The 115,343-nt window shown below is 39.6% G+C and carries 97 protein-coding genes and 6 tRNA genes (2 of these 103 only partly in view); 74 read left to right on the forward strand and 29 right to left on the reverse strand.

The genetic code is table 11. The features are described from left to right. The 3 genes from ACQY4U_RS08920 to ACQY4U_RS08930 form a co-directional block, all read left to right on the forward strand. Positions 1–614, forward strand: the 3' portion of a protein-coding gene (locus ACQY4U_RS08920) for a hypothetical protein (protein WP_428329045.1). Its footprint begins 70 nt before the window's first position; only the last 614 of its 684 coding nucleotides appear in the window; the start codon falls outside the window, past its left edge; the stop codon is at positions 612–614. A 107-nt stretch (positions 615–721) separates the two neighbouring features. Further along, the gene (locus ACQY4U_RS08925) at positions 722–1,624 is read left to right on the forward strand and encodes a hypothetical protein (RefSeq protein ID WP_428329046.1); all 903 of its coding nucleotides are present in this window, start codon (positions 722–724) and stop codon (positions 1,622–1,624) included. A gap of 87 nt (positions 1,625–1,711) precedes the next feature. Then, positions 1,712–2,260, forward strand: a complete 549-nt coding sequence (locus tag ACQY4U_RS08930) for a hypothetical protein (RefSeq protein ID WP_428329047.1) — start codon at positions 1,712–1,714, stop codon at positions 2,258–2,260. A 112-nt stretch (positions 2,261–2,372) separates the two neighbouring features. Here the strand turns inward: ACQY4U_RS08930 and ACQY4U_RS08935 are convergent, their stop codons facing one another. Then, positions 2,373–2,687, reverse strand: a complete 315-nt coding sequence (locus ACQY4U_RS08935; protein WP_428329048.1) for a hypothetical protein — start codon at positions 2,685–2,687, stop codon at positions 2,373–2,375. A 71-nt stretch (positions 2,688–2,758) separates the two neighbouring features. On the opposite strand from ACQY4U_RS08935, the gene ACQY4U_RS08940 reads away from it, so the two are divergent. The 4 genes from ACQY4U_RS08940 to ACQY4U_RS08955 are packed head-to-tail and all read left to right on the forward strand — an operon-like array spanning position 2,759 to position 6,150. Beyond that, positions 2,759–3,142: a hypothetical protein gene (locus ACQY4U_RS08940; RefSeq protein WP_428329049.1), complete on the forward strand. Its 384-nt coding sequence runs from the start codon at positions 2,759–2,761 to the stop codon at positions 3,140–3,142. Then, entirely contained in the window at positions 3,135–5,108 is a 1,974-nt protein-coding gene (locus ACQY4U_RS08945; RefSeq protein ID WP_428329050.1) for a phage portal protein, read from the forward strand. Before ACQY4U_RS08940 ends, ACQY4U_RS08945 begins: the two co-directional genes overlap by 8 nt. Further along, complete coding sequence (locus tag ACQY4U_RS08950; RefSeq protein WP_428329051.1) at positions 5,108–5,686, forward strand: hypothetical protein; 579 nt, start codon at positions 5,108–5,110, stop codon at positions 5,684–5,686. The genes ACQY4U_RS08945 and ACQY4U_RS08950 overlap by 1 nt, the downstream gene beginning before the upstream one ends. Then, positions 5,686–6,150: a hypothetical protein gene (locus ACQY4U_RS08955; protein ID WP_428329052.1), complete on the forward strand. Its 465-nt coding sequence runs from the start codon at positions 5,686–5,688 to the stop codon at positions 6,148–6,150. Before ACQY4U_RS08950 ends, ACQY4U_RS08955 begins: the two co-directional genes overlap by 1 nt. On the opposite strand, the gene ACQY4U_RS08960 is transcribed toward ACQY4U_RS08955, so the two are convergent. Then, on the reverse strand, positions 6,137–6,913 hold the full coding sequence (locus ACQY4U_RS08960) for a hypothetical protein (protein ID WP_428329053.1): 777 nt from the start codon (positions 6,911–6,913) through the stop codon (positions 6,137–6,139). The genes ACQY4U_RS08955 and ACQY4U_RS08960 overlap by 14 nt on opposite strands. A gap of 77 nt (positions 6,914–6,990) precedes the next feature. Between ACQY4U_RS08960 and ACQY4U_RS08965 the strand changes: the two genes are divergently transcribed. The 4 genes from ACQY4U_RS08965 to ACQY4U_RS08980 all read left to right on the forward strand — a co-directional run bounded on the left by ACQY4U_RS08965 (position 6,991) and on the right by ACQY4U_RS08980 (position 8,748). Continuing rightward, the gene (locus ACQY4U_RS08965; RefSeq protein WP_428329054.1) at positions 6,991–7,464 is read left to right on the forward strand and encodes a lysozyme; all 474 of its coding nucleotides are present in this window, start codon (positions 6,991–6,993) and stop codon (positions 7,462–7,464) included. A 106-nt stretch (positions 7,465–7,570) separates the two neighbouring features. Beyond that, the gene (locus ACQY4U_RS08970; protein ID WP_428329055.1) at positions 7,571–7,918 is read left to right on the forward strand and encodes a phage holin family protein; all 348 of its coding nucleotides are present in this window, start codon (positions 7,571–7,573) and stop codon (positions 7,916–7,918) included. Further along, entirely contained in the window at positions 7,911–8,090 is a 180-nt protein-coding gene (locus ACQY4U_RS08975) for a hypothetical protein (protein WP_428329056.1), read from the forward strand. Before ACQY4U_RS08970 ends, ACQY4U_RS08975 begins: the two co-directional genes overlap by 8 nt. Further along, on the forward strand, positions 8,083–8,748 hold the full coding sequence (locus ACQY4U_RS08980) for a hypothetical protein (protein ID WP_428329057.1): 666 nt from the start codon (positions 8,083–8,085) through the stop codon (positions 8,746–8,748). The genes ACQY4U_RS08975 and ACQY4U_RS08980 overlap by 8 nt, the downstream gene beginning before the upstream one ends. An 11-nt stretch (positions 8,749–8,759) precedes the next feature. On the opposite strand, the gene ACQY4U_RS08985 is transcribed toward ACQY4U_RS08980, so the two are convergent. Both ACQY4U_RS08985 and ACQY4U_RS08990 read right to left on the reverse strand, forming a co-directional pair. Continuing rightward, positions 8,760–9,152 (reverse strand): hypothetical protein, encoded by a 393-nt coding sequence (locus tag ACQY4U_RS08985; RefSeq protein ID WP_428329058.1) that lies wholly within the window; start codon positions 9,150–9,152, stop codon positions 8,760–8,762. A gap of 108 nt (positions 9,153–9,260) precedes the next feature. Next, the gene (locus ACQY4U_RS08990; protein ID WP_428329059.1) at positions 9,261–10,466 is read right to left on the reverse strand and encodes a tyrosine-type recombinase/integrase; all 1,206 of its coding nucleotides are present in this window, start codon (positions 10,464–10,466) and stop codon (positions 9,261–9,263) included. A 240-nt stretch (positions 10,467–10,706) separates the two neighbouring features. On the opposite strand from ACQY4U_RS08990, the gene ACQY4U_RS08995 reads away from it, so the two are divergent. Genes ACQY4U_RS08995 through ACQY4U_RS09005 form a run of 3 tightly spaced genes read left to right on the forward strand, consistent with a single transcriptional unit; the run spans position 10,707 to position 13,347 of the window. Then, the gene (locus ACQY4U_RS08995) at positions 10,707–11,120 is read left to right on the forward strand and encodes an EVE domain-containing protein (protein ID WP_428329060.1); all 414 of its coding nucleotides are present in this window, start codon (positions 10,707–10,709) and stop codon (positions 11,118–11,120) included. Positions 11,121–11,132: 12 nt separating this feature from the next. Further along, complete coding sequence (locus ACQY4U_RS09000) at positions 11,133–12,257, forward strand: carbohydrate-binding family 9-like protein (protein ID WP_428329061.1); 1,125 nt, start codon at positions 11,133–11,135, stop codon at positions 12,255–12,257. A gap of 1 nt (position 12,258) precedes the next feature. Next, positions 12,259–13,347 (forward strand): family 10 glycosylhydrolase, encoded by a 1,089-nt coding sequence (locus ACQY4U_RS09005; protein WP_428329062.1) that lies wholly within the window; start codon positions 12,259–12,261, stop codon positions 13,345–13,347. A gap of 8 nt (positions 13,348–13,355) precedes the next feature. Here the strand turns inward: ACQY4U_RS09005 and ACQY4U_RS09010 are convergent, their stop codons facing one another. The 3 genes from ACQY4U_RS09010 to ACQY4U_RS09020 all read right to left on the reverse strand — a co-directional run bounded on the left by ACQY4U_RS09010 (position 13,356) and on the right by ACQY4U_RS09020 (position 15,534). After that, complete coding sequence (locus ACQY4U_RS09010; protein ID WP_428329063.1) at positions 13,356–14,234, reverse strand: aspartyl protease family protein; 879 nt, start codon at positions 14,232–14,234, stop codon at positions 13,356–13,358. A gap of 47 nt (positions 14,235–14,281) precedes the next feature. Then, on the reverse strand, positions 14,282–14,806 hold the full coding sequence (locus ACQY4U_RS09015) for an acyl-CoA thioesterase (protein WP_428329064.1): 525 nt from the start codon (positions 14,804–14,806) through the stop codon (positions 14,282–14,284). A gap of 155 nt (positions 14,807–14,961) precedes the next feature. Further along, a complete protein-coding gene (locus ACQY4U_RS09020; protein WP_428329065.1) occupies positions 14,962–15,534 on the reverse strand; it encodes a dihydrofolate reductase family protein in 573 nt (190 codons plus the stop codon). A 289-nt stretch (positions 15,535–15,823) separates the two neighbouring features. Here ACQY4U_RS09020 and ACQY4U_RS09025 point away from each other — a divergent pair, with 289 nt between their 5' ends. Then, positions 15,824–18,037, forward strand: coding sequence for a DPP IV N-terminal domain-containing protein (locus tag ACQY4U_RS09025; RefSeq protein ID WP_428329066.1), 2,214 nt, complete (start codon positions 15,824–15,826; stop codon positions 18,035–18,037). A gap of 185 nt (positions 18,038–18,222) precedes the next feature. Further along, positions 18,223–21,807: a DNA polymerase III subunit alpha gene (dnaE, locus tag ACQY4U_RS09030; RefSeq protein WP_428329067.1), complete on the forward strand. Its 3,585-nt coding sequence runs from the start codon at positions 18,223–18,225 to the stop codon at positions 21,805–21,807. 56 nt (positions 21,808–21,863) lie between these two features. Here the strand turns inward: dnaE and ACQY4U_RS09035 are convergent, their stop codons facing one another. Then, entirely contained in the window at positions 21,864–22,616 is a 753-nt protein-coding gene (locus ACQY4U_RS09035; RefSeq protein ID WP_428329068.1) for a carboxypeptidase-like regulatory domain-containing protein, read from the reverse strand. A gap of 171 nt (positions 22,617–22,787) precedes the next feature. On the opposite strand from ACQY4U_RS09035, the gene ACQY4U_RS09040 reads away from it, so the two are divergent. The 8 genes from ACQY4U_RS09040 to ACQY4U_RS09075 all read left to right on the forward strand — a co-directional run bounded on the left by ACQY4U_RS09040 (position 22,788) and on the right by ACQY4U_RS09075 (position 31,515). Then, positions 22,788–24,269, forward strand: coding sequence for a glycine--tRNA ligase (locus tag ACQY4U_RS09040; RefSeq protein WP_428329069.1), 1,482 nt, complete (start codon positions 22,788–22,790; stop codon positions 24,267–24,269). 240 nt (positions 24,270–24,509) lie between these two features. Then, positions 24,510–25,208 (forward strand): RadC family protein, encoded by a 699-nt coding sequence (gene radC, locus ACQY4U_RS09045; protein ID WP_428329070.1) that lies wholly within the window; start codon positions 24,510–24,512, stop codon positions 25,206–25,208. Between the two features lie 110 nt (positions 25,209–25,318). Continuing rightward, positions 25,319–25,546: a hypothetical protein gene (locus ACQY4U_RS09050; RefSeq protein ID WP_428329071.1), complete on the forward strand. Its 228-nt coding sequence runs from the start codon at positions 25,319–25,321 to the stop codon at positions 25,544–25,546. A 391-nt stretch (positions 25,547–25,937) separates the two neighbouring features. Beyond that, positions 25,938–28,337, forward strand: coding sequence for a phenylalanine--tRNA ligase subunit beta (gene pheT, locus ACQY4U_RS09055; protein ID WP_428329072.1), 2,400 nt, complete (start codon positions 25,938–25,940; stop codon positions 28,335–28,337). A gap of 128 nt (positions 28,338–28,465) precedes the next feature. After that, positions 28,466–28,753, forward strand: coding sequence for a hypothetical protein (locus ACQY4U_RS09060; RefSeq protein ID WP_428329073.1), 288 nt, complete (start codon positions 28,466–28,468; stop codon positions 28,751–28,753). A gap of 21 nt (positions 28,754–28,774) precedes the next feature. Continuing rightward, on the forward strand, positions 28,775–29,068 hold the full coding sequence (locus ACQY4U_RS09065; protein ID WP_073405405.1) for a cell division protein ZapA: 294 nt from the start codon (positions 28,775–28,777) through the stop codon (positions 29,066–29,068). 221 nt (positions 29,069–29,289) lie between these two features. Further along, the gene (gene rny / locus ACQY4U_RS09070) at positions 29,290–30,855 is read left to right on the forward strand and encodes a ribonuclease Y (RefSeq protein ID WP_428329074.1); all 1,566 of its coding nucleotides are present in this window, start codon (positions 29,290–29,292) and stop codon (positions 30,853–30,855) included. A 129-nt stretch (positions 30,856–30,984) separates the two neighbouring features. Next, positions 30,985–31,515, forward strand: a complete 531-nt coding sequence (locus tag ACQY4U_RS09075; RefSeq protein WP_428329075.1) for a DUF962 domain-containing protein — start codon at positions 30,985–30,987, stop codon at positions 31,513–31,515. Positions 31,516–31,941: 426 nt separating this feature from the next. Here ACQY4U_RS09075 and ACQY4U_RS09080 read toward each other — a convergent pair whose 3' ends face one another. After that, positions 31,942–33,696, reverse strand: a complete 1,755-nt coding sequence (locus ACQY4U_RS09080) for a lysophospholipid acyltransferase family protein (RefSeq protein WP_428329076.1) — start codon at positions 33,694–33,696, stop codon at positions 31,942–31,944. A gap of 76 nt (positions 33,697–33,772) precedes the next feature. Between ACQY4U_RS09080 and ACQY4U_RS09085 the strand changes: the two genes are divergently transcribed. The 34 genes from ACQY4U_RS09085 (at position 33,773) to ACQY4U_RS09250 (ending at position 69,053) form a co-directional block, all read left to right on the forward strand. After that, positions 33,773–34,642 carry a ComEA family DNA-binding protein gene (locus ACQY4U_RS09085; RefSeq protein WP_428329077.1) on the forward strand — a complete coding sequence of 290 codons (870 nt, stop codon included), beginning with the start codon at positions 33,773–33,775 and terminating at the stop codon, positions 34,640–34,642. Beyond that, positions 34,639–35,166, forward strand: coding sequence for an adenine phosphoribosyltransferase (locus ACQY4U_RS09090; RefSeq protein ID WP_428329078.1), 528 nt, complete (start codon positions 34,639–34,641; stop codon positions 35,164–35,166). Before ACQY4U_RS09085 ends, ACQY4U_RS09090 begins: the two co-directional genes overlap by 4 nt. A 162-nt stretch (positions 35,167–35,328) precedes the next feature. Continuing rightward, positions 35,329–36,501, forward strand: a complete 1,173-nt coding sequence (locus ACQY4U_RS09095; protein ID WP_428329079.1) for an acyl-CoA dehydrogenase family protein — start codon at positions 35,329–35,331, stop codon at positions 36,499–36,501. Between the two features lie 155 nt (positions 36,502–36,656). Beyond that, entirely contained in the window at positions 36,657–36,851 is a 195-nt protein-coding gene (rpsU, locus tag ACQY4U_RS09100) for a 30S ribosomal protein S21 (RefSeq protein ID WP_428329080.1), read from the forward strand. 48 nt (positions 36,852–36,899) lie between these two features. Further along, on the forward strand, positions 36,900–37,850 hold the full coding sequence (locus ACQY4U_RS09105; protein WP_428329081.1) for a tyrosine-type recombinase/integrase: 951 nt from the start codon (positions 36,900–36,902) through the stop codon (positions 37,848–37,850). Positions 37,851–37,862: 12 nt separating this feature from the next. Beyond that, a complete protein-coding gene (locus tag ACQY4U_RS09110; RefSeq protein WP_428329082.1) occupies positions 37,863–38,228 on the forward strand; it encodes an HPF/RaiA family ribosome-associated protein in 366 nt (121 codons plus the stop codon). A gap of 224 nt (positions 38,229–38,452) precedes the next feature. Next, positions 38,453–38,525, forward strand: a tRNA-Thr gene (locus ACQY4U_RS09115). Between the two features lie 66 nt (positions 38,526–38,591). Then, positions 38,592–38,672, forward strand: a tRNA-Tyr gene (locus tag ACQY4U_RS09120). A gap of 80 nt (positions 38,673–38,752) precedes the next feature. Then, positions 38,753–38,825: transfer RNA gene (locus ACQY4U_RS09125), tRNA-Gly, on the forward strand. A 99-nt stretch (positions 38,826–38,924) separates the two neighbouring features. After that, positions 38,925–38,996: transfer RNA gene (locus ACQY4U_RS09130), tRNA-Thr, on the forward strand. A gap of 70 nt (positions 38,997–39,066) precedes the next feature. Beyond that, positions 39,067–40,254 (forward strand): elongation factor Tu, encoded by a 1,188-nt coding sequence (gene tuf, locus ACQY4U_RS09135; RefSeq protein ID WP_428329083.1) that lies wholly within the window; start codon positions 39,067–39,069, stop codon positions 40,252–40,254. 74 nt (positions 40,255–40,328) lie between these two features. Beyond that, positions 40,329–40,399 (forward strand) — tRNA-Trp (locus tag ACQY4U_RS09140). Positions 40,400–40,418: 19 nt separating this feature from the next. Then, positions 40,419–40,613, forward strand: coding sequence for a preprotein translocase subunit SecE (gene secE / locus ACQY4U_RS09145; RefSeq protein WP_428329084.1), 195 nt, complete (start codon positions 40,419–40,421; stop codon positions 40,611–40,613). Between the two features lie 14 nt (positions 40,614–40,627). Then, positions 40,628–41,170 (forward strand): transcription termination/antitermination protein NusG, encoded by a 543-nt coding sequence (gene nusG / locus ACQY4U_RS09150; RefSeq protein ID WP_428329085.1) that lies wholly within the window; start codon positions 40,628–40,630, stop codon positions 41,168–41,170. Between the two features lie 158 nt (positions 41,171–41,328). Beyond that, on the forward strand, positions 41,329–41,769 hold the full coding sequence (gene rplK / locus ACQY4U_RS09155) for a 50S ribosomal protein L11 (protein ID WP_428329086.1): 441 nt from the start codon (positions 41,329–41,331) through the stop codon (positions 41,767–41,769). A gap of 27 nt (positions 41,770–41,796) precedes the next feature. Beyond that, positions 41,797–42,495: a 50S ribosomal protein L1 gene (gene rplA, locus ACQY4U_RS09160; protein WP_428329087.1), complete on the forward strand. Its 699-nt coding sequence runs from the start codon at positions 41,797–41,799 to the stop codon at positions 42,493–42,495. A 3-nt stretch (positions 42,496–42,498) separates the two neighbouring features. Then, a complete protein-coding gene (gene rplJ / locus ACQY4U_RS09165; RefSeq protein WP_428329088.1) occupies positions 42,499–43,017 on the forward strand; it encodes a 50S ribosomal protein L10 in 519 nt (172 codons plus the stop codon). A gap of 59 nt (positions 43,018–43,076) precedes the next feature. Continuing rightward, entirely contained in the window at positions 43,077–43,460 is a 384-nt protein-coding gene (gene rplL, locus ACQY4U_RS09170; RefSeq protein WP_144908957.1) for a 50S ribosomal protein L7/L12, read from the forward strand. Positions 43,461–43,633: 173 nt separating this feature from the next. After that, positions 43,634–47,437, forward strand: coding sequence for a DNA-directed RNA polymerase subunit beta (rpoB, locus tag ACQY4U_RS09175; RefSeq protein ID WP_428329089.1), 3,804 nt, complete (start codon positions 43,634–43,636; stop codon positions 47,435–47,437). Between the two features lie 106 nt (positions 47,438–47,543). Further along, on the forward strand, positions 47,544–51,830 hold the full coding sequence (gene rpoC / locus ACQY4U_RS09180) for a DNA-directed RNA polymerase subunit beta' (RefSeq protein ID WP_428329090.1): 4,287 nt from the start codon (positions 47,544–47,546) through the stop codon (positions 51,828–51,830). A 158-nt stretch (positions 51,831–51,988) separates the two neighbouring features. Next, entirely contained in the window at positions 51,989–53,299 is a 1,311-nt protein-coding gene (locus tag ACQY4U_RS09185; RefSeq protein WP_428329091.1) for a nucleotide sugar dehydrogenase, read from the forward strand. An 88-nt stretch (positions 53,300–53,387) separates the two neighbouring features. After that, complete coding sequence (locus ACQY4U_RS09190) at positions 53,388–53,699, forward strand: DUF3467 domain-containing protein (RefSeq protein WP_428329092.1); 312 nt, start codon at positions 53,388–53,390, stop codon at positions 53,697–53,699. A 93-nt stretch (positions 53,700–53,792) separates the two neighbouring features. Continuing rightward, positions 53,793–54,788, forward strand: a complete 996-nt coding sequence (locus ACQY4U_RS09195) for an acyltransferase family protein (RefSeq protein WP_428329093.1) — start codon at positions 53,793–53,795, stop codon at positions 54,786–54,788. Positions 54,789–55,021: 233 nt separating this feature from the next. Beyond that, positions 55,022–55,855 (forward strand): polysaccharide biosynthesis/export family protein, encoded by an 834-nt coding sequence (locus ACQY4U_RS09200; protein WP_428329094.1) that lies wholly within the window; start codon positions 55,022–55,024, stop codon positions 55,853–55,855. Between the two features lie 10 nt (positions 55,856–55,865). After that, complete coding sequence (locus ACQY4U_RS09205) at positions 55,866–58,256, forward strand: GumC family protein (RefSeq protein ID WP_428329095.1); 2,391 nt, start codon at positions 55,866–55,868, stop codon at positions 58,254–58,256. An 85-nt stretch (positions 58,257–58,341) separates the two neighbouring features. After that, complete coding sequence (locus ACQY4U_RS09210) at positions 58,342–59,718, forward strand: lipopolysaccharide biosynthesis protein (protein WP_428329096.1); 1,377 nt, start codon at positions 58,342–58,344, stop codon at positions 59,716–59,718. A 39-nt stretch (positions 59,719–59,757) separates the two neighbouring features. Beyond that, on the forward strand, positions 59,758–60,912 hold the full coding sequence (locus ACQY4U_RS09215) for a glycosyltransferase family 4 protein (protein ID WP_428329097.1): 1,155 nt from the start codon (positions 59,758–59,760) through the stop codon (positions 60,910–60,912). 65 nt (positions 60,913–60,977) lie between these two features. Further along, a complete protein-coding gene (locus ACQY4U_RS09220) occupies positions 60,978–62,237 on the forward strand; it encodes a hypothetical protein (RefSeq protein ID WP_428329098.1) in 1,260 nt (419 codons plus the stop codon). 7 nt (positions 62,238–62,244) lie between these two features. Next, positions 62,245–62,916, forward strand: a complete 672-nt coding sequence (locus ACQY4U_RS09225; RefSeq protein ID WP_428329099.1) for a CatB-related O-acetyltransferase — start codon at positions 62,245–62,247, stop codon at positions 62,914–62,916. 100 nt (positions 62,917–63,016) lie between these two features. Then, positions 63,017–64,102 (forward strand): hypothetical protein, encoded by a 1,086-nt coding sequence (locus ACQY4U_RS09230; RefSeq protein ID WP_428329100.1) that lies wholly within the window; start codon positions 63,017–63,019, stop codon positions 64,100–64,102. A gap of 11 nt (positions 64,103–64,113) precedes the next feature. Next, complete coding sequence (locus tag ACQY4U_RS09235; protein ID WP_428329101.1) at positions 64,114–65,466, forward strand: hypothetical protein; 1,353 nt, start codon at positions 64,114–64,116, stop codon at positions 65,464–65,466. 147 nt (positions 65,467–65,613) lie between these two features. Next, positions 65,614–66,702: a glycosyltransferase gene (locus ACQY4U_RS09240; protein WP_428329102.1), complete on the forward strand. Its 1,089-nt coding sequence runs from the start codon at positions 65,614–65,616 to the stop codon at positions 66,700–66,702. Between the two features lie 110 nt (positions 66,703–66,812). Further along, on the forward strand, positions 66,813–67,865 hold the full coding sequence (locus ACQY4U_RS09245; protein ID WP_428329103.1) for a glycosyltransferase family 4 protein: 1,053 nt from the start codon (positions 66,813–66,815) through the stop codon (positions 67,863–67,865). A 9-nt stretch (positions 67,866–67,874) separates the two neighbouring features. Beyond that, a complete protein-coding gene (locus tag ACQY4U_RS09250) occupies positions 67,875–69,053 on the forward strand; it encodes a glycosyltransferase (protein ID WP_428329104.1) in 1,179 nt (392 codons plus the stop codon). 31 nt (positions 69,054–69,084) lie between these two features. Here ACQY4U_RS09250 and ACQY4U_RS09255 read toward each other — a convergent pair whose 3' ends face one another. Then, positions 69,085–71,487 (reverse strand): glycosyl hydrolase family 28-related protein, encoded by a 2,403-nt coding sequence (locus ACQY4U_RS09255; protein WP_428329105.1) that lies wholly within the window; start codon positions 71,485–71,487, stop codon positions 69,085–69,087. A gap of 358 nt (positions 71,488–71,845) precedes the next feature. On the opposite strand from ACQY4U_RS09255, the gene ACQY4U_RS09260 reads away from it, so the two are divergent. From ACQY4U_RS09260 to rfbA, 8 genes are all read left to right on the forward strand, one after another. Beyond that, a complete protein-coding gene (locus tag ACQY4U_RS09260; RefSeq protein ID WP_428329106.1) occupies positions 71,846–72,397 on the forward strand; it encodes a WcaF family extracellular polysaccharide biosynthesis acetyltransferase in 552 nt (183 codons plus the stop codon). A 26-nt stretch (positions 72,398–72,423) separates the two neighbouring features. After that, positions 72,424–73,515 carry an acyltransferase family protein gene (locus tag ACQY4U_RS09265; RefSeq protein ID WP_428329107.1) on the forward strand — a complete coding sequence of 364 codons (1,092 nt, stop codon included), beginning with the start codon at positions 72,424–72,426 and terminating at the stop codon, positions 73,513–73,515. A 23-nt stretch (positions 73,516–73,538) separates the two neighbouring features. Further along, a complete protein-coding gene (locus ACQY4U_RS09270) occupies positions 73,539–74,369 on the forward strand; it encodes a glycosyltransferase family 2 protein (RefSeq protein WP_428329108.1) in 831 nt (276 codons plus the stop codon). A 7-nt stretch (positions 74,370–74,376) separates the two neighbouring features. After that, the gene (locus ACQY4U_RS09275) at positions 74,377–75,618 is read left to right on the forward strand and encodes a WcaI family glycosyltransferase (protein ID WP_428329109.1); all 1,242 of its coding nucleotides are present in this window, start codon (positions 74,377–74,379) and stop codon (positions 75,616–75,618) included. A 65-nt stretch (positions 75,619–75,683) separates the two neighbouring features. Continuing rightward, positions 75,684–76,796 carry a GDP-mannose 4,6-dehydratase gene (gene gmd / locus ACQY4U_RS09280; RefSeq protein ID WP_428329110.1) on the forward strand — a complete coding sequence of 371 codons (1,113 nt, stop codon included), beginning with the start codon at positions 75,684–75,686 and terminating at the stop codon, positions 76,794–76,796. A gap of 5 nt (positions 76,797–76,801) precedes the next feature. Next, entirely contained in the window at positions 76,802–77,743 is a 942-nt protein-coding gene (locus tag ACQY4U_RS09285) for a GDP-L-fucose synthase family protein (protein ID WP_428329111.1), read from the forward strand. Between the two features lie 166 nt (positions 77,744–77,909). Further along, positions 77,910–78,764 carry a dTDP-4-dehydrorhamnose reductase gene (gene rfbD / locus ACQY4U_RS09290; protein ID WP_428329112.1) on the forward strand — a complete coding sequence of 285 codons (855 nt, stop codon included), beginning with the start codon at positions 77,910–77,912 and terminating at the stop codon, positions 78,762–78,764. A 32-nt stretch (positions 78,765–78,796) separates the two neighbouring features. Next, positions 78,797–79,657: a glucose-1-phosphate thymidylyltransferase RfbA gene (gene rfbA, locus ACQY4U_RS09295; protein ID WP_428329113.1), complete on the forward strand. Its 861-nt coding sequence runs from the start codon at positions 78,797–78,799 to the stop codon at positions 79,655–79,657. A 40-nt stretch (positions 79,658–79,697) separates the two neighbouring features. Here rfbA and miaA read toward each other — a convergent pair whose 3' ends face one another. From miaA to ACQY4U_RS09325, 6 genes are all read right to left on the reverse strand, one after another. After that, complete coding sequence (gene miaA / locus ACQY4U_RS09300) at positions 79,698–80,615, reverse strand: tRNA (adenosine(37)-N6)-dimethylallyltransferase MiaA (protein ID WP_428329114.1); 918 nt, start codon at positions 80,613–80,615, stop codon at positions 79,698–79,700. A 112-nt stretch (positions 80,616–80,727) separates the two neighbouring features. After that, the gene (locus ACQY4U_RS09305; protein WP_428329115.1) at positions 80,728–81,378 is read right to left on the reverse strand and encodes an IS1096 element passenger TnpR family protein; all 651 of its coding nucleotides are present in this window, start codon (positions 81,376–81,378) and stop codon (positions 80,728–80,730) included. 113 nt (positions 81,379–81,491) lie between these two features. Then, positions 81,492–82,910 carry a CCA tRNA nucleotidyltransferase gene (locus ACQY4U_RS09310; protein ID WP_428329116.1) on the reverse strand — a complete coding sequence of 473 codons (1,419 nt, stop codon included), beginning with the start codon at positions 82,908–82,910 and terminating at the stop codon, positions 81,492–81,494. Between the two features lie 69 nt (positions 82,911–82,979). Then, positions 82,980–83,546, reverse strand: a complete 567-nt coding sequence (locus tag ACQY4U_RS09315; RefSeq protein WP_428329117.1) for an L-threonylcarbamoyladenylate synthase — start codon at positions 83,544–83,546, stop codon at positions 82,980–82,982. Then, positions 83,539–84,528 carry a glycosyltransferase family 9 protein gene (locus tag ACQY4U_RS09320; protein WP_428329118.1) on the reverse strand — a complete coding sequence of 330 codons (990 nt, stop codon included), beginning with the start codon at positions 84,526–84,528 and terminating at the stop codon, positions 83,539–83,541. The genes ACQY4U_RS09315 and ACQY4U_RS09320 overlap by 8 nt, the downstream gene beginning before the upstream one ends. A gap of 68 nt (positions 84,529–84,596) precedes the next feature. Next, complete coding sequence (locus tag ACQY4U_RS09325) at positions 84,597–85,412, reverse strand: 2,3,4,5-tetrahydropyridine-2,6-dicarboxylate N-succinyltransferase (RefSeq protein ID WP_428329119.1); 816 nt, start codon at positions 85,410–85,412, stop codon at positions 84,597–84,599. A 185-nt stretch (positions 85,413–85,597) separates the two neighbouring features. Between ACQY4U_RS09325 and ACQY4U_RS09330 the strand changes: the two genes are divergently transcribed. Then, positions 85,598–85,999: an RNA-binding S4 domain-containing protein gene (locus ACQY4U_RS09330; protein WP_428329120.1), complete on the forward strand. Its 402-nt coding sequence runs from the start codon at positions 85,598–85,600 to the stop codon at positions 85,997–85,999. Between the two features lie 566 nt (positions 86,000–86,565). After that, positions 86,566–87,969 carry an undecaprenyl-phosphate glucose phosphotransferase gene (locus ACQY4U_RS09335; RefSeq protein WP_428329121.1) on the forward strand — a complete coding sequence of 468 codons (1,404 nt, stop codon included), beginning with the start codon at positions 86,566–86,568 and terminating at the stop codon, positions 87,967–87,969. A gap of 30 nt (positions 87,970–87,999) precedes the next feature. Here the strand turns inward: ACQY4U_RS09335 and ACQY4U_RS09340 are convergent, their stop codons facing one another. Together ACQY4U_RS09340 and ACQY4U_RS09345 are read right to left on the reverse strand one after the other, a co-directional pair. Next, positions 88,000–88,485, reverse strand: a complete 486-nt coding sequence (locus ACQY4U_RS09340; RefSeq protein WP_428329122.1) for a nucleoside deaminase — start codon at positions 88,483–88,485, stop codon at positions 88,000–88,002. Between the two features lie 92 nt (positions 88,486–88,577). Then, positions 88,578–89,168, reverse strand: coding sequence for an OmpH family outer membrane protein (locus tag ACQY4U_RS09345; RefSeq protein ID WP_428329123.1), 591 nt, complete (start codon positions 89,166–89,168; stop codon positions 88,578–88,580). A 196-nt stretch (positions 89,169–89,364) separates the two neighbouring features. Here ACQY4U_RS09345 and gyrB point away from each other — a divergent pair, with 196 nt between their 5' ends. After that, a complete protein-coding gene (gene gyrB / locus ACQY4U_RS09350; protein WP_428329124.1) occupies positions 89,365–91,323 on the forward strand; it encodes a DNA topoisomerase (ATP-hydrolyzing) subunit B in 1,959 nt (652 codons plus the stop codon). A 217-nt stretch (positions 91,324–91,540) separates the two neighbouring features. Here gyrB and ACQY4U_RS09355 read toward each other — a convergent pair whose 3' ends face one another. The 5 genes from ACQY4U_RS09355 to ACQY4U_RS09375 form a co-directional block, all read right to left on the reverse strand. Further along, entirely contained in the window at positions 91,541–94,201 is a 2,661-nt protein-coding gene (locus ACQY4U_RS09355; RefSeq protein ID WP_428329125.1) for a PAS domain S-box protein, read from the reverse strand. Between the two features lie 191 nt (positions 94,202–94,392). After that, on the reverse strand, positions 94,393–94,842 hold the full coding sequence (locus ACQY4U_RS09360) for an aspartyl protease family protein (RefSeq protein WP_428329126.1): 450 nt from the start codon (positions 94,840–94,842) through the stop codon (positions 94,393–94,395). Between the two features lie 64 nt (positions 94,843–94,906). Then, on the reverse strand, positions 94,907–97,201 hold the full coding sequence (locus ACQY4U_RS09365; RefSeq protein ID WP_428329127.1) for a BamA/TamA family outer membrane protein: 2,295 nt from the start codon (positions 97,199–97,201) through the stop codon (positions 94,907–94,909). A gap of 1 nt (position 97,202) precedes the next feature. Continuing rightward, positions 97,203–102,323: a translocation/assembly module TamB domain-containing protein gene (locus ACQY4U_RS09370; RefSeq protein WP_428329128.1), complete on the reverse strand. Its 5,121-nt coding sequence runs from the start codon at positions 102,321–102,323 to the stop codon at positions 97,203–97,205. 200 nt (positions 102,324–102,523) lie between these two features. Next, positions 102,524–102,844 carry a phosphoribosylpyrophosphate synthetase gene (locus ACQY4U_RS09375; RefSeq protein ID WP_428329129.1) on the reverse strand — a complete coding sequence of 107 codons (321 nt, stop codon included), beginning with the start codon at positions 102,842–102,844 and terminating at the stop codon, positions 102,524–102,526. Positions 102,845–103,062: 218 nt separating this feature from the next. Here ACQY4U_RS09375 and ACQY4U_RS09380 point away from each other — a divergent pair, with 218 nt between their 5' ends. Beyond that, positions 103,063–103,998, forward strand: a complete 936-nt coding sequence (locus ACQY4U_RS09380) for a ring-cleaving dioxygenase (RefSeq protein ID WP_428329130.1) — start codon at positions 103,063–103,065, stop codon at positions 103,996–103,998. A 2-nt stretch (positions 103,999–104,000) separates the two neighbouring features. Beyond that, a complete protein-coding gene (locus ACQY4U_RS09385; protein ID WP_428329131.1) occupies positions 104,001–104,627 on the forward strand; it encodes an alpha/beta hydrolase in 627 nt (208 codons plus the stop codon). A 26-nt stretch (positions 104,628–104,653) separates the two neighbouring features. On the opposite strand, the gene ACQY4U_RS09390 is transcribed toward ACQY4U_RS09385, so the two are convergent. The 3 genes from ACQY4U_RS09390 to ACQY4U_RS09400 form a co-directional block, all read right to left on the reverse strand. Continuing rightward, on the reverse strand, positions 104,654–106,003 hold the full coding sequence (locus ACQY4U_RS09390) for a DUF5103 domain-containing protein (protein WP_428329132.1): 1,350 nt from the start codon (positions 106,001–106,003) through the stop codon (positions 104,654–104,656). A 72-nt stretch (positions 106,004–106,075) separates the two neighbouring features. Then, positions 106,076–108,001 (reverse strand): ribosomal protection-like ABC-F family protein, encoded by a 1,926-nt coding sequence (abc-f, locus tag ACQY4U_RS09395; RefSeq protein ID WP_428329133.1) that lies wholly within the window; start codon positions 107,999–108,001, stop codon positions 106,076–106,078. A gap of 205 nt (positions 108,002–108,206) precedes the next feature. Continuing rightward, positions 108,207–108,968, reverse strand: coding sequence for an SGNH/GDSL hydrolase family protein (locus ACQY4U_RS09400; RefSeq protein ID WP_428329134.1), 762 nt, complete (start codon positions 108,966–108,968; stop codon positions 108,207–108,209). A 244-nt stretch (positions 108,969–109,212) separates the two neighbouring features. On the opposite strand from ACQY4U_RS09400, the gene ACQY4U_RS09405 reads away from it, so the two are divergent. Then, the gene (locus ACQY4U_RS09405; RefSeq protein ID WP_428329135.1) at positions 109,213–110,259 is read left to right on the forward strand and encodes a quinone-dependent dihydroorotate dehydrogenase; all 1,047 of its coding nucleotides are present in this window, start codon (positions 109,213–109,215) and stop codon (positions 110,257–110,259) included. A 243-nt stretch (positions 110,260–110,502) separates the two neighbouring features. Here ACQY4U_RS09405 and ACQY4U_RS09410 read toward each other — a convergent pair whose 3' ends face one another. From ACQY4U_RS09410 to ACQY4U_RS09420, 3 genes are all read right to left on the reverse strand, one after another. Beyond that, positions 110,503–110,676, reverse strand: a complete 174-nt coding sequence (locus ACQY4U_RS09410) for a spore protein (protein WP_428329136.1) — start codon at positions 110,674–110,676, stop codon at positions 110,503–110,505. Between the two features lie 33 nt (positions 110,677–110,709). Continuing rightward, positions 110,710–110,780: transfer RNA gene (locus tag ACQY4U_RS09415), tRNA-Cys, on the reverse strand. A gap of 31 nt (positions 110,781–110,811) precedes the next feature. Beyond that, positions 110,812–111,576, reverse strand: coding sequence for a TrmH family RNA methyltransferase (locus ACQY4U_RS09420; RefSeq protein WP_428329137.1), 765 nt, complete (start codon positions 111,574–111,576; stop codon positions 110,812–110,814). 128 nt (positions 111,577–111,704) lie between these two features. On the opposite strand from ACQY4U_RS09420, the gene ACQY4U_RS09425 reads away from it, so the two are divergent. Both ACQY4U_RS09425 and ACQY4U_RS09430 read left to right on the forward strand, forming a co-directional pair. Further along, a complete protein-coding gene (locus tag ACQY4U_RS09425) occupies positions 111,705–113,945 on the forward strand; it encodes a BamA/TamA family outer membrane protein (protein WP_428329138.1) in 2,241 nt (746 codons plus the stop codon). 472 nt (positions 113,946–114,417) lie between these two features. After that, on the forward strand, positions 114,418–115,343 hold the 5' portion of the coding sequence (locus ACQY4U_RS09430; protein WP_428329139.1) for an oligosaccharide flippase family protein. The gene runs 499 nt beyond the window's last position; only the first 926 of its 1,425 coding nucleotides appear in the window; its start codon is at positions 114,418–114,420; the stop codon falls past the right edge of the window.

Consider the following 115,343-nt stretch of genomic DNA (forward strand, 5'->3'; position numbering starts at 1 on the left):
AAGACCAAAAGTTTGAAGCGGTGAAAGTAAAAGATGGTTCTCAGGATGTATCCATTGAAGGTGAATATGCTAAGGGCACTAAAGTATCTGTATCAAGTGTTACAGGTTCAATACCTGCACCAGACGGTAACTACACTTTATCTAACGGTCAATCATTTGCCACAAAGGGCGGTATGATTGATGAAATAATGGAAGGTGCATCTGATGATTCAGATGAACACTTTGCTAAAAAGGCAGTAGCCCCGGCTAAAAAAGAAGAAGCCCCGGCAGATGCAGTAGAAGAAGCAAGTGAAAGCCCGGCAGAAGCAGCATCAGAAGTTGATGAAGACGGTGATGCAGTAGCAGATAATGCTAACACAGCAGCCTTACAAGCATTAGCAGACAAGATTAATGAAATGGATTCAATGATTTCAGCAATCAAGGATGCTTTAGCAGGTAAAGCTTCAAAACAGGATATGTCAGTGATTGCAGACAATTTCAAAGCAATTGAAAGTGCATTTGAAGTCCTATCTGATACCCCGGCAGAATTTTCTAAGGTTGATAATTCAGTTTTGGCAAAAGAAGACAAGGTTAAAAAGTTAGAAGCTTTAGCCCAACTAATGGGTAAAAAATAAAAAGGTTACGAAGGTGAAAAGGTCAGACTTATAAGTCTGAATCTGATAGCCTAAGAATTTAAACCCGCAAGGGATAATAAAAAGAGAGAGATAAAGAGAAAGAGAAAATGGCATTTAACATTTCATCATTACCACAATACGTTGACCAAACATCAAAAACACTTTTGGTTGATACAGTATTTGGTAATCAAACTGCAACTATTTTAAAGGATGCAGGTTCAGTAACCCTTGGTGTAAAGGGACAATATGCACTACAATTATTAAGTACTGATGTAACATTACAAAATGGTGGTGTTTGCGGTCGTTCTGCAACAGGTAACGCTAACTTTTCACAGGCTATACTAACTGTACACCCTATTAAGGATGAACAGAACCTTTGTAACAAACCATTGGAAAATTCTTGGATGGTTCAGTATTTAACCAAAGGCCAGACTTATACCGAAGCACTATTTGCTAATGAGATTATGTCAGCACGTGCAGCTAAGATTGCTCAGGAGTCAGAAAAATTAATCTGGCAAGGTGATACAGTAGCACAATCAGGCAATACTACTTTAGGCAGATTTGACGGTTTCATTAAACAAATCGGTGCAGGTGCTTATATCAACTTATCAGGTGCAACTGGTTCAACTACTTTAGCGAAACTGCAAAACGGTTTCTTAGGTATGCCAACCAAAATTACATCACAATCTGATGCAGTAATATTTGTTGGTACTGATGTTTATAATGAAGTAGTTTTAAACTTAGCTAACCTTAACATTTACAAACCAACTGAGGATAAAACCTTATATGGTACAACTGGTAAGTTAGTTCCTGTAGATGGTTTAATAGGTACAAGAAAAGTGTACTTCGGTCGCTTGCGCTCCTACCAACTCGGCACCGATTTATTAGGTGAAGAAGATAAAGCAACTATGCAGTATTCTATCGAAACTCAGAACATCTATATGGATTTCCATTTTGCATTAGGTGTTGTTCCGGTTTACGTTAATGAAATTGGTGTAGCTACTGTTTAATTACAGAATAATAAAATAAAGATGATTGATAACCGGGGCTGTAAATATTCAGCCCCCAAATTAATCTAATAAAGGAGAAAATATATAATGGCGTGTACAAGCGTATTAGCATATACAAAACAATGCAGCAGGGGTATTTCTGGTGGTGTTGCTAAACTTTGGGTTATCGGTTACGGTGACTTAGTAACCATATCTGGTTCAACCGAAGTTTACGCAATGGCTTCTGGTACTACTATAGTTAATCAAGTAAATATAGCATCAGGTAAAACTTTTGTATCAGTTGGTCTTTTAAAGGAATCAGTTTCTTACAAGGGTACAATTAAAAGAGATAGTTCAACGGGTGCCTTTGAAAACTCACAGGAAACCACAATTGTAATTTCAAGTATAACCGAAGTTGCAAAACAGTTTGTTGATAGTTTAATGCAGCAACCAGTTGCTTTACTTATCAAATTACGAAGCGGTGTTTATATCGTATCAGGCTTAAATGGTTTCTGTGAACTTACAAATGTAACCGAAGAAACCGGAACTAAGAATTCAGATATGAACGGTTACCAGTTGAAATTATCAGGTGTTGAAGAAGGGTTTACCAAAACCATTGACCCAACCTATATAGCTTCAATAGTAGACAAAATATAATTCGTTCAACAACGAAGTTTATATAGCCCTTGTTAGAAATAACGGGGCTTTTTTGGTTTATTTAAAGTACCCTAAGTGGTACTTATAGTACCTTTATTAAGGTTAAAATAAACTACTCCTTTAGGTATAACTTACAAACGTCTTTTAAGCAATCAGTCAATCCATCTCTTTCATCACAGTGAAAATAAAGTTCCTTCTCAGGGTATTTATCGAACCGGGTAATATAGTGTTCATCAGCTATTTTGTACAATCTTACTTTAAGTTGGTTTTTGCTCACATCTAACATTTGCGGTAGTTCAACATCAATGACAAACCCGCATTTATTTAAAATATTCTTTTCAGTTGTTTCAATATCTCTCAGGTTTCTTACATCTGAAATTATATTCAGGTATTCAGGATGTGACAAATTCTTATATAGTTTTTCCATTGTGATTTAAGTTACCCGAAATTATCAATTTTTATTTAATCACAAACCTATTACCTACAAAACAGTAGGGAATGATTTTAATTGATAAAAGTAAACAGGTACAGAATTTAGTGTTAACACTAACGGAGTTAACAACCATAGTTAGCCCGGTGTATCTTCTGGTTCTATCCAACGATTTTACCAAAGTTGTTAGCCGTTTTGTTCTGAGCAATAACCAAAGCTTAGACCTAAACCGTTACGACCTTTTTCAATTATCAGCTAATACAATCAACACTTTGGAACAAGGCAGCTACACTTATTCAGTGTATCAATCTGCCATAGAAACAACTGATGAAACTTCATTAGGAAACGCTATTGAAAATGGCAAAGCTAAAGTGATAGGCACCGTTACACAGCCGATAATCTATAATTCAGACCCTACTGAATATGTAACATACAATCCGAATAATGATTAACACAGGGAATACAGAGAGCAGGGAAATAGTGAGGTTTAATCAGCACGTTACACCACCACCAGTAGAACGAATTCAAAGTAATAGTGATAAAGTATTTGTAAGATATGGAATAGACAATCTATACCCTAACTTCTTACTTAAACTATTTAATGAATGCCCACTTCACAAAGGTATAATCAACAGCAAAATTGACTATATCATTGGTGATGGTTTAACGCTTAAAGGCGGGGATAAAGACGTAAAATTTAAACCTAATCCATCAGATAATTTTAATGAGTTTATCAGCAAGATTATCAATGACTATTTAATTTTTAATTACTATGCTATCGAGGTTGTTTATAACAAATTAAACAAACCTATACAGTATAATCACATACCTGCACACAAAATCAGGTGTAACAAAGACAGAAGTAAATTCTGGTATAGTAATGACTGGTTCTTTGACCCTAATATATTATTAAGCTATGATATTTGGACTGCTAACAGCAACCCGGACGGTAAATCAAAAGTATTTTTCTTTACCTCTTATGCACCATCAGTCAACAATATATATCCTACTCCTGATTATTCAGGGGCAATCAAGTCTATTGAAACTGATATAGCTATCAGGGATTTTCAGATTAATAGCATTGAAAACAGCTTTAGCGTTTCTTCAATCATTACGTTCCTGTCAGGTTCGCCAAATGATGAAGTTAAACGCCAAATAACTAATAAAATTCAAAACTCATTCACCGGGCAAAACGGTGGTAAAATGATTATTGGATTTGAAAATGCTACAAGCTTACCACCAGACGTAAAAAATATTGCGCCTTCTGATTGGGACAAAGCATATATAGAAGTTAAGAAAGACGTAATACAGGATATTTTAACTGCTCACAGTGCCGTATCACCTATGTTATTTGGTATCAAAACTGATGGTCAGTTAGGCGGTGCTACTGAATTAGAAACCGCTTATGAGATATTCAAAAACCTATTTGTTAAGAACAGAAGAAATGAATTAGAATCTGGCTTAAACCGCTTGTTTGCTGAAATTGGATTAGGTGAATTGGAATTTAAGGATAAAGGTTCATTGTTCGCAGCAACATTATCTGATGCTATGAAAATGAAAACTTATACCATCAATGAGATAAGAGCAGAAGCAGGGTTACCTGATATTGAAAATGGCAACAGATTAATTGATGAAGTGAAGCCAGTACCGACACAAGAACCTGCAACTGATGGTAAGACACCAGATGTAAATGTTGTTGGTTCACCTGTACCTGCTAATACGGTGGAAACACCACCTGCACCCGCCGGGGCTGTACCATCAACAGGTAAGGGTTTTAATTCTGATTTGAACACATTTTCAGGGCATTTAACGGATGATGACTTTGAAAAGGTAAAACACATTGGCTTAAAGAAAAAAGCCTTTAGAACCTTAAAGAAGTTGGATTATTCAGTTCAATCATTTTCAGATGTGAAAGCCATTGAATTAGCTTTTGATGATGAAAAAGATATTTCTGATTACCTGATAAAGAACGGTATCAAGAATATGAGCCTTACACAGATTAAAGCTGCAATCAGAAAAGATTTAGGCATAGCGGTAACAGCAGATGAAATCAGAAAAATCATTACAGGTTTAGAAGATTCCGGGGTTATCAATAAAGCTGATGTAGGTAAAGGTATCACTATCAACCCAACAGAAAAATCAATGCAGCCCGCATTGGAAAATATCAGAAGGGTAGAAGTCAGATACAGTTATGAAGGGCCGGAAGATGATAAAAACAGACCGTTTTGCGCTAAACTAATGGCTAATGATAAATATTATACCAGAGAAGATATACAACAAATGAGTTCATTATTTGGGTATTCAATTTTTGATTACCGTGGTGGGTTTTATCATAATCCTAATACAAATACTACTACACCTTTTTGCCGTCATAGATGGGTGGCAAACTCAGTAGTTAAAATAAATGCAGAAGACTAATGAAGACATTATTTATATCTGAAACCACAATCAAGGCTAATAGCATTATTGAAACTAACGTTGATAGTAAGATAATTGCTAATACAATTTTTGAAGTACAGGATTTAGAATTGAAGCCACTTTTAGGTGCAGATTTGTTTGCAGCAATTGCGAACGAAGTGCTATCAGCTTCAACTATTTCCGGGTACACAATAACCCCTGTCAACTTAGAATTGTTAGAAGATTACATCAAGCCATTCTTAATTTATGGTACGCTGTCTTATGGCTTCGTACCACTGCATTATAAGCTTACTAATAAGGGTGTAAACCGCAAGAATGATGAAAATGCTACTACTGCTAACTTCAATGAATTGCAGCAGGTAAAAGATAATTACGATAACAAATTTGCAACTTATAAGCAACGATTGATTAAACATCTTGAAGTTGATTTGAATGAAAATTTGGATGTTGTTTCAGATAGTTCTGGTGAAAGTACCGGGTGGTATTTACCAGATAATACGTTTAATCTATCAGAGTTTTTTGAAGGGTTAGCGAACAAAACCGGGTTTTATTCCGGGTATTACAGAAGGTACAATTAATGCTTACACTTAACCAGATTAAACAACGGTTTATTGAGTTTTTTGAAGGGCATAGCCAAATCAATACAGTTATCTATGCAGATGATTTTGATTTTGCAGCATACCCGGATATTCTGTATAAGGTGGTACACATTCAACCTGTAAACAGCTATATCAATGGCAATGAAATAATCCATCAGTTCAAACTGATGGTTGCTGATATTGAAGACCCTAATTTTCAAAGTTCAGAAGATGATATTATGTCAGATTGCGAACTGATTGCTAATGACTTTTTAGCTTTTTTTGGTGATGATGATTACCCTGATTTTTTGATGGATACTGACACTACTTACCAGAGATTTAGTGAATCTGGTACAGACCGTACCGCCGGGGTTGTGTTCACAACTAAGGTAAGACAGACCAGAGAAATTAACCCGTGTACTATTCCAACTAAGGCTAACTTATCTGGTATCACTTCAAACTAATTTTCTTATGGTGCAAACTATCTTTTAGGATTAGATTTTGAGTTTTTAAGGAAATAATAGTATCCCGCATAGATAGCTTTTCAGAATCAAATCTATTATTCCCAAAGTAATATCCAATTCCAAAAAAGCCAAATATAAAAGCAGTAATAATTGACCAGTGAGTAGTATTTGCAAAATTGATTTTAATCTGGTCACTAAATATAGATTTGTTTCTATTTTTCTCGATGTTATAATTATTTAAGAGTTGATTATTCTCTTCTTTTAATTCTTCAATCGTCTTTTTTAATTTTTCATTTACTTGTTCTCTATCTTTTTTTTCTCTAATCAGTAAATTTATTTCATTTTGATGTTCTGATATTTGAGCATTATATAATTTTGTTATCTCATCATTATTGTTTTTTAGTTCCAAAATTGTTTGGGCATTTACCAATACTCCTTTGTCTTTAACTGATTCTGGTATGTTTGAAGAGCCCTTAAATTGTTCTTCATAATTTTCTTTTTGTGCTTGAATAATACCCCTGAAAGTTGAAACTGCAATTTTCCATACTTCTATAGGATTTCTTCGGGGGGCGTACTTAATATTTGAACCTCCTTGTGGGGTAAAGTTTAAGGATGTAATTCTTTCATTGATTTCTTTAAAATCATCTGGAAATTTTCGTTTTATAAATTCGGTTGCCAATGGTAAAATATTTTCTAATTCAATCCAGTCTTCAAACATTAAATTATCAAGCCTTTCAATTAAATTATCAAATGTGGTTTCCATAAGGTTTAAATTATTGTCGTAAAAATATACAAAAAACTTTAACCTGTTTTTCCCTTTTTAGCCCTATTACCCCGGTAATGAAGATTGATAAAGAAGGACGGGATTTTATTTATAAGCACGAAGGGGTAAGGCTTAAAGCTTACCTTGATGTTGCAGGTGTACCTACAATAGGTGTTGGTTTTACTTATTACCCCGGCGGTAAGAAAGTAGCCATAGGGGATACCATTACACAGGCACAATGTGATTCAATGTTTACCGCTATAGTAGCATCCTATGAACAAGCTGTAACCAAAGCGGTTAAAATCCCTATCAATCAGCATCAGTTTAATTCCCTTGTTTCCTTTTCCTTTAATGTCGGTAATGAAGCTTTAGCTAAAAGCACATTACTAAAGCTGATTAATACCAAATCTTCATTTGACCTTATTAAATCAGCCTTTTTAATGTGGGATAAAGCCGGGGGCAAAATAGTTCAAGACTTACTGCAACGAAGAAAAGACGAAGCAGCATTATATAATAAATCATCTACAGATGAAACAGTACCTAACCCTTAATCATAAATTGAATTACTCAATATCAGCCCTTTTAAAGTTCATTTGGGCGAACATATTTAAATTTTTAATCTGGTGCTTTGCCGTGTACCTATTACCTACCTATGAAATGATAGGTGTAGTTATATTCCTTTTAATCATTGATATGATTACAGGAGTTTGGAAAGCCTTAAAAACTGGTGAGCAAGTAACCGCTAAGAAGTTTGGCGAAACCATAACCAAAATGATTTTATACTTATTTGGTATTGTTTGCGCTTACGTGGTGCAGCACAATATTGCCGGGGATGTTATCAAGGTAATGTTGATATTCTCAACCCTGATTAGTGTACGGGAGTTCAAGAGCATTGTAGAAAACATTGAAATAATTACAGATTCCAAAATCTGGCAATTCATAGTTAATCAAATCACCAACCTATTACCTTCTAAGAACGAAATAGATAAACACGGAAATGATTGAACTACTGAAAAATATAAAATTTATTGACCTACTGGCTTTACTGGTGGTCGTTTTATGCTTTGCTTACTTCTTTATAAAAGGCTTAGACAATGGATTGATAGCAGTAGCAGCAGCCGTAGTATCTTATTATTTTGGCAGTTCAGCCGGGAAGGATAAGAAAGCTGATGTTTAACAAAAACTATTTATGGTATCTGGTGCCAGTAGCGGTTATCATAATTCTTGGCTATATCGTATTTAAGCAATCACAAACTATCAGTAATGGTAATAACCAGATTGCAGCCTTAATTGATACAGCCAGATTGTACCGTACAAAATCCGGTGGTTCTGGTGTAGAAAAAAAGGTTTTCACAGCTACACAATCTGATGTTTTAGCAGTACTGAAAGGTTCTGATAAGACAGCCTTCAACTATGTAAAAAATACATCAGGTATCAGAAGTTATTCAGATTTTTCAACCCTTGCAAAGGTTGATACCATTGTTAAGGCTGACACCGTTTACCTGATGAAAGACAGTACAGGGAAAATAAATTATTTTTTATCTAAGGATATTAAGGAGCCTAAAAACTGGTACAACGCTACTATCAATATTAAAGGTGATTCAGTAGGGTTGAAGCTTCAAATGAAAGATGAATATCACGTTATTACCAGTGAAAAAAGTAATGGCTTTTTAAAAGGTAAAAGCCTTGTTATAAACATCGAGAATGAGAATCCATACGTTGTTATTACCGGGGCTAAATCATTCGTTATACAGCCTGAAAACAAGCATATAGGGCTAAAGGTCGGCGGTGTTGCTGTCATAGGTTTGGGTGCCTTTCTATTACTGCATAAATAGCTTTAAAGACATCAAATCATATCTGCATCTCGTCCTATTTTTAAACTTTGGTTTGGGTTTAAGTATGAATTATATTCAAATTTCCCAATGAGATGTTGAGCCATTTTGTCTAATTTTTCGTCACTCAAATTCTTATCAAATATTACTTTTCTATACATTAGAGCAACTTTCAAGTCATCAAAATAATATATCTGAAAGGTTACTATACCTGTGTTTTTGTACTTATCAAAAAGCTGTTTATTTACCGATTTAATTACTGACATATTCGGCACTAATACATCTAAACTATTTATCAGCCCTTTACTATCTTTTTCGGAATGAACTATTTTGTATTTATTCTTACTGAGTTGCCCAAAACAAAACGATGTATTGATAAGTAAGGCGAAGATTAAAACTGTTTTCATATAAACTTTTTTAGGTGGCTTAAATATATGATTAACATTCAAAAATATTATCCAATCAAAAAAAAAAGCCCTTGTTTTCACAGGGGCTTTTCATTTCAAGACAAATATTTAGAATCTGGTACTTAAAGAAGGTTGAATGATTTTCTTATTCAATCGTTGTTCAATATATGCTACGGTAACATTAGGGTTAGAATGCCTATTTCTTTCACTTATCTTTTGAAGGCTTACACCATTTTCTAAATCGTACCAGTCTGAACTATGTTTCAGGGCATAAAATTTAAGATGTGATGATATTTTATATTTCTTTCTGAACGCCCGCCAACGTTGCCCCAAAAAGTCTTCATTAGCCTGAACTGGTTTTGGTGTGTTGTGATTTGCAAAGGCAAAATAATTAGCCGGGGTATCTTTTAGATAATCACGTAAAAGAATAAATAGTTCATCTGTTAACTGCCATTTCGCTTCATTACCATTTTTAGTTTTTGAAGGTTCTAAGGTTAGAAGCCTTTTTTCAAAGTCAATATTGTAAACCTGAATACGGGTAATTTCAACCGGACGTATGTTTAAATAAAACAAAATCTTACAAGCAATATATAGTTCTAAAAATGATTTATCTTTTTCTAAGGTGGTAACAACTTCAATTAGTTCACTTTCTTCAAAAATCACAAATCTTGATGAATCCTTTTTTGTGTTTTTACTCTCGCTGAGCAGTACAGGGTTTTCATTTAATACTTTTAGTGCAACTAAGTACTTAAAGAAAGTACCTATATCAGTTCTGTAAGTATTATAACTTACTTTATTCCAAACACGTGCTTTAGCAGTTGTTTGCATAAAACTATTTATATCCAGATAAGTGAAAGTATTTGCTTTACGAAAGCTGTAATTTTTACTTTTTAACCAGTCTTTAAAATAGTTCATCAGATGGTAGTTATTTTCTAAGGTCTTTTTAGCAATGGCATTATTTGCTTTTTGTTCCTCTCTATGCTTCAACCAGTAATCAATACAATCAATAATTGGTGAAATAGGGGTTACTGGTAAATCATTACAAGTATTTGCAATTGGATTCCAACCCTTAGATAAGAGGTCTACAAGGTCTGGCACCATTTGTTTAGCTTCTTTCTTTAATGCAGCTAAACTACTGCCGGGTTTTAAACCTGCCAATTTCCTAATCCGTTTTTCTTTCCCTGTTTCAGGGTTCAAGAATAGAAAATGTAAGTAAGGCTTTGTGCTTTTACTGCCGGGGAATAACTTAAATTCGTATTGTTCCCACGTTTGAATGATGATTGAATCATCTGTTTTTTTGGCTTTTAGTCCCATTTTTTATTTGAGTTAAATAGTTGAAAAAAAGACCATTTTCGATTAAAACGTAAACCTAAATTTAGGTTAGAGTTTTTTGGCTTTTTTTTTACCATTTAGCCCTTGCGGAACTAATAATTCAAAAGTACCAAAAAAAAAGTAAAATCAAAAATGATGGAAATTGACCAAATTACTTAGCAGAATCTTCGTATTTTTGACACCTATGTTGACACCTATACTATCAAAAACAGCCTCTACGATATGAAAAACCCACTTTTCTGGTTGGTAAAATCAGAACCCGTAAAATATAGTTGGGAAAAATTCAACAGCGATGGCCGTACCTTTTGGGACGGTGTCAGGAATTATCAGGCGCGCAACAACTTAAGGGAGATGAAAGAAGGCGATCTGGTGCTTTTTTATCACAGCAACGAGGGTAAAGCCGTTGTAGGTATAGCCAAAGTGGTAAAAGAATTTTACCAGGATCCAACCACCAGCGATCCGAATTGGGTAGTTGTTGATCTTTCGCCGGTTCAAAGTTTAGCTAAACCTGTAACACTCGAAGAAATAAAAGCCGACGAAAGGCTGAAAGATGTTGGCTTGGTAAGGCAGGGCCGCCTGTCTGTAATGGGCCTGAAACGCGAGGAATTTGACCGTATTGTTGAATTAGGCAGCTGATAGCCAATACCCATGTATAAAAAGCCAATGCTTAGCCGTGCAGTCAAACTATTTATTGCTTCAATTCTGGTTGTTGGTCCGCTAAGTGTAATTGCGCAATCACAGTTTAAGGGTTTTGAGAATTTATTTACTATCCCTAAAGGTTATGTGGTTAACTATGTTAGCACGCCGCCAATAATTGATGGTAATATTAACGATGCCATTTGGCAGCAAGCTAAGTGGACGGAAGATTTTGTTGATATTGAAGGCGACCTTAAACCAAAGCCACTATTAAAAACAAATGTAAAAATGCTTTGGGACGATAGCTGCCTTTATATAGCAGTCCAGATCCACGACCCGCATGTTTGGGCCACACTAAAGCATCACGATGATATTATTTTTTATGATAACGATTTTGAGGTTTTTATTAACCCCAATAATACCACGCACCAGTATTTCGAGATAGAGTATAATGCGCTCAATACTGTTTTTGACCTCTTTTTGAATAAGCCGTACCGCAACTATGGCAGCCCAATGATCAACTGGAATGTGGAGGATCTGCGCTCGGCAGTTCAAGTGCAGGGTACCCTGAACGACCCTACAGATACAGACAAAGGCTGGACGCTTGAAATGGCTATCCCGTTTAAAGCCATCAGCTTAGGCAACAACACACAGTTGCCAAGAGAAGGAACTTTATGGCGTATCAATTTTTCGAGGGTTGAGTGGGATACCAGGCCCGGCGATGGCGGTAAATACGTAAAACTTAAAGATAATACTGGGCGCAACCTGCCCGAGCATAACTGGGTATGGTCGCCTCAGGGCGTAGTAAATATGCATTTCCCGGAACGCTGGGGATACCTGCAATTCAGCAAATTAAATGATAGCAAGGTATTTGAACTGCCTTATGCCGAACTGCAAAAAAGATATTTATGGCTGGTATATTACCGCCAGCAGGAGTGGTTTAGCCATCATCATCAATATTGTAAATCGCTAAAAAAATTGGGTATTAAGCGTAGCCAGGCCATAAATAATATGGGTAACAACTTACAATTAGAAGCCACGGCCCACCAGTTTATGGCTTTTGTTACGGATGGAAATGGTGGTTCGGTATGGTCAATAAATCAGGATGGTTTGATCGGTAAACAAAACAAAAATTAAAATGAACAAGCGTGAGTTTTTAAAGGCCAGCTTAATGGTTGGCGTAGCATCGCAGATTCCCTTGAAAAGTGAAGCGGCTGATCTTAATCAAAGCAAAAAGCATAAAAAACTCAAAAACTGGGTGTGGACCAACCCCAATCAAAAAGATACAGACGATGAGCTTAATACCCGCTATACAGCTTTTAAAGCCGCTGGTATAACAGGGATATTTTTTGAGGCAGATAGTGAAAGGCATTTTCGTGCGGCTAAGGCACATGGATTAGAAGCGCACCGCTGGATGTGGACCTTTAACCGTGCCGAATTGACAGGCATTCACCCGGAGTGGTACAGCAAAAACAGGAACGGCGATTCGTGCGCTGATAAACCACCGTATGTAAATTATTATCGCTGGCTTTGCCCCTCAAGGCCCGAAGTGCAGCAATACCTGGAGCAGCAGGTTACCGCCATTTTGGATAAGGATTATATTGACGGTATCCACCTTGATTATGTGCGTTATTGTGATGTGGTGCTGCCTGTAAATCTTTGGGCCAAATACAATATTGAGCAAACCAAAGAAATGCCCGAATATGATTATTGCTATTGCGATGTTTGCCGCTCAAAGTTCAAGGAACAATATGGCACCGATCTGTCAGCTATACAATTTCCGGAGGCAAGCCTTTCCTGGCGCTTGTTCAGGTACAATAATATAAGCAGGGTGGTAAATAGCTTATCGGCCATAGCTCATCAGCATAAAAAACTGATAACAGCAGCAGTTTTCCCAACGCCTGAAGTTGCCCGCCGCAATGTTAGGCAGGATTGGACCAACTGGAAACTTGATGGTGTTTGCCCAATGATATATCACGGTTTTTATAAGGAAAAAGTGAGCTGGATTGGTGATGCTGTTGCAGAAGGGGTACACTTTTTAGCCGGATCGTTCCCGCTTTATGCAGGCCTTTACCTGTCTGATTTTAATAATGACGACGAACTGCGCCAGGGCATGCAATATGCTATGAAAAACGGTGCGTCGGGTATCTCATTATTTGGCAACGTAACCCCTCAGGTGCTTGATATTTTGCATACCGAAACCGCTTCATTATCCTGGTTGGGCTAATCGCTTAGCTATTCAAAATATACCTTTTGATTTTTATAATCAATAGTGAATTTGTATCCTTTTAGTACGCCGCCGTCAATGCTGCCATCAATACTGGTATCGGAAAAGGCGCCGGTTTTAAGCATTGGGATGCGTGCCGGTATATGAGTTATCAACAGTGTGCCTGCCTGCATTTGTTTCAGGGTAAAAGTGCGTGCATAAATAGGGCCGCCCATGCCATAACCGGTTATGGTTGTATCTGATAATTTATAGTTGGTTTTTATACCTGTTTTTATGGCATAATGGTCAAAAAGCGTAAATGAGGTACGGTCGCCGGTATCAACAATCACTATGGCGGGCTTGCCATCAATCTTCACCTTAAATTTAGGTACCGAACCATCATACATGGTGTAAGCAATGGGGTTGATCCCATTATAGGTTTTATAAAAGTTGATCACCTTATGCGGGTAATCAAACTGAACGGCATAATCTTTCATAAAAGTATAGCCAATAAAACCATCAAGATAAGGTAGGTGCAGCTTATTTTTTACTTCGGATATATCAACCACTAAGAAACTTTCCTTCAAGACATTTATTGGGCCAATTTTAGCGGAGTCAACGGTGGTTGTCCAGGTAGTTACTTTGCTGGCTCCAGCACCGCCCATCATGCTTTGATGGCCAAGTTTTTGGTTCAGCAAATGGGCTGTTTTAGTATCAAGGCCATAATCAGCACCACAATCTAAAATAAAGTGGAAGGTATGCTGTTTGATTTTTACTTCAATAAACGGGCGGTTATCCACCAGGGTAAAGGGGATAGAAAACACAGGCTTATTTTGCGCAAAGCAATTGCTTAACTGAAAAGCAGCAGCAATAAAGGTTAGCATTAACCCTAAACAGATTTTCCTCATAAAAAATGATTTTTGTATTTGATTGCCGGGGCGCAGGTATGTTACAGCTATGCCTGGTTCTCACCAAAAAATAAAGCTTTTAATTCGGTAGCATCATCGGGTTTCATTTTACCGGCCAGTATTAAACGCAGCTGGCGGCGGCGAAGTGCACCTTCAAACAGCACCATATCTTCAATAGTTTCCGGTATCAGCTCAGGTACCGGAATGGTACGGCCATTCTGATCTAAGGCTACAAACGTATAAAAGGCTTCATTACTACGTACACGTGTGCCCGATGGGATGTTTTCGGCCCAAACATCAAGCCTAACCTCAACAGAGGTATTGAAAGCCCGCGAAACCTTGGCCTCAATGGTTACTACGTCGCCTAACTTAATAGAGTGTTTAAAGGAAACATTATCAACTGATGCTGTAACTACTATGCGGTTACAATGTTTTTGTGCCGATATAGCAGCTGCAATATCCATCCAGTGCAGTAAGCGCCCACCCATTAAATTATTTAGCGTATTGGTATCATTGGGTAATACCAATTCGTTCATTATGGTATGCGATTCCCTGGGCGTTTTTCCTTTCATGCGTATGTATAATTTATACAAAGATACGCATTAAGCCTGAAGGTAAAAGGTTAAAGGCGAAAGGTAAAAAGTAAGAAAGCAGGGCAGTATTGATTTAAAATAAATTTCTTTGCAGACTGCCCGCCTTTTGCCAATTTATTGTTATTGGTTGGATGTTATTGTTTATCCACTGTATAATCCAGTCCAGTTACCCCATTGGTAAATTGTTGAGTGTTTAATAGTTTTAGTTTTATCTTGTCTTTGACGTTTACAAATAATGGGATGCCTGTTCCAAGAATAATTGGATTAACAAACAGCCAGTAACCATCAATTAAGTTTAGCTGAATAAGCGCATGGGTTGCTGCCGGGCTGCCAAACAGCAAAATTTCACCACCTGCCTGTTGTTTTATTTCATTTACACGGTTCAAAAGGTTGTCGCTGATAATTGTTGTGTTGGGCAAATCCGCATCTTTTATAGTTTTTGATAAAACAATTTTGTGCGCTTCTTTATACCACTTTGAATGTTCAATATCGTGCTTGCTCGCGTCCGGCCCGTCTCCTGCGGTCGGCCAGTAATTTTCCATCATCTGGTAAGTTACCCGTCCATATAATGCAGTGTCTGTTTCGCTTATCCGCTTACCTACAAAATCAAAAATTTCTTCATCAACTTTAATCCAGTCCATTTCTCCGTTCGGGCCTGCTACAAAACCGTCAAGGGATATGTGCATAAATGAAATTATTTTTCTCATAATTTTATTTTTATTGTTGTTTATGATTGGTTGCAATCCTCATAAAACGCTCGCGCGAATCATCCCTAACAATAATACTAAATTTTTTGATCCCATTTGTTCACTGAAATTCAAATCCCAATCAGAACTTCCATTTTTATTGCCTTTCGCCTTTAACCTTTTACCCTTCACCTTTCCCCTTTCCCCAAACTTGTCAATCTCATTCAATTCAGTTAGTTTTATCCATTGTAACAGCTCAATTATTCTATTTATGCAATTTCAATATATCCGCTGCGGTTTAATATGCTCATTGGCATTAGTACTCATTTTACCTTTTAACCTCAGTGCACAAAACAAACAGCTTTACAGCAGCCTGTCTGATGCTTTACAATCAGGCGGTAAGCTGTATGGAAACCCGGGACCGCAGAGTGTAAACTGGACCAATAACGGCAACAAATATTCTTATATAAATAACGATGAGATTCGGTCAATTGAGCCTAAGACCTTAAAGGACGAACTAATCTTTACCAACAAAGGGCTTACCTTTCCCGGTTCGGATAAGGCTTTTAGTTATGAATCGTTCCAATGGTCGCATGATTCAAGGCACCTGGTTTTTAAAACCAACTTCAGGCCCATTTACCGCCGGTCGGGCGTGGCAGATTATTTTATTTATGATATAGAAGGCAAGCAGCTAAAACAGGCCGCAAAGGACGCCCGCTCGGCAGAGCTATCTCCCGATGGTTCAAAGGTAGGGATGGAGCGTAACGGTAATATGTTTGTTTACAACTTTGCAACCGGTAAAGAGCAGCAGCTAACCCACGACTCGACCAGCGAGAACGGCACCTTCAACGGCCATTACGATTGGGTTTATGAAGAAGAATTTGGACAGGCGCAGGCCTGGAACTGGTCTAAGGATAGTAAGTACTTGGCCTTTTGGCAGTTTGATGAGCGCAAGGTTCCTGATTTCCAGATGACCAATTATGAGGGAATGCATCCCGATAATATCCACATCTCTATTCCGCAGGTGGGTGATGAAAATCCATCGGTAAAAATTGGTGTGCTTGATGTAGCATCGGGCAAAAAAGTTTGGCTCACACCCGATGAAACCGGCGATTTTTATATTCCCCGCATTTACTGGACCAGCAACCCCGATGTTTTGGCCCTGATGACGCTTAACCGCGCTCAAAACCACATGAAACTTTACTTTTTTAATGTAAAAACGGGAGAGCACCATGTAGTTTTAGAAGAGCAGAACACCACCTGGGTAGCCATATTTAACTTTTATACCAACGTTAACGATATGGTTTATTTCCCCGAAAATTCAAAAGAGTTTTTCTGGGTATCAGACCGTTCAGGCTTTTACCATATCTACCGTTATAATTATGATGGTAAGCTGATAAACCAGGTAACCAAAGGCAACTGGGATATGATAAAGGTTACAGGTATTGATGCTGAAGCCAAAAAGATCTACTACCTGTCGGCAGAAACAGGGGGGCTCAACCAGGAATTGTACAGCATAAATTTTGATGGAGCCGGCAAAGCAAAGCTATCAGCAGTAAGCGGTTATCACGATATTAATATGTCGCCTAATACCAAATACTTTTTAGATACTTACAGCAATATAAGCACACCATACCATATTGCCTTGAGTGATGATAAAGGCAAAGTGCTTAAAATGCTGGAAGATAACCACGAGGTGAGCGAGTACATTAAAACACATGCCTACACGCAGCCGGTTCAGTTCCCTATTACCAACAGCAGTGGTACACACCTGGATGCCTACTATATCAACCCCTACAATTACGATCCTAAAAAGAAATACCCAATGGTGATGCTTGTTTACGGCGGGCCGGAATCGCACGAGATATTTGACCAGTTCAATACCGATACATGGGCGCAATGGCTATCGCAAAACGGTTATGTAGTGGTTAATGTAAATAACCGGGGATCGGCCAATTATGGCAGCGAATTTATGAAATCGGTATATAAGCAATTAGGCAAGTTAGAGAGCAGCGATTTTGTTGATATGGCAAAATACATGGTTAAACATGCCCCGGTTGATAGTACTAAAATGGCCATTATGGGTACCAGTTATGGCGGCTTTATCACCACCTATACTTTGCTTACCCATCCGGGTGTATTTAAGGTAGGTATAGCCAACTCCCCGGTTACCGACTGGCGTTTGTATGATGATGTTTATACCGAGCGTTACATGGCCCCTTTAAAGGATAATGAGGATGGGTACAAAAATAGTTCGGCCATTACCCATGCCGCTGGTTTACAGGATCATTTATTGCTCATCCATTCCATGAGCGATGATAATGTGCATCCAGCCAATACCATGCAATTGCTAACCGCGCTAACTAATGCAGGTAAAGATGCCGAATTGCGCATTTATCCGCCGGGTGCACACGGTGCTGCCTATAATTGGGAAAGCTACCAGCTGATACAAAATGTAAGCTTTCAGTTTTTGGAGCGCTACCTTAAAGGGAAAAGTGATTTGCCTAATTTAAATGGTAAATAGTTATCAGCTGTCTTTTCATTGCGGGGGGATGATTCGTTGTCGCCCGCAATGGAAAATGGTTGATTTTTTGATTTAAATATTACGTGTTAGTAACCAGTATTTTATCAACAATCAACTTTTAATTGATCGGCAGGGACACTGAAATTCATTAACTTTGGTATCTTCAATAAAGGACAGATAAGACGATGCCAGATTTTTCACACTTACACGTACATACCCAGTTTTCATTACTTGATGGTGCTGCCGATATAAGCAAATTATATAAAAAAGCAGCTGCCGATGGTATGAAAGCCCTGGCCATTACCGATCATGGTAATATGTTCGGCGTGTTTAAGTTTGTGGCCGAAGCAGGCAAGCATAACGTAAAGCCCATTGTGGGCTGCGAGTTTTATGTAGTTGATGACCGGCATAAAAAACAATTCACCAAAGACAAAAAAGATAAGCGTTATCACCAGCTGATGCTGGCCAAAAATGCCGAAGGCTATAAAAACCTGATCAAGCTTTGCTCCTTAGGTTATATGGAGGGCCTTTACAGCAAATGGCCGCGTATTGATAAGGAGTTAATATTAAAATATCATAAAGGCATTATTGCAACAACCTGCTGCCTGGGGGCATCAGTACCGCAGGCTATTTTACGCCACGGCGAAGCTGAGGCCGAGATTGAATTTAAATGGTGGCTTGATCTTTTTGGTGAAGACTTTTATATAGAAATGCAGCGTCACGATATTCCTGAGCAAAATACGGTGAATGAGGTGCTGATGAAGTTTGCCAAAAAGTACAATGTAAAAATGATCTGCTCAAATGATTCGCATTATGTGGATCAGCAGGATTCAAACGCACATGATATTTTGCTTTGCGTTAACACCGGCGATTTGCAGAGCACCCCGATAGCTACCGACGAAGAGGGTGGTAAAGGATACCGCTTTGGTTTTACTAATGATCAGTTCTACTTTAAAACGCAGACCGAAATGGGCAAGCTTTTTAGCGATGTACCCGAGGCATTGGATAATACCAGCGAGATTGTTGACAAGGTAGAGGTGCTGAAACTAAAGCGCGATATATTGCTCCCTAATTTTGTTATCCCCCCTGAGTTTAACATACATACCACGCACGATGCCGACACCCTTAACCAATGGGAGTATTTAAAGCACTTAACCTTTACAGGTGCCAAAGAAAGATATATTGATATAACACCCGAAGTTGAGGAGCGCATCAATTTTGAGCTGTTCACTATCCGTACCATGGGGTTTGCCGGGTACTTTTTAATTGTAGCCGACTTTATAAGGCATGGCCGGGACATCGGCGTATTTATAGGCCCGGGGCGTGGTTCGGCTGCGGGATCTGTGGTTGCCTATTGCACCGGGATTACCAATATCGACCCGATGAAGTATAACCTCCTTTTTGAGCGTTTCCTGAACCCGGACAGAAAATCGATGCCCGATATTGATACTGACTTTGACGACTCAGGCCGCCAGAAAGTGATTGATTACGTAGTTGAAAAATATGGCAAGAACCAGGTAGCGCAGATCATTACCTATGGTTCAATGGCGGCCCGTACCAGCATACAGGATGTTGGGCGCGTGCTGGATATGCCATTGTCTGATGTTAATGCCATGAAAAAGCTGGTGCCCGATACCTTGGGTATTACGCTTAAAGATGCCATTGAACAGGTACCAGAATTAAAAGAGATATTAAAAGGCAACGACCTGAAGGCACAGGTATTGCGCGAGGCTGAAAAGCTTGAAGGCTCGGTGCGTAACACAGGCGTACACGCTGCAGGGATTATTATCGCCCCTTATGACCTTACCGAAATTGTACCCGTTGCCGTAGCAAAAGACTCGGACCTGTTAGTTACCCAATACGACGGACGGGTTATTGAAGATGCAGGGGTTATCAAGATGGACTTTTTGGGGCTTAAAACCCTAACCATTTTAAAAGATGCCCTACGGCTCATCAAGCAAAATCATGGGGTAAGCATTGATATTGATTATATTCCGCTGGATGATAAGGAAACCTTTGAACTTTATCAGCGGGGTGATACCAACGGTACCTTCCAGTTTGAAAGTGACGGGATGCAGATGTACCTGCGGGAGCTGAAACCCGATAAGTTTGAGGATCTGATAGCCATGAACGCCCTTTACAGGCCGGGCCCTATTGAGTATATCCCCAACTTTATCAGCCGTAAACATGGCCGCGAGCCAATTACCTTCGATTTGGCTGATATGGAGGAATACCTTGGCGAAACCTACGGTATTACTGTGTACCAGGAGCAGGTGATGCTTTTATCGCAAAAGTTAGCAGGCTTTAGTAAAGGTGATGCCGACGTTTTGCGTAAGGCGATGGGTAAAAAGCAAATTGAGGTTCTTAATAAAATGGAATCGCAGTTTATGGAAGGTGCTACTAAAAAGGGACACCCCAAAGATAAGCTAACCAAAGTATGGAACGATTGGAAAGCATTTGCACAATATGCCTTTAATAAATCGCACTCTACCTGTTATGCCTTTGTGGCGTATCAAACTGCCTTTTTAAAGGCGCACTATCCATCCGAGTATATGGCTGCGGTTTTAAATAACCAGAACAACATGGAAAAGATCACCTTTTTTATGGAGGAATGCCGCCGGATGGGGGTTGAGGTTTTAGGGCCCGATATTAACGAAAGTGATATGGCCTTTGCCGTAAATAAAAAGGGCCAGGTGCGTTTCGGGCTTACCGGCGTTAAAGGTGTAGGCGATAAAGCGGTTGAAAGTATTATTGAGGAGCGTGCAGAACGCGGCCCGTATAAATCAGTTTATGATTTTGCACAGCGTTCAAACACGAGGAGCGTTAACCGTAAATCGTACGAGAACCTGGTTTATGGCGGCGCTTTTGACGAGTTTGGATTAAACCGTGCCCAGTTTTTTGCCAAAACAGAAAATGGGGTTTTAACAGGTGTTGAACGCCTGATAAAGTACGCTAACGATTATCAGAACACACAAAATAGTTCTCAATCATCGTTATTCGGCAGTTCTGTAGCTTCATATATTCCTGAACCGGCTATGCCCGAGGCTGACGAATGGGGATTGATAGAAAAGCTGAAATACGAAAAGGATGTAATCGGTATTTACCTTACCGGGCACCCGCTTGATAATTACCGGGTGGAGCTTGAACGTTTTTGCAATACGGAAATAAGGGAACTGAAAATAATGCAAAAAGCACGCTCGGGCGAGGGCGGTGATGATATAATGGCGGCGTTTGCCAACCTGCGTAAAAAAGGTGAGATCTGCATAGGCGGCCTGGTAGGAAACGTGCAGCATAAAATGACTAAAACCGGCAAACCCTTCGGCACATTTGTTTTGGAGGATTATAACGAATCGTACGAGTTTGCGCTGTTTGGGGACGATTATGTGAAATTCCGCAATATGATGGTTGATGGGTATTTTCTTCATTTGAGGGGTATTATTGAAGAGAAATTCCGCCAAAAGGATAACTGGGATTTGAAGATAACGGTAATGAGCCTGCTATCTGAAATGCGCGACAAGCTTACCAAATCGCTAACCGTATGCCTGGAGTTAAATGCACTCAATACCCAAATGCTTAATAGTATTCAGGAACTCATCAATACCAATAATCAAAAATATCCCGTAAAAAACTGTACCCTTAAGTTTTTGATCAAAGACCGGGAAGACGGTATGCTGGTTGAACTGCCTTCAAAAAACTTTAAGGTAAACCCGAGTGATGATTTGATGGCCGATATTTTTAGCCTAACCAATGTACAACCGGTACTTGCTTAATATGGGTATCATGCATCCGTTCAAGCATAAAATTTGAACGGATGCACAAATTGCCGCTACATCTTTATAAAAGGATCGTTTCCCTTAAGGCCGCCTGCTTTAAATTGCTTACAACTCTCTTTTATATAATTAATCATCTCGTAATCTGTGGCTTTTTTAGCAAACTTATAATCGGGCCGGTAACCGGTAATAAATGCCGACAAGCTATCGCCCTTTAAACCTGTTATGCGTGATGCTATGCCGCGGTTAAACTTGCGATCAACATATTCATCCTTTTCGTCGCGCAGCAAAACCTGGTGAAACTTATATTCAGGCGTGCTTTTTTTAGTGAGGGCTGCAATCAGCAGCAGCGGGTTTATAGAGATTAGTTCGCCGGGCTGCCTGTTTGCCATATCCCCTTTAAATGCATCCATAACCTTTGGGCCAGTATAGTTAAACTGTTTGGAATAAGCAATCCGGTTATTGATCGAATCTACCTTAAAATCATTTTCCCTGTTGGCATGAATAATAACCTGTTTAAGGCCAATTACTATAGGCTCTAAATCAATATGAATAGTAATAATGCCTTTACTGATAATGGAGGCGTAAGTTTTGTAAGCAAAATGATTTACCTTAATACTATCCGTTATCCCACTGTTAATAATACTGAACTCACCCTGCATATTGGTATAGGCATGGGCACCATGAAGGCTAACCAACGCGCCATTAACTGGTTCGTGTGTATCTTTATCTGTCACTTTCCCGCTTAGCTGTTGCCCGTAACAGCGGGCAGTGGCAATAAGAAATATAAATAACAACAGATATTTCATACAGGGTTTATTAGTTGCGGTAAAGGATTTAAGTGCAAAAATAAACGCCAGCCAATTGATAGCTAATTGTTTAACATCATTTAACAGATAGGGGCATGCGCCTGTAACCTTCAAATATTACCTCACCCGGGCTTTTCCCACTTTCCCACAAAAAACTATCTTTGCGCTATTATGAGCAAATCAACCGACGAACTTTTTAAAAACGTTATATCGCACGCTAAAGAATATGGCTTTGTTTTTCAGTCAAGTGAAATATATGACGGCCTTAGTGCTGTTTACGATTACGGGCAATTTGGCTCGGAGTTAAAGAACAACATCAAAACCTACTGGTGGAAAGCTATGGTGCAAATGCACGAAAATATTGTTGGGATAGATTCTGCCATATTTATGCACCCCAAAACATGGAAAGCAAGCGGCCACGTTGATGGTTTCAGCGATCCGATGATTGATAACAAGGACAGCAAAAAACGCTATCGTGCCGATCAGTTATTAGAAGACAAGATAGCCAAATACGATAAAGAAGGTAAAACAGATAAAGCCGAAAAGTTACAGGCCGAAATGGATGCCGCGTTGGTAAGTGAAGATCTTCCGCGTTTAAAAGAATTAATTTTAGAGCATGAAATTGCCGACCCCGTTAGCGGTACCCGTAACTGGACAGATGTACGCCAGTTTAACCTGATGTTCAGCACCCAGATGGGCGCAATAGCCGAGGATGCCGATGTAGTATATCTTCGTCCTGAAACAGCACAGGGTATTTTTGTAAATTACCTGAATGTGCAAAAATCAGGAAGAATGAAAATTCCTTTCGGGATAGCGCAAATTGGTAAGGCTTTCCGTAATGAGGTTATTGCCCGCCAGTTCATTATCCGCATGCGTGAGTTTGAGCAAATGGAAATGCAGTTTTTTGTACGCCCCGGCACACAAAAGGAATGGTTTGAAAAATGGAAAACAACCCGTTTAAAATGGCATTTAGCTTTAGGTACACCCGAAGAAAAATACCGTTACCACGAACATACCAAACTGGCCCATTATGCCGATGCCGCTTATGATATTGAATTTGATTTTCCTTTTGGCTTTAAAGAGGTAGAGGGTATCCATAGCCGTACTGATTTTGATTTGAGCCAGCACCAGAAGTTTTCGGGTAAAAAAATGCAATATTTTGATCCGGAAGTTGATCCGGCTACCGAAAAACCTTACGGTAACTATATTCCTTACGTAATTGAAACTTCGATAGGGTTAGACAGGATGTTCCTTTTAACCATGATCAATGCATTTGAAGAAGAGGATTTGAGCACCGAAGAGAAACAAGACAGCCGCACAGTATTAAAGCTACACCCTTGCTTAGCCCCGGTAAAGGCAGCCATATTCCCGCTGATAAAGAAAGATGGTCTGCCTGAAAAAGCACGTGAAATAATGGATGCTTTGAAGCTTGATTTTAACCTGCAATACGAAGAAAAAGATGCCATTGGTAAACGTTACCGTCGCCAGGATGCAATAGGTACGCCTATCTGTATCACGGTTGACCATCAAACTTTAGAAGATAATACAGTAACCATCCGCCACCGCGACAGCATGCAGCAGGAACGTGTTGATGCCGAACAGCTTGAAAAAATATTAGGTGATTTAGTGAGCTGGAAAAACCTGTTAAAATAATAATTAACCGCATTGCACGTCATTGCGATGAGGTACCAAGAAGCAATCCCCAATTTACAGAGCTGAGCGCAAGCTCTCTGTAGGTTGGGGGTTCTTTTTTGATTTTAGCCCGAGCGTCCTCCTTGCGAGGAACGAAGCAATCCCTAACTCTCCATAGCTGAGCACTATATTTGGAAATTCTTTTTTTGGTTCAACCTAACCCTTAATTGGAAATTAGCAATGTTTCCTTAAATTAACGCCGTGGATAATTACGAAAACAAGATCAGTATAAAAGCCTGGGCAGAGGAAGACCGGCCGCGTGAGAAACTGAGCGGACAGGGCAGACGGTCGTTAACCGATGCCGAGCTGATTGCTATACTTATAGGTTCGGGGAGCCGTAACGAGAGTGCGGTTGAATTGAGTAAACGTATCCTTCACCACTATGATAATGACTTAAACAAGCTGGGTAAGGCCTCCATTGCCGAACTATCAAACTTTAAGGGCATCGGCGAAGCCAAAGCCATCTCAATTATAGCAGCCCTTGAAATTGGCCGCCGGAGAAACGATGCCGAAAGTAAACAACCGGATATTATTAGCAGCAGCAAGGATGCCTACACCCTGATGCGTCGCCACCTGATGGATTTAAACCACGAGGAATTCTGGATAATACTTACCGGCCGCTCACAAAAGGTATTAACCAAAGAATTAGTGAGCAAAGGCGGTCTTTCTGCTACCGTGGTCGACCCGAAAATCATCTTCGGAATGGCATTACAGCACCAGGCCAGCGGCGTTATCCTTATTCATAACCATCCATCGGGTAGTAAAAAACCCAGTCATGATGATATAACGCTTACCAAACGTTTGGTTGAAGCCGGTAAGTTATTGGAGATAAAGATCCTTGACCACCTGATAATCACCGATGAAGGTTATTATAGCTTTGCCGACGAAGGCATTTTTTAAAATTTAACCGATCCATAAAACCTGGTACAAGATCTATTTGATAAGTTTACAATATCAGAAACAAACCCGCCGATTATATCGTTAACTTTAAACAATTAAATCAAACTAATATGATCACTCCAGATAACCAGATCCCGACAGACGATTCAGAAAATTCAGAATCAGACGATCAGCAAAGTCAAAAGGACATCCATTCAAATGGATTAGACGATTTTGAAGAAGATGAAATAGTAGACGAGAGCGTAGACACCAATAAGTTAAAACAAGCTTATGATGCAGCAGAGGCAGCCTTCACCCTAAACTTAGGCGATGATGGCGATAGCTCTGATGATGAGTAATTGTTTTTAATGTAAAAAAAGGTTAAAGGCAAAAGGTGAAGGGTTAAAGGTTTTAGAATCTTTCATGCTTCATCTTTTGCCTTTATATATTTAAATGGTTTGCCAATCAGGCACTCCAAGGGAAGGCCAATTTAACCAAGGCTGTCACCCTGAGGCTCTCAAAGGGTGAGCGCAAAAGCCTTGCCCGAATGCTTAGGGTGCCTCAGCATAACACTCCTTTTTTCGTCATTCTTACCCTTTCACCCTTCGCCTTTAGCCTTTCACCTTTCTCCCCACCTTTCGCCTTTTACCATTCGCCTCCGCTCCAACCTTGCTCTCTCCTTATTAAAAACCTTTTCGCTTTCGCCTTTCCGCTTCAAATCCTATCTTTGCCGATTATCATTTAGCTATAATGAAGATATCGTATAACTGGCTTAAAGAATTTATTGATACTGATAAAACTCCCGAAGAGATCTCCACCATATTAACCGGTACAGGTTTAGAGGTTGAGAGTCTTGAAAAGGTGCAGCCAATTCCGGGTGGCTTGGAAGGTTTGGTAGTAGGTTTTGTGAAAGAACGTTACCAGCATCCAAATGCCGATAGGTTAAGCGTTACCAAAGTTGATGTAGGTACAGGCGAAGATCTGCAGATTGTTTGCGGCGCAAACAACGTTGCTGCAGGGCAAAAAGTAGTAGTAGCAACCGTTGGTACAACTGTTTACCCCACTGCCGGCGAACCATTTAAGATCAATAAATCAAAAATAAGGGGAGAGGTATCTGAAGGGATGATCTGTGCCGAGGATGAGATAGGCCTGGGGACCGACCATGCAGGTATTATGGAGCTTGATGCTGACGCCGCCATTGGCACATTAGCTAAAGATTACTTTAAACTAAACGACGATTACCTATATGAAATAGGCTTAACCCCTAACCGTGCCGATGCAACTTCGCATTTAGGTACCGCAAGGGATATAGCCGCATTTTTAAAAATAGCCGTAAAAAGACCCGATGTTTCAGCTTTTAAAGTTGATAACACCAATCTAACTATTGATGTTGTTGTTGAAAATGAGGTGGCAAGCCCACGTTATTCTGGTGTAACAATATCAGGTGTTGAGGTTAAGGAATCGCCAAAATGGTTAAAAGAGCGTTTGGCTGTAATCGGTATCCGCAGCATTAATAATATTGTTGACGCAACCAATTATGTATTGCATGATTTAGGCCAGCCATTGCATGCCTTTGATGCTGATGCCATAACAGGCGGCAAGGTTGTAGTAAAAAACTATGCAGAGGGTACTTTATTCAAAACGCTGGATGATGTGGAGCGCAAGCTCTCTGCCGATGATCTGATGATCGGTAATGCCGACGTGCCGATGTGTATAGCCGGTGTATTTGGCGGGGCAGATTCGGGCGTTAAGGCTACTACAAAAAATATCTTTTTAGAGAGTGCTTACTTTAATGCCGTATCGGTACGTAAAACATCAAAAAGGCATGGCTTAAAAACAGATGCATCGTTCAGGTTTGAGCGTGGTACTGATCCGGATATGACGGTTTTTGCTTTAAAACGTGCTGCCTTATTGATTAAAGAAATAGCAGGTGGAAGTATCTCCTCAAACATTTCTGATTTTTATCCAAACCCGGTACAGCCTTTTGAAATTGAGGTTACCTACAAAGGTATCCACAGGTTAATAGGCAAGGAAATTCCGCATGGCGAAATAAAAGGCATTATCCAGGCATTGGAGATTGAAATTGTTGGCGAAACCGGCGACGGTCTTTCTTTAAAAGTACCGCCTTACCGGGTTGATATTACCCGTGAGGTTGATATTGTTGAAGAGATATTGCGTATTTACGGTTATAATAACATTGAGATCCCTACACAGATCAGGGCATCGTTAAACACTTCGGTAAGGCCCGAGAAGGATACGGTCCAAAACCTGGTATCTGATCTGCTGACTGCTAATGGTTTTAACGAGATCATGTCAAACTCGTTAACAAAATCGGCTTACTCGTCTGATCTGGATAAAGCAGTGAAGATCCTTAACCCGTTGAGCAGTGATTTAGATGTAATGCGGCAAACCATGCTGTACTCTGGCCTGGAAGCGGTAGCCTATAACCAAAATCGACGCAATGCTGATTTAAAACTGTATGAGTTTGGTAAGGTATACGCGATAGAAGAAGGAAAATACAACGAGAACCAGCGCTTCGCGCTATTTTTAAGCGGTGCAGATAAGGCCGAGCAATGGAACCAAAAAGTAAAAACGGTTTCGTTTTATAACCTTAAAGCCATTGTTGATGGTATTTTGGCAAAGTTAGGCATCAGTGATTTTACAGTAGAAGATGCTACGAGTAAAAAACTGGCTTACGGGCTGCAATACAAAAAGAACAATAAGCAGTTGGTGAAATTTGGTACGGTATCAACAGAAGCTATGAAAAAAGCCGATGTTGATAAAGAGGTTTTTTATGCCGACTTTAATTTTGACCTTGTGCTTACCATGGTGCGCAAAAACAAGATCGTTTTTGAGGATGTATCAAAATTCCCGGCGGTAAGGCGCGATCTTTCCATGCTGATTGATAAAGCGGTTTCATTTGGCCAGTTAAAACAGATTGCACAAAAAACAGAGCGCAAGCTTTTGCAGGATATTAATGTATTTGATGTTTACCAGGGTGATAAATTACCCGAGGGAAAAAAATCATACGCATTGAGCTTTATTTTGCAGGATAATGAAAAAACGCTGACCGATAAAGCAATTGACAGCATAATGCAGAAATTGATTTATAACTTAGGCAAGGAAGCTGGAGCAGAGATACGTAAATAACAATTAGTTAATTTGGGATTAGAAATTAACTGATTAATCTAAAAAAGTATATTTGTTGTTAATAAATAATTAATATTAAAAAAGTAAGAAGTTATCTTACATAAAACCCCTAATCACTAATAAAACCAATGGCATTAGCAGAGCAATTAAATAAGATTGTAGATAGAACGGAGCGCTTAATTGAGCTCTGTGGTGCTTTGCAGGAGGAAAATGACTTATTGAAGCTGGAGAGTGAGGCGCTGTCCGTAGCCCTTGATGCCAGTAAAAATAAGACCAAGGAATTGGACGAAAAGCTGCGCGCTTTGAAAATGGCCAAGTCTTTTTCAGAAACAAATGAAAAAAGTCTTGACATAAAGCAAAAAATTAACGAATTTGTGCAGGAAATAGATAAGTGTATTGTATTACTGAAAAAGTAGTGCATAAAGTGAAAAGCTCAGATGGGAGAAATCTCAATAAAAATAAACATTGCTGACCGCGTTTACCCTTTAAAGGTAAACATGGAAGAGGAAGAAATAATACGTAGAGCAGCCAAGCTGATTAATGACCGGATAAAAGAATATCAGGAAAATTATGCGGTGCGGGATAAACAGGACTTGCTTTCGATGTGTGTGTTGCATTACGCAACTTCATCATTAAAGGCGGATATGAAAGTTACGGTTGAGGATACCGAAGTAACCGATAAAGTATATCAGTTGGATTATTTGTTATCAGAATTTTTTTCAAAGCAATAACGTTCTTTACATAAAAACAGAGCATTAAGATTTAACCGCAGTTAAATTTTAAGTTTCACTATTAAAAACTTAACGCTTCAATATGAGCGGATCAGATAGGTATACGTTAACCATTTTTGTTTAACGGTGGCCTTGATTCCACATCGAAATGAAGTTTTTAAATACATGATACTTAAGGATTAGTTGCGGTTTTTTTATTTATACCAATTATAACATTAAACATGAACACTATATTATACCTAATTATCGGCGTGCTGATAGGTGGCCTTCCGGGCGTGCTTATCGGGCGATACCTGCTGCGAAAACTATTTAAAGACCAGGAAATAGCAGCCCAGAACAAAGTAAAAAAGATTTTAAAGGATGCCGAAAATGATTCGGAGATCCTTAAAAAGAATAAATTGCTGGAAGCAAAAGAGCGCTTTTTGCAACTAAAAGCCGAGCATGAGCAGCAGGTAAACGAAAAAAACAACAGCATTAACCAGCGTGAAAACGGTGTTAAACAAAAAGAGCAGTCGCTTAACTCCCGTTTGGAGAACATGAACCGCAAGGAAAGTGAACTGGATAATACCCGCAAAAACCTGGAGCGCCAAACTGATATTGTTATTAAAAAACAAGAAGAGGTTGAATTACTTAAAAACTCACATGTACAGCAGTTAGAAACCATTGCCGGCTTATCAGCCGAGGATGCTAAGAACCAATTGATTGATAACCTGCGCGAAGAAGCGCGCAGCAAGGCAATGGCCCAGATAAAGGATATTGTTGACGAAGCCAAATTAACCGCTACTAAAGAAGCTAAGAAGATAGTTATCCAAACTATACAGCGTACGGCTACTGAAAGTGCTATTGAAAACACTGTTTCAATTTTCAATATTGAAAACGATGAGATCAAGGGCCGTATAATTGGCCGCGAGGGTAGAAATATCCGCGCTTTAGAGGCTGCTACCGGTATTGAAATTATTGTGGATGATACCCCTGAAGCCATCATATTATCGGGCTTTGACCCGGTTAGGCGCGAAATTGCCCGCCTGGCTATGCACCGCTTAGTTACTGACGGACGTATTCACCCGGCGCGTATTGAAGAAGTAGTTGCCAAAACCAAAAAGCAAATTGAAGAAGAAATTGTTGAGATAGGCGAGCGTACCGTAATTGATTTGGGTATCACAGGTCTTCACCCGGAGCTGATCCGTATGGTTGGCCGTATGCGTTACCGGTCATCATACGGACAAAACTTGTTACAGCACTCGCGCGAGGTAGCTAATTTCTGTGCTACTATGGCTGCAGAGTTAGGCTTAAACGTAAAATTGGCTAAACGCGCAGGCTTACTGCACGATATTGGTAAAGTACCTGATGATAACCCTGAATTGCCGCACGCAATTTTAGGTATGCAATTAGCTGAAAAATATAAGGAACATCCTGAAGTTTGTAATGCCATTGGTGCTCACCATGATGAGGTAGAAATGACTTCCATGTTATCACCAATTATACAGGTTTGTGATGCAATTTCAGGTGCCCGTCCGGGTGCACGCCGCGAGGTGGTTGAAAGCTATATCAAACGTTTAAAAGAATTAGAAGAGCTGGCATTGTCATACCCGGGTGTTGAAAAAACATTCGCTATACAGGCCGGCCGTGAGCTGCGTGTTGTTGTTGAAAGTGAAAAGATTAGCGATGCACAGTCTGAAATATTAGCTGCTGATATATCAAACCGGATCCAAACGGAAATGACGTATCCGGGTCAGATAAAAGTTACCGTGATCAGGGAAACCCGTTCGGTAGCTTTTGCTAAATAATAATTGATTGCCGGTTGGTACGGCAAGGAGTGAAGAGAGATCTTATAAGTTTTGCATTATAATTTGCATCATTTATAAGATTTCTCTTTTTGGTTCCAAATGGTGTTAAATATGTTTTAATTTTGAAAGGTGAATAAGGCTGTAACCCAAAATACTCCATCGTCAAAAACCGAAAAGCGTCAGGTTGATATTTACTTTGATAAGTACGCCGAAAGCCATCAAAACCCCAATAACAAAATTATCCATTGGATTTGTGTGCCGCTCATTGTGTTTAGTTTGTTAGGTCTGGTTTGGTCAATACCGTTCCCTTACCTTAAGTTTTTAGGCCAGTATAACGGGTTTTTTAACTGGGCGTCGTTTTTAATAGCTTTTAGTGTTTACTATTATTATAAACTATCGCCGGTATTATCGTACTTAATGTTCTTTTTGCTTTTTGTTTTTACCTATGCCTTAACCGGGCTTGAGCAATGGCATAAAACGGGCGGCCCCGCCTTATGGCAAATAAGCCTGGCTATTTTTGTACTATCGTGGATAGGGCAATTCATCGGGCATAAAATAGAAGGTAAAAAACCTTCGTTTTTAGATGACCTTAAGTTTTTACTGATAGGACCCATCTGGCTGCTGCACTTTATACTTAAAAGGGTTGGTATAAAGTATTGATGAATTTTAAACTCATTATATCTGTGGCGTTGGCAATGGCTAATTTTTTGCTGTTGTTTAATCGTAAAACTTCGTGGTTTAAAAGCCAATACAAATGTTATTTGGTAATAACACTGTTTATAATTGGAATTTTACTAATATTAATAAAGCCACCTAAAGGATTATTTGTCAGTATTTTATTCTCATCGTTAATGACACCTGCGATATATTCGATAGTTGATTTTGGATTTGAAAGACTTAGTTTTTTGCTTCACGATCGGGACTTCTACTTGTGGTTAAAGGGGTCATCAGAATTGAACACCAAGAGTGGGCAATTTAAAGCTTCAGATAAAGTTATTTCGTTAATATTACTTTATATAGTAATTGCGCTTCCTATAATTCCTCTATTATTAATAAAGGTTTTGAAAATACTTTTTTAGGCATATCCTATAAATTCTTTCCTAATTTTTCCAGCATATCCTGTGGTACCTTTTCAAGGTCAAGCACAAGGAAGCCATCAAGGCAATCCGAAAATTTAGGGTCTATATTAAAGCAAATGATCTTGGCATTCATGGCAATATACTGGCGCAGCAGTACCGGCACCTTCATATTACGCGATTCTATTTCGCCAATCAGGTTATCCAATCCTTTAAATGAATCCTCTCCCGACATCAGCAGGTCGGTATCAATACTTGCCAGATCAACCTTAAACTTTTTACGGGGCTTTACGTACTGCGCCATATCATGGTCAAAGTGATTGCGGTTAATGTAATCAACAATTAATGATTTGGAGAAATTAGAGAACGAGTTGCTGATACTTACCGGGCCAATCAGGTAGCGGTAACGCGGGTTATCAACAAGATATTTTATAATGCCTTTCCATAGTAAAAACAGAGGGAGCGGCTTTAACTGGTATTCTTTACGTACCCATGAGCGGCCCAGTTCAATACTCTTTTTCAATACCGGTGTAAACTGCGATTTGATCTTAAATAATTCAGATATATAAAATCCCTTTTTACCAATACTGTAAAATATTTCATCGCCCAGGCCAAGGCGATAGGCGCCCACAATCATTTTAGCTTCAGTATCCCAAATAAATAAATGGGTGTAATAAATATCGTACTCATCCAGGTCTGATGCTTTGTTGGTTCCTTCACCAATCTCGCGGAAGGTGATCTCCCTCAACCGTCCAATCTCACGGATTACATTTGGAATGAGCGACGTTTGTGTAATAAAAACTTCATAGTTCTTTTCAACCCAAACACGGTAATCCTCGCGCAGTGGTTCAATTTCTTTTTCAAGTACATCAGCAGTAATTTCGGGTGCTATGGCTTCAGGTAATTTTTTTATTTTGAACAGGTTGCGCGGATTAAAGATCTTTTTATCTTCATCCAGCCCTGTACCCAGTGCATAAGTGCGGGCACGCAGGTAATTAAGTAATTTAGTGCTGTTGTTATAATCCGGAATATCAACCACTTTAATAGGTTTACCTATACGCAGCTTAATGGTATGGCCATGTTTGTTAAATAACTCCGATGGTAATTTAGCAGTGCGCAAAGCCGGATGTATCAAACTCAGTAAGTTAAACAGCAGGCCGTTATTACCGTGAAAGTAGATAGGTACAACAGGAACTTTTGCTTTCGCGATGATCTTACCCACAACCGGGTGCCACATCCTGTCGGTAATTTGTTTTTTATCAACCTTAAAGGTAGATACCTCACCCGCCGGGAAAATACCGATTGGGGTACCGTTGGCTAATAACTCCAACGTGTTTTTTAAACCGCTGATGCTTGATGAATGTTCAACATTCTCAAACGGGTTTACTGCTATAAAGTAATCACTCAGGTTAGGAATCTTTTTCAGTAGGAAGTTGGCCATCAGCTTGGCATCGGGCCTTACCATGCATAGCATTTTTAATAGTACCATGCCCTCAATACCACCATAAGGGTGATTGGCTATGGCTATAAAGCTGCCTGTTTTAGGAATGTTTTTTAAGTCGGCTTCATCAAACTCAATGTCAATTCCGCAGCCTTCTAAAATAGCGTCAACAAAATCAGGTCCCACTTTTGGCTGGGCCTGGGCAAACAGGTCATTTACCTGGTTAATTTTCATTAACTCCATCACTAAAGCAGCCAGCCCTGGCATCTTTAACTTATCCAGTTTGGTGGCTTTGGCAAACTCTTCTGTGGTTATTACCTTCATATTTAAAAAATAAACCCTCTGAAAGGGAATAAATATCCTGAAAAATTGTTTATTTTAACTTTGATAAACCTTATTAATGAAAGCGCGAATAAAAAATTACCTGTCTGTAACCAAAAAAGAATGGAACGGCATGGTAATTCTTGTTGTTTTAATACTGTTGGTATTGGCTGCGCCTTACGTCTATCAGTTAATCAACAAAGATAATACAATAAACTTTAAAGATTTTGATAAAGCTGTTGCACTACTAAGTAAGGCAGCGCATAAGCAGGCTGTTGAAATAAGCAGTTATGGGTCTGATCAAAAAAATGCCAATCCCGTTATGTTTCCTTTTAATCCTAACAACCTCAGCGTTGAACAGTGGAAGCAATTAGGGCTGAGCGAACACCAGGCCAGCGTGATTAAACATTATGAAGCAAAAGGCGGCAGGTTTTATAACAGGGAAGATGTAAAGAAGATTTATGCTATTACTGCAGCCGATTATAAAAGGTTAGAGCCCTACATCAATATCCCCGAAACAGAACATGTGGAAAGGAAATTAAAGCCGGGCGTTATTATTGAATTAAACACCGCCGACTCCGCAAAGCTAACCAGGCTTAAAGGCATAGGGCCATCATTTGCAATCAGGATTATAAGATACAGAAACCGGCTTGGCGGCTTTATTTATAAGGAACAGCTAAAGGAAGTTTACGGGGTGGATTCATTAAAATATGCAGATGTGCAGGGACAGGTTACCGTTAACCCGGAAAGGATCATTAAGATTCCAATCAATACCATTTCCTTCGATCAGTTAAGGTTGTTCCCATACCTGAGTTATAAGCAGGTTAATGCCATAATCCAGTACCGCGCGCAACATGGAAATTACACTTCTATAGCCGATATGAAAAATATTGTGCTGCTTGATGAAGTAATTTTGCGTAAAATTGGGCCATATTTAAATTTTAAATGATAGCGCAGCAAATAAAATCGGCCATACGGGATATACCTGATTTCCCTAAACCGGGAATTATATTTAAAGATATTACCCCGATATTAAAAGACCCTGCGTTATGCGCATCTATAGTAGATGCCTTTGCCGAACAATTAAAAGGAACTAAGGTTGATGCTATAGCCGGGATTGAAAGTCGCGGGTTTTTATTTGGCCTTTCATTGGCTACAAAATTAGGTGTGCCTTTTGTTCCGGTTCGTAAGGCTGGTAAGCTGCCATTCACTATCAAGCAAAAAGCATATAAGTTGGAATATGGCACCGCAACTATCGAACTGCATACTGATGCCTTTGAACCGGGTCAGCATATCCTGATCCATGATGACCTGCTGGCCACCGGTGGCACTGCCCTGGCTGCAAGCGAGCTGATTAAAGAAATGGGCGGCATAGTAGCCGGATTTTCATTTGTAGTTGGCCTGGGCTTTTTAAAGGGAAAAGAAAGATTAACCCCGGTTTGTGATAAGGTATTGGTACTGGCCGATTATTAGTGAAAATATATTTTAGCCGGATTTTCTCCAAACTAACAACCCCAAATTATCTAAACCAATTATTCATACCATATACCGTTTCGTTCTGTTTCCATGCGGGTTTAAATTGAAACTATTGCGTAAATTAATGCGTTAATTTGCTCATAAACCAATTGTAAACACATGGATTCCTTACTAACAGATGCGCCTTCGGGGTACGATTTTTCTACTAACGATAATCAGAAAATGATTGGCCAGATGGCCAAAGATTTTGCCGAAAAACATATCAGGCCGCATGTTATGGAGTGGGATGAGGCTCAGCATTTCCCGGTTGATCTTTTTAAAAAATTAGGCGAGCTGGGTATGATGGGCGTTGTGGTTCCTGAACAATACGGCGGATCGGGCTTCGGCTATTTTGAATACGTAACTGTTATTGTTGAAATAGCCAAAGTATGTGGTTCAATTGGTTTATCAGTAGCGGCACATAATTCATTATGTACTGGCCATATCCTTGCCTTTGGTAACGAAGAGCAAAAACAACGCTGGCTGCCTAAACTGGCAACCGCCGAATGGATAGGTGCCTGGGGACTGACAGAAGCCAATACCGGATCAGACGCTATGGGGATGAATACCACCGCGGTATTGGATGGCGATCATTACATAGTGAACGGATCAAAAAACTGGATCACGCATGGCAAATCAGGTGATGTGGCCGTGGTAATGGTGCGTACCGGTGAAAAAGGCGATTCGCGCGGCATCTCCGCATTGGTTATAGAAAAAGGGACCGCCGGCTTTACGCACGGTAAAAAGGAAAATAAATTAGGTATGCGCGCATCAGAAACTACCGAATTGGTATTTGATAATTGCCGTGTGCCTAAGGAAAATCTATTAGGTAAAGAAGGTGAAGGCTTTTCGCAGGCGATGAAAGTTCTGGATGGTGGCCGCATCTCCATAGCTGCTTTATCATTAGGGATAGCTAAGGGCGCTTTTGAGGCTGCTGTTGCTTACTCAAAGGAGCGCAGGCAGTTCGGGCAGTCTATCAGTAGTTTTCAGGGGATAGCCTTTAAACTGGCAGATATGGCTACAGAAATTGAAGCAGCAGAGTTATTAATAATGCAGGCCGCCGACTTTAAAAATAAACACCTGCCGGTAACCAAGCAATCGGCTATGGCTAAATACTTTGCCTCAGAAGTTGCAGTGCGTACAGCAACCGAGGCCGTTCAGATTTTCGGTGGCTATGGTTATACCAAGGATTTCCCGGTTGAAAAATATTACCGTGATGCCAAGCTATGCACCATAGGGGAGGGCACCTCCGAGATCCAGAAGATAGTGATCAGCCGTGAAGTATTAAGGTAGCAACAGCTGCTACCGCAAGCCTGTAGCTTGATGTAGTCATGTTTTAGCTTAAGATTGAACGTATTAGCAGTAATTAAATTAATTGAAATTACTGTTTGATATTCAAATGTTTGTGCTTAACTTTGCAATCCCTTGAAAGGAGGTATTTAGGAATTATGATCATTATTAACGTAAAAGACGGCGAATCATTAGACAAAGCATTAAAACGCTTTAAAAAGAAATTTGAAAAAACTGGAGTTTTAAGAGAACTTCGTAGTCGTCAGGCATATGAAAAGAAATCTGTAACCCGTCGTCACGTGGTTAAACATGCCATCTACAAACAAAATATGAACTTAGAAACAACCGTTTAATTCTTGTAAAAGAATTTTCGATTTTTCTGATCGATATATCAAAACTATTTGTACATTCATCATTCGGATGTACAAGTAGTTTTTATGTTTATAGACCGTTTTATCCGTTATATTGAATTCGAAAAGCGGTACTCCCCGCATACGGTATCGGCCTATCAGTCAGACCTTGATCAGTTTATTGCCTTTTTAAATAATCCTGAAAAGTTAACGCCTGCCCCAGAGCCTGAAATAACACACCCTTCGCAATTAACGCATTATCATATCCGTAACTGGATGGTTGAACTCATGAACGATCAGCTGCTGGCCCGTTCTATCAACCGCAAAATAGCCACGCTGCGCAAATACTTTAAATTTTTGTTGCAGGAAGGTGTGATAGCCGTAAACCCGGCCTCAAAAATCATAGCCCCCAAAATCCCTAAAAACCTGCCGGTAATAGTTGAAGATGTTAAGCTAACGCAGATGCTTGATGATAACGAAGTATTTACCAGCGATTTTAAAGGCGTGCGCGATAAGTTGGTTATTGAAATGCTTTTTGGTACAGGCATGCGCTTAGCCGAATTGTTAGGGGTGAAGGATACCGATATAAATGTTTACGAAGGTACGGTGAAGGTTTTAGGTAAACGCAATAAGGAAAGGCTTATCCCGGTTAACAATGAGTTGAAATTATTAATAGCTGAATACCAGGAGTTAAAGAAAAATGCAGATTTTTCCGGTAACAATTCCTTAATGTTGATCGTTACAGATAAAGGAGCAAACGCTTATGCAAAGCTTATTTATTTAATAGTGCAAAAGTACCTGTCATACATATCAACCCAAAATAAAAAAAGCCCGCATGTGCTGCGCCATACGTTTGCAACAAGCTTGCTGAACCGTGGGGCAGATTTAAATGCAATTAAAGAACTTTTGGGCCATGCTAATTTGAGCGCAACCCAAATATATACGCACAATTCAGTTGAACGATTAAAGTCTATTTACAAACAAGCCCATCCAAAGGCATAAAAAGGAGGAATCATGAAAATTACAGTGCAATCTATTCGTTTTAATGCAGACAAAAAATTATTGGATTTTATCCAGAAGAAAGCTGATAAGCTGGATACATTTTATGATCATATTATAAGCGGCGAAGTTTATTTGAAGCTTGAAAATGTGGAAGACGAAGCCAACAAAATAACAGAAATTAAGGTGATGTTACCCGGTAATCAATTATTTGCAAAAGAAAAATGTAAAACATTTGAAGAGGCCACTGACCTTGCCATTGAGAGCCTCCGTAAGCAGATTGAGAAGCACATAAACAAAAGAAAGCCGCTGTGGCAGAGGCTGCTAAGAAAGCAGTTTTACTTGGTGCTACTGACGACTTTTAAGATAAATAATCATTAAAATTTTATTGAAATCGGTGGGTTTACAGCCCGCCGATTTTTTTTAGAAAATAAATTTTGTTCAGCACTAAAAATGTGTAAATTTGCAATCCCTTTCAGAGAGGTACTAATCTACTTCTTCTTATTTAAAAGGGATGGTTCTTTAAAATAAAAAATACAGCTTATTAATCAGCCGGTATTATTTAAAAGGTTAGTAAGCCCTTTAGGTAATTAAGGTTCAAATAAGCCTCCTTAGCTCAGCTGGTAGAGCGACTGACTTGTAATCAGTAGGTCATTGGTTCGATCCCGATAGGAGGCTCTGTTAATTTCGGAAGCGTAATGTTTAGCTTCAACTTTGGACATTGCAAATCCGAAATCAACAAATGGGGGGATACCAGAGCGGTCAAATGGGGCGGACTGTAAATCCGCTGCTTCGGCTACGAAGGTTCGAATCCTTCTCCCCCCACAATTGTTTGACTGAATTAATGAGTTATTGAATTTGAAAAAATCAGTAACCCAGTAATTCAGTTATTCATTAATTAATAAGCGGAAGTAGCTCAGTTGGTAGAGCGATAGCCTTCCAAGCTATAGGTCGCGAGTTCGAACCTCGTCTTCCGCTCAGTGTTTAAAAGGTTGATTAGTTTATTTGTTCATTAGTAACTAAGCGTACAATACCATTAAACTGCTGAACAATACAACCAATGAGCTAATAAAATAAGCCGACGTAGCTCAGGGGTAGAGCACTTCCTTGGTAAGGAAGAGGTCATGGGTTCAAATCCCATTGTTGGCTCAACGTTTAATTTAACGTTACAGAATAACATTTTTAAGTATAAATTAACCTACAATAATTAAATATAATCATGGCAAAAGAAAAGTTTGACCGCAGTAAACCGCACTTAAACATCGGTACAATCGGTCACGTTGACCACGGAAAAACAACCCTTACCGCAGCTATTACTAAGGTATTATCTGATAAAGGGTTTTCAGAAGCGCGTTCATTCGATTCAATCGACTCAGCTCCTGAAGAAAAAGAGCGTGGTATTACTATCAATACTGCTCACGTAGAGTATTCAACAGCTAATCGTCACTATGCTCACGTTGACTGTCCAGGTCACGCTGACTATGTGAAGAACATGGTTACTGGTGCGGCTCAAATGGACGGTGCTATCATCGTTGTTGCTGCTACAGATGGTCCAATGCCTCAAACTCGCGAGCACATCCTTTTGGCTCGTCAGGTAGGTGTACCTTCATTAGTTGTATTCATGAACAAAGTGGATATGGTTGATGATCCGGAATTATTAGAACTTGTTGAAATGGAAATCCGTGAATTATTATCATTCTACGAATATCCAGGTGATGATATCGCTGTAATTCAAGGTTCTGCTTTGGGTGGTCTTAACGGAGATCCAAAATGGGTTGAAAAAATTATGGAATTAATGGACGCTGTAGATTCACAGATCCCTATTCCTCCACGTTTAACTGAACTTCCTTTCTTAATGCCTGTTGAAGACGTATTCTCGATCACTGGTCGTGGTACTGTTGCAACTGGTCGTATTGAGCGTGGCGTTATCAACTCAGGTGAGCAAGTTGACATCCTTGGTATGGGTGCTGAAAACTTGAAATCAACTGTAACAGGTGTTGAAATGTTCCGTAAGATCCTTGACAGAGGTGAAGCAGGTGACAACGTAGGTTTATTGTTACGTGGTATTGAAAAAACTGATATCCGTCGTGGTATGGTTATTTGCAAACCAGGTTCAGTAACTCCACACACAGACTTCAAAGCTGAAGTTTACGTATTATCAAAAGCAGAAGGTGGCCGTCACACGCCGTTCTTCAACAAATACCGTCCGCAATTCTATTTCCGTACAACTGACGTAACTGGTGAGATTTCATTAGGCGAAGGTGTAGAAATGGTTATGCCAGGTGATAACGTTACAATCACAGTTAAATTGATCAACGCTATTGCAATGGAAAAAGGCTTACGTTTCGCTATCCGTGAAGGTGGCAGAACAGTAGGTGCTGGTCAGGTAACTGAAATTTTGAAATAATAATTTCAAAAAGGTTAATTAGAAACATAAGTCTGCAGCTATAATGTGGGCTTATGTTTTCTTAGTTATAATAAACGGGAATAGTTCAACGGTAGAATAGAGGTCTCCAAAACCTTTGATCAGGGTTCGAATCCTTGTTCCCGTGCATAACAGTAAACAATACAATGGCTAACGTAACTGAGTATATTAAAGAGTCTTACATAGAGTTAACCCAGAAAGTAACCTGGCCAACCTGGAAAGAATTGCAAAACAGTGCTGTTTTAGTGCTGGTAGCAGCATTTATAATTGCGTTGGTAATATTGTTAATGGATCAGAGCATACATTTTTTGCTTAATCAGTTTTATACTTCACTAACCTAATAATCAGATAGAGAATGAGTGATCAGTTAAAATGGTATGTGGTAAGGGCTATCAGTGGCAAGGAAAAGAAAGTTAAGCAATATGTAGATGCCGAGATCAGCCGTTTAGGTATTTCGCACCTGGTACCCCAGGTATTGATACCTACTGAAAAGTACTATCAGATGCGTGATGGAAAGAAAATTGCAAAAGAGCGTAATTTTTTTCCTGGTTATGTATTAATGGAAGCTCAGCTTGATGCCGAAATTGAACACATCATCAAAAATATAAATAGTGTAATAGGCTTTTTAGGTGATAAAGCAGGTAATGCAATCCCTTTGCGCCAGGCAGAAGTTAACCGTATTTTAGGTAAGGTTGATGAAATGAGTGCACAAGGCGAAACCATGAATGTGCCTTATTATATAGGTGAGGGTGTAAAAGTGATGGACGGACCTTTCAACGGCTTTAGCGGTGTGATTGAAGAGGTTAACGAAGAAAAGAAAAAACTAAAAGTAATGGTAAAGATTTTCGGGCGCCGTACGCCGCTTGAATTGAATTACATGCAGGTAGAAAAAGAATAATAATTACTGATAGCGGTAAGCCGTTATCAGTTAATTGTGAATATAAAATATTAGGTTTTTGTATAAAGGGTTAAAGCCCGGCAGCATCAATCAACAAAATCTTAAATGTTACTTAGCTTCCACTTACTAACATTGAGTTATAATTTAAATAAATAAAAATGGCAAAAGAAGTCGGTGCGATGGTGAAGCTACAGGTAAAGGGTGGCGCTGCAAACCCATCTCCTCCAATTGGCCCAGCATTGGGTGCAAAGGGTGTGAACATAATGGAGTTTTGCAAGCAATTCAATGCACGTACCCAGGATAAACCTGGTAAAGTGTTACCAGTAGTTATTACTGTTTATGTCGACAAGTCATTCGATTTTATCATCAAAACTCCACCGGTAGCAATCCAATTATTGGAAGCAACAGGTTTAAAGAGTGGTTCGGCTGAACCTAACCGTAAAAAGGTGGCCAGTGTAAACTGGACCCAGGTTGAGACTATAGCCAAAGATAAAATGACTGATTTGAACGCATTTACAGTAGAATCAGCCATGAAAATGGTGGCAGGAACTGCCCGCAGTATGGGGATAACCGTATCAGGTACGGCACCCTGGAATTAATTAATTTATACAAATCAGTTTAAGACAGTGGCTAGATTAACAAAAAATCAAAAAGTGGCACTCTCCAAGATTGAGGCAAACAAATCGTATTCATTATTGGATGCATCATCTTTGGTAAAAGATATAACTATCGCCAAATTTGATTCATCAGTAGATATTGATGTACGTTTAGGTGTTGATCCGCGTAAAGCCAATCAAATGGTACGTGGTATTGCAACCTTACCTCATGGAACCGGTAAAACTGTACGTGTATTAGTTCTTTGTACTCCTGATAAGGAACAAGAAGCTAAAGATGCAGGTGCGGATTTTGTAGGCTTGGATGATTATATTGCCAAAATTGAAGGTGGATGGACTGATGTTGATATCATTATCACTATGCCAAGTGTAATGGCTAAGGTAGGTCGTTTAGGTCGTATATTAGGCCCGCGTAACCTTATGCCTAACCCTAAATCAGGAACAGTAACTCCAGAAGTTGGAAAAGCTGTAACTGAGGTTAAAGGTGGTAAGATCGACTTCAAGGTTGATAAAACCGGCATTATCCATGCCTCAATAGGAAAAGTATCTTTCCCTGCTGATAAAATTTATGAAAATGCTTTGGAAGTATTACAAACCATTTCAAAATTAAAACCTTCAGCAGCAAAAGGAACATATTTTAAGAGTATTCATATCTCTTCAACCATGTCACCTGGAATAGCAATCGAAACTAAAACAGTAGCGGGGATCTAAATCATGAATAAAGAAGAAAAACACGAATTAGTGCTTGCCCTTACTGAACAAATGAAAGAGTATGGTAATTTCTATATTACTGATACTTCTAATTTAACGGTTGCGAAGATCAATGACATTCGTCGTAAATGTTTCGAAAGCGACATCACGATGAAAGTAGCAAAAAACAGCTTGATACAAAAAGCTATGGAAGCTACAGGTGGTGATTTTACCCCAATGTTTGATGTATTAAAAGGTTCATCATCAATTCTTTTCTCAAAATCGGCAACTGCCCCGGCAAAGTTGATTAAACAATTAAGAAAAAGAAGCGAGAAACCAATTTTAAAGGCAGCTTACATTGATTCATCAATATTTATTGGTGACAATCAGATCGAAACTTTGATCAACTTAAAATCAAAGGAACAACTGGTAGGAGAGATCATTGGATTATTGCAATCACCAGCAAAAAATGTTATTTCAGCATTACAATCAGGCGGAAATATATTGGCAGGCGTTGTAAAAACATTACAAGAAAGAGGTTAACCGAACACCTTAAAGTTCGATATTTAACAAAAAGCATTAAAAGTAAAATTTAAAATAAAATGGCGGATTTAAAAGCGTTTGCTGAACAGTTGGTAAACTTAACAGTAAAAGAAGTAAACGAATTAGCTCAGATCTTAAAAGATGAGTATGGTATTGAGCCTGCTGCTGCAGCTGTTGCTGTTGCTGCTGCTCCTGCTGGTGGCGATGATGCCCCTGCTGCTGAAGCTGCGCAAACAGCATTTGACGTTATCCTGAAAGAAGCAGGTGGCGCTAAATTAGCAGTTGTTAAATTAGTAAAAGACTTAACCGGTCTTGGTTTGAAAGAAGCTAAGGATTTAGTTGATGGTGCACCAAAAGAAGTAAAAACTGGTGTTACTAAAGAAGAAGCCGAATCTTTGAAAAAACAATTAGAAGAAGCCGGAGCAGTAGTTGAGGTTAAATAAGTTAACCAACACGAATATAGCATCAGACTCCGACCTTTTTGGTCGGGGTCTATTGCTGTTTATATAGTTCAGATATAAAAAGCCGGATACTGGATACAGACCATTCTTCTGTCCGCTTGTTTATAGCACGTCTACCATTTCTCAGTTTATTAATAAACTAAAATTATAATACCTTGGCAAACAAAAATAATCAAAGAGTAAATTTTGCAACCAGCAGGAAGGTACTGGATTATCCGGATTTTCTTGATGTTCAGCTGCAATCTTTCCAGGAATTTTTTCAATTGGAAACTACCTCAGACAACCGCTACAAAGAAGGTTTGTTTAAAGTGTTTGCCGAAAATTTTCCTATCTCCGATTCAAGAAACATCTTCGTATTAGAGTTTCTTGATTACTTTATTGATCCGCCACGTTATGATATACAAGAGTGTATTGAGCGCGGATTAACTTATAGTGTGCCTTTAAAAGCCAAGCTTCGCCTTTCATGTAATGATGAGGAGCACGAAGACTTTGAAACTATTGTACAAGATGTGTACCTGGGAACTATTCCCTATATGACACCTAAAGGTACCTTTGTTATCAATGGTGCTGAGCGTGTAATTGTATCACAGTTACACCGTTCGCCAGGTGTGTTTTTTGGACAGAGCCGCCACACTAACGGTACAAAATTATACTCTGCCCGTGTTATCCCGTTCAAGGGTTCATGGATTGAGTTTGCTACTGACGTTAATAACGTGATGTATGCTTATATTGACCGTAAGAAAAAGTTCCCTGTTACTACCTTGCTTCGTGCAATTGGTTATGATTCTGATAAGGATATATTAGAATTGTTTGAACTTGCCGACGAAGTTAAAGTAAGCAAATCAGGCCTGAAGAAATTTATTGGCCGTAAGCTTGCTGCAAGGGTATTGAAAAAATGGGTTGAAGACTTTGTGGATGAAGATACCGGCGAAGTTGTTTCTATTGACCGTAATGAGATCATCCTGGAACGCGAAACAGTGCTTGAAGACGATCATATCGATATGATCATTGATGCAGGTGTTAAAACCATCATCCTGAATAAGGAAGATGCAGCTACCAGCGGTGACTATACTATTATATACAATACACTACAAAAAGATACTTCAAATTCAGAAAAAGAAGCGGTGGAGCATATCTATCGTCAATTACGTAACGCTGAACCACCTGATGAGGAAACTGCTCGTGGTATCATAGATCGTTTATTCTTCTCTGATAAAAGATATGACCTGGGCGATGTGGGCCGTTACCGCATCAACCGTAAATTAAAACTTTCAACTTCGGATGAAACTAAAGTTTTAACTAAACAGGATATTATTGCGATTGTTAAATACCTGATCAAATTAATCAACTCAAAAGCTGAGGTAGATGATATTGACCACTTATCAAACCGTCGTGTGCGTACCGTAGGTGAGCAGTTATATGCACAGTTTGGTGTTGGTTTAGCACGTATGGCCCGTACCATCCGTGAGCGTATGAACATTCGTGACAACGAGGTGTTCACACCAACCGACCTGATCAATGCACGTACACTTTCATCGGTGATCAATTCGTTCTTCGGAACAAACCAGTTATCACAGTTTATGGACCAAACCAATCCACTGGCAGAGATCACGCACAAGCGTCGTCTGTCAGCCCTTGGGCCCGGTGGTCTGTCACGTGAGCGCGCTGGTTTTGAGGTTCGTGACGTTCACTACACTCACTATGGCCGTTTATGTACAATTGAGACACCGGAAGGACCGAACATTGGTTTGATCTCGTCTCTTTGCGTACACGCCAAGATCAACAACTTAGGCTTTATCGAAACACCGTACAAACGTGTGGTTGATGGTAAAGTACAGGTTAAGGAAGATGTAATCTATCTTTCTGCAGAAGATGAAGATGGTAAAACAATAGGTCAGGCTAATGCACATTATGATGATAATGGTGTATTTGCATTACCTAAGGTTAAAGCACGTTTTGAAGGTGACTTCCCGATTATTGAGCCTGAAAGACTTGATTTAATGGATATTGCTCCAAACCAGATCACATCTATCGCGGCCTCATTAATTCCGTTCCTGGAACATGATGATGCTAACCGTGCATTGATGGGATCAAACATGCAGCGCCAGGCAGTGCCTTTATTGCGCCCTGAAGCACCGATTGTAGGTACAGGATTGGAAGGCCGTGTGGCTAAAGATTCACGTACACTGATCAATGCCGAAGGCGATGGTGTTGTTGAATACGTTGATGCAACTGAAATAAAAATTCGTTATGACCGTAATGATCTTGATCGTTTAATCTCTTTTGATGGCGATACCAAGAGCTACCGTTTAACCAAGTTCAAGAAAACCAACCAGAGTACTACCATGAACCTTAAGCCAATTGTTAAAAAAGGCGAAAGAGTTGAAAAAGGACAGGTGCTTTGTGAAGGTTATGCCACACAGGCAGGTGAGCTTGCATTAGGCCGTAACTTAAAAGTAGCATTCATGCCTTGGCAGGGATACAACTTTGAGGATGCGATTGTAATATCTGAACGCGTTGTATCGCAGGATATATTCACTTCACTTCACGTTGAAGAGTTTGAATTAGAAGTGCGTGATACCAAACGTGGTGAGGAAGAATTAACACCAGATATTCCTAACGTATCAGAAGAAGCTACTAAAGACCTTGACGAAGACGGTATTATCCGTGTAGGTGCCGAGGTTAAAGAAGGCGACATCCTGATTGGTAAGATCACCCCTAAAGGTGAGTCTGATCCTTCACCGGAAGAAAAACTGTTACGTGCCATATTTGGTGATAAAGCAGGTGATGTTAAAGATGCATCACTGAAAACGCCACCATCAATTGCAGGTGTGGTTATTGATACTAAATTATTCTCTCGTGCCAAAAAAACTTCAAAAGCTGAAGAAAAAGCACAGTTAGAGAAATTAGATAACAAACATGATAAGGCAGTAAAAGATCTTAAAAATACTTTGATCGAAAAGTTATTTGAGATTGTGAACGGCAAAACATCACAAGGTGTTTTCAACGTTTACAAAGAGCTTCATGTGCCTAAGGGTGTAAAATTCACTCAAAAAATACTGGTTGAGCTTAACTATGAGAATATTAACCCAACCAAGTGGACTACTGATGACGATAAGAACGATCAGATAAAAACCTTACTGCATAACTACAACATTAAGTTGAACGAAGAGTTAGGTGCTTACCGTCGTGATAAATTTGCTATCAGTGTGGGTGATGAGCTTCCATCAGGTATTGTACAAATGGCTAAGGTTTACATCGCTAAAAAGCGTAAGCTTAAAGTGGGTGATAAAATGGCGGGCCGTCACGGTAATAAGGGTATTGTTGCACGTATTGTACGTGACGAGGATATGCCTTTCCTTGAAGACGGAACACCGGTTGATATTGTGTTGAACCCACTGGGTGTACCTTCACGTATGAACCTGGGCCAGATCTATGAAACTGTATTAGGATGGGCTGGTAAAGAGCTTGGAATTAAATTTGCTACTCCGATTTTTGATGGTGCAAGCCACGAAGAAGTGGAAGAGTGGGTTAAAAAAGCAAACTTACCTGAATCAGGCCGTACCTATTTATACAATGGTTTAACAGGCGATCGTTTTGACCAGCAAACAACTGTAGGTATTATCTACATGTTAAAATTAGGTCACATGGTTGATGATAAGATGCACGCACGTTCAATCGGGCCATACTCATTAATTACACAACAGCCATTGGGTGGTAAAGCACAATTTGGTGGTCAGCGTTTTGGTGAGATGGAGGTTTGGGCACTGGAAGCATTCGGCGCATCAAACATACTGCAAGAAATATTGACTGTTAAATCGGATGATGTTATTGGCCGTGCCAAAACATACGAGGCTATTGTTAAAGGTGAAAACCTGCCAACACCATCAGTTCCTGAATCATTCAACGTATTGGTTCATGAATTAAGAGGTTTAGGATTAGATATCACATTAGAATAAGGTTAAAGCTTAAGGGCTAAAGGTGAAAGGTTAGGGCGCAAGTCAAAAACCTTTTACCTTTTACCATTTTACTTTCAACTTCTAACTTTAAAAAACAAAGGAGACTATGTCTTACAAAAAGGATAATAAAATCAAAAGTAATTTCACCACAATTACAATCAGCCTGGCCTCTCCGGAGTCTATTCTTGAGCGTTCAAGTGGCGAGGTTTTAAAACCTGAAACCATTAACTACAGGACCTACAAGCCTGAGCGCGATGGTTTATTCTGCGAGCGTATTTTTGGTCCGGTTAAAGATTATGAGTGCCATTGCGGTAAATACAAGCGTATCCGTTACAAGGGTATTGTTTGTGATCGTTGCGGTGTTGAAGTAACCGAGAAAAAAGTACGTCGTGAGCGTATGGGACACATTAATTTGGTGGTTCCTGTTGCACATATCTGGTATTTCCGTTCGTTACCAAACAAAATTGGTTACTTATTGGGTTTACCAACAAAAAGACTGGATCTGATCATTTATTACGAAAGATACGTAGTAATACAGGCAGGTATTAAAGAAACTGACGGAATCAACAAAATGGATTTCCTTACAGAAGAAGAATACCTTGATGTATTAGATACCCTTCCGAAAGAAAACCAGTACCTGGACGACAAAGATCCACAAAAATTTGTGGCTAAAATGGGTGCCGAGGCTTTAGAGGAGTTGTTAAAACGCCTTAACCTTGATGAGCTTTCATTTAGCTTGCGTCACCAGGCTGCAAACGAAACTTCACAACAACGTAAAAACGAAGCTTTAAAACGTTTACAGGTTGTTGAGGCTTTCCGCGATGCAAAAACAAGGATCGAAAATAACCCTGAGTGGATGATCGTTAAGATCGTGCCGGTTATCCCGCCTGAATTGCGTCCGTTAGTGCCTTTAGAAGGTGGTCGTTTTGCAACGTCAGATTTGAATGACCTTTACCGCCGTGTAATTATCCGTAACAACCGTTTAAAACGTTTGATCGAGATCAAAGCACCGGAAGTTATATTACGTAACGAAAAACGTATGTTACAGGAAGCTGTTGACTCGTTATTCGATAACTCACGTAAAGTAAACGCTGTAAAAACTGAAGGTAATCGTGCATTGAAATCACTTTCAGACATCCTGAAAGGTAAACAAGGCCGTTTCCGTCAAAACTTATTAGGTAAACGTGTTGATTATTCGGCCCGTTCGGTAATTGTTGTAGGTCCAAACCTTAAATTACACGAGTGTGGTTTACCTAAAGATATGGCTGCCGAGCTGTTTAAACCATTTATCATCCGCAAAATGATTGAGCGTGGTGTGGTTAAAACAGTAAAATCTGCCAAAAAGATTGTTGACCGTAAAGACCCATTAGTTTGGGACATTTTGGAAAACGTATTAAAAGGACACCCTGTATTATTAAACCGTGCGCCTACGTTGCACCGTTTAGGTATCCAGGCTTTCCAGCCAAAATTGGTTGAAGGTAAAGCTATCCAGTTGCACCCGTTAACCTGTACCGCCTTTAACGCGGATTTTGACGGTGACCAGATGGCTGTTCACGTACCACTTGGTAACGCAGCAATTTTGGAAGCCCAGGTATTAATGCTTGCTTCGCACAACATCCTTAACCCTGCTAACGGAACGCCTATTACCGTTCCATCTCAGGACATGGTGCTTGGTTTGTACTACATAACCAAAGGCCGTAAAACTGATGCAGATCGTGTTGTAAAAGGCGAAGGCTTAACCTTCTACTCATCAGAAGAAGTAATTATTGCTTTTAACGAGCGTAAGATTGATTTGCACGCATTTATTAAGGTTAAAGGCCTTATAAAAGAGCGCGATGGCAAAATAGTAAGCAAAATTATTGATACCACGGTAGGCCGTGTATTGTTCAACGAGCATGTACCGGTTGAAGTTGGTTACATTAATGAACTGCTTACCAAAAAATCATTGCGTGATATTATTGGCGAGGTTGTTAAAATTACCGGTATGGCACGCGCAGCCCAGTTCCTTGATGATATTAAGGAGTTAGGTTTCAAAATGGCATTCCAGGGTGGTTTATCATTTAACCTTAAGGATATTAATATTCCTGATGAAAAAGTTACACTTATAGCACAGGCTTCAAAACAAGTTGAAGAAGTGATGGGTAACTACAACATGGGTTTCATTACCAATAACGAACGTTACAATCAGATCATCGATATCTGGACCCGTATCAACAACCGCCTAACAGCGAATGTGATGGAGATCCTGTCGTCAGATAACCAGGGTTTCAACTCTGTTTACATGATGCTTGACTCTGGAGCGCGTGGTTCAAAAGAGCAGATCCGTCAGCTTGCAGGTATGCGTGGTTTGATGGCTAAGCCGCAAAAATCAGGCTCAGGTGGTGAGATCATTGAAAATCCGATCCTTTCAAACTTTAAAGAAGGTTTGTCAGTATTGGAGTACTTTATCTCAACTCACGGTGCGCGTAAAGGTTTGGCGGATACAGCGTTAAAAACTGCTGATGCTGGTTACTTAACCCGTCGTTTACATGACGTTGCTCAGGATATGATTGTTGGTACAGTGGATTGCGGTACTTTAAGAGGTATATACACAACTGCCCTTAAGGATAACGAGGATATTGTTGAACCATTATACGATCGTATTTTAGGCCGTACCTCTTTGCATGATGTGTTTGACCCTATCACTAATAACCTATTAGTAGGAGCAGGCCAGGACATTACTGAAGAGATTGGTAAAACAATTGAAAACTCACCGTTAGAAGGTATCGAAATTCGTTCGGTATTAACTTGCGAAAGCAGACGCGGTGTTTGTGCATTATGCTACGGACGTAACCTTGCCAGCGGTAAACGCGTGCAAAAAGGTGAGGCTGTGGGTGTAATTGCTGCACAATCAATTGGTGAGCCGGGTACACAGTTAACATTACGTACATTCCACGTGGGTGGTACCGCCTCAAACATTGCTGCTGAATCACAGATCAACGCAAGGTTTGATGGTATTATAGAATTTGAAAACGTTCGTACAGTTGAATACAAAACCGAAGAAGGTTTAGTTGAAGTTGTATTGGGCCGTTCAGGTGAGTTCCGTATAGTAGAAGAGGGAACCAATAAAGTAATTGTTACCAACAACATTCCATACGGTGCATATCTGTATGTTAAGGATAACAGTAAAATTACCAAAGGCGACCGTATCTGTTCATGGGATCCGTACAATGCGGTAATTATATCAGAGTTTGCTGGTTTTACCAAGTTTGAAGCTGTTTTGGAAGGTATTACTTTCCGCGAAGAATCAGATGAGCAAACAGGTCACCGCGAAAAGGTAATTATCGATACAAGAGATAAAACAAAGAACCCTGTTATCCAGGTTGCTGATAAAGCAGGTAATGTGATAAAAGGTTATAACATTCCGGTAGGTGCCCACATCGCAGTTGATGAAGGCGAAAAATTACAAACCGGACAGGTTATTGCTAAAATACCTCGTTCAACTGGTAAAACACGAGATATTACAGGTGGTTTACCACGTGTAACCGAGTTGTTTGAAGCACGTAACCCATCAAACCCGGCTGTAGTAACCGAAATTGATGGTGTGGTAACCTTAGGTGGTGTGAAACGTGGTAACCGCGAGATCACTATCGAATCAAAAGACGGTCAGGTTAAAAAATACCTTGTTCCATTGTCAAAACACATCCTTGTACAGGATAATGACTTTGTGAAAGCTGGTATGCCATTGTCTGATGGTTCAATTTCACCTGCTGATATCCTTGCCATCAAGGGCCCGGCTGCAGTACAGGAATATCTTGTTAATGGTATACAGGAAGTTTACCGTTTACAGGGTGTGAAGATCAACGATAAACACTTTGAAGTGATCGTTCACCAGATGATGCAGAAGGTAGCTATTGAAGATGCAGGTGATACCCGTTTCTTAGAAAGAGAAGCTGTTGACAGCTGGGATTTCATGCTGGAAAACGATGACATCTTTGACAAAAAGGTGGTTACCGAGCCAGGAGATTCAACTACGCTTAAATCAGGCCAGATAGTTTCAGTAAGAAGATTACGCGACGAAAACTCAATATTAAAACGTAAGGATTTAAGATTAGTTGAAGTGCGTGACGCTATTGCTGCAACCTCAAGCCCAATGCTTCAAGGTATAACCCGTGCATCATTAGGTACTAAATCATTCATCTCAGCAGCATCGTTCCAGGAAACTACCAAGGTTCTGAACGAAGCAGCAATTGCAGGTAAGAAAGATTTAATGCTTGGCTTAAAAGAAAACGTTATTGTTGGTCACCTTATTCCTTCAGGAACTGGTTTACGTGAATACGAAAATATCCGCGTAGGTTCTCAGGAAGAATTTGATCGCCTGATGGCTTCAAAAGCTGAAGAAGTAGAGGCATAGTCCCGTAACTTTTTAATAAATTATTAACAAAGCCTTCCTTTAAAACGGAAGGCTTTGTTATTTTAGCCCTGTTTTGTTGATGGCTTTAACTATGGTCTTTTAGGGCCTCAGCTTCTGCCATTCATCTAAATTTCATTTAAAGCTGTATCTTGTACTATATGGAGCAATTTGACTTAAGGAATGTGAAAATTGCCGTTATTGGTTTGGGCTACGTAGGTTTGCCATTAGCCGTTGAATTTGCTAAAAAATATAAAGTTTGTGGTTTTGATATTAACCTGAACAGGGTAAATGATCTTTTAAACGGAAGGGATCAAACCAACGAAGCAGATATTGATGCCCTTAACAAAGTATTGGCCTTAACTATGGCTGATAAAGGCCTTCAGCTCTCTTCAGATACACAGGAACTCAATACCTGTAATGTTTTCATAGTTACCGTACCCACGCCGGTAGATCACTTTAAATCGCCTGATTTGAAGCCGCTGTTATATGCCTCTGAGTTGGTTGGCAAAGCATTAAAACCCAATGATATAGTAATTTATGAATCAACAGTTTATCCCGGCTGTACCGAGGAGGATTGTGTGCCGGTGCTGGAACAGCACTCGGGCTTAACGTTTAATACCGATTTTTTCTGCGGCTATTCTCCGGAGCGGATCAATCCCGGCGATAAAGTAAATACACTCACCAAAATTGTAAAGGTAACATCAGGCTCCACGGCTAAGGTTGCTGATTTTGTTGATGAGCTGTATAGCTCAATAATTGTAGCCGGCACTTATAAGGCACCCAGCATAAAAGTTGCTGAAGCCTCAAAAGCTATTGAAAATGCTCAGCGCGATGTTAACATATCTTTTGTAAATGAACTTGCATTGATATTTGACCTGATAGGTATTGATACCAATGATGTACTTGCTGCTGCAGGTACTAAATGGAATTTTTTAAAGTATAAACCCGGCCTGGTAGGAGGGCACTGCATAGGGGTTGACCCTTATTACCTGGCTCATAAGGCCGAATCATTGGGTTACCATCCGCAGGTTATTCTTTCGGGCAGGCGGGTAAATGATAACATGGGTATTTTTGTTGCCAATAAGGTTATCAAACTAATGATAAAAAAGGGGCACAGCATTGATGGTTCACGGGCACTTATATTAGGGATAACATTTAAGGAGAACTGTCCCGACATCCGCAATTCGCAGGTGATAGATATTTACACCGAACTGCAGCAGTTTGGTCTCAAGGTTGATATTTATGATCCTTATGCTGATCCTGCTGAGGTAAAAAAACAATACAATTTAGAAATTATAAAAAATATTAGCACCATTACCAATAACTATATATTGTACGATGCCATTATACTCGCAGTAGCACACGATGAATTTAAAACGTTGGATCTGGCGGGAATCAGCAATGCAAAAACAGTAATTTTTGATACAAAGGCCATATTGGACAGGAGCAAGGTTGACGGGCGATTATAGCTACTATATGTAACTATTTGATTGCTATATGTTAATATTTAACGTACTTTACATTATAATGACAAGCTTTATTTAATTTAGCAGCAAAATGGATGAACTAAACGAAAATCAATTAAATATTGAACTATCAGAAGAAATTGCAGAGGGCATATATTCAAATCTTGCAATCATAACGCATTCAAGCTCTGAGTTTGTACTTGATTTTATCAGGGTTATGCCGGGCGTGCCCAAAGCAAAAGTAAGATCACGGATAATATTGACTCCCGAACATGCTAAACGTTTACTGACAGCATTAGAAGATAATATTGAAAAATTTGAGGCAAACAACGGCCGTATAAAAATACAACAGGATCCTTCGGGCTTCCCGATGAATTTTGGCGGAACTGTTGGACAGGCTTAACGAATTTATCTATTTAATATCTTTTAAATAATTGACCGCTCATGATGTTTTAACATCTAACTGAATAATATAGATTAAGCAAGTTTTTTTAAAATGGTAAGTACAATTAAGCCACAGGTAAAATCTACGGGTAAAAGAAATTTGTCTGTAGAGTTTTTAAGGCTTTTTGCAGCTTTTGGTGTTATTGTAATTCATGTTCCGTGCAGCACAGATGCTGCAACAACACTTGGTGATTTTTTAGTATTGATATGCGTGCCATTTTTTTATGTTGCTTCAATCACCTATTTTATCTCAAACTTAAAGCGTAATACGGTTAATGAAACACTGTCAAAAATGTGGTTCAGGATACTTATTCCATACATAGCCTGGACAGTTATCTATGTATCGCTCTACCTGGTTAAAAAAGCTATGGTAGGTACCAGCCACTCATTTGCTTTTTTAGAAGTTGTATTTTATGGCGGAAGCGCTGTACAGCTATATTATCTTCCGGAGTTGGTAGCCTTGCAATTGCTTTGCCTTTCTTTACATATCTTGTTTTCAAAAGCATACTTAAATAAAGGAGTAGGATTTTTATTATTGGCTGTACCAGTTTTATATTTAGGTTTAGGTTATTATTATAAATGCCCGGGAGTTACACCGCCGATAGCTATATTTTTAATCCTTGTATCGGGGTTTTATTTTTCATCCAGGGTGCAAAATTCAGTTACTAATCTCAGGTTTGTTTTTATAGGATTATTTTTAATGCTGATCGTGTTTTATTGCAATACAATTCGTCCTGATATTATTAAAGCCTTCTCTTTATATCAATTTGTTGGTATTGGTGCGTTTATGATAGCTATAGGGATGCCATTGAGCTTTAAACTACCTGATTGGGTGGCGCCTATTTTAACGGTTTCGTTCGGAATATACCTTTGCCACTTTTTATTCCTTGAGGTTTTTGTGTCGCTATTAAAAAAACAGCATATAGCAGTTTATTATAATATGGGTAATAAAATATTAATAGCCGGGGTAATTTTTATAATTTCAATTGCCTTTACATTAGTAGTACGGAAAATAAAATATTTTAAGGCGGCTCTATTAGGCGAATAAATAATTTTAAAGACAATTAAGCAAGCCCCCAGATTAAAACTTAAAAAAAAAGAAAAATTAATAAAACTAAACCCTGAAGGAAAGGTTTAGTCTCGATGTATTTGAAATTTTCAATTTAAACGCATATTTGTTTTTATTTTCTTAATAATTGGTTAGTTTAATTATATTTTATACATTTATCGAAAAATTTTAAACCGCATCTATCTGCGTAATTCTTAATGAAAAATTAATATATGGAAAAAAGGAAGTCTTTTTTTTTAGTTCTGATGTTACTCTCCGGGTTTATTTTGATCACAAGTTTAAATTCATGTGTTAATAGTAAAAAGCTGGCTTACTTTACTAACGTACCAAAAGATAGTATTGCAAAAATGCAGTTATCTTCTTCGCAGGTAACAATACGCCAAAATGATATACTAAAAATAACTATCGGGAGCTTAGATGAAACCACCACTAAAATTTTAAATGGTGCTAATATGGGTTCAGATAATTCATCTGCAGGTGCGGGTATGTCAACAGGATCGTCCAGTAGTTCATCACCCGGATCACTGAGCGGTTATTTAGTTGATGAAACCGGAAATATTAAAATACCGCTTATTGGCCGTATGGAAGTTGCAGGTTTAACAAAATCACAATTAGAAGATAAAATAACCGAAACGCTAACTACCAAAAAAATTGCCATTGATCCTATTGTATCTGTAAGGATCATCAATTTTAAAATAACCATATTAGGCGAAGTTGGAAGGCCGGGTGTAATCTCTGTACCTAATGAGCGCATTACCGTATTGGAGGCATTAGGAGAGGCGGGTGACCTTACCCCCTTTGGTAAACGAAATAACATATTACTTGTTCGTGAGGATGGTGATAAGCGCATTTACAAGCGCTTTAGTTTGAATGACGATCAGATATTTAATAAAGATTATTACTACTTAAAAAATCAGGATATTTTATATGTTGAACCAAATAATGCCAAGGCTGCATCTGCTGACCGTTCAACCCAGATACTTCCTATTATAATAAGTACATTGTCCTTATTAATTGTTTTTGCTACCTATTTGAAAACTAAATGATTTTAATTTAATGGATTATAATAAAAATAATGATGCGTCTGCAAATTTTGAACAGCCAGAGTCTCAAAATATACTTAATTTAATTTTATACCGCTACGTACCTTTTTGGCCGCTGTTTGTTATCATCATTGTAGTTTGTTTATCAGCAAGTTGGGTGTATTTGCGCTATCAAACACCAATGTACAGTTCTGCAGCAGGTATTTTATTGAAAGATGAAGACAAAGGTTCAGCAGCTGAATCAAAGGTGTTGGATGCACTGGATGTTTTTGGTTCAAAAAAGATTGTTGAAAACGAGATAGAGATCCTGAAATCACGTACCCTTATGAAAAAAGTGGTAACGGATTTGGGTCTGTACGCACAAATATATCAAAAAGGTAATTTCAGGGATGTAGCATCTTACCCCTCCATGCCGGTTATGTTTATCGCTTTAAATCCTGATGATATTAAGGCGCCTTTAAATATACCTATCAGTTTCTCAGCAGCTGATAGTTCTATAACTATTCAAAATAAAAAATACGCTACAAATGTTCCAATTCACACGCCTTTTGGGGTGTTCCAGGTTAATATTAATAAAGATAGCCTTAGTACCTTTACTTTAAAAAAGCAACTTTACTTAAGGCTTATACCATTAAAATTATTAACCAAAACTATTCTTAAAAACCTGGAGGTTTCTGCAACATCAAAACAATCAACAGTTATTTATTTAAAATTAACAGATCCGAGTCCTTTACGCGGCGAAGCTATTTTAAATAACTTAATCCGGGTTTATAACAAAGCTGGTATTGATGATAAAAACATTGTAGCCGCTAATACTTTGGCTTTTGTTGAGGAACGTTTAAAGCTGGTTTCTGGCGAACTGTCAAAAGTTGAGGATACGATTGAAAACTATAAATCAAAAGAGGGAATAGCAGATATATCTGAACAAAGCAAAATGTTCCTGAACAATGTTGGTGTTACTGATCAAAAATTATCAGAAATCCATATTCAGGAGTCGGTATTAGATCAAATAGAAAAATACATTGTCAGAAAGAATGATAGTCCGGGCACTGTTCCTGCAACATTAGGCATAACTGATCCTATCCTTTTACAATTGCTTGAAAAACTATATGATGCAGAGTTGCAGTTAGACAGGTTGCGTAAAACATCGGGCGAAAACTCTCCGGTTATACAATCAGTTCAAAGCCAGATAGCACAGCTCAAACCAAGTGTTCTGGAAAATGTTAGAAATTTAAAGCAAACATTACAAACCACCGAACGCTCATTACAGGGCCAAAGTGCTAAATATAACTCAGTAATACAAAGTGTACCAGTAAAGGAGCGTAATTTGCTCCAGATCAGCAGGGAGCAATTGATCAAGAGCGGTATCTATACCTTCCTCTTACAAAAACGTGAAGAAACAGCACTTTCTTACGCTTCTGCTGTTGCTGATAGCCGTTTAGTTGATGCTGCCGAATCAAGCGGTACACCAGTTAGCCCGGTACCTTACGTTATTTATTTATTCGGGTTATTTATAGGTGTTGCCATCGGTGCAATTTATATCCTTATAAAAGAACAATACAACACAAGGGTACTTTTCAGAACTGAGATTGAATCAGAAACCAGGACCCCGATTATTTCAGAGATAATGTTTGATCCAACTGGCGAACGGTTAGCGATAAAGGATGGAAAAAGAACGGTAATTGCCGAACAATTTAGAGCAATGCGTACTTCATTGGATTATTTGGGCATACCAAATAATAAAAAGACATTATTATTTACCTCATCAATATCAGGAGAGGGAAAGAGTTTTACAGCTATTAACATGGCAGTAAGTCTTACATTAACCGGTAAAAAGGTTGTTTTAATTGAGTTCGATTTAAGAAAGCCAAAAATTACTTCAATGCTGAGCATGCCAAAAAATCCTGGTATGACAGAGTATTTGGCAGGCCTTACCACAACCGAAAAAATATTACAACCGGTGCCTGATGTAGCTAATCTGATTGTTATATCAGCTGGGGCAATACCACCAAATCCAACGGAGTTAATTCTGAATGGCCGACTTGAGGGCTTAATGGCTGAACTGAAAGAAAAGTTTGATTATATTATTATTGACTCACCGCCTGTTGGTTTGGTTACTGATGCAAAACTTTTAAATAAACATAGTGATGCTACCTTTTACATGGTAAGGCACGATTACACGCCAAAGGCTTACTTAAAACTAATAAATCACTTGTTTGTAAGTAAAGAGCTTAACCGGGTAAATATAATTTTTAACGGATTAAAACCTCGTGGTGCATTTGGTTATGGCTATGGACAAAATTACGGCTACGGTTATGGATATAGCTACGGTTATGGCTATGCCGAAAATGTAACTAAACAAAAAACAGGCTTAGGCGGCTTTTTTAGTAGGTTATTTAAATAATAGACTTATTATATAGTAAATTAATAGTAACAGTAAACTTATTATTTGTGATCATTGTTGCTGCGTATTATTCAAAATATTTTATATGAAGGTAAAAACAGCCGTATTTCGTAATGCGCTTGCTGGCGGTTGGGGTAAAGTTTCCATCATATTAGTTAGGTTAATACAAGTTCCACTAATACTTTCGGCCTTAGGTGTAAATAATTATGGCCTTTGGTTGGTGTTATCATCAATAGCTTCATGGCTTAAACTGGCTAATATTGGTTTTGGCGATGTTGCAGCTAACGAGATACCTATGGCAATTGCCGCTGGGGATGTTGATAAGGCCAAAGATTTTTTTTCAACTACGATAGCATTAGTAACCGTTATTGGGTTGGTTGGTGCTGCGCTAACTTTTTTAATAGTTCCTTTTGTCCCGATTGAATCATTTTTGAATATATCAAGTAACAGGCATGCCGAAGTTACTTATGCTGTAATATGGCTGATATGTTCAATATTTCTTTCTTTTTATTTCGATGCATTTTTGGGTCGTTTCAGGGCGGCACGCAAAACACATTTATCGGTTATTATAGCAAGCTTTTTCCCCTGGGCCGATTTAGTGGCTATAATCATAACCTTTCACTTCACTAATAACTTTGCCTATTTAGGGTTTGGCTTATTAATGTCTACTTTGGTATGTGTGCTTTTTTACAGTGTTGTTAGCAGGCTTATATTACCCATCATTACATTTTCATTTAAACACGTCCAGCTGTACAGGTTTAGGGAGTTGTTTAAAAAGGGATTAGCGTTCCAGGCTTTCCCGTTAGGTAACGCACTACTGTTTCAGGGTAACCTGTTAATTATTCAAGGTGTTTTAGGCCCTGCTGCTGTGGCCGTTTTTGGAACAGCCCGTACGCTGGTGCGTACACTTAACCAGGGTATGGAGCTAATAAACCAGGCTATCTGGCCCGAGTTGAATTTCTTATTTGGATCAAACGATATTGTAAAAGCAGCTAAGCTTCATAGGGCAGGTGTAGGGATCTCGATTTTTGTATCCTGCTTTGGCGCTATATTGCTGGCTATATTTGGCCAGGCACTTTATCATTTGTGGGTGGGTAAATCACTCCAGCTTCCTGAAGGTTTGCTTATTGTTTTTTTACTTCCAATTCCTTTTAATGTATTGTGGTATACAAGCAGTGTTGTGCACATGGCCACAAACAACCACGAAGGGCTTGCCAAGCGGTATTTAATTGGCACTTTGTTATCAGTGGTAGCATGTTTATTTCTATCTTATTTCTTAGGTATTGAAGGGGCGGCGCTATCAACGCTTATTGCTGATATAATACTTATACCTTACGTAATTAAAAAATCTTTAGAGCTAACTAATGATTCAATGGGTGAGTTTATTACTGGTATTTTTAATGAAGTTAAATCAGCTCCGGCATTATTGAAAAAATTCACGGCTTCAAAAAAAGCTACTTAGCCAATAATTTAACAAAATTCAATTCAGTATAATATGACTATGGAATCGGAAAAAAAGAAAAAGATTACTATCGTAATTAATGGAAAGTTTCATGCTTTTGACATAGCTGCTGAATTATATAAGCAAAAAAGATTGCGCATGCTTATATCAACCTATCCGCGTTCAATAGCGCGTAAATATGGTATAGGTAACGAAGCCTTTATAGGACTGCCAATTTTTGAAGTTATAAAACGCCTGCACAGAACTATTTTAAGATTGCTTAAGATACAGGAAAAGGACTCATGGATTCATGCTGCTTTTCCTAAAGTAGCCAAGTGGTTTATACCGAACGATACCGATATGCTTATCGGATATACAGGTAACAGCCTTGAAATTTTTGAATCAGAAAAGTATAAGTCAATACCTAAGGTACTTGATAAGGTGTCAACGCATACCATTGCAAATATAGAACTGGTTAGCGAAGCTGCTAAATATCATAATATACATTGGGAGCCTAATTCGGATGCTTTTATAGACCGCGAACTTAGAGAGTATGCACTTGCTGATAAAATAACAGTGCCTTCAAGTTATGTACTCAAAACATTTACAGATAACGGCGTAAGCCCTGATAAGCTATTGAAAATACCCTATGCAATTAGTATGCATAAATTTGCCGGTTTAAAAGAGGTAAATGTTAAGAGGGAAAATGTGGTATTATTTGTAGGACAGATTAGCCCGCGAAAAGGTGTTGGGGTATTAGTAAAAGCAATGGAAGTTGTTAGACAAACCGTTCCGGATGCTGAACTTTGGCTGGTGGGTGGCAAGTACGGCGGTATACAAGATGCTGATTTGGATTACCCGTGGATTACGCAATGGGGAATATTAAAAGGGCAGGATCTGTATGAAAAATATAAAAGAGCTTCTGTTTTTTGCTTACTATCATTTGAAGAGGGTTTGGCCTATGTTTTAACAGAAGCATTGCAATGCGGGCTTCCGATAGTGGCTACACCAAATACTGGCGCCGAAGATTTAATTGACAAAGGGGTTAACGGATTTATAGTTCCCTTAGCAGATCATAATGCTGCTGCTCAAAATATAATTAATATCCTTAATAGTACCGAGATTTGGGATATTATGGATAAATCATTAAAAACTACCCGTAATGATTTAACTTGGGAAAACTATTGTAACGAATTACTGGATAAGGTAAAATAGTTTATAATAGTTTCAGGTAGTGACGGTTATTAACCGTAAATTATTTCACAGGTGTAAAAGTGTTCATGAACAAACAATATAATCAGGCTTATAAAATACTTATCGCAAGTTCATTAACTGCGTTGCTTTCTTTTTTGGGAATCGTATTTTCGAGCCTTATACTGAAATATATAACGGTTATATCCCTGGCTTACGCCCTGGTTATGAGCTTTCAGGTATTTAACGAATACAAAAAAAGCATAAACTGGAAAAAAGCAAGAATCATACTATGGGTTTTATGTTATTACCCCTTGCTCCGGATTTTTATTGATGTTTTTACCCAGCGTTTTGAAGCTAAAACTTTTATTGATGGCTTTATTATTTACGGTGGTTTTTATGAATTGCCCATAATAGCTCTAAGCTTAGCCGTGTTAACCAAGTATTGCGATGGTTATTATCTTTTATACCGTTATGCTTACTTTTCGTTCCCGATAGGTTGTGTTATTACCGCGTTATGTTTGGCCACAAACAATCAAAGTATTATTGGCTTGGGGCAAAACGCTATTGTTAACTGTTTTGTGCCAGTAGCGTTACTGGCTTTTTATCCGTCCAATAAAAAAAGTACCATTTTGGGGTGGGTAGCCATTATTTTTATCTTTTTCGTAGGTGCTAAAATATGGTCGCGTTCATACTCCTTAGTTGGATTTTATTTTGCAGTTGGCGGTATCCGAGCATTTTTTAAGAACGGCCAGAAAAAATTAGGCTACAATATAATAGTTGGATTATTGGCCTGTTACTTTTTAGGTGTGTTTTCTTTTTTTACAACCAAATCAAATGTACAGGATAGCTCAATTGCTGATAAATACCAAACAGGCTCATTAGTAAAAGCATTGAGCGATTTTGCCGAGAATGGTGATTTTGTTAAGCTGTTTTACTGGGAGGGTAATTCCCGGTCATCCATCCTCGTTGATGCGTTTTCAAATTTTAAGGTAACCGACGTATTATTAGGTAAAGGTGTTTTTGGAACTTACCAATCGTTTGTACAAAGTGGTACTTTTGGTGATGACTTTGCATATATTGATAGGGCCGGTATTGAATTAGGGTGGGCCAATGAGGCTTTTAGATGGGGCGTTCCATATATAATAATTGTAATATGGATGATGGTGAGTGCCTACCGTAAAATTAAAAAAGACAAAAGGCTATATGCCGATCCCTTTACCAGGATTGTTGGCATATTGATAATTATAAAGGTGCTGGATGCTTTTGTTTACGGTATACCGGAAACCTCCGTTTATAATTTATTAATGTACGTAGGTATAATGAAAACGGTAATAGTAATTAACTAATTTAAATATGGCCGAGTTTTTCTTGAAAAAGATTTTAAGGTATGCCATAATCAGGTTTAAGTTTCCTGGTGCTAAGGTTGCTTTTGCTTCAAATATATCATTAGATACTCAATTAGGTAATGGTGTTAATATTTCAAAAGGAACTCAATTAGGTTCGTGCAAAATAGCCAGAAATACATATATAGGAACAAATTGTCAGTTTGGACGAACTGAAATCGGTCCGTTTTCAAGTATAGGTATGGATGTTTTGTGTGGTTTGGCCGCCCATCCGCTTGATTTTATATCATCATACCCGGGTTTTTATACAGATGAGGTACCAAGTGCAAAATGGTTTGGCGCAAAGCACCCTTATGAAGATAAAGCTGGTGTTGAAATTGGCGCCGACGTTTGGATTGGTGGCCGGGCTGTTATTTTAGGCGGGATAAAAATTGGCAACGGGGCGGTAATTGCAGCAGGAGCAGTTGTAACCAAAGATGTGCCCGACCATGCAATAGTTGGAGGAGTGCCTGCAAAAATTATAAGGTACCGCTTTGAGCCTGCAACATCTAAAGCAATTATAGCATCAAAGTGGTGGGAAACCTCGGACGATATTTTGACAAAGCTTTCAAAATATTCAAATAATCCGGAAGTTTTTATAGCGCAGCTTAGTGAAATAAATACTACTGCCACAGCTTTATAATAGTATTTGCAATACTGCCTACAGGTATAATTGAGTGTTTTAACTTAATTATCCTTTATAAAACATAATAGATTCCATAACATTAAACATCTATAGTAATATGTCAATATTCATTGCTCAGTTATTTCCTAAAAATAAGGTAGTAGATATTAAAGGAGCATCGCAGGCAGGTATTAACTTCTGTTTTAATTTTATAGATGCCATACAACCCACACATGTATATGCATATCAGTTAAGTTCGGTAACAGAAAAACTTGCCTTTGATTTTGAAAACGATAAAATTGAATACATAGCCAGCCGCTCGTTTCCCAACAGATCAGTATTTAAAGCACTGAACATTCTGGCCGAAAATTTTAAAATCATTTTCAGTATTATTAAAAGGGGCGAAAACAATATCTGGTTCTATAACCTTACCCCACAGGTAATACTTATTTACAGCGTTCTCCGGTTATTGTTCCGCAAAAAGTGTTTCATTGTTTTAGCTGATTTTACGCCCGAGCTTTTCCGCAACAAAGTAGCCTTGCAACTTATGCGTTATTCAAATGGTGTAATCTCCTTAAGTTTTGAGGCCAAAGATATGATTGGCAGCAAAGTCTCTGTTATTGTAAAGCCTGGGATATTAGGTGATTTGCCAAAGCAGAAATCAATTCGGCCAATCCAGAGAAATAATTTTTTATTTTCAGGCTCATTAAGTAAATACACAGGTATTGAGCTGGCTTTGCAAACGTTTTCAAATACCCCATCACTAAACTTATTTATCAGCGGAATAGGAGAGAGTGAGCAGCTTATTAATGAGTATGCAGCAAAATATCCCAATATTACATATTGTGGTTATTTGTCGTTCCAGGAGTATGTGAAGGTTTTGGATTCCGTTGATTTTGTATTATCACTAAGGGATGTTTCTATGGGGCGTAATAAATATAATTTTCCATCTAAAATTATTGAATACTTTTTACACGAAAAAATAGTTGTTTCAACCAAAAGCTATCCCACGCTTGATGCGGATGTTTATTTTTGTTGTGATTATGATGAACCATCTTTAAAGGAACTACTTTTAAAGATCAATCAATTAAGCGACGACAATATAAGATCGGTACAAACAGGTGCCAGGAACTTTGCAATTGATAATCTTTCAAATAATAGCTGGGCAACAGCCGTTTCGCAATTAGAGTCTACAAACAAATAAACTTCATCGCCATGTCTGCATATGCTTTAACCCCTCTCAATATTGAAAACGAAAACCTTTTTTTTGGTTTTCACGACCTTGTTGCCTGGAACAGCGGGGGCGATAAGATTTTAGCATTGCGTATTGATGATATGCGCACCCCGCCTGATGGTATTAAACCTATCGATACCGGTTTTATAAAGGCAGGTGAATTTATTAAATTGGGTTCAACACTTGCTTATAATTATCCGCAGGGCGCCAGGCAGCAATGGATAGGCGACTCAAATACTTATATTATAAATGACAGAGGGACTGATACCTGGATTTCAAAAGTGTATGATACAGAAGCTTTAAAATTAGTTAAAACGCTTAAACACCCCACCCATGTAATTACTAATGATGGCTGGGCATTTGGAATTGATTATGCGCGCTTACACCGCGTAGGTGGCTATGGATATACCGGTTTAGCTGATAAAAATGCAGCTAACAATGCCCCTGCTGATGCAGGTATTATAAAACATAATATTTATACGGAGGAGGCAACCCTGCTTGTATCAATAAAGGATATTGCAAATTTTGAAACGACCGAAAATATTGGACAGCACCATTATATAACCCATTTATTATTAAACCCAAAACAAGATAGGATAGCTTTTTTGCATCGATATAAACTGAAAGATGGGGGAGAAACTACCCGGTTAATGACAATAGGGACTAATGGCGAAGGTTTAAGATGCTTATCAGCTGGATTTTTAAGTCATTTTGACTGGAAAGACGATAACTCGGTTTTGATTTGGGGCCGTACCGGAAGCAATATTGAAAAGCTTCGCGGATCATTAATATATAGATTACTACCCTCAGGGTTTATTTTTTACGCAAAAAAGATCATTAAATCATTGCGGAAGAAAGGCAATAAAACAAGTACCGGAAACAGTGGCTTTAATTGGTTACTGATCAGCGATGATGAGCAAAAAAAGTGTGAAACATTTGCTGCCGGTAAAATGACAGAAGACGGGCACCCAATGGTTTGCCCGGCCAATCGCGATTGGCTGGTTTGTGATACTTATCCTAACGAAGAGGGCATCAGGCAACTTTATTTATACCAGTACAGTACCAATAATAAAATTGAACTTGGCCGGTATAAAATGATTGATGATAAGCCTGATATAAGTAAAGCCAAAAATGCCTTATCAGGAATAGATCCAGAAGTGTTAAAAGCCTTTAGTATTGAAAAAATGGCGTTTTACCGCAGTGGTTTGCACTGCGATCTGCACCCCCGCTGGAAAGGCGATGGAACAGCAGTTGCTTTTGACTCAATTCACGAAGGTAAAAGACTTATATATAGTTTTGATGTAAGTGAATATTTAAATATTAAAACCTCTTAAAGCTAAAAAGAATTTAAAATTACCAATGTAATAAACACCCAGGTTGTACAAGTATTCATGTAACAATTTTATTAGGCTCTTTTAAATTTATTTATTGGTCAGTTTTTTTCTTAAATTTAATGTTTTCATACTTATCCGCCTACTTTAATGATTGCTGTTTTACATCCTTACGTTTTGCACTATAGAGAAGATTTCTTTTTAGGACTTAACGGAAAGGTACCCACTGATATTTATTGTTACGAAACAGCAAAAAAGGCAAATTCACTTAATCATAAAAATGGTGATGTTAAAGTTACGGGTATTCCGGCTTTAAAATTTAAATCGCTCATCCTTTATAACCCTTCGGTTTTTTTCAATAAAAAGTACGATACATTGGTATTGATGCTTACATTCACTCATTTAACAACCTGGCTTTTATTATTAACCAAACCCTTTCACCGGAAAAAAATAATTTTGTGGGGACATGGCATATCGGTTAAGCGGTTTTTAAAGGAAGAAAAGAAACCTAATTTTTTATTGGGATGGATGATAGCCATGGCCGATGGGATATGGTTTTATACCGAGCACGAACTTAATTTATGGAAAAGTATTTATCCCAATATCAAAGCCGTTTCTTTAAATAATACCATATCAGATGTTGATGTGATAACCGCATCCGAAAAACAATTGCCAAAGGCAGATAAAGTAAAATTAAAACAACAATACGGCATCCATCAGGACAGGATTTTTATTTATTGTGCAAGATTTAACACGGTTAACAGGCGAATTGATTTGCTGGAAGAGTTTATAAAGCTAAGCGATAAAGACCGCTGCGGATTTATAATAATTGGTGACGGTAAATTTAAACCCGATTTTAAAAAATATTCAAACGTTTACGATTTTGGTGCGTTATACGATACAACCAAGAAAAGTGAGCTTTTTTCTATCGCTGATATTTATTTTCAACCGGCGTGGGTTGGCTTATCAATTGTGGAAGCGATGGCTTATGGAAAACCGATTTTTACATTTAAGCGATCAGCAGGGCTATTACAATGTGTAGAGTACAGCAATATAAAAGACCATTACAATGGTTTAATATTTAATGATGTGCAATCAATGGTTGATTTTTCAGCTGCAATAACCGACGAGGAAATAATTTTATTAGGTAATAACGCAAAAAAATATGTGGTTAATAACCTAAAAATGGATAATATGATACAGTCTGCTTTTAATTCATATAAGGAGGTAGCTAATTAAATAATTTGTATATCTTTGAAATAATAGATGATAAATTATTTATTTTGCAATAAAAAAGGTTTTAGCTTGCAAGAATAATAGTAAAACTAAAATCTCAGCATAAAATATATATGAAATTACTTGCTTTATGGGCCCCTCTTGCAGACTATACAGTTGCATGCCTAAAGTATTTATGTTTATCGCACGATGTAGAATTATTGCTTGTTTACCAACCCGTAGAAAACGAAGCTCCTTACAAACAATTTGATCTTTCATTCTGTAAAAAAGCTATCGCCTTTGATAAAAAGGACGATAAATCAATTCATGACCTTTGTTTGGAGTTTGCTCCGGATGTAGTGATAATGTCATCATGGAATTACAACTCCTATATGTCTATCGCAAAAAAATGCCGTGAAAAATCAGCATTTGTTGTTTCAACATTTGATGGGCAGTGGGAAGGAACGTTAAAGCAACGTTTAGGCATACTGATCTCACCGTTTTTTTTAAAGAGCAGGATTGATAATTTTTTTGTACCTGGCGACAGGCAGGCTACCTTTGCCCGCAAATTAGGATATGAAAACCCACTACAGGGATATTATAGTGCTAACAGCGCAAGGTTTGATAATATAGCATCAATACCACGCTATAACAGGTTTGTTTTTGTTGGAAGGCTGGTTGATGTTAAAGGGATTGATATTTTAATAGATGCCTACGTTGCGTATCGAAAAACAACGGCCAACCCCTGGGATCTTTATATTTGTGGTACAGGCCCTTTAAGTAATCTTTGCGCTAATATTGAAGGGGTAAAGATGCTTGGATTTTTACAGCCCGAAGAGTTGGTACAGGTATTTTTAAGTTCCAAATGTTTGCTGTTACCAAGTTATACCGAACCCTGGGGTGTTGTAGTACATGAGGCTGCTTTGGCAGGTTTAAGTATGATTTCATCTTATAAAGTAGGTGCAAGTACCTTTTATATAAGGGATGGCCAAAACGGGTATATTGTTAATCCTGATAAGTCATCATTTGCAAGGGCTATGAAGCTAATGTCGGATATGCCCGATGCCCGTATTAGCAGTATGTCTGCAACAAGCGAAACACTTGGCAGGTTATGGACGGTAGAAAAGTGGGCCCAGTATGTTTACGAAAATATTTGCCTGCAAAAACAATTGAACGTTGCCGATTGAGTTAACCGTATGAAAATATTGCATGTAATTACATCAATGGATCCTGAGCAGGGGGGCGTAAGTCAGGCTGTCAGAAACATTGTTAAATCGCTCAACGATCTTGAAATAACCAATCAGGTTGTAAGCGTTGATGCTGAAGGGCAGGCAAAAAACTGGAACGATAGCTTTATCACCCATACAATGGGTACAGGCGGTAACCCCTGGAGCTACAGCCCGCTCTTATTACCCTGGTTAAAAGCCAATCTTAAAAATTATGATGCTGTTATTGTTCATGGTTTGTGGTTATATCATGGTTTTGCTGTTTTAAAAGCAATTAAATCATTAAAAGGGAGTAAGCAGCCTAAGCTATATGTAATGCCTCATGGCATGTTAGATCCCTATTTTCAAAAAGCAGAAGGCCGCCGCCTGAAAGCTATCAGGAATTATTTTTACTGGAAACTAATTGAATCAAAGTTAGTTAACTCGGCAGATGCATTGCTATTTACCTGCGAACAGGAAAAAATGTTAGCAGCAACTTCTTTTAGCCCATATAAGCCAAAACAAACTTTTGTGGTTAGTTTGGGGGTGCTTTCTCCACCGGTTTATGAGCCTGCAATGCTAAGTGAGTTTATTAAATTATGTCCGCAGGTTAAGGATAAACCATATTTTCTTTTTTTAAGCAGGATACACCCTAAAAAAGGAGTTGACCTTTTGCTTGAGGCATATCATGAGCTGTTTGCTTTGGGTGAAGCTGATGTACCCATGCTTGTTGTTGCCGGCCCCGGGCTTGATACCGAATATGGAAAAGAGATAGCCAGCCGGGTTGATAATTCCGGATTGTTGAGGTCGCAGGTGTTTTTTCCGGGCATGCTTTTGGGGATGGCCAAATGGGGTGCATTTTATGGTTGCGAAACCTTTGTTTTGCCCAGCCACCAGGAAAATTTCGGTATCGCCGTTGTAGAAGCTTTGGCCTGCGGTAAGCCTGTACTTATCTCAGACCAGGTTAATATCTTTACTGAAATAAGCACAGGGAGGGCCGGAATAATATTTGCCGATTCCGCAGGTGGGATGAGGGAAGGATTTAAAACCTGGATGGCTTTATCACCAAGTCAAAAAGATGCTATGCAATTAAATACTAAAAAGGTTTATACTCAAAACTTTGGCATTGTTGAAACAGGCAAAAAAATGGCTGCTGCCTTATTAGCTTAAAAACTACACCATTGCTTCTTTATTTTAAGTGCTACTGCGCTATCGCTCTGAATTTAACTATTTTTTTCTCCTTTGTATCAGGCGTTCCGTCACGCTGTATTAAGTAGTCATTAACTTTCAGGCTTTTATTAATATCAACTTGTCTGGTAACTCCATTATAATGGTTATTTTGAATAAATATACTGGCAATATTGTTGCCTGTACCTGTTAATGATATGGCATTTACAGCAGTTGTAATGGTATTATCCTCCACAATTAAATCTGATATGGCCCTTGGAGTAGTACCCGGTACAACCTGGATGAATGAGAAATCGCTTAAAGTATTACGGCGTACCAAAGCGCCGATATTAAGCCCGGAGCCAGCCAATCCAGTTATGGTGATACTCTGATACCCGGAGTGGTTATCATTATTACCCAAAAAATGACTGTAATTGCCATCGGTTAAAGTGCAATTGTCAATATCAATATACCAGTTAGGTTGTTTTCCGTTATATACCAGAGCACCTCTTGATTCTATCCCCCCGCTTCGTTGCATTTTTAAGCCGGAAACCACACAGTTTTGTGCTGATCCGTAAAATTGGAAAGCCCCGGCATCTGATACTTCATCGTTAACAAAAAACAAATTTTTTCTGATGGTAGTGATACTGATAACAGACGATGAATCGGGATTTACCAGAAAAGGCTGATCAATGTAAACCGTATCAAGCCCGTGCTTTATAATACGGCGAAACTGACCGGCGCCCTTGCCATCAATAATAAATATACCGCCGCCTTTCCACCTGTTAGCAACCCATTGGTTGGTACGACCCTGGGCAGTTAAAATAATTTTATTGCCGCTTGCGCTGATAATGTTGCCGCTGTAACCCCCGCTGCCACCATCAAGCGTCATTGATTCTCGGTTGTTAACATAGTTGTAGGGGATAATGTTACGGGCCTCGTACAGGTCATGGCTTTCATCAATGGTTGATCCATAACCAAATCCTATTATTTGTTTATAGCAGTCTTCAAATATCAATCCTTTAGGATGGGTGATCATGTACGGCTGGTTAACACCGGTTTGGTTCATGGTGAACTTGCAATTCTGGATCATGCCGCTTATCCCCCCTAAAAAATTAAACATACCGCTAATATTGATGTCGCAGTTTCTTATTTTAACATTCTCGCCGCTTAATACGATCCCCGTACTTAACCATTTACTGTTAAGTTCAGCCTCTAAAGCATCGCGATAGGTTTTGGTTGAATATACTTTACTGCTCATCTCGGTTGATTGCCTGATCAGCAGATTTTCAAGCGTTATATTGCCTTGCTTATTTAATGGCCCGCCCGAAACAATTACCCCCCAGGCACGTGATGCCCAAATATTTAAATCTTTAACGGCAAAGTGGTTGGTGCCGCTTATTAAGCTGTTGGGTAATGATCCCACTGCCCAGTTCTGCGAGTTCCAAAACAATTGGGTTAATGTTTGTGATTCGCCTTTAAGCGTACTGTTTACTGGTAGCTTTAATTCGGATGTTAGCATATACCTTCCTCGCGGAATGTAAATGGTACCTCCATTATTTTGCGCAGCCGCATCAATGGCCTTATTAAAAGCTGCGGTTTCATCATTTGTGCCATCTCCCGCAGCACCATAATCCTTTACGTTAAATGTGCGGTCGGCATTGCTGTTATCAGGCGCGGGTATCACACTTACCTTCAGTGGCTCGCTCCAGGCAGTTTTGCCGCCAATACCATTGTGAAAGTACAAAGCATAACTACCAGGCTGAACGTTTGCCGGTACATCAACACTAACAGAAAAATTATCAAAAGCTTTTTTTACTTTACAGCGATAGGCTGCACCGCCATTGTCTGCTATTAATACCACCTGTCCTAATGTGCCGTTTATGGATAGGTTTTTACCTTGAATGCGCAAATAATTTCCGGCAATGGCTTTAAGTCCTTCTTCGCATATTACCCAATTTACAATGGGTATATTAACATAAAAAGTAGTGGTGTGATTGTTGAGGTCGGTTACTTTAGCGCCGTATACGCCTTCTCGCAAACTGGAAGGAATTACGAATTTAACGGATTGCTTGTTCTTTTGTACCAAATCAACCAGGGTAGTGGTTGCTGGTGTGGTTGGTTTGGCTCTTCGGTTTGTACCGGCAAAATCTAAGTTAGCATCTTCATGCGGTAAGGGAACATAGCTGGGTAATGTATTGTCAACAATATCATTACTTAGTGCCCAAACTTCAATTTTTGATACCTTATCCAAATATTCACCTCTTATCAAAACAGCGTCGCCCGCATGGGTTTCGGCAGTGGTTACATGAAATATCTGGGGCGACTGATCAGATGAAGTCTGGCTTTGAGAAAATGCTGAGAATGATACTGGCAGTAAAAATAAAATGATTGTTAGCTTGAAATACGAGAGGGGGTCCTTAATGTAATTGTTCATGGCACGTATGGGGTTATTTTCAAATATATTGTTTCAACACTAAAACGTGAAAATTGATTTAAAAGCTTTAGTCAATCAATTTAATTTATTGTAGTTTTTTGTGCTATAAAAAATGTATAATGCAAAAAAACAGCATTATTATTGAAGGAATTTTACTGATAATTGACAATTAGTTGGTATTATTGCATCAATTGTAAGTTTATAAAAGCAATTTTTAAATATAAAATTTATAGCCATGCCGGTTTTTATATATCCATATAATAATCAGGAACCTGTTACAGCAGTTAAGTTTTGATCAGGTTGGTATTTATTATAATAAGTTGCCTTATAAACGGTAGTTAATATTTTTAATATTTTAATGAGTAACCAGGATACTTTTACAGGGCCTTCTTTTTCATTAAGCAACAGGATTTTACGATTAGTGTGGGGAGTTGTTTACGCCATATTTTTTGTTTATTCACCTAAGCCACTTTTTAGCTGGCGAACATTTTTGCTTAAACTTTTTGGCGCCAAAGTAGGGAAGGGTGTGCATGTTTACAACAGGGTAAAGATTTGGGCCCCCTGGAACCTTGAGCTTGGCGATGAATGTGGTATTGCAAATGGAGCTGAGCTTTATTCGCAGGGGAAGATTACAGTGGGTAAAAGAGCAGTAATATCGCAGGGCAGTTACATCTGTACAGGTACGCATGATTATAATTTACCGGGGCACCCATTATTGACATTCCCAATTACTATTGGCGATTATGCATGGGTAGCAGCAGAAGTATTTGTTCATCCCGGGGTAACAATTGGTAAGGGTTGCGTAATAGGTGCACGATCAGTTGTAACTAACGATATGCCCGAGTGGATGGTGTGTGCCGGTCATCCCTGCAAGCCTATAAAACAAAGGAAATTAATAACTGATATTTAAAAATGCATCAGCAATACCTTTAGTTAATGAAAAATAAGCTTTTAAAATTAGAAGCCGTAAGAGGTTTTGCAGCAATATATGTGGTGCTGCATCATTCTTTTAGCAAAGGCTTAATAATTGGGAATTATAACTTTTCCTTTCTGTTCAAATATGGTCAGGAGGCGGTTATCTTGTTTTTCATCCTATCGGGCTTTGTTATAAAATACTCGTTTGAACGTTCAGCTAACAAGACTTTTTCCGACTATTTCAGCAAGCGGTTTTTGCGTATCTATATCCCTTTAATAGTTGTCTTTATAACCAATTATCTTTTGCTTAGCTATTATGCGCATAGCTTTATTGGTGCAGAGTGGAAAACACTTTTAGGCAACCTGTTTATGTTGCAGGATATTCCCTCCTTAAAATTAAACGTTATATGCGGGCCTTATTTAAATAATGATCCGCTGTGGTCATTATCTTACGAGTGGTGGTTTTATATGCTATTTTATTTTTTCATCACAAAACTTAAACAAAAGGCTACCCTTGTTGTGTTTATATTGGCAATTTTGAGCAGCATCAGTTATATCTTTTATCCTTTTTTTATAAACAGGTTATTAATCTACTTCGCCATTTGGTGGAGCGGTGTAGAAATAGCAGATATTTACCTTACCAAAAAAACTTTTTCTATCAGCAACATGAAAGCTTCCTTATTAACATTAGGGGCTTGCTTGTTTGCATTACTGATTAATGCATATTTTAACAGTAATAATGGTTTAGCAAAAGGTATTGGCATAAGCCCTAAGTTAGAAGTCAGGCATTTTGGTTTCACTATTGTTGTAATTCTATTGGCTATTTTATGGAATAAGTTTAATTGGAAATTTTTTAATATCACCTTTGGTCCGTTTAAGTTTTTTGCCCCTGTTTCATATGTGATGTACGTAAGCCATCATTTTTTAGTTACCGATACCAGCTATTTATCATTTTTAAACGGCTTTTACTTAAAGTTCATTGTGGGTTTTGCCATTTGCCTGCTGTACTCATACCTTGTTGAACTTAAATACTATAAATGGATGCGGGATTTAATTTTAAAAGGAAAAGCATCAGTAAAGCCAAAAGGCGGTAAAATGGCCCTGGTTAAATAAACTACTCAACTGAAAAAATATAAATGATATCTGTTCTTATACTTACCAAAAACGAAGAAAATGATCTTCCGGGATGCCTTAATTCGGTATCATGGTGTGATGACATCCATGTATTTGATTCATTCAGTGATGATAAAACAGTAGCAATTGCTGAAGCTGCGGGTGCGCACGTAACTAAAAGAAAATTTGATAACTGGTCGGCACACCAAAACTGGGGGCTTGCAAATATAAACTTTAAGTATCCCTGGGTGTTGTATATTGATGCCGATGAGCGTGTATCACCTGGATTAAAAGAGGCTATACTTAGTGCAGATCTGGTTAACAGTACAGTAGTAGCTTATGAAATACAAAGACGGGATTTTGCCTGGGATGGTACCTGGCTTAAACACGCCCAGATTTCGCCATTTTATTTAAGATTTTTCCGTCCCGAAAAAATGCGTTACGAAAGGCTGGTAAATCCACTTTCAATACCTGATGGTCCGGTTGCAAAGTTAGCAGGGTTTTTAGATCATTATCCTTTTAGTAAAGGGATCAAATACTGGATCTCGAGGCATTTATCTTATGCTGATATGGAAGCAGCCATGCGGCTTGAAAATATCGGTACAGGTGTAAAGTTTTCTTTCAGAAAAGCCATCTTTGCAAAAGATTTTACCGAAAAACGGTATCACCAAAAAGGAATATTTTATAAGTTGCCCGGCAGGCCTTTTATAAAATGGTGTTATATGGTAATTTGGAAAAGAGCGTTTCTTGATGGGCATGCCGGGGTAGTTTATGCTACACTGCAGTCAATTTACGAATATTTTATTGTGTTAAGAACAAGAGAATTGTTAGATAAAGCGTCTGTAGGCGAATAAGGGATTAATGAGCAATAAAAGCATACTATTAATAAGTCACAATTTTTACCCTGAGCCTACCGGCATCGGGAAGTATAATGGTGAGATGATGAATTGGCTGGCGGCTAACGGAAATGACTGTACGGTTATTACCACATTTCCCTATTATCCGCATTGGAAAGTTCAGGCACCTTACAAAAATGTATGGTATAAAAAAGAAAAGAAAAACGTAGGTTCGGGAAGTTTAACAGTTTACAGGTGCCCTTTATATGTACCTGCAAATCCAACCGGTAAAAAGAGAATTTTACAGGATTTTTCTTTTTGGGTTTCCATGATTTGGATTGTGTTTAAGTTTATTCTTTCAGGGAAAAAATTTGACCTGATAATAACTATAGCACCACCGTTTCATTTGGCCTATTTGGGAACAATGCTTAAAAAATTTACCGGTGGCAAGTTGCTTTATCATGTACAGGACCTGCAAATCGAAGCCGCACAGGATCTGAATATGCTTTCGAGCGACAAACTGTTCAGCAGGTTATATAAAATTGAAAAGAATATTTTAAACAAGGCCGATTTTATAAGCAGTATCTCCGAAGGGATGATCGGTAAAATTGAGGCTAAAGCAGGCAGGGATGTGTTCTTTTTTCCTAACTGGGTTGAAGTTAACCAGTTTTACCCAATAACCGAACGCGAACAGCTGAAAATTAAATGGGGATATAAAGCAGATGATATAATTTTCCAGTATTCAGGTGCTATTGGCGAAAAACAAGGTTTAGAAGCAATTTTACAGGCAGCCGAAAGTTTGGCCGATAAAAAAAACATCAAGTTTATTATTTGTGGCTCAGGGCCGTATAAAGAGAAATTGATTAATATAGTGACCGAAAAGAAACTTGAAAATGTTTTCTTTTTACCCGTTCAGGATAAGGAAGTATTTAATGAGTTTTTGAACCTGGCAGATATTCATTTGATTTTGCAAAAACATAGTGCGAGCGATTTGGTTATGCCTTCAAAACTAACCACTATTTTGGCTGTTGGCGGGGTTAGCATTATTACTGCACCCAAGGATACATCTTTATATAATTTAACGAAAAAATATAACATTGGATATTTGGTTGAGCCCGAAAATGGCCCTTTGCTTTTGCAGGCCATACTTGATATACAGGCCGATAATACAATAGAACAAAAACGAAAAAATGCACGTCAATACGCCATAGATTATCTGAACATTGATAATATTATGAAAGATTTTACTTGTAATTTTTTAAATTAATAAAAAAAGTATATTTTTATTGAATACTTCACAATTATGAAAAGCGTTAATTTTACATCTTCTTTATGAAAAAAGCATTAATAACAGGAATCACAGGTCAGGATGGGGCCTATTTAACAGAATTATTGTTATCAAAAGGCTATGAAGTTCATGGTATTAAACGAAGAAGTTCCCTTTTTAACACCGATAGGATAGATCACTTATATCAGGATCCGCACGTTGAAAATAAGAACCTGATATTACATTACGGCGATTTGAGCGATTCAACCAACTTGATACGCATCATTCAGCAGGTACAGCCTGAGGAAATTTACAATTTAGGTGCAATGTCGCACGTAAAAGTAAGTTTTGATACACCTGAGTATACAGCTAATGCTGATGGTATTGGTACATTAAGGCTGTTAGAAGCTATCAGGATATTGGGTTTAACCAAAAAAACAAAGATATACCAGGCATCAACGTCTGAATTATACGGATTAGTTCAGGCTGTGCCACAGTCAGAAACTACACCGTTCTATCCGCGTTCACCCTATGCAGTAGCAAAAATGTACGCTTACTGGATCACCGTAAACTATCGTGAGGCTTATGGTATTTATGCTTGTAACGGTATTTTGTTTAACCACGAAAGCCCTTTACGCGGCGAAACTTTTGTAACCCGTAAAATAACCCGTGCAACCGCTAAAATTGCTATGGGTTTACAGGATAAGTTGTTTTTAGGAAATTTAGATGCCCAACGAGATTGGGGACATGCTAAAGATTACGTAGAAGCGATGTACCTGATTTTACAACAGGAACAACCTGAAGATTATGTTATAGCTACCGGTGTAACAACCAGGGTACGTGAATTTGTACGCATGGCTTTTGCCGAAGTAGGCATAGTGGTTGAATTTAAAGGCGAAGGTGTTGACGAAAAAGGATACATTGTTAGCTGTAGCAACCCTGATTACCAGGTTGAGATAGGTAAAGAAGTAGTATCGGTTGATGACAAGTATTTCCGCCCGACGGAAGTTGAACTATTGATTGGTGATCCAACAAAATCAAATACAAAATTAGGCTGGAAACCTAAATATGATCTGCAAGGGCTGGTAAGCGAAATGGTTGCTGCCGATGTTGAGCTTTTCAGACGAGAAAAACTTTTAAAAGATTCAGGCTACGTTATTAAAAACCAGTTTGAATAATAATAATGGAAAAAGAAGCACGCATTTATATAGCGGGGCACCGGGGTATGGTTGGTTCGGCCATACACCGTAAACTCCTTAAGGAAGGCTATACCAACTTTATAACACGTACATCTGATACGCTTGATTTGCGTAACCAGCAACAGGTAGCAGATTTTTTTGCACAGGAAAAACCCGATTATGTTTTTTTAGCTGCCGCCAAAGTAGGCGGTATTATTGCTAACAATACTTACAGGGCCGAGTTTTTGTACGATAACCTGCAGATCCAGAACAATGTGATCCATCAATCCTATTTAAATGGGGTTAAAAAACTCATGTTCCTGGGTTCAAGCTGTATCTATCCAAAGCTTGCCCCGCAACCTTTAAAAGAGGATTACCTGTTAACCGGCTTGCTTGAGCAAACAAATGAGCCTTATGCCATTGCAAAAATAGCAGGTATAAAAATGTGCGATGCCTACAGGGCGCAGTATGGTTGTAATTATATATCGGTTATGCCTACCAATTTGTATGGTTATAATGATAATTATCACCCACAAAACTCACATGTATTGCCTGCGCTTATCCGTCGTTTTGATGAGGCTAAGGAAGGTAATATACCTACAGTAACCATTTGGGGTACCGGATCGCCAAAAAGAGAATTTTTATTTGCTGATGATCTTGCAGAGGCCTGCTTTTATTTAATGCAGAACTATGACGAAGAAGGATTGGTAAATATTGGTACCGGCGAGGATATATCTATCAAAGATTTGGCTTTATTGGTAAAAGACATTATAGGCTACCCCGGCGAAATAAATTTTGATACTTCAAAACCTGATGGAACACCCCGCAAGTTAATGGATGTTACCAAGCTGCACAGCAAAGGGTGGAAACATAAAATTGAACTGGAAGAAGGTATAAAATTAGCTTACCAGGATTTTCTTTCTAAAAAGAACACCATTTTAGGATAATTAACTGCTTTTTAAAAGTATCTGAAAAAAACTTTAATAGATAGGGCCCATAAACCGGCCCTATCTATTTTACCTTCAATTAAACCACTTACCACCAGCATCAGTTAGAAAGCTGAAAACAAAGTTTTCCTGCTATATTTACTTTTGGTTTAACAAATACCATAATATGAATAACATTGTTGTTTTTGGCGCATCCGGTCAGTTGGGGCAATGCTTAAAAAAAGTTGCCGACGAAAAAGGCATCACTACTATATTTTTTCTTGCCAAATCCGAAGCCAATATTTTAGATCCTGATGCACTTAAAAACACCTTTGCCAAGTACAAGCCGGCATACGCTATTAACTGCGCTGCTTATACGGCTGTAGATAAAGCTGAGGATGAGGTTGACCTTGCCCGCAAGATCAACAAAACAGGAGCCGAAAACCTGGCCATCGCCTGCAAGGAAAATAATGCAGTATTGATACAGATCTCTACAGATTTTATTTTTAAAGGCGATAGCCCGCACCCATTAGTTGAAGATGATGTTGCCGAGCCGATAAATGTTTATGGCCTTACCAAATTAGAGGGTGAGCGGGATATCATCAGGATATTGGATCGGCATTTTATTATTCGTACAAGCTGGTTGTATTCTGAATATGCCAATAACTTTGTTAAAACCATGCTGAAGTTAGGCGCAGAGCGCGACCTGCTTAAGATCATAGCTGATCAGGTTGGGTCGCCAACTTATGCGATTGACCTGGCTGGCTGCGTGCTTGATATAATTGCATCGGGCTCAACTAAGTATGGTACTTATCATTACAGCAACGAAGGCGTAACTTCGTGGTATGATTTTGCCAAGGGCATCTTTGATCTTTCAGGAACAGAGGTAAAAGTATTGCCTATCCGTACTGCTGAATATCCAACCAAAGCTACCCGCCCTGCTTTTTCGGTTATGGATAAAGCAAAGATCAAAAACACATTTGGAATTGAGATCCCTTATTGGCGGGATAGCTTGGCTGTTTGCATCCAAAGGCTTAAATAAAAATTAAAATATTACCTATATATCCTGTTATTATGAAAGGAATTATACTTGCCGGAGGCTCCGGAACCCGTCTTTACCCTATCACTAAGGCCATAAGTAAGCAACTGATGCCTATTTATGATAAGCCGATGATCTATTACCCGCTATCGGTATTGATGTTAGCAGGTATCAACGAAATATTGATCATCACCACACCCGAAGATCAGCCAGGTTTTATCAGGCTGTTAGGTGATGGTAGCGAGTTGGGTTGCCGGTTTGAGTTTGCGGTTCAGGAAGTTCCGAACGGCCTTGCCCAGGCATTTGTTATAGGCGAGAAATTTATAGGTGAGGATAAGGTGGCTTTAGTGCTTGGTGATAATATATTTTACGGATCGGGCTTTAGTACTTTGGTTCAAAGTTTTAATGATGTAAAAGGTGCCGCAATATTTGCATATCCGGTTGCTGATCCTGAACGTTACGGCGTTGTTGAGTTTGATAAAAGCTTCAAAGCCTTATCCATTGAGGAAAAGCCGCTGAAGCCAAAATCAAACTTTGCTGTACCAGGGCTTTATTTTTATGATAACCAGGTTGTTGAAATTGCGAAAAATATTCCCGCATCGCCAAGAGGGGAGTTTGAAATTACCGACGTAAACAAAATATACCTTGAAAAAGGGGAACTGCATGTTGGTGTAATGGATAGGGGCACTGCATGGCTTGATACCGGTACATTTGATTCATTAAGTGATGCATCAGAATTTGTACGGGTTATTGAAAAACGCCAGGATACCAAAATAGGCTGTATTGAAGAGGTTGCCTACCGCATGGGCTTTATTGATTATGAAGCGTTGCAGCTATTGGGTAAAAAATATATCAAAAGTGGTTACGGTAAATACATACAAGGCATACAACAATAAGCAAGAGCTATACTCATTTTTTAATCCCGGGAGCCAAAGTTTAAACCAAAAGCGGTTTTAAGGCTGCAAGCATATCAGTGGCAAGTGTTTGGCTGGCGGCATTGAACCATTGTATTTCTTTGTCTTTACCAAACCAGGTTATTTGTCTTTTGGCAAAGCGGCGGGTATTTTGCTTAATTAATTCAATGGCTGTGGCAAGCCCGGTTTTTCCATCAAAATAATCAAAAATTTCAGTATAACCTACGGTGTGCAGGGCATTTAAATGGCGGTGAGGTAATAACGATCTCACCTCTTCCACCAAACCCTGGTCAACCATTATATCCACCCTTTGGTTAATGCGCTGGTACAGTAGTTCGCGCTGCATATTTAAGCCCAGTTTGATAATGTGAAAGGGCCGCTCGTTTAAATCAGCTTTGCGGAATGAAGAATATGGCTTGCCCGATGATTCAAATATCTCCAGCGCCCTTATAACGCGCTGTGGGTTGTTTATATCTGCCTGGTTATAATACGTCGGGTCGGCAATTTTTAGTTTCTCCTGTAGCCGGGTAAGGCCATTTTCTTCAAGCTCCTTATTCAATTTTTCCCTGATGCCGGGCTCAGGATCAGGAAAGGTATCAAAGCCCTCACAAACTGCTTTAATAAACAGGCCCGATCCACCAACTAAAATAACTTTATCGTGTTTTTTAAACAGATCATCCAAAAGCAGCAGGCATTCTTTTTCATAATCGCCGGCTGTATAGGTTTCTGTTATGGAAAGAGAATTTATAAAGTAGTGTGGCACAGCCGCTAACTCTTCATCATTAGGTTTGGCTGTTCCTATTGCCATTTCCCGGTAAAACTGCCTTGAATCTGCAGATACTATAACCGTTTGGTATTGCCTGGCCAATTCAATAGCTGCCGCTGTTTTACCAGCTGCTGTTGGGCCTGCAATTACAATAAGGGTTTTGTTTGGGTTCATAGTTTATAATCCATAGCCAAAGGCTTATGGTAAATTAGTAAAACCTTATGCATAGTGATAATAAAAGATAAGAAAATACCTTTTATTATCACAAACTATGAACTAAATAGACTTAATAATCGTCACTGCCTTCATGCTTTTCTTCATCAAAGCCTTCATCATCGCCAAAGCCGGCGCCAAACTCATCCTCTTCCTCATCATCAGCTTTGGTAGCTACTTCATCTTCTTCGCCTGTTTCGCTTAGCTCTGAAAAATCTTCTGCATCATCTTCGCCATAAGCCATCTCATGCAGAAAATCAAAATCATCTCCGGGGGCTGTCGCAGCTGTTTCAGCTGGCATAACAACGTTGCCAAACTGCTTTGGTGCTTCGCCAACTGATTTTATTACAGCAGGATAAACAACACCGGGTGTATCTTCTAAAATGATCTTCATCAGTTCAACATGAAAATCAAAAGGACGGTCAAAATTAAAAGTATAGTAAAATTTTTGGTGCGGATCGTCAATATAGCTCAGCAACTTTACCTTATCCATTAAGGGCACCTTACGGTCAATCCTTTTTTGATTGGCCATATAGGTTATTTCTTCGCCTTTTGTCCACTGGTCGTTGCTGATATAGAATGAAGAGGGGTATTCTGAATTATACCCGGTTGACTGGTGGATAGCCCTGTGAAGATCTTCAAAGGTTTGGTTTGATTTTACATCAATCTCCCTTGTTACATCATCATAATCTTCAAAAGTAATCCTGAACCTGTATAGTGCCATTTTTTAGTATAATTTTTACAAAAGTAATAATGTTGATTTAAATTACGCTTTTAGCTACACTAATTGTGCATGTTATAGCCTTATTGTTACTTTTTGATAACAAGCAGGCATTACTAAAATTGTAAATCCTTACCCACAACTTTTAAGCCAATTTCTGCTCCTTTTAAAATTGTGTAGTTTATTGCAGCCTCGCGGGTGTTGGTTATCTCGCCCTCCAATATGGCCTCGCGGATTTGATTTTTGATAATTCCAACCTCGCGGCCCTCTTTTATGCCAAATAATTCCATAATATCCAACCCGGTTACGGGTGGCTGCCAGTTGCGGATACTGTCGCGCTCTTCAACATCTTTTAATTTTTGTTGAACCAGCTCAAAGTTGTTGCGGTATTTTTTTACTTTATATTCGTTTTTTGTGGTGATGTCTGCTTTACACAACAACATCAGGCTTTCAATATCATCGCCAGCCTCAAAAAGCAATCGCCGCACTGCCGAATCGGTCACTATTGATTGCGCTAAAACAATGGGCCTTAAATGCAGCTGCACCATTTTTTGAACAAACTTCATCTTTTCGTTAAGCGGGAGCTTTAGCTGGGTAAATATCTTGGGTACCATGCGGGCACCTTTGTCTTCGTGACCATGAAATGTCCAGCCGTGGCCGGGTTCAAAGCGTTTGGTAGCAGGCTTGGCAATATCATGCAATACAGCAGCCCAGCGCAGCCATAAATCGCCAGTGGTTGTGCAAATATTATCTAATACCTGCAGGGTATGGTAAAAGTTATCCTTGTGCCCTTTGCCGTCAATATAATCAACCCCGTAAAGGTCGGCCATAAGCGGGAATATTTTGTGCAGCAGCCCGGTGTCAAACAAATAGTTAAAACCTATGGATGGCTTTGCCGATAAAATGATCTTGTTCATTTCGTCGGTTATCCGTTCCTGCGAGATAATGCTGATTCTGTCCAGGTTGCTTTTAATGGCCTCAACAGCAATAGTATCAATTTTAAAATCGAGCTGTGATGCAAACCGGATGGCACGCATCATCCGCAAAGGATCGTCAGAAAAAGTTTCGACCGGGTTAAGCGGCGTGCGGATCATTTTTTGTTCAAGGTCAGCAAGTCCGCTAAAAGGATCCAACAACTCACCAAAGGTATTCGGGTGCAGGGAAATAGCCAGCGCGTTGATGGTAAAATCCCTGCGTTTTTGATCATCCTCTAAAGTGCCGTTCTCCACTATTGGCTTACGCGAATCCAGTCGGTATGATTCCTTGCGGGCACCAACAAATTCTATTTCTAAATCGCGGTATTTAAGCGATGCCGTACCGAAGTTTTTAAACACTGCCACTTTTACCTTTAACTGCCGGGCAACAGCTTCGGCAAATTCAATGCCGTTGCCTATAACCACTATATCAATATCTTTTGAGGGCCGGCTTAAAAAAATATCCCGCACAAAGCCACCTATTGCATAAACCTGCAAGTTATGCTCGGCAGATAGCTTTGATATGGTTAAAAATATAGGATTTTGCAGGTGTTGTTTCATGCTAAACTATGATTTATAAATTGCGGCTTTGTGATGGTTAAACCGTAACTCATAATTCTAAAATCAAAATTATCTTCTTATAAACTCAAACCGGCCATCGGGTGCCAGTTTCATTATGGTTGATGGATTTTTAATTTCCATGCTGTGCTGGTCAATATCAACCACGTAATCAACCCCGTCAATAATTTCCTGGTCAATCTGCGCAAAATATTGCGGCGATGGCTTACCACTTATATTTGCCGATGTTGATACCAGCGGCTTGCGCATGCGTTGTATTAGCTGCTGGCAAAACTCGTTTTTACTTACCCTAATAGCTATACTGCCATCTGCAGCAATTAACGCCTGCGATATGTTTTTGGCACCGGGCATTATCAGCGTTAACGGATTCTCGGCATATTCAATCAAATCATAAGCCAGGGGGTTAACATCGCTTACATAACTTTCCAGCTTATTTTCGGTATCCAGCAAAATGATCATGCTCTTGGCTTCATCTCGCTGTTTAAGATGGAAAATTTTTTTTATGGCTTCGGTATTGGTGGCATCACAGCCTATTCCCCAAATGGTATCGGTAGGGTATAGTATAATTCCACCCTCCTGTATAATCTTAAAAGCTTTGGCTACTTCGTCTCTAAGCATGGGGCAAATATACGCTCAATGTATTAATGATCTGTAATTCATCTAACAGTTCCATGCATTTTGGTATGCCGTATAGCTTGCAGGTGTTTTTTACACAGGGCTCGCAGCTTAGCTGGCCATAGCGTAAAATGTTTAAATTGTGCTTGTTATATGGTGCGGTGTTGTATTCGTTTCCAGCACCAAATAAAACAACAACAGGTGTACCCACGCTATTTGCCAGGTGTGCCGGCCCCGAATCTGTAGTTAATATAGCTGCCGAAGCCGCCATTAGCGCTGCCAAACCCGCCAGATCTGTCTTGCCAGCAGCGTTTTCAATCCTGTCAGTATGGGCAAGCCCATCTATCAGCAGTTCAATAAATGCAGCTTCTTTTGGCGAGCCGATAAAAGTGAAGCTGGTATTGGGGAATGCAGCGGTTAGCTTATTAATAATGAAGCGGCCCTTATCAACCGGCATCCTCCGCGATTCAGCTTCGGAGTTAAAGTTTATTAAAATTCTGTTGCTATTTTTTTCAACAGGCAGCTGCGGAATCAGCTTTACCTGTTTAGGATTGATAGTTTTACCGGCGAACTGCTCCAGTAATGAAACATATTCATCAACTCGGTGAACATTATCCGGCTTTTTAAAAGCATCGGTCAGCATAAAAAAGCCGCCTTCGCCTGTAAAACCAATGCGTTTTCCGGCGCGTATAGCCCGTGCCATTACCAATGATGAAAGGGAGGTGGGCAGGTTAAAAAACAGGTCGTATTTTTCGGCACGCAACTGCTTTCCAAAACGGTAGGCGCCTGTTAGACCTTTATAGTCCTGCTTAAAAAAAAGGTGGATTTTATTTAACCCGGGAATTAATGAGGCAATACCGCCGAGCTCTTTTTTAATGATAATATCAATAACAGCATCAGGATAAAGCTGCCTTACCGCCGCGATGAAAGCAGTACTCATAACCACATCACCAAGCCAGTTAGGCAGCCTTATTATTATCTTCATTTTTTATGATGTGCGTTTATAAGTTAAAGGAGCGGCCATGAATAATCATGGCCGCGGCGCTCTAAATATTAAACAGCTACGTTGTTTTCTCTTAAAGCATCATTTAATGATGTCTTTTTATCGGTTGATTCCTTACGCTTGCCGATGATAAGGGCACAAGGCACCTGGTAATCGCCAGCCGGGAATTTCTTAGTGTACGAGCCTGGTATAACTACCGAACGTGAGGGCACAAAGCCTTTGTATTCAATAGGTTCATCATGCGTAACATCAATAATTTTGGTTGATGCGGTAAGCACCACATTAGCACCTAAAACCACTTCTGACTCTAAATGAACACCTTCAACCACAATAGCTCTTGAACCTAAAAAGCAGTTATCCTCAATAATAACAGGGGCTGCCTGTATAGGCTCCAATACACCACCAATACCCACACCACCGCTTAAGTGTACATGCTTGCCAATCTGCGCGCATGAACCTACCGTTGCCCATGTATCAACCATAGTACCCTCATCAACAAAAGCACCAATGTTTACATACGATGGCATCAGGATAACGCCCTTTGCAAGGTGAGCGCCATAACGTGCAATAGCATGCGGAACTACACGAACACCAGTTTGCGCATAGTCGGTCTTCAATTTCATTTTATCATGAAAAACAAAAGGCCCAACAGTTATCTCTTCCATAGTGCGGATAGGGAAATACAATATCACGGCTTTTTTAAGCCACTCGTGTGTATGCCAGCGTGTGCCAATTAATTCGGCAACGCGCATCTGGCCCTTATCAAGCTTCTCAATTACGGTATCAATAGCATTAGTGTATTCGCTATAGCGCAGCAGGTTCCTGTCTTCCCAGGCCTCTTCAATAAGTTTTTTTAGGTCTTGCATCAGTATATTTAAACTTTTGGCAAATTAAAGGAATTTTAGGGGAAAATGATTGTTTAACTGAATGCTTTTTAACGGCGCTAAGCGGTATGGTAGCTGTTTACAGCTTAATGGTTTATCTAAAATGCCTGAAATTATACTGTTACCGCTTGTAATTATTTAAAACTTTGTAAGTTTGACCATCAATTATGCCGGTAAAAGAAAAGCTAAGGATAGATAAATACTTATGGGCGATACGGATGTTTAAAACCCGTACACTGGCCTCTGATGCCTGCAAGGCTGGCCGTGTAAAGCTTGAGGGACAAAATATCAAACCATCGCACGAGGTGAAACTGGGTGAAACCTATCAGGTTTCAAAAGGTATTGACCGTAAAATTGTAAAAGTAACAGGGATGCTTGAAAGCAGGGTTGATGCCAAAACCGCCGTTAATTTTTACGAAGATATTACCCCGGTTGAGCAAACTCAGGCATTTAAATCAATGTTTCATGCGCCGGTATTAACCCGCGACAGGGGGGCAGGAAGGCCAACCAAACGCGACAGAAGAGAGATTGACGAATTAAAGGACGACTTTTTTAAAAAGGAAGAATAATCTTAAACTGGGTTTTATACAACTCCATGCGCCGTTTTACGTATGAGGGCAACGTAACTTTCTGGCTACATAAACAACAGATAAATTTAAATTACTTAATTATTTGGTTTACATTTATATGGAAATGTATGCTAAAACAATTCTTTAGTTTAATAAAAATATATAATTTTGAGCTTGCTGTTATTATAAATATAATCTTGGTGTATAAAAATTGGTATTATGGAAAAAAAATTACTTCATTAGTTTTTATTTCTTGCGCTAATAGCTTTTATAACAATTGTTACAGAGTAGCCAAGGGTTACTTATAGCAGGTAAGACCATTATAAACCTGTTTGTGCTTTGTTGATCATACTTTCCGAAAGCTGCTAAGATCAATTAATTTATTATAGCTGGTAGTCCTTGGTGTTTTTTGAGCATTATGCTGCTTCATTGCTGTCGAGCAAATTATGTACTGAGCTAATAAACAGGCTTACTTGTTAATAGATATTACAAAAAAGCTAAAACAAAAATATATTATCTGAGGTATTTGCTCATTAATGTATTGATGTATAACCTGAATAACTTGAATGATAAATAGGCATACCACATTTTTTAAAGCATTAAACCTTACAATTGATTATCTCATATTGAATGTAAGTATGGTAGCTACTTATTTCATTGAAGATAGGTCAAATGTTTTTTGGGCTAATAACAGGCGGTACCTTCCTATAGTATTGGTGTTTAATTTAATATGGCTTTTATCTGCAAATATATCTGGCCTTTACGAGCAGGTTTTAAATAAGGATTCTGTTAAAACCTACCGCAGTGTAATTAAAACCTATTTTATTTTTGTAAGCTTTATCTGTTTTACCATCCTGATACTTATTGGTACCGAGGCATACTTTATTACCAGGCAGTACATGTTTTATTCATTAGCCCTTTTTGGTTTTTTACTTGGCTTGTGGAAACTGGTGTTTTTGCTTATTCGCAGAAGCGAGCGGGCCTCGCTTATTGATACCCGCGAAGTAATAATTGTAGGTGCAGGCCGCATAGGTTTTGATCTGCATAACTATTTTCAGCAAAACCCTGATGTTGGTTATAAAGTGAGGGGCTTTTTTGATGATAATGCAGCCAATGTAACCGACGAAAAGCTATACCTTGGTGTTACCGATGATTGTATTGCTTATGTTAAGCAGCATAAAGTTGCCGAAATTTTTTGTACGCTGCCTATATCAGACTCAAAAACAATTGAAAAGCTGATGATTGATGCTGATAAAAACCTCATCCGTTTTAAATCAGTACCGGAGTATTATGATTATGATAAAAAGCCTACCTATATACAAAGCTTTGGTCATATACCCATTATATCTGTAAGAACGGAGCCTTTAGAAAACCTGCTGAACCGATCTATTAAAAGGTTATTTGATGTTATCTTTTCCATATTTGTTATCCTGTTTGTTTTCAGCTGGTTGTTCCCTATTTTGGCTATCATTATAAAGTTAGAATCAAAGGGGCCTGTGTTTTTTACGCAGGTACGTTCGGGCAGGGATAACAGGCCGTTTAGATGCTTCAAATTCAGGAGTATGAAAGTTAACAATGAATCGGATAAATTACAGGCCAGCCGTAATGATAAACGCATAACCAAATCAGGTGCCTTTATGCGCAGAACCAGCCTTGATGAGTTACCCCAGTTTTTTAATGTGTTGCTGGGCAACATGTCTGTAGTAGGGCCAAGGCCGCACATGATTAACCATACCAAGCAATATTCGGCATTGATCGATAGGTTTATGGTAAGGCATTTTCTTAAGCCCGGAATTACCGGCTGGGCGCAGATAAAAGGCCTTAGGGGTGAAACTAAAACCGTTGATGCAATGCTTCAGCGTGTTGAAGCCGACGTATGGTACCTTGAAAACTGGTCTTTCCTGCTTGATCTTAAGATCATCTTTTTAACGGTTAAAAACTCCGTACAGGGAGAAGAGAACGCTTTTTAATTCAATCTGTAGTTAGTATTCTGCACACGTTTAATAATGCTTGTTGTTATTGCCACCTGCTATACCCCAAAGCTTAAAAGCTGTTAATGCTTCATCGCGAAGTAACTGCACAAACGGCACCTTACGCTCATCCATAGCACATCCTAATTCACTATAAATGTAATCATCATCAAAGCCAATTGCGGCGGCATCGGCTTTTGTATTGGCATAGTAAATTTTATCAATACGGGCCCAGTAAATGGCACCCAGGCACATAGGGCATGGCTCGCAGCTGGTGTAAATTTCGCAGCCGGACAGGTCGTGAGTATTCAGTTCTTTACAGGCCAGCCTTATGGCCGAAATTTCGGCATGGGCAGTCGGGTCATTTTCCGGTACTACCTTGTTGGCGCTGCCTGCTATAAATTTACCATCCTTAACAATAACAGCGCCAAAAGGCCCGCCAAGGCCCTGTTTAACATTGCTTTCGGATAGCTCAATAGCCATCCTCATAAAACCTTTGTGGTTATGGTTTTCCATGCATCTAAATTAAAAAAACCCCGGCTTATTAAGCCGGGGTTTTAAGTATCAGTAAAAATTAATTTTAACCTTTTACTATAATGGTTAAGTAATTATTTTTTGTCTTTTGCATAAGCGTCATTTAATCCTTTAGTAACATCAGCAGTTACATCAAGGCTTTGATCGCCATATAAAACAGTAGGGTTAGCTTTTGAATAGGTTAAAACCAATTTGTAACCTTTTTGCTTAGCGTATACTTTTACAAAATCAACAATTTTGTCGTAAACCTTGTTAGTTTCAGTAGCCTGGTCGTTTTGAAATTGGGCACTTGCATTTTGCTGATAGCTTTGCAGATCCTGCTGCTCGCGCTGTAAGCGTTGCTCAGTAGTCTGACGCTGATCGGCAGGCAAAGTGCTTGCATTTTTCTGGTATTCGGCAACCTCACGCTGAAAAGCCTGACCTCTTGAAGCCAGATCAGTTTGTGCTGATTTACCTTTATCCTGCATTGTTTTGGTAATGTCCTTAGCGTAGTTGTATTTGCTTAACAGGGTGTCCTGATTAATAAATACAACGGTTTCTTTTTCGGCAACCGTAGCAGCAGGAGCTTTGTCGTCGGTTTTGGTTTTGCTGTTGCAGGCGGCTATGCTCCCGGCAAGTAATACACCTAAAGTAATTTTTGTAAAAATAGAAGCCGTTTGTTTCATTTTGAAATTGATTTTATTGTCCGCCAGCGAACAGGATTATGATCTTTATAATTTGTAAAAATTTTGACAAAGATAAACTTTCGGTGCAAGTATCCTAATGTTTTAATAAGCATGTTTATATAGAGCCATATTTATCAACAATGACTGATCTTTGGGGTAATTTTTGTACTTTTGAGGGTTATTGTTTTAACCAAATATGAGCGAAGAAAATCAGGACAAATCAAATTATTCAGCAGATAATATACAGGTTTTAGAGGGATTAGAGGCGGTACGTAAGCGCCCGTCGATGTACATTGGTGATACAGGCTTTAAGGGACTCCATCACTTAGTATACGAGGTTGTTGATAACTCAATAGATGAGGCCCTTGCCGGCCATTGCGATACGATCAAAGTATTCATCCAGAAAGATAATTCAATTTTAGTTTCAGATAATGGCCGTGGTATCCCTACAGCTATCCACACTAAAGAAAAACGATCAGCCCTTGAAGTGGTAATGACTGTTTTGCATGCAGGTGGTAAGTTTGATAAAGATACTTACAAGGTATCGGGCGGTTTGCATGGTGTGGGTGTAAGTTGCGTTAACGCACTGTCAACCCATTTAACCGCACTGGTTTACCGCGAAGGCAAGATCTGGACGCAGGAATACGAAAAGGGTAAACCTATGTTTGATGTAAAAGTGATAGGTGATACCGACAAAAGAGGTACAACCATCATTTTTAAACCTGATCCGGAAATTTTCACTATCGGTACTGAGTATAAATACGAAACACTTGCAGCCCGTTTGCGCGAGCTGTCATACCTTAATAAAGGCATTCGTTTATCATTAACTGATGAGCGTGAAATTAACGAAGCAGGCGAGCACCCAACCGAACAATTTTATTCGGAAGGTGGCTTACGTGAGTTTGTTAAATACCTGGATGGTACCCGTGCATCATTAATACCTGAGCCTATTTATGTTGATGGTATGAAACAGGGTATCCCGGTTGAACTGGCTTTACAGTACAACGATACCTATTCAGAGAACGTACACTCGTACGTGAATAACATCAACACTATTGAAGGTGGTACGCACGTAGCAGGTTTCCGCAGGGGGCTTACCCGTACTTTGAAGGCCTATGCCGATAAATCGGGCCTGTTAAAAAATATGAAGATAGAAATTACCGGTGATGACTTCCGCGAGGGATTAACCGCTGTAATATCTGTTAAAGTAGCTGAGCCACAGTTTGAAGGCCAAACCAAAACCAAATTGGGTAACAACGAGGTTATGGGAGCGGTTGATATGGCAGTAGGGGAGATTTTGGGTAATTACCTGGAAGAAAACCCTAAAGAGGCCCGTATGATAGTGAACAAGGTAATACTTGCCGCTACCGCCCGTGCTGCTGCCCGTAAGGCACGTGAAATGGTACAGCGTAAAAGTGTAATGAGCGGATCTGGCTTGCCGGGTAAGCTTTCGGATTGTGCTAACAGTGATCCAACCTTATGCGAAATTTACCTGGTTGAGGGCGACTCGGCAGGTGGTACTGCCAAACAGGGCCGCGACCGCGAGTTTCAGGCTATTTTACCTTTAAGGGGTAAAATTCTGAACGTGGAAAAAGCCATGGAGCACAAAATTTACGAGAACGAAGAAATAAAGAACATGTTTACCGGCCTTGGTGTAAGCATTGGCACACCTGAGGATGATAAGGCTTTAAATATAACAAAACTGCGCTACCACAAAGTAGTGATCATGACTGATGCTGACGTGGATGGATCGCACATTACAACGCTGATATTAACCTTTTTCTTCCGTTATATGAAGGAGCTGATTGAGTTTGGTTACATCTATGTTGCTTCGCCACCATTATACCAGGTTAAAAAAGGTAAAGAGTTTGAATATTGCTGGACCGACGAACAACGTGATGCGGCCGTACAAAAACTAAAGGGTGCCGGTAAAGAAGATAGCGTACACATACAGCGTTACAAAGGTTTGGGTGAGATGAACGCCGAGCAATTATGGGAAACTACGATGGACCCGGCCAAACGTACACTTAAACGCGTAAGCATTGAAAACGCTGCCGAATGTGACCATACCTTCTCCATGTTAATGGGTGATGAGGTTGGCCCCCGCCGCGACTTTATCGAAAAGAACGCCAAATACGCAAGGATCGATACATAGTATCAATTATCCGCTAAAAATATCAAGCCCTGCTTTTACAGAAAGCAGGGCTTTTTTGATGCTGTAAAAGTTCCCCACATGAGAGTGGCAGTGGGCCACACCGAGTCCTTAAGCGAAAGTAGCTATAATTAAAAGTTCCCCTCTCAAGAGGGGAACTTTTATCTTGCTTTATAACATGGCGGCGAATACACTCCTGGCCCTTTAAAATGTAAGGCTTTTATTTTTTAACACCCTCATGATCATCTGTCACTTCATTGGCCATTTCAATAATGATGGCGTCCATGCGGTTGAGCTCACTTCCCATATGTAACAGTACTTCCTTGTTTGATGGATCTTCTTTTAGAAGTAAGTACAGGCCCATTAAATTAGCCAGCGGACTACGGATCAGGTGCGATTGTTTCCAGGCCATGTTCTTTATACTGTTCATGTGGTCCTGTATGCGGTCGTATGCGTTTTTTAGGTTCTGTTCCGAGTGTTTCCTTTCGGTGATGTCATACATAGATAGCATGATACCCAGTATCTCGTTATGCTCGTTTGTGATCGGAAACAGACTTAAATAATACCACAACACCGAGCCATCTTTTTGCGGGTAATCAACCTCGTAATTTACATTGTTACCCTTAAGTACATCTTTGGTAAAGCCTATAAAATTTGGAACTTTGTAGGCAGAGAAATAGTCAGTGAGCAGGTCGCCCTTTTTGGGGTCATAGTCATAACGGGTTTTAACAAATTCAACTGCGTTTTGGTTAAAGGCTAATATTTTAAGTTCGGAGTCAAAAAGCGCATAAACGGTATCGGTAGTGGTTAAAATAGTTTGCAGGTTAGCTTCTGATTGCTGCAGCGCCTGCTCAGCAATCAACTTTTCAGTAACATCATTGGTTTGTGAAAGCCTTACTGGCCGGCCCTCAAAAATAATATCGTGCGATACCATGTTCACAAACATAATGCTCCCATCTTTTTTCAGGTGCCTGATAATACCACGGTTGTTAAAGTCATTCAGTTCAAGCTTATAACCCTCCATCTGGTCTGCTCTATCCTCATACAGGCGAAACTCCTTTACATTTTTAAGCAGCAACTCATCGCGGGTATAACCGTATAGCAGTGCTGCAGCTTCGTTTGCAGCAATAATATTTTGGTTGGCCTTATCAATCATCCACATTGGGGTAGGGTTGCTGTCAAATAGCAGTTTATATTTTTGCTCAGATGATTTTAGTTCTTCCTCAGCCTTACGCCGCTCTGTTATATCAATCATTGAACCAATAATAGTAGGCTCGTCGCCTATAACGGTACGGCTGCCATAATATTCAACCCAATTTGTTGTACCATCTTTTCTTTTGCCCATTGCTTCGTAATGCACACTCTCAACTTCGCCGGTCATGCGGCGCCTTACATGCTCGTTTGCAATGTCGCGGTAGCTTTCGTCAAAAACGAATTCAATCTTACGTGTATTTATCAATTCTTCGGGGGTATAGCCAAATACAGCTGCAAAGCGTGGGTTTACATAAGTAAACCTTCCTTTTTGAACAATGTAAACACCCACTATAGATTTTTCGGCAATGGTCCTGAATTTTACTTCCGCTTCGCGCAATTCAGTTTCCATTTTTTTACGGTCTGATATATCGCGTGCAATAACCATTATCCTGTCGTCCGAAAACCGTTTTACGTTCACTTCAACCGTAAATATTACTCCATCCTTACGAATAAATCTTCTCTCGCGAACAATCGACCTATCATATCTCCCAATGCTTAACGGCAGCGGGTCGGTCTTTAATTCTTCGGGATCAACAATGTCTGAAATATTTAATTGTAATAATTCATCATGGCTATAACCAATCATTTTACACATACTTTCATTAGCATCAGTAAACCTGCCGGCTATTTCCAAAATGTATATGGCATCAGATGCCTGCTCAATAAGTGAACGGTACTTTTCTTCGCTTCTTATGATCTCTGCCGATCTTTCTTCCACCCGTTTTTCAAGCTCAGTATTCATCAGTCTTACACTTTCTTCGGCGGCTGACCGTTGTGCATCTATCTTATTAAGCCAGTTGGCAGTGTTCCAAATAATTAAAAGGCTAAGCGTTAAAAAAACAAGGGCAATTAATGCAATTACCGTTTCGATAGAAAAAAACGTAATATGCTGATAGTTGATACTTACCCTGGCATAGCCAAAAACAATAACCATTAGCAGTATCAATATAAAAAGCCTTTTAGCCAATTTATTGCCAACCTGTTTGCCTGCAAACAAGCGTGCTATACCAATTGATGGGCTTTGTAATGATGCTGTTAATGAGAGTGCAAAAAAAAGTATGGCTGTGTTGGTTGTCATTGAAGTAACAGCAAAAAGCGTGTTAAATAATTCAGCACCATATATGTATCCAATTAATGCCGCGCCCGAAAGAATAATAACGGTTTGAAAAAAGCATTCAGAAACTATGTAAAGCAGCCTGTTTTTAAAATTTTGAGCTAAAAAGCCTAAGCTAAGCAGCATAAAATTAAGTGCGGAATTAAAAGTCATCCGGCCGGGAAATGGATAACGGGCCGACTGTGGTGTATGATCTGTTAAAATCAGATTGTCTATGCCCGTATCATTATGTAAAATATACTGTAGCAGCGTTAGCAGGCTTACAGTAGTAACAAAAAGAGAACCTATAAAAGCTATAGCATTATACTTTTTAAGCTGGTTTTGGTTAACAAGCAGTGTAATGCCAAGTAATACAAAACAAAGTGCCGTGTTAAATTTCATGGCTGCAAAACCCGGAAAAATACTTTTAAGCGCAGCTATATTCAGTATCCATCCTAACATTATTACTGTGCCTGCGGTAATAATAATGATACTTGTTATGATAATAGGTCTGTTTTTCTTTGGATGATCCATTAGAAAAATAGGGTTAGGGTAGTATTCAGCATTATTATGTACAATTAGTCCGGTGGTACAATATGTTATTGGTATACGTACCTTATATAATAAAGTTAAAGTTAAATAAGTACAAAATGCAATATGTACATTAAAGAAGTTAATACAGTATAATCGGAATAGTTTTGATTAACGAAACTGAAGATTTTTAACTATTTGTTAAGTATTAACACATGTTTGCGATAATTAATAACAGCTTTATATTTCATTAAAATATCGCCCCCTAATACACCTAAAACTTCAGGGTGCCCTAATTGCCGGTAGGCAATATTAATGGTAGAAAGATCTAAAACAGCTACTTCAAACGGGCTGATCAGCAAATCGCCGATAAAAAGATCACTTATATAGGCGGTGGATGATTCCATGCTGTTGGTGCCGAGGCCGGTTGAAACGCTCTGGCTTAAAGTTACCACAGCATCTTGCTTGGCCTGTAATAATACGGCCTGATCAAATGCTGTACGGGAAGCTCCCGTATCTAAAACAAGTATAAAAGGCCTGCCAAAAACAGAGATATTAATTAACGGGTGAAAACCATCGCCTTGCAGCTCAATGATTTGTAAGGGGATGATGAATTTCCTTTGTCTTGTATGCCTGGTAACCATTTAACAGCGTTTTTGCTGCTGCAAGGTTAGCAAATAATTGTACTAAAATTAAATAATCAGGCCATTAAAAAGGGTAACCTATAGCCAGGTTAAACACCAGGTTATCACCACGCCACTTGGCACTGCTAAAATCAATTTTGTTAATTACCACCCTTTGCCCGGCAGGTAAGTTAGGTTCTATAATTGGGAAACCTAAATCTGTACGTAATACCAGTACTGTCAGGTTAAAGCGTAAACCAAACCCGGCATCGGCAGCCATTTGATTGATAAAGTTTTTACCAAAAGCAGCACCCGGCAGGTAAGGATTGCTTTTTAACAACCAGATATTACCGGCATCTAAAAACAGCGCACCTTCAACAATGCTGAATAATTTAGGGCGGTACTCTATGTTGGCCTCAATCTTTATATCGCCCGATTCATCAGGCAAAAAGTTGGTGCCTGTAGTAAGGTTGGTTGGCGGGTTATAGGCACCGGGGCCTAATGACCTGGCCTGGAAACCACGCAAACTATTTGCGCCACCTATAAAAAATTGCTGGGTATATGGCAGCACGGTTGAGTTGCCGTAAGGTAAACCAACATCAACCATTAAGCGGGTAGCAATTTTGCTGCTTAACCCTAATTTATGATAAAAACGAATTTCGTTCTCCAGCTTTACATACTGGTTAAACGGTGTGCCAAACAGCTTGCTTACCTTGCCTTTCAGGGTATCGGCCCCGGTTATTATACCATATAAATTACCGGATAAACTTACCTTACCATTATAAAAAAAGGTATTGGTACGGTAATCTTCCATCGTGTTGGTATAGGTATAGGCATAGGTAGGGCCAAAGGTAAACTGCTTGTTAATTACGTGGGCCAAAGCGGGGTTGCGCGTGTGCTTAATACTATCCAAATAAAGCTGGCTGATACTGGCTGCATCAACATAATTAATGGAGATTAAATCCAGGTCGTGCTGTTTATGTATGCTTGGTTTCCACTGGTAACCGAACGAAGTGTTAAAAGAGTTAAGGGTATACAACTGCTGGCGGTTTACCAGAGTATAACCAGCCGTTAAAATGGTATGCGGGATAAAGGCATTATCTGTTGAGAAGTTTACAGGGCCTATAAACCGTGGCCATGCAATTGATGGCTGTATACCCACTTGATAAACATTAAAGCCTTTATTGTTGCCGCCAAACTGTATGTCTTCGCTGCCAAAAAGGGTTACGGTAAATAGTTCGGCACCTTTAAATGTATTGCGGTTTTTAAAGTTAAAGTTAATCTGCGATCCATTATAGTCTGCCGAAGTTTGCCTTGCCAGCAATTCAACCTGTAACGATTTCTTTTTTTGCTGTGTCAGGAAATAATAAATATCCAGCTTGGCCGAATCGGGCGTAACATCCTCAAAACGGTTCTTTACAAACTTAAAAGGACCGAGGTTGATAAACCTGTTTAATGAGTTATTATGTTCGGTACGATTGTATGTATCGCCGGGGTGCAACAGTACCGCATTTTTAAAGGTAAAAGGGCGTACAGTATTTTTAGGGTCGATAACGCTGTACCAACGGTATTTAACAGCTGAATCAAGCTTTAGCGCAGTGTCACGCAATGAATAACGCGGGTAAACATATATATTCCTTATCTGGTAAATCCAGCGGGCCTGATCGGGGGTGGCGTCTTTTATCTTCACAAACATATCTACCTGGTGGCCAGCTACAGTACTATCGTACTTCATGATCAGGTCCTCGGGAGCAAAGTAATAAAAGCCTTCTTCCTTTAAACGGGCATCAATACGGATACGTTCATTCTTGATCACATCCAGGTTAAATTTATCACCCACCTTTAGCAAACTCTTTGCCGATGTACCGGTAACTGCTGTGTCCAAATCGTCCTTTTGCTGCGGGAAAACCACCTTACGGTAATGATATGCAGGGCCGGTTTGCGTGGTATAAACCGCTTTTGCTGTTCTGTTTTTACCAACAGTATCACCATTAATCTGCGCTAAAAAATAGCCTTCGTTTTGTAGCCTGTTCTGTAATATAGAGCTGTTTTTTTCCAGGTCGACGCTACTCACCAAAACAGGAGGTTCGCCAATATGGGTATTTAAATAATGCCTTAAACCGGTACGTTTATTAGTCTTGGTTTTTTCATAAACATATAGCTTAAACCTAAGGCCTAAAATTTTGCCATTGGGTTGTGGCCTTAATAAGCCTTCAAGCTCACTTTTTAAAGCTTTAGCTTCACTTTTAGATGCATTTTTATCAGTAATTTTTATTTCGCCGCCTGTATATAGTTTTTGGCCCGGTGCAAGGTACTTGGTAGTACTGCACGCGCTTGCAAAAACAATAATCACTACAAATAAATAACTAAGCCTGTTCATATTAATTTGATACTGGTTTGTTAACAGGTTGTGCCTGTGTTGCTGTTGAATCGGCTTTTTTATCGGCTGCCTTTTGTTCCTTTTTTAACTCTTTTTGCTTGTCGTTATATTCCTTCTCTAATTCTTTATCCTTCTTTGATTTTTTGGCGAATAATTCTTTAAAGCGGTTGTAATCATAAGTAAGTGAGAAACCTATACCTGTTTCAATTACTTCGCCCTCAACAACAATAAACTCATCACGGCGATAGGCGCGGATCATGTAGCGGCCATCCTTGGTTATTTTATAATTTACAGATACGTTACCTGCTATATCGGTTGTTTTTTGCCCCGGCTGGTTCTGCCCTTCAAGGTTAAAGTTATTACCAACGGTAACCGTCACCCTGTCGTTAAGGAACTGTTTGGATAAGCCTACATTTAAGTCCGTCCGGTTCTGTTCCGTCCCCGTCGAGTAATCAGCCCCGGAGGTAAGGTCAAAGCTCAGCTGAACGCCGCCTATCAGGTTACCAGCCAACTTATTTAACTGGTCAGATAGTAAGCTGCTCACGCTGTTACGGATGGCACCTTCAAGTCCGGTGCTGCCTCCCTGGCTTTGTAATGGGTTATCGCCAATAAAGTGGCCAAGTACCAATACACCCAATACCTGTTTGTTCAGCTCGTTAGGGTCCTGCCTGATTTGCGACAAGCGCGAATTAACCGTCGAAACCACATCCGGCGATACCGTATAGCTGCTATCAGGCAATATAATATCAAAGCTGATGTCGGGTTTTAACAATTCGTTCTTTAAGCTCAGGTTAACATTAAACGGTAACTTTTGCTTGTACATGGTAGAGTTTTCGGTACCTAACTGATCGCTTACCAAATCAATAGGGGGTACGTTTGCTATATACACCGCAGTCAAATCAATATTGGCACTGGTCGGGTCGCCCGTCCAGGTAATGGTGCTGCCCGGCTTAAAGTTAAATTTGCGTTTAACAGTAGCATAAGCTAAATTGTATGAACCCTGGTTCACTTTGTAAGTACCCGTCAGGTTAATTTTTCCGCTTGGATCAATACCTGCATTTAAAGCGGCTTCTCCTTTTAAATGTACCACATCGCCATTACGCTCATCAACCACAATAGTAAAGTTTGCGTTTTTATTGATATTGATGGTTGCCGTAACATCAAGCCCGGTTAAATCCGATTTACGGAGCGAATCCAGCTGTTTGGCTAAAAATAAAGAGTCTTCCTTAGTCGCATTGGGGTTAATTACCTCAACTACGCCCTTTCGGTCTTCCAAACTTGGATCATCCTCAGGCAATACAATAGTAAGGTCGGTTTTATCATTAACGGTAAGGTTGGCATCAACCACCGGCTTAGCCATATTACCACGAACACTGATTCTGGTATCTACATAAAGCTTACCATAATAAAGTTTATTATCCTGCTGGGTAGAGTTAATGACCCTGAAATTGGTGGCATTAATATCAACCCCGAATTTAAAGTCGGTAAAAGTTTTGGTGTAGATACTTCCGCTTACCACCGCCTTGTTTCCCAACGAATCGATCAGCGTGAAATCGTTAAACAGGATACCATCATTGTTAAAGGTGATGCTCTCCTTTGGCATCGTAAAGTAGGAGTTAAGCATCGAAACATTAAAGCCTACCTTGTTAAAGTTAATATCGCCCCTAACTACCGGTGCATCAGTTGAGCCCGATATTTTTAGCTGCCCGCTGATGTTACCGCTTGCATTGCGGATACTGCCGAAGCTGAAACCTTCAATACTTTTCATGTTAAGGGTAACAATGTTCAGGTTCATATCAAACGTGCTGGCAGGCTTGGTATAATATAATCCATTTAAGTTTACCTGGTTGCCTTTGCCGGTTATGCTAACATCGGCAGCAAATGCATTTGCTGTTTGGTTATTTACCTTGAGAGCCACGTTACCTAAGGTATCGCCCTTAAAATTAAGATCGTTAATATTCAGAGCCGATGTAAATACCGGTGCTTTTTCAATATTGCTGATATGCGCATCGCCATTAATAACCCCGCCCACCTGTAACGAATCCTGCTGCGCGGCGCGGGTAAGTGTTTCTATCTTAAAGTTTTTAAATGATACCGTAACGGGTGCATTCATCTGCTGCGTATCACTATTAATGCTGAGTATCTGGTTGCTGTTGGTTATGGTAAAATCCTTTGCTAAAATACCTTTGCTGCCATATTGCAGGGCATTATCCGCATTAACGGACCAAGGCGTATAATCCAATATCAACCCATCCTTTAAAAAGCTGAACTGGTACTCATTAGATAATATGCTGAATACCCCCGCCAGGCGGTAACGCTCCTTTTTGGCAGCATCACGCACCTGTACGCTTACATTCAGCTTATCATTTTGGGCATTGCCCGAAATACTGGTGTATAACAGATCGATGGATGATGATACTTTAACCTCATCAACCGATAAATTGTAATTAAGCGCATTATTACCAGTGTTAATGGCCAGTTTCATGTTGTTGATGGTATTGGTACCATAAACTATCTTAGGCATAGTGCCGTTAACCACTAAATCACCGGTTTGACTATTAAAATGTCCGTTAATTAAAATAGGATCGAGCGTTTTTAAATCAGGTGCAAACTGGGCTACCAATGGCGTTTTAACAATACGAATATCAAAGGCAAACTGCTGCGGCGAATAATTTGCTTTGGCCTTTGCATTAACAGGCTTGGCACGGTCTGTATTAAAATATTTATTAGTAACATCCTGTATAGCGGTGCCCATTTCGGTCAGTTTATACTTGCCATCCAAATGTGCATTAAGCATTGGGGCCTTTAACCGTAAAGTACTGCTATCGGCGTTGGCGGTTGATACCAGGCTGATGGTATCCAGCTTAATTACCTGTTGTTTTTGAGCAATGATCAGATTGGTAAGCAGGATATTGGCATTCAGATAATCCGGATCAGCGGTTGGTACATCGGCAACAAGTTTGCCATGCACACGCATATCTGTTTTGCTGAGGTTTAATTTTTGCAGATTGATGCTATCCAGCTGTAAAGTAGCGTTTACAGAGGGATATTTTTTGTTCATGTTGGCCTTGCCATTAAGGGTAAAATTAATGTTAGGGTCTTTCATGCGGGCCTGCGTGGTATAATTACCATCGTGGGCAGTACCGGTTACCATCAGGTTTTGATAGGTATATCCCTTAACATAAGCCTTTATCACATCTCCGCTGAATTTCAGGTTTGCCTTTTTAGGATCAAGGCCTGTGCCTGCAACGGTAGCTGTTAAAGTGATACTACCAACCGTTTGCGGCTGTTTGGTTAATGCACCTACATTAAGGTTATTGGCTTTTATATTAGCGGTATAACTTGCAGCTGCCTTTTTATTACCGTTGCGCATACCGGCAATTAAATCAACAGCACCATAGGTAGACCGTAAGCTCATCCGCGTATTAAAATTGTATAAGCCGCCTTTAAAGTTTCCTTTTAAATTAAGATTGGCCGGGATACTTACCGATGCCGGGATCATTGACGGGGCTACCAGCTTGGCAATATCGGCACGGCTGGTATTCAGGTCGTCAATATTCAGGTCAAAATAGGCCTTGTTAACATCAGGCAGGCCCCTCATGGTGGCCGATGCCTTGATATGGGTATTACTTAAGCCGGTGATCTCCAGGCTTGGAATACGCAGGTCATTTACCTTGCCAATTACCCTGCCATCAATTTTAAACACAGCATTTGGCGAATGCTTAAACGGTTCCATACTGGCCATGGTCGGCATCAGCAATAAAACATCTTTAAGGCCCAGCTTGCTGCCATTTAAATTGGCATTAATATACAGTTGCCCTAAATTTTTACTTAATGATGCAATGGATGGGTAAGTTACCTGTAACTGCTGTTGAAGCGTAGTTTGCGGAGTTTCTAAAAGCAGATCATCCAGGTATGCACTTTTTGGTCCGTATAAAAATGTGGTGTGGAACTTTTTGATGTTAAGTCCGCTTTTATCGCTGAAGGTAAACGCATTGATCTTGCCCGAAATGGTATCAGGGTTATAAGAGATATTTGCAGCGTCGGCATTCAGTTTCCTGATGTCCATGTGCCCAAAATCAAGGCCTTTTGCTATCGGTTTTTGAGCTTCGTTATCAAACTTAATATTATCATTACTAAAAATAACCTTACCCAGGGTGGCCGACCAGCCTTTTCCGCTCTGCGGCGATGCAACTAACGTATCCAGCTTTTTAACCGCTTTTATAATTGCTTTTTTAACAGGCTCGGGTTTGGCTAATACCAATCCTGCTTTTGTATCATTTAGCTCAATACTTTTTATGCCGATCTTTTGATTTTTAAGGTCTATCTTATCCATCTCGACCAAAAGTTTACCCAAACCCACCAAGGTACTCATTTGCGCACTGCGGTAATCAACTTTTACTTTCGAAATATCAATTGTACCCAGGTTAAGGGTCATATTTAATGGCGAGGTTGAAGTATCCGGAACGGCGGCTACAGGCGTTTGGATAATGCGGGCATCAATACCTGAAATATTGATCTTAGGGATAGTGAATTTCATCTTATCCAGATCAAAATCCTTAATGCGGGTATCAAAATGCCCTAATATGAATTTTATATCGTTCCCGGTTATCTTGTCCTTATACGATACGTTGATCTTATCGAGGATCACCTTGTCGATAGAGAATTTCATGGTAGAGGCCGTATCAGTTGGCTTTACCTCTTTTTTTTGCTCGCCTGCAAATGCCTTAAGGATGTAATCAAAATTGAAAACACTATCAGCACCACGGTTTATATTGGTGGTAATACCTTGCAGGTTAATCTCGTTTATTTCAACCTTGTGGCTGAGCAGTTTTAACAGGCTGATGTCTAACTTAAGTTTTTCTCCGGCTATCAGGGTATCTTTTTTCTGATCCTCAAAGTAAACATCTTCCAGTACGATCAGTTTGGGCAAGCCAAGGCTGATGTGGCCTATTTGTACCTTGGTATGGATTTTTCCCTGTATAAAAGTAACGGCTTTGTTTTTTGCAAAATTTTGTACAGCAGGAACCTGGATCAAAATAACAATAAGCAATATCAGGAAAATGACACTGGCAATTATCCAGAGAATGGTTTTTAGGGCTATACGTCCAAATCGTCTCAATTGTATAAATTTTTCAAAGGTTAATCCAGTTTTAATTTATAACCAAAATGAAGAATTAAAGTTTTGTGTGTTGCTATAAAATTTTATAGCTGTTTATACCTGAAATCGAAGTTTTTTGAAAGCTTAAACACAGTTGCTTAAAACGGTTTGAAGTTTAGAAACTGACCAGTAAACAGGGTAAGTGAAAAATGGGTGTTCAATTATAATTGCGACTGCTGATATTTATAGTGCAGTTGTTTTAAGGTTTGCACAGCGGCTTCATCAGTATAAAGGCCATAGCCCGAAACCAGTATTCCTTTTATACCTGCTGGCGATGCAAGCGCATAAACTATAGCTTCATCAGCAGGGTCTGATGCACCCTCGTAACGGTAAAGGTCAACTATTTCAAAATCCTCCGCATGAAAAACATCATCACCGGCAGTAAACTGGTTTGATTTTAAATTAAGATCCAGTGTAAAGCCTTGTGCCTTTAGCTGGGTTACGGCTTCGCTTACGGTATCGTAGTGGAATTTTTGTTTCATGGTATTGCTGTATTGATTACGGTAGCTACGTAAAGTTAACCAATAGTTTTAAGTAGCCGTTGTTTTATGAGGATGATATTTTTCTTTTACTGTGAAATGAATTTTTACAAAAAAGTGATGCTGTTTTTATTTCTTATGGTAGGTCAAGTTTTTGCTTTGGGCAAGTGGCTAAATTTGTAGTGTAATCAATCAAAATAGTCAACTTAAAAAATAAGAATATGGAAAATACAGTTAACGGCATCCATCATATTACTGCAATTGCCGGTAATGCCAAACGCAATTATGATTTTTATACAAAAGTATTGGGCCTGCGCATGGTTAAAAAAACCGTGAATTTTGACGACCCTGAAACTTACCATTTATATTATGGCGATAAGCAAGGAACACCCGGCAGCATCCTTACTTTTTTCCCCTGGGAGGGGATAAGCGCTGGCCGAAGGGGTGCCCGTCAGGCTACCGAAATAGGTTATTCAGTGCCTGAAAACAGCTTTGATTTTTGGCTTAAACGTTTTGAGGATCATAATGTGATCTATAACAAAGTTGCCGAAAAATTTGGCGAGCCATATTTAACCTTTTTAGATCCGGATGGTTTAAAATTGGAGCTGATAGCCTCAAAAATGGCAGACCAACGCTTACCCTGGGAAACCAATGAGGTTAAAGCCGAAAATGCGACCAAAGGTTTTCATAACATTACCATAACCACTAATAAAATGCAGCCAACTGCCGATATTTTAACCGGCGTATTTGGCTACCGTTTGCTTGAACAGCAGGTAAACCGCTACCGTTTTATTACGGATGCTGTTGAAAATGCAGCCATTGTTGACCTGGTTGAAGTAGCAGGCGAAGTTGCCGGGCACGTAGCAGGCGGTTCGGTACACCACGTAGCCTTCCGTGTTAAGGATGAAGCAACACTAATGCTGTACCGCGAAAAAATAGCCGCATTGGGTTTAAATATTACGGATAAAATTGACCGTAATTATTTTTACTCCTTGTACTTCCGCGAGCCGGGAGGTGTTTTATTTGAACTGGCAACCGATAACCCGGGTTTTGACGTGGACGAACCAGTGGATGAATTAGGCACACACCTAATGTTACCTTCAAAATTTGAACAGTTCCGCAGTACGTTAGAAAAAACTTTACCTCAATTAGCCTGATTATGTACACACATCAAAAGCAATATATAACAGCAGGTACCCCGGCAAATAAGGCCGGGGCTGCCCTGATAATGATTCATGGCCGCGGAGGGACGGCCCAAAACATTGCCAGCCTGGCAGATGAGTTAGGGTTAAAAAATATGGCCGTTTACGCACCGCAGGCTACTAATAACAGTTGGTACCCTTACAGCTTTATAGCACCTGATGCACAAAACCAGCCGGCACTAAATTCGGCATTGACAATAATTGGCGATTTGGTGGCCCAGGTTGTTACTGATGGTATGCCGGAGGAAAAAATATATTTTCTGGGTTTTTCGCAAGGGGCTTGCCTAACGCTGGAGTATGTGGCCCGCAATGCCAAACAATATGGCGGCGCAGTAGCATTTACAGGCGGATTAATAGGAGAACATTTTGATACCACTAAATACCAGGGTGATTTTAAAGGCACCACCATACTAATAACCATCGGCGACCCAGACCCTCATGTGCCTATAAGCAGGGTAGAGGAAAGTGTTGCCGCCCTGCAACAGCTCAATGCTGCTGTAAGCCTTAAAGTATTTAAAGGGCGCCCGCATACCATAACCCAGCAGGAAATTGACCTTGCCAATGAGTTGATATTTAATAAATAAGTGTTTTTATGGTAGTAGGTTACAGGCTATTTTTTTACAGAATTAAGCAGCTTGTAACCTATTAATTCTTCCCAGCGTGAGCCGGGCGGGCGGTAATAAACCAATAACTGGTAATCATTTTCGGTTTCAAAATAGCTGCCTTCCAAAGCGGTAGCATCGGCTTTGCCGCTTGCTTTATCAACCCAAACATAAGTATAATCAAACACGCCTTGTTTTAAAAGCAAATTGGTGGTCCACTTGCTATAGGTGGCATCATAGTGCAGCTTGCTCTGCTCATCAAGCTTATAATCATTAAACTGACCAACAATATAGGGCGTACCCGCAGCCGGCGATTTTTTACTTGCCAAGCTGAAATACATGTGCGAATAATCTGCATCGGTACGCGGGTCGGTACCGTCCTGGTTCAGGATGTAAAAGCTACCGTTAAGGTCGTACAGCAAAGTATAATTAGCCTGGCTTCTGTCGGGGTCGGTCAATAAAACCACGGCATTGGCGGTGTCGCGGTAGATTTTCGAGATCCGGTCTGAATTTAGCTTTAAACTCCGGGTATCAAAATGCCTGAACTCGTTACCCGCTGCAAAATCATTAGCTGTAATATCACTGTAAATTAGCTGCGTGCCGCGGATGTAAGTAGGCTGGGTATTTAAAATGCTGGTTTCGCTGCGGGCGTTTTGCATAACAAAAGTGCGCAGGTCGGCACCCGGGTTCTGCACCCGCAGGCTGCCATAATCAAGCGTGAAGTTTATTTTTTGGTTGCTTTGCCTTAATGTGTTATCGTTTGATGGAACTACATCGGCAGCAATATTTATTTTAGCATCAACCACATACATGCGGCGGGTAAGCACCAGCTTGGTTTGGTCGCCATCTTCATACACCTTCAGGATATAATTACCTGCAATTTTAGGGGCAATATTATTATTAGGCAGCTTAATTTCATAATGCGTATATTTTTGCACCGTGGCTGATGAATAGCTGTAATCGGTTATTTTATCATCGGTATAGTTCTTTAAATATTCGGCAGTTGAAATGTTTGAGGAGTTCCAGTTGGCATCGCAATGATCAATGGTATAATAATAGTTTACGGTGCCGCCTAACAGGTTATCAAAAGCCAGCAAAAGCTTTTCGCTGCTGTTTAGGGTAATTATTGGGAACGATGCTTTTTTTGCGGTATTATAAAACTCAACGCTCTTTATTTCGGGATGATAAACCGTATTATCATAAGGTGACTGGGCAAAAGCACAGGAGCCGATTGTAATGAGGAGCAGGGTGATAACCCATGTAACAAGCCGCAGGTAAGCGGCAGGGGCGAAGCAATCATTAACTTTACAGCACAAACTGATGAGGCGCCTGTAACTGATTGTTTCGTTTTTATTCATATACTAAACAAATAAAATATTCAATTTGCCATTGCGGGTAACAGTTCATTACCCGCAATGGCAATTGTTGTATTATGCTTCCAGCTCCATGATCTGTTCGGCCAATGATTCCCATTTTAACTGAACATGCCCAAGGTCAAGTTTTTTTAACTGGTAACTATCATTAATGGCTTTAAGTTTTTTGGCGTCGTTGTATAATTTATCGTCGGCTAATTGTGCCTCTAAATCCTTAACAGTTTTTTCCAGGTCGGTCATTTGCTCTTCCATCTTCGCTAAGTCCTGGTTCAGCTTTTTTAATTGCTGAAACTTGTTTTCAGATGGTTGTTTAGCCGGGGCTGTTTCCTTTTTCTCTTCCTTTTTAGGTTGAGGAGCAGGCGCTGCCGCTTGTTTTGGTAAAAGCTTGCGTTTAGCATTCCAAACATCAAACTCGGCGTAGGTACCCGGGTAAACTTTTATCTTCTGATCTTCAATGAACCAGATTTTGTTGGCCACATTATCAAGGAAATACCTATCGTGCGATACAACGATAAAAGTACCTTCAAATTGTGTAAGAGCCTGTATCAATATGTTTACCGAAGCAATGTCAAGGTGATTGGTAGGCTCATCCAGGATCAGGAAGTTAGCATCAGCGGTTAAGGCTTTAGCTAAAGCAACACGTGATTTTTCTCCTCCTGATAATACTTTGATCTTTTTGAAAACATCATCACCAGTAAAAAGGAATGATCCTAATATTGAACGAAGTTCTGTTTCGGTATGTTTAGGTGCAAATGATTGCAGTTCCTGCAAGATCTGGCTTTCCAGGTGTAATGACTCTAACTGGTGCTGCGCAAAAAATGTTTGCGATACGTTGTGCCCTGTTTCGCATTTACCTTCAAAATCAGTATCAGCGCCAGCAGCAATACGCAGCAAGGTTGATTTACCCTTACCGTTAGCACCTATAAGCGCTATTTTATCGCCTTTTTCAATAATGGCTTCGGCATGGTCCAAAATATCAATGGTTGGATATTTTTTGGTAATATTTTCCATTGTTACCACGTGTCTGCCTGATTGTTTGGAGAAACGGAAGCTGAAGTTTACCGATGGGTTATCATCATCAACATCATCAACACGTTCCATTTTATCAAGCATTTTGATACGCGACTGTGCCATTTTTGCTTTTGAAGCCTTGGCGCGGAAACGTTCGATCAAACGCTCTTCCTGTTTGATTTTTGACTGCTGGTTTTTAAACTCACCACGCTGAATTTCTTCGCGCTGTGCTTTTTCTTCTAAGTAAAAAGTATAGTTACCGGCATAAACAGTAAGCTTGCCCTTACGCGATTCAACCGTACGGTTAATTACCTTATCTAAAAACCACCTATCGTGCGATACGATAACGATAGCGCCATCAAACGCCTTAAGGTAATCTTCAAGCCATTGGATAGATGGTAAGTCCAGGTGGTTGGTGGGCTCATCCAGTAACAAAATATCCGGTGCCTGTAGTAATATTTTGGCAAGCATAACACGCATGCGCCACCCTCCCGAAAAGGTGCTTAGCTTACGCTGGCAATCGCTTTCGCTAAAACCTAAACCTGCTAAAATTTCGTGGGCTTTGTATTCAATATTATAACCGTCAAGCACTTCAAACTCGTGCTGTTTATCGCTTAGCTTATGTAAAAGATCATCGCTGTAGTCTGTTTCCAGTTTTTGAAGTAATACTTCAATTTCATCATGCAGCTGGTTTTGGCGGGTAAATGCCTCCATTGCCACATGCACAATTGATTTATCAGACGAGTAGGAAAGCAGATCCTGGTTAAGGTAACCCATAGTAAGGTCCTTAGCCATTGATATAGTACCCGAAGTGGGTTTGTAGTCGCCTACAATAATTTTCAAAAGGGTTGTTTTACCGGTTCCATTGGCGCCAATAAGGCCAATTTTTTCTCCCGGTTTTATATGCCAGTTAGCATCATCGTATAAGGCCCGTGCACCAATCTCAAACGTAAGGTTGTTTATAGCTATCATTTGGGCGCAAAGATACGTTTTTGAGCCGAAAGACGGAAGTTTGCTTAAAGGTAAAAGGCTAAAGCTTAAAGGTTTTCAATCCTCACTCAAAAATGTGATACTGAATAAACAATCTCCAGTATTTTATGCGCTAAACAGTCCTTGTTTTTTGCTTTTCATCCACACCAAATCAGCTTTACCTTTCCCCCTTCGCCTTTCACCTAAATTAACCCACTACGGTTTCCATCCATGTTTTTGCCATCAGTGCTTCGCCTGCTATGGCAGGGTGTACACCGTCAAGGCTCCAGTAGTTGGCGGGTGCAAGTTCAAGGGCTTTATCAAATGCCGCCTGGTAGGGTACAAAGGCCGCATTATACTCGGTGGCAATATCGCGCGCGGCCTTGCGGAAAAGATCAAACGTTGGGTACCATTTATCATCAACGGCTCTCACTCCTTTAAGGGCAAAAGGCTCGCAGATCACAAATTTTACACCAGGCAGGGCCTGTTTGGTACGGTCTAGTAATTTATGGTAATCGCTGATGTAGGTATCAATAGTGCCTTTATAGCCATTGGTAAGGGTATGCCAAAAATCATTTACGCCAATGTGAATGCTTAATACATTTGGTTTTATAGCCAATGCATCGGTATCCCAGCGCTCTGCAAGCTGGTAAACTTTGTTACCGCTGATGCCTTTGTTATAGATCTTTAAATTCTTTTCGGGATATTTTATCAGGAGCTGTCCGGTGGTGAGCAATACATAGCCTGTACCCAGAGAGCCGGTATCATTTGGTACTGATTTAGCATGATCGCGGCCCCAGTCGGTTATAGAATCGCCCTGGAAAAGGATAATATCATCTTGCGCCAGTTTTACTTTTTTTATGCCGTGTTCTGCAACTGCTGCCGACACAATTTGCGGCAATGCCAGGGCCGCAACTGAGCCTATGGCGGCATTTTTTATAAAACTACGGCGGTTATTGTTCGTATTCATATTGGGTTGATGTTTCAATTGGGTGGTGGTTAATGGTGCTGTTAAAGCATACCGTTGCCACTTTGGTATGGCTAATATAGGGAATGTGATACTTACCCGGTAAACTTTGCTGATTTGTTACAATGAAAAGTTAAAAAGGTATCTGTTTTTTAGCAACACCATTATTGGATACATCTGTAAGATAACGTTCTTTCTGCCAGTGGCACTTTTCCGACTCCCGCATAAAACTCTTAACTTCGCGGCTATGTATTTTTTAATAAAGCCCCTGCTTTTTCAGTTCGACCCGGAGAGGGTGCATTATTTTGTAACGGCTAACCTTAAGCGCTTTAACCGATTTCCGGGCGGAGCGGCTATAAGCCGTGCGCTGTGGGATGTTAAAGATGCAGCCCTGGAGCGTGAAGTGTTCGGACTTAAGTTCAGGAATCCTGTTGGCTTAGCTGCCGGGTTTGACAAAAATGGCGAAATGATGGGCGAAATGGCCAACCTGGGCTTTGGCTTTATTGAAATAGGTACAGTAACCCCATTGCCGCAGCCGGGCAATCCAAAAACACGGATGTTTCGCCTGCCTGATGATAGCGCGCTGATCAACCGAATGGGTTTTAATAATTTAGGGGTTGACGTAGTGGCCGAACGTCTGGCTGCTTTCCGTAAAAAGGAGGCGAAAGGCAAACCAAAGCTGATTATTGGGGGCAACATCGGCAAAAATAAAAACACACCCAATGAGGATGCCGTAAGCGATTACACTAAATGTTTTGACCGACTGTTTGATGTTGTTGATTATTTTGTGGTGAATGTAAGCTCGCCAAACACACCGGGCCTGCGCGAATTGCAGGAGAAAGAACCTTTAATGCAATTGCTGAAAACCTTACAGCAGCGCAACTCAAAGAACGGCATTAGCAGACCGATCTTACTAAAAATAGCCCCCGATTTAACTAACGATCAGCTGAATGATATTGTTGAAATAGTACAGCAAACAGGGATTGCAGGTATTATAGCAACCAATACCACCATCAGCCGCGAAGGCCTGGTATCAAAAACAGCATTGAAAAGCGAAATGGGTGGTTTAAGCGGTAAGCCGCTTAGCAAAAGATCAACAGAGGTGATCCGTTACCTGTCTGAAAAATCAAATAAAGCGTTCCCGATAATAGGGGTGGGCGGTATCCATTCGCCGGAAGATGCGATTGAAAAATTAAATGCCGGCGCTTCACTGGTGCAGTTGTATACCGGGTTTATTTACGAAGGCCCGGGCTTGATCAGCAGGATCAATAAGAAAATATTAGCGGGTAATTAATTAGGCGAGGCATGAGGTTGCCTCTATAAAACTGCGCGTCCTTGCGAGCGATAGCGAAGCAATCCCCGATTTACAGAGCCGCCAGGTATGGTTGATCTTCACGGTTGGTGATTGCTTCTTCGTTCCTCATCGCAATGACGAGTATTTCATAAAATATAGTGCATAAAAAAATCCTGCCGGTTTATAACCAACAGGATCTTGTATATCATTAAAAGCAAAATTTACCTCCTTACGGATGGTGAATTATTTTGCGGCAGCTACCAATAAAGCAGCGTTGTTTTTAGCTATCTGGCTGTTCTTTTTCTCAGCAGAACGGCTTCCGGGCTCCAGGTTTGTAGCCAGTTTCAAAAATTGTACTTCTAACCTTGAAGTAGTTTTGTTTTTTCTATCTTTTCTTTTTAAACGAGTAACGCCCATGGCTTTAATTTTTTAATGTTTTTTTAATTCTTGAGGTCGGGAGCGGATTCGAACCGCTGTAAAAGGTTTTGCAGACCTCTGCCTAGCCACTCGGCCACCCGACCATTTTTCAAGGATGCAAAAATAGCGATTTATTTATTTGCTGCCAACTTTATTGTATGAATTTCTACTTATTTCTGAACAAAATAATGCTGTAGCTATGCCAACATTCAGTGATTCAGCCTTTCCCGTGCGCGGAATGGTGATGGCTTTGTTAATCAGCTGCTCAACAGCAGGGCGCATCCCGTTGCCCTCGTTGCCCATAACTATCAATCCCTCAGTGCCAAAATTGGTTTGGTAAATATTATCGCCGTTTAACATGGCACCAAAAACAGGCAGGCCAATTTGTGGCAGCAATGTAATAATATTTGCATAATGCATGTTGATACGTGATAACGAACCCATGCTGGCCTGCACTACTTTTGGGTTATAAGCATCAACCGTATCCTCCGAACAGATAATATCGGTAATGCCAAACCAATCAGCCGTGCGTATAATGGTGCCCATATTGCCTGGATCCTGGATGCCATCTAAAACTAATGAGAACTTTTGTTTAAGCTTTGCGTTATTAAGCGCCGGGTAAAGTGGAATTTTAACAAGGGCAATAACCTCCTGCGGGGTTTTTAAACTGCTTATTTTTTCAATATCTGTAACAGAAATATTATATAAGTTTATTTTTTGGGATAATTTGAGCATTTTTGGGTCGAATGAATCTGTATGATAAACAGCTTCAATCTGGTAGGTAGAATTTATGAATTCAACAACTGATTTATATCCTTCAACCAAAAAAAGACCCTGCTCTTTGCGCTCTTTTTTATTTTGTAAGGACCTTAGTAAACTGATCTGAGATTTTGAAAGCATATATTAAACCTTGTGGTTACCGTATTACAATATTAAGTATTCTTCTGGTCATTATATGGTCGGGTTGCAGCTTAACGCGCCATTTAAAAGGTAATGAGGCACTTGTGCGCAAAATTACTTTAAAGGGAATGGATCCGGAATATGCCGCAGCCGCTTTAAATTATGTTGATAAGGAGCAGCAGCCCAATAGTGTTGTAAATCTTCAGTTTTATTACTGGTTTAGTAAAAACGGTAAAAAGGATATTGGCGAGCCGCCTGCGCTGCTTGATAGCGGGCTTGTGGAATTCTCTCGGGTGCAGATAGAACGTTTTTTGCAGAACAAAGGCTACTTAAAAGCCCGTGTTACCGATAGCATCAGCATAAAAAAGAAAAAGGCCGAACTGATATTTACAGCCGTACAGGGCCCTATGTTCAGGATCCGTACGCTACAGGATAGTATTTTAGATCCTAAAGTACGGGAGCTTTACCGCATAAACCGCCCTAAGTTTTCGCATGTGCAGCCCGGCGGCCGTTTTGATATGGATAGCCTGGCTTATGACCGCGATGAGTTTTATCTGATTATGAAACGCAACGGTTATTACGATTTTTACAGGCAGTACATCAATTTTACCTACGATTCAACTTTCAGGAGCAGCGTGGTTGATGTTAACATGACCATTGATAACCCTGCCGGGAAATCTTCGCACCCTATTTACACCATTAACAACACCCTGATAAGCATATCAAAAAGTAATGGCCGTACCACCGGTAAGGCTGATACTTTACAGGTTGATTCGCAATTCAGGTTTGTTGATTTTTCGCACAAGTTTAAACCCCATACGGTAACAGATTACGTTTTTCAGCGCAAGGGTGAGTTATATAATATTGATAAACAAACACTCACCACGTCGCGCTTATCGGAGTTAAATGTGTTTAGAAATGTTCCCAATCCAACCTATACCAAGCTGGCCGATAGTACCAAGCGGCTGGATACCAAGATAGATATTGTGCCCTTGAAGCAAATGTCTGACAGGGTGGAGGGGGAATTCCTGTTTAACGGGGGGCGTTTTGGTTACAACGTAGGCAATACCTTTACTGATCGAAACGTATTTAAAGGGGCCGCTATTTTACAGGTAAAAATAAACTGGAGTGTATTGTTTGATAATAACAGCACAACCAATAACCAGAACAGTATTCAAAATCAGGATCTTAGGATCGGTGGAAGCCTTACCTATCCGCGCATTATTTCGCCTTTTGATTTTCCGTTGTTAGGTAAGTATGGGGTGCCTCATACTACTTTTTCAACCAACTACCAGTTGTTTTATCAAAAAGGACTGGTTTCGCGCGAGAGCTTTATCAACTCTATCACTTATGATTTTGCCGAAACAGGGAGAAAGCTGCATACGGTAACACCTATTGATATTGAATTTTCAAGAGGTAAGATTGACCCTGTTGCCGATACTCTGCTCCTTAAAAATAATTTGTATTCGTACAAATACCTGATTGGCCGTACCATATTTTCTATGGGCAGCCAGTACACTTTTCAGTATAATGCTATTGAGTTAAACTCATTCTCCAATTTTATTTATTTCCGCGGAAGTATTGATGTTGGTGGTAACAGCCTGAGTGTTTTAAGCCGTTTATTACACACCCATAAAGATACATCGGGCGCACGTACCATTTTTGGTTATGCCTTTGCACAGTATGCAAAAACGGAGGTTGACCTGAGGGTTTACCGTAGTTTCGGAGGCGAGCGGCAGTTTATTTTCCGGTTCAACCCGGGGATAGGTATTCCTTACGGCAACAGTAAGGACAGTAACTGGATTTTTGAAAAGGAATTTTATACAGGTGGTGCCAATGATATGCGCGCCTGGCTGCCACGTACGCTGGGCCCCGGTAAGTTTAACCGGGCTACCTTTTACGGGCCGCCAACGCCGGGCAATGATTCGCTCAGGTCGCGTTTAAAATATCTTGATCAGTTTGGCGAGATTAAAATTATCACCAACCTTGAATACCGCTATAAGCTGGCTGACGATTTTTTTGGGTCGAAGCTAAAAGGTGCCATATTTATGGATGCCGGAAACGTTTGGCGCCTGCACAGGCAGCCTAATGACCCCAATGTAGAGTTTAGGCTGAATAATATTTTACCTGCAACGGCAATGGATATTGGTACAGGCTTAAGGTTTGACCTTGCCTTTTTTGTTTTCAGGCTCGATGCTGCCTTTAAGTTTAAAGATCCGCAGTTTAACGGATCAGACCAATGGGTGCTGATAAAACACTTTGACGAGCTTTTCCACTCCGGATCGTTCAAAAATAATTACAAACTCAACAACAGCCAGGATACTTATAACTTTATGCAGCTAAATTTTGGTATAGGGATGCCGTTTTAGAATAAGTAAAGTTTGATTTAAATAAGCGTTGGCCCAGTGCGATTCCTTCCCTGGGGAAGGGGGAGGTAGGGGTTCTATTGAATATACTTTGCAGTAACTAACATCACCGTTCCGCTCATAGCCGCGGGGCTTAGTCACTTTTTCCTTAGATGAAAAAGTAACCAACGAAATCAAGTCAGAAAAAAGCTTCCCCGCTGCAGGCCATACTCCCAGGCCCGCTTTTCTGCCTTTGCCCGCTTCTGATTGTATGTTTTTTTTGCATATTCATAAGCAACGGCCTGTGCGATTCCTTCCCTGGGGAAGGAGGAGGTAGGGGTTTATCCAACATGCTTTTCAAGTCCTCTCCTTTGGAGAGGATTTAGGTGAGGCCTTTAATTGAAGGTTAGCCTAATTCCCCAATAAATAATAACCACAGGCAACCCCATCAGCCAATTAATAGTATTAATTTTGGTTACCATTCAATCAAATAATATTGTTTAAAAACAAACTCTTCATTAAATTCTTCTCGTCGGGATTGCAGGCCATTGCTGTACAGGTACTTGGGAGTGTTTTCTTTTATTTTATATCGGTATACCTCTCAAAAGAAAGCTTTGGTACCATCAGCTGGATGAATGCTGTATCGTTTTTCCTGCTCACCATTTTGGGCTTTGGGCTGGAGCAGGTAGTCGTCAGGCGCATAGCTGCCTCCAAAACTTCCGACTGGGCCGCCGCGGCCTTTTTTATACATACTATAGTTGGCTTTATTATTACCTTTTTGCTGTTAGTGGTGCTGAGCAATATCTTTAAAAATCAATCAGCCATCTATCATTATTTGCCCTGGTTTTTTGCTGCCCAGGGCTTAATTTATATCGGTATCCCCCTTAAACAATTTTTAAACGCTAAAGAGCTTTTTACCCCTTACGGGATTATTTCAGTTGTTAGCAATACCGGTAAAATTATTGCAGTATGCTGCTTACAGCAACTTGAACAATTAGATACTGCTACGGTTGTTGTTGTACTCATCTGCTCGGCTGTGTTTGAGCTTTGTTGCTTGCTTGTTTACCTTGTCGCCAAAACTAACTTTAGCTTTAAGCTGCATTTTAAGGCTTATTTAAAGCTTATTAAGGAATCGTCGGCTCAGTACCTGTCAGTAATATTTGACATGAGCCTGTCGCGTATGGACTGGATCCTGCTTGGCATCATGACTACCAACGTTGTGCTTGCCGATTACAGCTTTGCCTACCGCGCTTATGAACTGGCGCGTTTACCCATGCTCATCATTGCCCCCATATTATTACCCCGTTTGTCGCGTTTATTGGCATCGGGCAAAAAGCTGGGGAATATCCAGCAATTTTATATCAATTCGTTCAGTACGGTTGAGCAATTCTTCGCTGTGCTGATACCATTGATGCTTAATAT

The organism is Mucilaginibacter sp. (assembly GCF_965277465.1).
In the GTDB taxonomy this organism is placed as follows: domain Bacteria; phylum Bacteroidota; class Bacteroidia; order Sphingobacteriales; family Sphingobacteriaceae; genus Mucilaginibacter.

Bases quoted from the DNA above. Each gene is read 5' to 3' on its own strand.
- ACQY4U_RS08935 (WP_428329048.1), bottom strand. From the start codon at position 2,687: ATGGAAAAACTATATAAGAATTTGTCACATCCTGAATACCTGAATATA.
- ACQY4U_RS09265 (WP_428329107.1), top strand. From the start codon at position 72,424: ATGAAAAATAAGCTTTTAAAATTAGAAGCCGTAAGAGGTTTTGCAGCA.
- ACQY4U_RS09035 (WP_428329068.1), bottom strand. From the start codon at position 22,616: ATGAAATATCTGTTGTTATTTATATTTCTTATTGCCACTGCCCGCTGT.
- ACQY4U_RS09360 (WP_428329126.1), bottom strand. From the start codon at position 94,842: ATGGTTACCAGGCATACAAGACAAAGGAAATTCATCATCCCCTTACAA.
- ACQY4U_RS09320 (WP_428329118.1), bottom strand. From the start codon at position 84,528: ATGAAGATAATAATAAGGCTGCCTAACTGGCTTGGTGATGTGGTTATG.
- ACQY4U_RS09375 (WP_428329129.1), bottom strand. From the start codon at position 102,844: ATGAAACAAAAATTCCACTACGATACCGTAAGCGAAGCCGTAACCCAG.
- ACQY4U_RS09325 (WP_428329119.1), bottom strand. From the start codon at position 85,412: ATGCAAGACCTAAAAAAACTTATTGAAGAGGCCTGGGAAGACAGGAAC.
- ACQY4U_RS09270 (WP_428329108.1), top strand. From the start codon at position 73,539: ATGATATCTGTTCTTATACTTACCAAAAACGAAGAAAATGATCTTCCG.
- ACQY4U_RS08995 (WP_428329060.1), top strand. From the start codon at position 10,707: ATGAAAAACCCACTTTTCTGGTTGGTAAAATCAGAACCCGTAAAATAT.
- ACQY4U_RS09380 (WP_428329130.1), top strand. From the start codon at position 103,063: ATGGAAAATACAGTTAACGGCATCCATCATATTACTGCAATTGCCGGT.
- ACQY4U_RS09015 (WP_428329064.1), bottom strand. From the start codon at position 14,806: ATGAAAGGAAAAACGCCCAGGGAATCGCATACCATAATGAACGAATTG.
- ACQY4U_RS09405 (WP_428329135.1), top strand. From the start codon at position 109,213: ATGTATTTTTTAATAAAGCCCCTGCTTTTTCAGTTCGACCCGGAGAGG.
- ACQY4U_RS08980 (WP_428329057.1), top strand. From the start codon at position 8,083: ATGTTTAACAAAAACTATTTATGGTATCTGGTGCCAGTAGCGGTTATC.
- ACQY4U_RS08950 (WP_428329051.1), top strand. From the start codon at position 5,108: ATGAAGACATTATTTATATCTGAAACCACAATCAAGGCTAATAGCATT.
- ACQY4U_RS09085 (WP_428329077.1), top strand. From the start codon at position 33,773: ATGAAAGCGCGAATAAAAAATTACCTGTCTGTAACCAAAAAAGAATGG.
- ACQY4U_RS08965 (WP_428329054.1), top strand. From the start codon at position 6,991: ATGAAGATTGATAAAGAAGGACGGGATTTTATTTATAAGCACGAAGGG.
- ACQY4U_RS08945 (WP_428329050.1), top strand. From the start codon at position 3,135: ATGATTAACACAGGGAATACAGAGAGCAGGGAAATAGTGAGGTTTAAT.
- ACQY4U_RS08990 (WP_428329059.1), bottom strand. From the start codon at position 10,466: ATGGGACTAAAAGCCAAAAAAACAGATGATTCAATCATCATTCAAACG.
- ACQY4U_RS09110 (WP_428329082.1), top strand. From the start codon at position 37,863: ATGAAAATTACAGTGCAATCTATTCGTTTTAATGCAGACAAAAAATTA.
- rplJ (WP_428329088.1), top strand. From the start codon at position 42,499: ATGAATAAAGAAGAAAAACACGAATTAGTGCTTGCCCTTACTGAACAA.
- secE (WP_428329084.1), top strand. From the start codon at position 40,419: ATGGCTAACGTAACTGAGTATATTAAAGAGTCTTACATAGAGTTAACC.
- ACQY4U_RS09385 (WP_428329131.1), top strand. From the start codon at position 104,001: ATGTACACACATCAAAAGCAATATATAACAGCAGGTACCCCGGCAAAT.
- ACQY4U_RS08960 (WP_428329053.1), bottom strand. From the start codon at position 6,913: ATGGAAACCACATTTGATAATTTAATTGAAAGGCTTGATAATTTAATG.
- ACQY4U_RS09225 (WP_428329099.1), top strand. From the start codon at position 62,245: ATGGCCGAGTTTTTCTTGAAAAAGATTTTAAGGTATGCCATAATCAGG.
- rplK (WP_428329086.1), top strand. From the start codon at position 41,329: ATGGCAAAAGAAGTCGGTGCGATGGTGAAGCTACAGGTAAAGGGTGGC.
- ACQY4U_RS09090 (WP_428329078.1), top strand. From the start codon at position 34,639: ATGATAGCGCAGCAAATAAAATCGGCCATACGGGATATACCTGATTTC.
- pheT (WP_428329072.1), top strand. From the start codon at position 25,938: ATGAAGATATCGTATAACTGGCTTAAAGAATTTATTGATACTGATAAA.
- ACQY4U_RS09060 (WP_428329073.1), top strand. From the start codon at position 28,466: ATGGCATTAGCAGAGCAATTAAATAAGATTGTAGATAGAACGGAGCGC.
- ACQY4U_RS09260 (WP_428329106.1), top strand. From the start codon at position 71,846: ATGAGTAACCAGGATACTTTTACAGGGCCTTCTTTTTCATTAAGCAAC.
- abc-f (WP_428329133.1), bottom strand. From the start codon at position 108,001: ATGATAGCTATAAACAACCTTACGTTTGAGATTGGTGCACGGGCCTTA.
- ACQY4U_RS08955 (WP_428329052.1), top strand. From the start codon at position 5,686: ATGCTTACACTTAACCAGATTAAACAACGGTTTATTGAGTTTTTTGAA.
- rfbD (WP_428329112.1), top strand. From the start codon at position 77,910: ATGAATAACATTGTTGTTTTTGGCGCATCCGGTCAGTTGGGGCAATGC.
- ACQY4U_RS08940 (WP_428329049.1), top strand. From the start codon at position 2,759: ATGATTTTAATTGATAAAAGTAAACAGGTACAGAATTTAGTGTTAACA.
- ACQY4U_RS09425 (WP_428329138.1), top strand. From the start codon at position 111,705: ATGGATCCGGAATATGCCGCAGCCGCTTTAAATTATGTTGATAAGGAG.
- ACQY4U_RS09000 (WP_428329061.1), top strand. From the start codon at position 11,133: ATGTATAAAAAGCCAATGCTTAGCCGTGCAGTCAAACTATTTATTGCT.
- rny (WP_428329074.1), top strand. From the start codon at position 29,290: ATGAACACTATATTATACCTAATTATCGGCGTGCTGATAGGTGGCCTT.
- rplL (WP_144908957.1), top strand. From the start codon at position 43,077: ATGGCGGATTTAAAAGCGTTTGCTGAACAGTTGGTAAACTTAACAGTA.
- ACQY4U_RS09275 (WP_428329109.1), top strand. From the start codon at position 74,377: ATGAGCAATAAAAGCATACTATTAATAAGTCACAATTTTTACCCTGAG.
- ACQY4U_RS09190 (WP_428329092.1), top strand. From the start codon at position 53,388: ATGGATGAACTAAACGAAAATCAATTAAATATTGAACTATCAGAAGAA.
- ACQY4U_RS09200 (WP_428329094.1), top strand. From the start codon at position 55,022: ATGGAAAAAAGGAAGTCTTTTTTTTTAGTTCTGATGTTACTCTCCGGG.
- ACQY4U_RS09235 (WP_428329101.1), top strand. From the start codon at position 64,114: ATGTCTGCATATGCTTTAACCCCTCTCAATATTGAAAACGAAAACCTT.
- ACQY4U_RS09040 (WP_428329069.1), top strand. From the start codon at position 22,788: ATGAGCAAATCAACCGACGAACTTTTTAAAAACGTTATATCGCACGCT.
- ACQY4U_RS09080 (WP_428329076.1), bottom strand. From the start codon at position 33,696: ATGAAGGTAATAACCACAGAAGAGTTTGCCAAAGCCACCAAACTGGAT.
- ACQY4U_RS09365 (WP_428329127.1), bottom strand. From the start codon at position 97,201: ATGAACAGGCTTAGTTATTTATTTGTAGTGATTATTGTTTTTGCAAGC.
- ACQY4U_RS09340 (WP_428329122.1), bottom strand. From the start codon at position 88,485: ATGGAAAACCATAACCACAAAGGTTTTATGAGGATGGCTATTGAGCTA.
- gyrB (WP_428329124.1), top strand. From the start codon at position 89,365: ATGAGCGAAGAAAATCAGGACAAATCAAATTATTCAGCAGATAATATA.
- ACQY4U_RS09305 (WP_428329115.1), bottom strand. From the start codon at position 81,378: ATGGCACTATACAGGTTCAGGATTACTTTTGAAGATTATGATGATGTA.
- ACQY4U_RS09355 (WP_428329125.1), bottom strand. From the start codon at position 94,201: ATGGATCATCCAAAGAAAAACAGACCTATTATCATAACAAGTATCATT.
- ACQY4U_RS09285 (WP_428329111.1), top strand. From the start codon at position 76,802: ATGGAAAAAGAAGCACGCATTTATATAGCGGGGCACCGGGGTATGGTT.
- ACQY4U_RS09010 (WP_428329063.1), bottom strand. From the start codon at position 14,234: ATGAGGAAAATCTGTTTAGGGTTAATGCTAACCTTTATTGCTGCTGCT.
- ACQY4U_RS09420 (WP_428329137.1), bottom strand. From the start codon at position 111,576: ATGCTTTCAAAATCTCAGATCAGTTTACTAAGGTCCTTACAAAATAAA.
- ACQY4U_RS09220 (WP_428329098.1), top strand. From the start codon at position 60,978: ATGAACAAACAATATAATCAGGCTTATAAAATACTTATCGCAAGTTCA.
- ACQY4U_RS09240 (WP_428329102.1), top strand. From the start codon at position 65,614: ATGATTGCTGTTTTACATCCTTACGTTTTGCACTATAGAGAAGATTTC.
- ACQY4U_RS09215 (WP_428329097.1), top strand. From the start codon at position 59,758: ATGGAATCGGAAAAAAAGAAAAAGATTACTATCGTAATTAATGGAAAG.
- ACQY4U_RS09095 (WP_428329079.1), top strand. From the start codon at position 35,329: ATGGATTCCTTACTAACAGATGCGCCTTCGGGGTACGATTTTTCTACT.
- ACQY4U_RS08985 (WP_428329058.1), bottom strand. From the start codon at position 9,152: ATGAAAACAGTTTTAATCTTCGCCTTACTTATCAATACATCGTTTTGT.
- ACQY4U_RS09195 (WP_428329093.1), top strand. From the start codon at position 53,793: ATGGTAAGTACAATTAAGCCACAGGTAAAATCTACGGGTAAAAGAAAT.
- ACQY4U_RS09345 (WP_428329123.1), bottom strand. From the start codon at position 89,168: ATGAAACAAACGGCTTCTATTTTTACAAAAATTACTTTAGGTGTATTA.
- ACQY4U_RS09230 (WP_428329100.1), top strand. From the start codon at position 63,017: ATGTCAATATTCATTGCTCAGTTATTTCCTAAAAATAAGGTAGTAGAT.
- ACQY4U_RS09020 (WP_428329065.1), bottom strand. From the start codon at position 15,534: ATGAGAAAAATAATTTCATTTATGCACATATCCCTTGACGGTTTTGTA.
- ACQY4U_RS09335 (WP_428329121.1), top strand. From the start codon at position 86,566: ATGATAAATAGGCATACCACATTTTTTAAAGCATTAAACCTTACAATT.
- rpoC (WP_428329090.1), top strand. From the start codon at position 47,544: ATGTCTTACAAAAAGGATAATAAAATCAAAAGTAATTTCACCACAATT.
- ACQY4U_RS09310 (WP_428329116.1), bottom strand. From the start codon at position 82,910: ATGAAACAACACCTGCAAAATCCTATATTTTTAACCATATCAAAGCTA.
- ACQY4U_RS08930 (WP_428329047.1), top strand. From the start codon at position 1,712: ATGGCGTGTACAAGCGTATTAGCATATACAAAACAATGCAGCAGGGGT.
- miaA (WP_428329114.1), bottom strand. From the start codon at position 80,615: ATGAACCCAAACAAAACCCTTATTGTAATTGCAGGCCCAACAGCAGCT.
- ACQY4U_RS09390 (WP_428329132.1), bottom strand. From the start codon at position 106,003: ATGAATAAAAACGAAACAATCAGTTACAGGCGCCTCATCAGTTTGTGC.
- ACQY4U_RS09050 (WP_428329071.1), top strand. From the start codon at position 25,319: ATGATCACTCCAGATAACCAGATCCCGACAGACGATTCAGAAAATTCA.
- ACQY4U_RS09250 (WP_428329104.1), top strand. From the start codon at position 67,875: ATGAAAATATTGCATGTAATTACATCAATGGATCCTGAGCAGGGGGGC.
- ACQY4U_RS09330 (WP_428329120.1), top strand. From the start codon at position 85,598: ATGCCGGTAAAAGAAAAGCTAAGGATAGATAAATACTTATGGGCGATA.
- tuf (WP_428329083.1), top strand. From the start codon at position 39,067: ATGGCAAAAGAAAAGTTTGACCGCAGTAAACCGCACTTAAACATCGGT.
- ACQY4U_RS08925 (WP_428329046.1), top strand. From the start codon at position 722: ATGGCATTTAACATTTCATCATTACCACAATACGTTGACCAAACATCA.
- ACQY4U_RS09005 (WP_428329062.1), top strand. From the start codon at position 12,259: ATGAACAAGCGTGAGTTTTTAAAGGCCAGCTTAATGGTTGGCGTAGCA.
- ACQY4U_RS09315 (WP_428329117.1), bottom strand. From the start codon at position 83,546: ATGCTTAGAGACGAAGTAGCCAAAGCTTTTAAGATTATACAGGAGGGT.
- ACQY4U_RS09255 (WP_428329105.1), bottom strand. From the start codon at position 71,487: ATGAACAATTACATTAAGGACCCCCTCTCGTATTTCAAGCTAACAATC.
- ACQY4U_RS09400 (WP_428329134.1), bottom strand. From the start codon at position 108,968: ATGAATACGAACAATAACCGCCGTAGTTTTATAAAAAATGCCGCCATA.
- dnaE (WP_428329067.1), top strand. From the start codon at position 18,223: ATGCCAGATTTTTCACACTTACACGTACATACCCAGTTTTCATTACTT.
- ACQY4U_RS08970 (WP_428329055.1), top strand. From the start codon at position 7,571: ATGATAGGTGTAGTTATATTCCTTTTAATCATTGATATGATTACAGGA.
- ACQY4U_RS08975 (WP_428329056.1), top strand. From the start codon at position 7,911: ATGATTGAACTACTGAAAAATATAAAATTTATTGACCTACTGGCTTTA.
- ACQY4U_RS09245 (WP_428329103.1), top strand. From the start codon at position 66,813: ATGAAATTACTTGCTTTATGGGCCCCTCTTGCAGACTATACAGTTGCA.
- ACQY4U_RS09410 (WP_428329136.1), bottom strand. From the start codon at position 110,676: ATGGGCGTTACTCGTTTAAAAAGAAAAGATAGAAAAAACAAAACTACT.
- ACQY4U_RS09185 (WP_428329091.1), top strand. From the start codon at position 51,989: ATGGAGCAATTTGACTTAAGGAATGTGAAAATTGCCGTTATTGGTTTG.
- nusG (WP_428329085.1), top strand. From the start codon at position 40,628: ATGAGTGATCAGTTAAAATGGTATGTGGTAAGGGCTATCAGTGGCAAG.
- ACQY4U_RS09205 (WP_428329095.1), top strand. From the start codon at position 55,866: ATGGATTATAATAAAAATAATGATGCGTCTGCAAATTTTGAACAGCCA.
- ACQY4U_RS09065 (WP_073405405.1), top strand. From the start codon at position 28,775: ATGGGAGAAATCTCAATAAAAATAAACATTGCTGACCGCGTTTACCCT.
- rpsU (WP_428329080.1), top strand. From the start codon at position 36,657: ATGATCATTATTAACGTAAAAGACGGCGAATCATTAGACAAAGCATTA.
- ACQY4U_RS09210 (WP_428329096.1), top strand. From the start codon at position 58,342: ATGAAGGTAAAAACAGCCGTATTTCGTAATGCGCTTGCTGGCGGTTGG.
- gmd (WP_428329110.1), top strand. From the start codon at position 75,684: ATGAAAAAAGCATTAATAACAGGAATCACAGGTCAGGATGGGGCCTAT.
- rfbA (WP_428329113.1), top strand. From the start codon at position 78,797: ATGAAAGGAATTATACTTGCCGGAGGCTCCGGAACCCGTCTTTACCCT.